The organism is Candidatus Marithrix sp. Canyon 246, from assembly GCF_001723685.1.
GTDB lineage: Bacteria > Pseudomonadota > Gammaproteobacteria > Beggiatoales > Beggiatoaceae > Marithrix.
Map to the genome: position 1 here is coordinate 1 of NZ_MCBX01000001.1, position 115,343 is coordinate 115,343.

A 115,343-nucleotide genomic window follows, 5' to 3' on the forward strand; every position below is an offset into this window, starting at 1 on the left:
AATTTGTTTATCCACGTAATTCGCTGTACTTAATATTATGTAAATATGTTAAAATTTTAATTGAAACAACAACAAATCATTTTCATTGATAAGATCAATAATAACACAAGTATCACACATCAAAAGTTTACTCATTATGACCTCTTTCCCATAATTGTTCTCTTAATTCTCGACCAAATTCTGCACTGTTTTTTACCTGAGAAAAAGGTTTTGCTTCATTTAAATCTTCCTCTACTTCATATTGAATTGAGTGCAGTTTCTAAGTTTTGATCATTGATATTTAAAATTAATTGCCTTGCTTGATTCATTAACTCTTCCAACTTTAATAGAGTCTTCTTGATTTTCACCAAAAGGAGTTAGCGAAGCAATACTAATAATTTTATTATATTTATTGCTTATAATAATGATTATTATTTGCATTATCAACACTTGCAGTAAATATTTTTTATAAGTATAAATAAATTGTTTGCTTGTAATATAAGTTAGAATAATCCATTATAGTTTATTTTTATAACTAACTATTTAAGGAGTATTGTTTGGTGATCACAATCAATCCATTCATCGAGCTTTCAGCTCTCATACCCCCTATTGCAATGCAGGTTTATATCATTGCAATGTTTCTTTTGGTTTTGGGAGGTACATTACTAGATACCTATCATAAAAAAAGTGCCAAGTATTTTTTTGAAAATTCCAAAAAGGCGAAAAAGGTAGCAACTCGCCAAGTTGGCGGTGGAGAAAAAGCATCTATTGCAATTAAAACTGCTACCAATGAAGTATTGACTTCTGCTGAATTTAGCAATCCTAAGCGTAGAATTTCGCATCTATTTACTATGTACGGTTTTATTACATTTGTAGTTACTACCGCACTTATGGTGTTTAATTACCCAACAGCAGAAATTGCTACACCAGTTATTTTACCAATACTATGGCATATTGGCGCATTAATGCTTTGTTTTGGTGGATATTGGTTCTGGTTCTTTATTCGTGTTGACGTTTCAGCAGAAGCTAATCCTTGGTATCGCCTAGTACGTGCAGATATGTTTATTGTCTCACTTCTTACAACCGCAACCTTTGCATTGATCTGGTCTTTATTACAGTCAATTGGTACAGGATGGTCAATGTTAGCTCTTGTCTTATTCATTAGTTCTAGCACATTCCTATTTAGTACTATTTTATGGTCTAAGTTTTCTCATATGTTCTTCAAGCCAGCTGCTGCTTTCCAGAAGCGAGTCACTAAAGCAGATGGTTCCAGAGAAAATTTACCAGAAATTACTGATAAAACTAGAGATTCTCTAATTGAATTGAAAGACGCACCATTAGATATGGGGTTAGGTATCAAGCGTGAAGCTCCACACCACTACTAACATTTATTTAATAAACAATTAATATAGGTCAAAGAGAAAAAATAATACTATGCCAACTTTTGTATATATGACACGTTGTGATGGTTGTGGACATTGCGTCGATATTTGTCCATCTGACATCATGCACATTGATAAAACCACTCGCCGTGCTTACAACATTGAACCTAACATGTGTTGGGAATGTTACTCCTGCGTAAAAGCCTGTCCACATAATGCGATTGATGTCCGTGGCTATGCCGACTTCGCACCACTAGGTCACTCAGTACGTGTAAACCGTGATGAAGAGAAAGGTGTTATTGCTTGGAGAATCATCTTCCGTAATGGTAAAAAAGACTTCGAGCTATTTGCTCCTATTACTACTAAGCCTTGGGGTACAGCTATCCCTGATATGAAAGAAGCTTCTCAGCCAGATGATTCAATGCGTAACAGTCATCTGCTCTACAATGAACCAAAATATATTCGTCTGGATGATGGTGGTTTACACACACTGGAATCTAATAGTCTTAAAATGAAAGAAGGAGTGTACTACTAATGGGTTACGATACTATTATTGAAGACAATATTGATGTCTTGGTTGTTGGTGCTGGTCTAGGTGGTACAGGTGCCGCTTTTGAAGCTAGATACTGGGGTAAGGACAAGAAGATTGTTATTGCTGAAAAAGCAAACATTGACCGTTCTGGTGCAGTAGCGCAGGGTCTTTACGCAATCAACTGTTACATGGGTACTCGCTTCGGTGAGAACCAGCCTGAAGATCATGTACGTTATGCACGTATGGACTTGATGGGTATGGTTCGTGAAGATTTATTATTTGATATGGCTCGCCACGTAGATTCAGCTGTTCACCAGTTTGAAGAGTGGGGATTACCATTGATGAGAGACCCAAAGACTGGTACTTATCAGCGTGAAGGCCGTTGGCAGATTATGATTCACGGTGAATCTTATAAACCAATCGTTGCTGAAGCTGCTAAGAAAGCTGCGGATAAAGTATTTAACCGTATCTGTGTTACTCATCTTCTAATGGATGACAACAAGGAAAACCGTGTTGCAGGTGCAGTTGGTTTTAACGTGCGTACTGGTAATTACCACGTATTCAAATCAAAGACTGTTGTTGTTGGTGCTGGTGGTGCTTCAAACATCTATAAGCCACGTTCAGTTGGTGAAGGTGCAGGACGTGTTTGGTATGCTCCTTGGTCATCAGGTTCTGCTTATGGTCTAATGATCGAAGCGGGTGCAAAAATGACTCAGATGGAGAACAAAATCGTTCTTTGTCGTTTCAAAGATGGTTATGGTCCAGTTGGTGCGTACTTCTTACATCTTAAGACTTATACACAAAATGCTGCTGGTGAAGAGTATGAATCAAAGTGGTTCCCTGCATTATCTGAAATGGTAGGTAAGGAATATCTTGATACAGAGAATCAGCATCTTTCACACAAGCCAATCCCAACTTGTTTGCGTAACCATGCATTCATTAATGAGGTAAATGCTGGTCGTGGTCCTATCTACATGGTAACTAAAGAAGCGTTCCAAGATCCACATCTTGAAGAGATTGGATGGCACAACTTCTTGGGTATGACTGTAGGTCAGGCGGTACTTTGGGCTGCAACAGACGTTGATCCTAAATATGAAAATCCTGAATTAACAACATCAGAGCCTTATGTAATGGGTTCTCATGCTACAGGTTGTGGTGCATGGTGTTCAGGTCCTAAAGATCTTTCACCTAAAGAGTACTTCTGGGGTTATAACCGTATGACTTCAGTACAAGGTCTATTTGGTTGTGGTGACGCAGTTGGTGGTACACCTCACGCATTCTCTTCTGGTTCTTTCACAGAAGGTCGTTTAGCAGCAAAAGCCGCTGTTGAATACGTCAATGATGGTAAAGCAGACGGTATTTCAATTTCTAATGAGCAGATCGAGAAGCGTAAAGAGCAGATCTACAAGCCAATGGAAATCTACAACGTTTACCGTAATGCAATTACTGCGGGTACAGTGAACCCTCATTACATTAACCCAAGACAAGGTCTTGATCGTTTGCAAAAACTGATGGACGAGTATTGTGGTGGTGTAACAGTTAGCTATATGACTAACGGTAACCTTCTTAAAATCGGTCTTAAGAAACTTGGTCTTCTTGTTGAAGATTGGGAAGACGGTATGGCAGCTGAAAATATCCATGAGCTACTTCGTGCATGGGAACTTAGACACCGTATCTTGACTTCTGAGTCTGTAATACAGCACACAATGTTCCGTGAAGAAACTCGTTGGCCGGGTTACTACTACCGTGGTGACTTCATGAAACTTGATGATAAGAACTGGCATGTATTAACAGTTTCTCATCGTGATCCTAAGACTGGTGAGTACACAATGGAAAAAGCTCCACTTTACCATCTGATTGAAAATGAGGATAAAGAAGAAGCGGCATAAGTCATTTCTTCTAGTTCACAGTCTATACGACTGTGGTTGTAATCATTAAATAGTATAAAAAAGGCCAATAATTTTTTATTGGCCTTTTTTATCTATACTTTAAAAGTAAAACGCTATGGACATTGCTGGAAAAACTGACGAAGAATTATATGAAATTGCTAAACCTTGGTGGGAAGGGTTGATTAAATACTCTAACAACAAAAACTACCTAATGTTTATCAAGAATTTTTCTCGCTCTTTACGTGATGGTGCCAATGAAATGGAAATTGGTAAACAGTTTGCACGTAGTGATTTGGCACATAATCTATCTAAAGAATATGAAGTCATCGGTACGATTAGACGTGGTGAGCATGTTACTGTGCTGTTTAAACAAGGTCATAAGAAGAGGGAAGGTGAATGGCTTGGAAGAATGGTTCTAGGTATTGAAGATGATGATGAAGTGAAAATTTTTGGTGTATCACTTTTCTAAGAGTCATTATGAAAGACGTTATTGCAGAAAATAAGTTCGTTGAACTGAAATATCAGGTTCTTGATAAAAAAACAGGCGAGCCACTCATTACTATTGAGTACCCCATACCCTATGTTCATGGTGGAAATGATATATTGTCACCTGAAATAAGTAGTGTATTGGAAGGTCATGCTGCTGGTGAAGTGATAGAGGTACCAATTGACTGTAATGATCTCTATGGCTCTAGAGATGAGTCACTTGTGTTTACCGATCATATTGAAAATGTTCCTGAAGAATATTGTGAAGTAGGTACAACCATCACCATGGAAAATGAAAAAGGTGAGACCAAAAACTTCATTGTGACACGTGTTGATGATAAAACCATTACAGTGGATGGTAATAACCCGCTTAGTGGTAGAAAAGTTATTTTCAAGCTTGAAATATTGCAAGTACGTGATGCGACAGATGAAGAAATAGAAAGTGGTGGTAAGCCCGATACCGGACCAGACATTGAAGAAATTTTAAAAAAAAGTGAATGAAAACTACACTCAAAGAAAATTTCAAAAATACAGCACTAGGCAAAGAAGCTGATAGTATTTTACGATCTTGTGTACATTGTGGCTTTTGTAATGCCACTTGCCCTACTTATCAACTTTTAGGTGATGAATTAGATGGTCCTCGTGGACGTATATATCTAATAAAACAAGCACTTGAAGATAATGAAGTGACTAAAAAAACTCAACTTCATCTTGATCGTTGCTTATATTGTTTAGCTTGTGAAACCACTTGCCCATCAGGGGTTCGTTATAGCCACTTATTAGAAATTGGCAAGAAATGGGTAGAACAGCGCGTTGATCGTTCATGGCATGACAAATTAAAACGTTATAGTCTGCGTGCTATTTTACCTAACATACCAAGCATTTCCTCCTCACAACCCCGCCATTCTCGCACCATGTTAATACTAGATGGCTGCGTTCAACCATTATTAAAACCCAATATTAATACCGCTGCTACTAAAGTATTTGATCAATTAGGTATAAGCTTACACAAAATAAAAGGATGTTGTGGCGCGATCAATCAACATATGACAGCAACTGAAACAGCGGCTGAACAAATGCGTCGTAATATTGATAATTGGTTGCCATTAATAGAACAAATGAATGCCGAAGCTATAATGATAACAGCCAGTGGCTGTGGCACCATGCTTAAAGAATATGGCTATTATTTACGCGACGATCCTGATTATGCTGAAAAAGCGCAAAAAATTACTAATATGACACGCGACATCAGCGAAATCATAGCAGAATGTGATTTATCATCCTATTCAAACATAGGAAAACAAAGAAACATCACTTTTCACGCGCCATGCTCACTACAACATGCTCAAAAAATAACTGGAGTAGTAGAAAAAGTACTAGAATCAATAGGATTTAAACTAAACCCAGTAGAAGATGCCCACCTATGTTGTGGCTCAGCAGGCACCTATTCGATATTACAAAAAACCATATCAAAATCACTATTAGACAACAAGATAAAAGCACTAGAAAATGCTAAACCAGAACTGATAGCGACAGCAAATATTGGTTGTTTAAAACACTTAGCCGGTGGAAGCTCAGTGCCAGTGGTGCATTGGATTGAATTGTTGACAGAGCATGAATAAAACACAACTAAGACAACTATACCTATCTAAAAGAAAAAATTTAACCCCTACACAAGTAGATAAATACAGTCAAACCATTAGTAATAGATTTTTTAGTAATTTTAATTTAAGCAAAATTACAAATCTGCATATTTTTTTACCGATTTTAAAACACAATGAAATCAATACATGGTTCATTATAAAAGAATTACGCCAGAATTACCCACATATAAGCTTAATTACATCCAAATCTGATTTTCAATTTCATACAATGGAAAGTTATATCTTTGAGGATGATACTCAGATCATAGAAACTTCTTTGGGTATCCCTGAACCATATAATGCAGTCAAATTCGATAATATAATTGATATGATCTTAATACCATTACTATGTTTTGATCAATCAGGTTTTAGAGTTGGTTATGGTAAAGGGTTTTATGATAGGTTTTTGCTGAATTGTAATCAAAACATCATTAAAATAGGCTTATCATTATTTGAACCTATAGATAAAATTGATGATGTTGATAAATTTGATCTGAAAATGGACTTTTGCGTAACAACCTGTCAGGTTTTAAAAACCTGACAGGTTTTATTTAATTATTTCTTCTTCAATCCAACCAACAAACCAGCCGTTGCTAAACCAGCGGAAGGTAAATTACTTTTCACAAATTCCTGCAATGTACTTGCATGAGGCTTCAACCAAACAAAGAACCCATCATAATATCCATTTATAATTATCCAATCAACCTTAACAACTGAGGCATATTCAAGACCAAATAATAATAAAAATACAACCCCACAAACAATAAAAATTATTTTTAAAAATATTCTAAAAACATAGCCTAAACAAAAGCCTACAAAAAAACTAAAACCTACTTTAGTTAATAATATAGACCAATCACTCATATCAACTCCTAATAAATTAAATTTATCACTTTCTGTTGAGCTTGCCGCTTCTGTTGAACGTGATTCTAAAGTCATTGCATTTCCGTCAGAACCAGCAGCTGTATTTTCTCCCTGAAAAAAGGCTACTGCTTGTAAACTTAATCCAATCGCACTTAATACTAATGCTATTATTAATAAATATTTTTGCCAAGTTGGCACCGTATAATCTACTGGCTCAGAATGATCTGGCTTTGTTACTGGTGTTAATTTTTCGTTTGTCATTCTTAATGATCCTACATATAAAAGGTAAATTAGAACATAGTTGCTGCTTGTTTGCAATTATTTTAGGATAGATTTTTTGGAAAATCCACAATAAATGTAGATCCTTCACCTAATTCACTTTCACACACAATTAAAGAGTTCATCGCTTGAACTAATTTATTTACAATAAATAAACCTAAACCGACAGAAAGTTCACCACCAGTAGGTTGTGCGCTTAAAGTGCTAAATTTAGTAAATAACTTTTGTTGATCATCTTTACTAATGCCCGGACCCTCGTCTTGTATTTCACAACGTACACGCCAATCATCTTGAGTTAGCTTAACAGTTAGTGTTTTCCCATAAAGAGAATATTTGATCGCATTTGAAACTAAATGACCCAAGACTTTATAAATTGCTTCTTCATCTGCTAAACAAACATATTCTGAATCCAGACTCTCAAATTCTATAGTGATTTCTTTTAATTTTGCCTTATTTTGATAGTCATCAACTAATGACTGTAAACAAGGTAAAATATTAATATTATCTAACTTCAGACTAATATTATTAGATTCTATATTAGAAATACAGAGCATTTGACTAATTAAATCAAAGGCTTGGTGTGTAGTGTCTTTGATCACGGTGATTAATTCAATTACTCGTTCTTTTGGTAAATTATCAAAACGATTTACAAGCAATTCAGCCAAATCCTGAATACCAACTAATGGATTTTTTAAATCTTCTGTAACAATTTTTACAAATGACTTGTGTTCTTGATTCTTTTCATCTAATTGATGTTGCTGGCGTTCTGTTAAAGTGACTAATAATTTCGTTTGTTTTAATAATTTGTCATAATCAGTTATAAGGTTTTCATATTCATTTAATTGATCGGTACTTTGTCGTTTAAATTCATCTAGTCGCTTATTTGTTTTTTCTAAGATTTGTTCTTCGTTATAAAAAAGTGTTGAATTTTGCATTGGCTGGAATTATGTCATTTTTTTGTCAGAATGATATTCTTATGTCTCGTATTCTCCATATTGGAAAATATTTTCCACCATTTGCAGGCGGTATCGAGAATTTTCTCGCTGATATCATGCCAATTCAAACTAGTCAAGGTGAAGTTGTTGCAGCTATTGTTCATAATCATCGTTTTTCATTAAAAATGAAAGTTCAGGCAGAAATATGGCAACAACAAACTATTTATCGTGTTCCTAGTTGTGGTCGATTATTGTATGCGCCAGTAAGCCCACAGTTCCCATTTTGGCTGAATCGGGTTTTGCATGAATTTCAACCAGAGTTGTTACATTTACATTTGCCTAATACTTCTGCATTTTGGGCTTTGTGGCAGTCTGAGGCGCGATACATACCTTGGGTTATTCATTGGCACGCTGATGTATTTTCAGTTTTAAATAAAAAATTGGCAATTGCTTATAAGGCTTATCGCCCGTTTGAACAAAAATTATTAGCACATGCTAAAAATATAATAGTTACTTCACCACCATATTTAACCGCTAGCACTGCATTAGATAAATGGCAATATAAGTGCCAAGTCATACCTTTAGGTGTAAACTTAGAGCATATGCCTACAATTGAAACCACAAATCAATGGAATTCTAAAGGTGTAAGATTTCTAAGCGTAGGGCGTTTAAGTTATTATAAGGGTCATGAATTTTTAATACGCGCTATGGCTAATATAGACAAAGATAAAGCACAACTTATTATTGTAGGAAAGGGTGAACAGTATTCTGATTTGAATAAATTGATAAAACAATTAAATCTTAACGATAATGTAAAGTTATTAGGATATTGTAGCGATACAGAATTAAATGCTTTATTTGCAAGTTGTGATTGTTTTTGTTTAGCTTCTTTGGAACGTACAGAGGCGTTTGGAGTAGTGTTTTTAGAGGCAATGCGTCATAATAAACCTATAATAGCAACTGATATTCCGGGTTCAGGTGTTGGTTGGGTGGTGAATGATGGAGGTTTATTAGTAAAACCACAAGATGTAACTGCGCTTGCAAATGCCTTACAAAAAATCATCAATCAGCCATTATTAGCCGCGAATTTAGCAAAAAGAGGGCAACTACGTTTGAATCAACTATTTGATATTAAAAATGTATCCGCTAAAATATCTGATTTATATCAACAGGTGTTAAATTATGGATGAAGATGAATATCAACAAACTCGTAAGCAACTGAACCAATGCCCATGCCCATTTGAAAAGGCGATTTTAAGTAGTCGTTGTGGATGTGAAAAGTTTCAACGTTTAAATATTGCTGAACGCGAAGCAGCAGCTTGTGTATCTGTTTCTGCGCAAAAGCAATGTGTTGAACTATTGGAACAACTTTATCAAAATGCTCGTTTTGCTTTACAACAATCTGATATAAATTCTCCATTAGCTCATGCTCAAATGATGAAATTGCAATGCGGTGGATTACAAGGTTTACAATCAATATTAAAACAAACAGGAAATATAAATAACATTAATGGATTAGTAAAATATATATTTACTAATTTTGATGATCTCAACAAAATACCCTATCAAGAAGTAGTACAATTCATTAGTCATTACCAAGTTCGTAAAAAACGGAGTAAAAAATTATGATAGCACCAATAATATTAATGGCAGTTGCTGCCAACATAGAATGTTTAGCAACTTATGACAATGGCAATTTACAAATACCATGTGTTTCAGTAACAGGTGGAGAACAGATTTATTCTGCGGAATTATCAGAACAAAAAGCTGCTAATAATTTTGCAATAACAGTGATACAACAATGGGCACCAATTGAAACAGTTCAGATTCAAATTCTCGAATCTTTGCCGGTACAAATAATAGTAATAGCTAAAGGTACTTTCCTCAATGGTTGCGGACAATTAGGTAAAATAAATACCGTTCAAGCTGGCAATAAATTCACAATAACCATTGGTAAAAAACCTATAGAAAAACAAATGATGTGTACTCAAGCCTTAGTACCATTTGAACAAAAAATACCATTAAATATAAAAGGCTTAAAGGCAGGAACTTATAGTGTGAATGTTAATGGTATTAGTAAAAGTTTTAAGTTGGATGTTGATTCCTAACTATTCAGACCTGACAGGTTTTTAAAACCTGTCAGGTCTTTCGTCTTGTAGTTGCTTAGTATCTAGTAATGTATTCCATCTTCTCTGGATAAAATATACTTTCATCTAATGCTGATTTTATCAGTGTCATGTTATAGACTTTTATCATGCCTGTATTTATAATTTGATCATTTGGTAGCTTGGCTGCATGGGGTATATCTACATATGGAATGTTTAGTGTCTTGTTTTCGTAGTTATAGAAGGCGTAGCATTTTTCTTGGGGAAATTTGTTTCTATGAATTTCCTTAATATATTTCAGTTTGTCATTGTCTAAGGTTATTTTTAAGTCTTCTGTGCCTGCTTGTAGCTCTACTTTCATATTGGTACTAAATATACCTATGTAAATATATCTTCCTGTAATTGGATCAATTAATGGTAATGCTAATTTTGGTACTTCTATTGTACCAAATTTTTGGTTTTTATAGGGGCTATGGTAAATTGCGTGTTTGCATGTGTCTGTGCATGAGTTGAGGCTGTTATTTACGTTTAGTCTGCCTCCTGTTAGGATTTTGTCTGATAGTTGTTCTATTTTATCTACGTTTTTTAGTATTGCTTGTTTTATATTACATTTTTTTGATAGTAGTAAGCTTGCTGCTCCTGTGACATAGGGGGCTGCCATTGAGGTTCCACTTAGTGATTTATGGCTTTTATTTGGGTAGCTGCTATATATATTTACTCCGGGTGCGGCTAAATCTACTGATTTTTTGCCGTAATTAGAAAACCATGCTAGTTTGTCATCATTGTCTGTTGCGGCTACCGATATTATGTTGTCTAAGTCGTAGCTTGATGGGTAGTTTGGTAGGTAATGATCATTGTCATATTGGCTATTACCTGCCGCTGCTATAAATAATACATCTTTGGCTTTTTTGATTGCATCATAAAGTGCTTGTGATTTACAGCCCATACATCCCCAACTTAAATTGGCAATTTTGGCTCCCATTTTGGTGGCATATTGTATGGCTGCGATGGCATCAGCTAGTGTTGCATAGCCTTTGTCTTGAAAAAATTTTATTGCCATTATTTTGCCTGAGCCTATTATGCCGCTGACGTGTGTGCCATGCCCATGATTGTCAAATGGATCACCATCAGCATCAGCTACGTCACAGCCATAAATGTCATCTATACAGCCATTATTGTCATCGTCAATTCCATTGTCTGGAATTTCAGCTTCATTTTTCCACATGTTAGCGGCTAAATCTGGGTGGGTGTAATCAACGCCGGTATCAATTACTGCTATTATTTGATTACTAGATTGTTTCCATGCTTTAGCTGCCTGAATCTGCTTTAAGCCCCATTGATTTGGTGCTTGTTCTATGTTGATTATGTAATTAGGCTCAATATATTCAACGCGAGGATCACCTCTTAGTTGTCTTAATATATTGGTTCTGGTGTTTGAATTAAGTTGCCATAATTCATGAAATTGCCATAATTCAGCGTCAATTTCTAAAAATGTTTCTACAGTTGACAGCCCTAAATTTTTCTGGATTGCTGGAACATTTAGGCTTTTACCGTATTCTGTTAGTTTGATTATGAATTGATTTGGTACTGCTGGTGGAGGGGGTTGGGTGGGTTCTGTTGCCCATGTATTAATAGATGTTAATATTAATAGTAGGGAAATTGTTGTGTGGTTCATGATTGATCCTCAATTAATTCCCCTGAAAGGGGCTAACATACTAGCCTAGGGCAACGCCCTAGGATTGATTTATTTATAATTTTAGCCCTGAAGGGGCGAGACATACATGATGTATCGCCCTTTCAGGGCTAAATATGTCATTAATTTAAATCCTAGGGCGTTGCCCTAGGCTGATATGTTAACCCCTTTCAGGGGCTTTAAATAAATCCGTTTATTCCGTAAATCCGTTGTACTAATAAAAAAAAAGCCTAGAACAGACGCTTACTATTCTAGGCTATACATTGAGTCTATTAATTACAGAGAACGTGCATGTTTTTTGTAATTAAGTTACTTTATTTGCAAAAGTTTACCTTATCTGATTGTGGAAGTTCATCTTTACAACATCCTGCATCATTATCATAATTTCCACAAATCAATTCACTACTTGGGCTTAGATGGAAAACATCTGTTTTTTCTGGATCATAATAGTCATTAGTTAATGGTAGTTTATATAAAGTCATGTCAAATAATTGCATTCTTTTATTTAATTTCAATTTACCACTTGGTAATTTATATACTCTACCTAATCCCACTTTGGGTAGATGAATGGTTTCATCTTCATAAGTGTAGAAGGCATAACAATTATAATACTCTGGTTTGTCAAAAAAATCTTTTTTATAGACAGATTTTACATATTCCAGATTATCTTCCTCAAGTTTAATTTCAAAATCTTCTGTACCTTCATTTAATTCAACGGTTAATTCTGCTTTCAGAATATCAATATCTGTGTAACGTTCTGTAATAGGATCAATTGCAGGTAAAGCTAAATAAGGAACATCTACTGTACCGCGCTTATAATTTTTGTCACTATTACTTTGATAAACAGCTACTACACACTCATTAGGATTAGGTTTAGCTTTACTTGCTCCACAAACAGATTGTTTTAACATGGCTTGCTGTGCTTTATCCATATTAAGTCTTCCACCAGTCACAGTTTTACCTGATAAGGCTGATACTTCGTCAACTGAATCAAATATGATCTTTTTAAGTTTTTTACGATCTAACTTAGAACATTGTGACCATAATGAACTAACTACACCAGCTACATGAGGTGCTGCCATTGAAGTACCACTGAGATTACGATAGCTATCATTTGGACTAGTACTATAAATATTCACACCGGGGGCACCTAAATCTACTGAAGTAACACCATAGTTAGAAAACCATGCTAAACCATCATTATGATTTGTAGCAGCTACTGCTATTATATTATCTAAATCATAACTTGATGGATAATTTGCTGGTTCTTGTTCATTGTCATGTGAACTATTACCAGCAGCTGCTATAAACAAATGTCCTTTTGATTGAGTAGCTTTAATTGCATTCTTCAGTGCTTGAGAATTACAACCATGACAACCCCAACTGTTGTTACTTATTTTAGCTCCCATTTTCACTGCATATTGAATCGCATTGATCGCACCAGCTATAGTACCACCATTAGTACCTAAAAATTTAACAGCCATGATTTTGGTTTTAGTTTTCCAACTAACACCAACTATACCTTCACTATTATTACCAGCAGCAGCAATAGTTCCAGCTACATGAGTACCATGATAGTGATCGTCAAAGGGATCGCTATCGTTATTAGCAAAGTCATAACCATAAACATCATCTACATAACCATTGCCATCATCATCAATACCATTATCAGCTATTTCATCCTGATTTTTCCACATGTTTTCTATTAAGTCAGGATGATTATAATCAACACCAGTATCAATTACTGCGATAATCATATCATTTGCTGTTTTGATATTTCCCCAAGCTTCAATGGCATCAATATCAGCATCTGTTGTACCACCAGTTTGTCCAGTATTATTTAATCCCCATAAACTGGAAAAATTTGGATCATTTGGTGCAGTTTGATTTAACTTAATTACATAGTTAGGTTCAGCATATTCTACACGAGGATCAGCTTTTAATTGTTCAATTACTGTCTGTGTATCGCTTGTAATTTCCCAAAGTTGGGCACCAATACCGCTAAATGGCATTACATTTGATACACCAAACTCTGCTTGCAGTGAATCAATAGATTCTGAATCTACAGCATCAGTTTTGAATTTCACAATTATTTGATTTGGAACAAATTGTGGTTCACTGATTTCTTGATATTCAGTATTTGAATTATCTTTTACTGGAGCTTCTTCTATACCCCATACAACTGATGCTGATAACAACATCGGTAAAACTGTATATTTATATGGAAATTTCATTATTATCATCCTCACCCTTTATTTACCATCATAGTCATCATAAGTATATAGATATTTGTAGTAGGTATATTGATTTTGATCAACATCTACTTTAACTCCTGCATCTATATCTTCATCATTTGCTTGTTCTGCTTTTACACTTGCTTCTGCATCCATAGTGTGGCTAGCATCATAGAAAGGTTCACCTTCAACATGGAAAATATAATTTCCTACGCCATTTTCTCCAGATAAAGGCATTTGTTGCATTTTAGCTTCAAATACTTGTGTGGGACCTTTTCTGAATTTACCTAATGGTAAGATAACTACTGAAGGTACATCTATATAAGGCATCTTAAAGGTTTTCTCATTCCAAAAATAGGTAGCATGACATTTAATTTTTTTCTCTTGTTTACCAAGATCCTTAATGTCAATATTATTATTATCAATGCCTTTGATCATTTCTTTGTAATTCAGATCCTGATCAATATTAATAATAAAGTCTTCTGTACCATTTAGTAATTTAAAGGTTCCATCATATACTAATACATCTCTGCTAGGTTGTTGAGTTATAGGATCAACATTTCTAACATCAATCAAAGGATGGTGAAGTTGTGTTGGTTCTAGTTTAATTCCATTAATTGTTTGTGGAGTAAGAGCATAAACACCATGACATTCATCATCAGCAATTCTAATTTTAACTTTTTTAAGTGAACCTAATGTAGCACCGCCAGTAACATCTGTTAATTCAAGAAAAAAGGTTTCATCACCTTCTTCTTTTTCATCGTTAATAAGGGGTATTCTGATGAATTTATCTTCAGCGTCGCCATGTTCCCAAGTTAGTATATCTTGTTGTTTAATTGAATAATCTTTACCAGCCTTTGCGGATTTTTCAGTTAAGGTATAACTTATAGAGACTGCACCATTATCACCACCAGTACGTTTTAGTTTGATCTTTGTTGTACCATTATCTTCTCTGACATAATGATATTTACTAGTAAGTTCCAATGAACCATGTTGTAGGCGGAAGTAATAACGACCTTGTACATTTGAATTTAGATTGCTTGCTATTAAGGCATTAGCAGCATTATTGTGAAGTTGTCCACTACCAGAACCGGGTAATTCAAAATGTACGTTAGTACCATTAGAGTAACCTATGCGTGCTGGATTTCCAACATGATCTTCACTAACTTGCCATTGAATGTTGTCATAATTAAATTCAATATCAAATTGACCAGAACCAAGATCAGAACGTTCAATAATAATTACTTGAAAGGTATTGACTTTATTAGTATTTCTATAACATCTATAATGACGCACATTTTCCCAAGTTACCCCAAAGGCACGAAAGCCATTCACGTTACTAATACCATATTTTACAGTACCAGAACCGTTACAACGAGTATCAGCATCAGCCCAAAATGGCGCAATAATTTTTCTACCTGTTGATTTTAATGGACTAGGCCAATATTGATAATTGGAATTATTAAATGTCAAATTACCATTATTATTAATGTAAAGCTTATCATAGTCTTTTCCGAAGAAATTAATACTAAAACCAATATCAGTAGAATATGAACCATCAAGAGTTCTTGGTATTGTATTTGTATCAAAACCAACTCTGACAGCACCATTTCCAATGCTTTGAGTTTCTATAGAATCTACTTCAGCTTCTGGGAGAGAATCTAAAACTGCTGATGCTTCGCTACCAGTTGAAACAAAATCATCTGCTTTTAAAACAGCTTCTTGATCTTCTCCAACCCTTACAACTACATCATAATTACCATCTAATATTGGAGTGTCGTCACTAGAAGACCATACATTCTGATTAAAGCTAGTTGCATCAGGTGCCAATTGAAAGACATCAACATCTGGCTCAGTTTCTGAACCAGTAACATCCCTAAAATCATCACCAAGAACCCATTCAGATCTATGTTTTACAACATAAACTTGTATTGTAGCTCCAGCAGGGAAATCCTGACCATTGACGAACATATTTACTTGATCTTGTTCATCAGTAGAATTGAATATCACACCATTTTTGGATGCAGAACTAACAACTTCATTACTTTTATTGTAAAAATCTGCTTGAATGCTAGCGGCAAAACTAGTGGTAGGTAAAATACCACCAATAACAAGAACACTAATTGAAGCTCTGACCAAAGAGCCGAGACGTTTCTTTATTTCGGGCGTAGTTATACTGACAACCGGATCAACCGGCGGAGAATTGTGAAATTTTTCCACAGTTATTTCCTCAAATTTTTTCTCGAAAAATAAGCTTGTTTAATGTAAACAAACCACTTTTTATGGCAAATAAACGCTACTTTATAGTAGCAGCGACGCACCATCAAGACCTTGCCAAAAGCTAGGGCGCGATTTTAGACAACAAACAACACTATAAGGAATATTTATATGAAATTTATGAACTTGATTTTAATTGATTAAACTAAACGCCTCCTGCACTATTTGATAACCGGCAGAGAGATTTATCTCGAAGGTAGATTGATATTTTCATGATTATTTCCTCAAATAATTTTATTTAATTTTACTAAGATAACTAGTTTTATGTAACTAGTTATTTAGGTTGAGTACATACTAACATCGTTAATATTTTTTTGCAACATGTTTTTGTAACTGTTTTTTAAAAAAGTATTACTATCAAGTAATTAGACAGTTTTTTTCCTAAATAACTTTAATTTTTAGGGACAAGTCTATTCTATAAAAGAATTCTATAAAAGTACAACGAATTAAGAAATAAACTAATTTACTCTAAGAAACTAATTAGTTTATTTCTTAATTCGTTGTACTAAATAAATAGTACAACGAAAAAGCCCTGATTAGGAGCTTTCAGATATAACGGCAAATTTATATCATAAGTGGATTAACTGCATATAATAATACCACATAATTATTTCCTCAACACATAATTCTGTAATTAAATATACTAAAATTAATAGTGGGATGTCACTAATTAATTTAGCTAGTGTGCATTATAACACAGTTATTTGTTTTTGCAACAACTTTAAACTCAAATACAAGGAATTCACTCTAAATATTTAGAAAAGAGCCATCCTGTGAATCTTCGCTTGGTAATACAACTACTGATGGTAGATAAACATAAGGTATTTTAAAACTGTCAGTTTTCCAATCATATTCAGCATAACAATCAGCTTTTCGCTTATCAATATATTGAATTTGTGTAACAAAATTAAATTGTTCTTTATTTGTCACATTAATTATAAAATATTTTTCTGCATTAATTAAGGTAAATCTACCTTTAAAGACACTAACATCCTCAGTAACTTGAAATATGATAGGATCAAAAACAGGAATTGTCATTACAATATCAGAAACTCTATTTCCTGCACCATGACATTTTGAACTTAAAGACTTTTCAGCAGCAAAAGCCGTAGCCATACTACCAATAACAATAGTACTTATTAAATTTTGAATTTTATTCACAGTTATTTCCTCAAATCTTTTATTCCAACTATCGTTGGTTTATCTGCTTGAGACAATCTCAAGTCTATTTCATACCAATTCTGACTTTCTAGTATCACAATATCATCATTAGCCGTCACATATTGTGGAAATCCTAATATTGGTAAATGCAATGTGTGCTTCTTATCATTATAGACAGCATAACATTTATAATTTTGGTCATCTAAATCTGGTTTAGACAGAGTTTTGATTAAACTTTTAGGATTGAAATCCAAAAAAATATTGAAATCCCCAGAATCCTCATTTAACTGTACATCCAACTTAGCATTTTCAAACAGACCAATCCCAGTATTCCTACCAATTAAAGCTTGAACTAGGAATGGAAGTTCTACTTCTCCAAAACTACCATTATTTGTATATCTAAATTCAGGAATACCTCCTTTTCCACAAACCTCAAAACTCGGTGGCGGAGTAATATCTCTGTTTTCGCAGATTCTCATAGCTTCATGTTGTAAAGCTTGATCTATATTTACACGACCACCTGTTACAGTTTTACCATCTAGCGATGCTCTTGGATCAACAGTCTTCATCATAACTTGCTTCAGAACATTACCTTCTAAATCAGGGCATTTAGATAACATCAAGCTAACTGCACCAGCTACATATGAACTTGCCATAGAAGTGCCATCTAAAGACTTATAACTATCACCGGGAACAGTGCTATCAATATTCACACCCGGTGCCGCTAAATCTACAGTCATAGCACCATAACCAGAAAAGTAAGCTAAATCATCATTTTGATCAGTTGCTGCTACAGTAATTATATTATCTAAATCATCATAACGAATGGGATAATATCCAATATCAGTATCATTATCCAATGACATATTACCAACCGCAACTACAAACAAATGTCTCTTTTCTCCAGCCGCTTTAATTGAATCATAAAGTGCTTGAGATTTACAATCAGCACATGCTCAACTATTATTGCTAACTTTAGCTCCCATATTAGCAGCATAATTTATAGCATTAATAACATTAGATAATGTTCCAACACCATCAGCATCTAAAAATTTTAATGCCATTACTTTAGCATTGGGATTTACAGAAGTAATGGTACCAGCGATATGTGTTCCATGATAATTATCATCAAATGGATCACCATCATTATTATGGAAATCATAACCATAAACATCATCTATATAACCGTTACCATCATCATCTTTACTGTTATTTGGAATTTCCCCTTCATTTTTCCACATATTAGCAGCTAAATCAGTATGAGTATAATCTACACCAGTATCTATGACTGCTATGACAGTATCCTTAGAATTTTCTATGTTTTGCCAAGATTCAATTGCATTAACTTTAGCACCATTATAATTTTGGCTAGTTTCAAGCTTAATTAAAAAATTAGGTTCAGCATATTCAATGCTATTATTTTTATTTAATTGCTCAATAACATTTTTTGTAGTATCACCGCTGACTTTCCAAAGCTGCATCCCAATACCGGATAATCTTCTTGCGCTGGCAACACTAAATTGATTTTGTAGAGCAGAAATATCTTGCGATCGCACACTTTTTTCTGCTTTAAATTTGACAATGACTTCACCTTCAACATATTTAGATGTTTCGGCTGATACAACCGAAGCAGAAAATAGCATATGTAAAAGTATAGATAGTTTCATAATTATTTCCTCAAATAATAATTTAAAACAAAAAAATCCCGACACCACAAAAGATTCTTAAATTAACCAAATTAATTAATTTAAGAATCTTTTGTACTAAGTACAAGAGATTCTATGGTTATATTTCCTCACAGAAAACCATAAAAAAGTAATTAGTTTGGATGCAAACTAAGAACTTCGTTTTATTGGCACTAATAATAGCACCATTGTTCATGAAAGTCAAGCATTATTTTAACTTTTATTGAAAAAAATAAAATTGCTTTAATAGTATAGAATGCAATCTTGAACAAAAAGGTCAGGGTATTTTTGCACAAAATATTTTTATATATATATATAAAGAGTAAAATCTCAAAGTTACTACTATAGAATGCAGCTCAGGAATTAAAGGTCAGGGCATTTTGCAAAAAAAAATTAAATTAATGGATATGCTTTTGCATAATTAAGCTTTATTTGAAAGGAGAGCAACTGATGTACCGTAATATAATTGTACTAATAATAAGCATAATGATTGCTTATGCAAATTTAAGAGCTGTTCACGCTCAAGTATATTCAGCACAAATATTAGGCGGAGTACCTTGTGATGAAGATGAAGCAGAGGATTATGATGAATGTATAATCGAATTCAGACGATGAATAATTGTAGGGGCAATCTCAAACACCGCCTTGGAATAAATTCCAAGGCTCAAAGCTAAAGTCTGCTTAAGCAGACTATGGAATATTAAATTTATTTAATTTTACATAAAAACATTAGGTTACTATATAAATAAGATTTATTGTTATATTAGTCACCTTTAGGTGACTTTAGCTTTGAGCCTTGGAATTTATTCCAAGGCGGTGTTTGAGCATGTCAAAATATTAATAAATAGATCCCAACTTATAAGACACTAATCTTCCTTCCAATAGCGGCACTAGCATCCAACAATTCCTCTGCTTATCACAACGGAAATCAAAATCCCAGATCGCCTTATTACTAGGTAAATTCAGAGTAAATAAATGCGGTTCAATTGAATTTTTTGATAAATTCCAGACGCGCACTGTGCTATCTTGACTCGCAGTTATTACTTGTTGATTATCAGGGCTAAATATCACGCGAGTTATACTATCTGTATGACCCATCAATTGTTTAACTTTTTCAAATTTATCAGCATGATAAAGATTAATCAAATGCCCTTTACCAACATTAGCTATCAATTTATCATTTGGACTAAAATTAACATCTATAATCCACTGCTTCTCATTTACTGATTTCAGCGGCTTATCATCATAAAGCTTCCAAAGTCGCATATGATTATCATCACCACCACTTAATAATTCTGTGCTTTTATTATTAAAAGCAATCGCAAATATTCTGCCCTTATGAGCCGCTTTATAAAAATAAGCCTCACCTTCCAGATCAAATAAACCAATTTGACCATCAGCACCCGCTGTAGCTACATACTTATCATTAGCTGATATAGAAACACTATAAATTGATTTTTTATGCCCCAAAAAAACTTTTTGTTCTATCAAACTATCCTTTTTCATTTGCCATAATTTAGCTGTTTTATCAAAACTAGCTGATACTAGTAAGTTACCTTTTGAATTAAAAGCTAAGCGCGTTATCCTTTTTTGGTGAGCCTGTTGTTGCCATAATAATTTCAATGAACCAAGTTCATATAATTGCAACATTCCTGAATTAAATCCTACAGCAACATATTGGTTTTCTGGAGTAACAGCTACTGATACCGGTTTCCCAGTCAAGTTATTAATGATTTTTTGCTTAGCAGATAAATTAGCATCCCAGCGTCTAATTCTTTTATTAGTGCTTGCTGTATAAATTTTATTGTTATAAGTGGCAATATCATTAATAGTACCTACAGGTTCTTGTAAAATTCTTAAAATCACCCCCGATTCGGTATCCCAAATACGCAAAGTTTTATCTTTACCAGCTGAAACTAGCCGTTTACCATTGGCAATAAAACTTAAAGCATAAACCTTATCCTTATGATCTTGCAGACTATATTTAATTTTAAACTGTTCCCATAATCGCACTGTGGAATCACTACTAGCAGTAGCTAATAAACTACCATCCGGGCTAAAAGCCAGCTTTTCAACTGTATCCATATGAGCTGTTAAATGCTCAACAACATTACCAGTTTTTATATCCCATATATAAACAGAATTATCATGAGAACCGCTAGCCAGCCACTTTCCTGTAGGATCAAAAACTAAACCACCATCTGAAATCGCCTTCTTATGCCCAACCAAAGTACGCACTTTCTCAGCAGTATCAAAATCCCATAAAGTAATATCATTACCCTTTCCACCAGTAGCTAAATATTCACCTCTAGGGCTAATAGCCAATGCGTGAACAGCATCATCTGCAATCCATGTCTTTAATTTTTCGCCAGTGCTAGCTGACCAAAATATAATACGTTTATCAGCTCCAGCACTGATTAACCACAATCCATTTGGATGAAATCCAATACTAAATACATGTTCTGTATGCCCCTCTAAAAGCTTAAATAATTTTCTTTGATTGTTGTGCTTAAACAAAGCCAAATAACCATCATATCCTGCGACAGCTATACGACTAGCATCTGAATTAACTGCTATGGCAAGCAAAGATTTCTCTGTTTCTGCATATTCCCACTCAGAGCCGCTACCCATTAACTTACTAAACCATTTTAATAAATTTTTTATATGATTATCATCATCATCAATATTAGATAATACCGTTCTAGCTTTAGCGTAATTTTCAAATTTGGCTAACCAAGCCGCATTATTAAGTTGTAAATTGATTACTGCTTGTTCTGCTCGTTGCGTTTGTTTCTGAGTTTGAGTTAGACTAATAATAGAAATAAATGCCGCTAATACAGCAACAACTGCAAACAAGCGCATAACCACCAAACGATCATGTAATTTTTTAGCAACTTTAGCTTGTTGCTCAGCACGTTTAGCTTGTTCTCGTGCGCTTTCATCTAAAAAGCGCATTACTAAATCAAATTTTTGACCATAACGTTTAGCCCATTGTGAAGTTGGCTTAAATTTATCGCGCCATGCCAAAGCATTATCTAATTCTGGAAATCGCAATAAAGAACATTCATGTTGCTGCCAACTACAAGCATCTTCTTCTAAACGTTTATATAATTTAGCTGATTCAGCTTCTTCTTTGCTCCATTTTTTTAAACGTTGCCAGTTACGAATTAAACTTTCATGAGTAATATCAATTATAGATTCTGAATTTAAAGCTTTCTCAATCGGCGGAGTTAAAAAACTGCGTGGTTCTTCACGAAAAACATCAATTACTTCAGCAACTTGTTGCCATGACACTTCAGCTTGTTGAGCAATTTTTTCTAATTTAATTGGGCGACGTGTATCACGACGATAATTACCATGTTGACTCAGATTATGAAATAATATTTCAGCAATTTTTTGCTGTTTTGGTTCTAATTCATTAAATGCTTCATCAGCATGATGAGATAAAGCATGAGCTAAACCACCAACTTGTTCATAATCATTCAATGTTAAAACAATTTTGTCATCATTTTGCCGTAAATTCCACATGCGCATTAAGGCATGTTGTAACAACGGCAATTGATCAAAATCATTACCAGCATCATTCAATAGTTGATTAACTAAAACTGGATCAATATCACCACCAAATACTCGCGCTGGCGTAACAATCGCCTCACGCAACTGTTCACGAGTTAAGCGTGGAGTAAGAAATTGCCCCTCATTAATAGCCTCTGGCAAACCATGAAATAAAGCACAATTACCAATAAAGTCTGAGCGCATAGTAATAACAACATATACATTACTAGCCAATAATAAAGCCACAAAAGCTTCAGCTTCATCTTCTTCACCTAAATCATAATAGCGAAAAATTTCTTCAAATTGATCAACAAACAACAACAAATTAGTACCATCTGGCAATGGAGATTGTTGTAAAATAGTATTTAAACTCAAACTACCACGCCGTAATTGCGCCTGTAAAAATATCTTCGCTTGTTCACGCTCAGTGAGTTCAGGCAAATAAGCCTTACTAAATTCAGTATCTAATAAAGCATCGACTAAATTAGTAAAAGGATGATTACCCGGGCGCATTTCAGCGACTTGCCACTTAACACCAGCCTTGCTTAAAAAACCATTTTCCAAATCCGCCAATAAACCAGTGCGCACCAATGAAGATTTACCACAACCAGAACGCCCTACAACGGCTAAAAAAGGGTTTTTTGCTAAACGTGTAATAAGTTGATCAATATGTTTTTCACGCCCAAAAAATAAGTCAATTTCATTACGTTGAAAGGAACGTAAACCGGGATAGGGAAATTTATTCATAACTAACTCAAACTCTTAATTATATGTTTAGCAAGATATTCATTGATTTCACGATGCCTTGGTATTGGTTGAGAAACTTGTGTTTCTGGATTCTGATACCAATCATGCTTTCCCCCATGACGAATAAAAATACATCCCATTTTTTCAAGTCTTGAAATCAAATCTCTTCTCTTCATGCTGCTATTAACTCCGCTTGATGTCTTACAGCAGGAATATAACTACTGTCAAGTTCCTTATAAACATCTATGAGATTTTCTTTCAATTCATCTAACGTTTCTCCTTGAGTCATGTAATCAGGATATTCATTAAGATATCCTAACCACATATCTTTATCTTGCCAGTATGTATATTTCATTTGCTTTTCTCCATTTCAAATTTAGACTTCAGTTCTTTTATTCTTTGCTCATAAACTTGCAAACATAATGGCACTGATTGTTCACATTGAGGATTTCGTATGTTATGTAACCAAGGTATTAAATACTGATGTTTAAATTTATCTTGTGCTTGCTTGGTAAAATCCTTTATTAATCCATGATATAAATTATAATTTTGATTCTCAATTTCCCATAATAATGGATTGTGACAAATAAAAGCTTCGGCTTTTTCTTCAATATTATTACAGAAATGAGGTTTATTTGTATTGCTATCCCTACTAGTTTGTCTTTGTCGTATAAATTCCACTTCTTTTTTTACGATTACTTTTTTATAATCTAAAAAGAAGTCTTTACGTTGTTCATTAGTAAGATGGCGTGGAACAATCTTATTAGCATAATTAATTAATTCTTGAGTATTTGGAAATAAGTGCCATATGTTTGCTGTATTATCTTTGGAGGCAGTAATAATACTCTTGCTATCTGGACTAAATTCGGCATAAGCAACAATATCTTTATGTTCATCAAGTAAATATAACATTTTACCAGTTTCAACATCCCAAACACGAGCTGTCTGATCTTTTGAAGCAGTAATTACTTGATTTCCATCGGGGCTAAAACTGACATGATAAACATCAGATTTATGTCCAGTTAATATATGAAGTACTTTACCAGTTTTTACCTCCCATAAGCGTGCTGTATCATCCCAAGAACTGGTTGCAATCATTGATCCATCGGGACTAAATTCAGTATTATAAACAGTTTTTTTATGCCCATTCAATATTTTTAATAAATCACCAGTTTCAACATTCCATATACGCGCAGTATGATCTTTTGAACTAGTAACTATCATTGAACTATCAGAATTAAAAGCTACATTTTTGATGACTTTGTCATGTCCAATAAAATCTTTAATAAAAATACCACTATCAGCATTCCATAATTTAGCAGTGGTATCAGAAATAGTAATAATATATTTACCATTTTTACTAAATTTTGCTTTAACTACTTTCTCTTTATGTCCTGACAATACCTTAATTAATTTTCCAGTTTTCACATCCCATAAACGAGCCTTTTTATCCCAAGATGCTGTTATTACACGTAAATTATTATAATTAATAGCTACATCATAAATTACATTTCCATGTCCCTTTAGCACATGTAATAAATTTCCATTTTTGGCATTCCATAAGCGAGCAGTATTATCAAATGATCCTGTTACAATTAATTTGCCATTAGGGCTAAAAGCTGATTGATATACACGTTCTTTATGCCCAGCCAATACCTTTAGCGTTTTACCAGTTTTCACATCCCATAAACTCGCAGTTTTATCCCATGAACTAGTTAATGCTAATTTGCCATTAGGGCTAAATATTGCTCTTCTAACCCCTTCTTTATGTCCAATTAAAGTTTTAAAATAATCTTGATTATTAATATCCCAAAGACGAGCAGTATTATCCATTGAAGCAGTTGCTATATGTTTACCATCTGGGCTTAGAACAACTTGAGAAATAAACTTATTATGTCCAGCCAATAGATTTAAGTGATTACCAGTTTCAGCATCCCATATACGAACTGTTGTATCTTTAGAAACACTTATAAGTTTGGAACCATCAAGATTAAATATTGCTTGAGATACCCAATCTTTATGCCCAGAAAATGTTTTCTTAAGTTGACCTGTTTCCACTGACCATAAACGTATAGTATTATCCATAGAACTAGTAACTACACTTAAACCATCAGGGCTAAAAGCAGCATGAAAAATTCCTGCTGTATGTCCTTTTAAAATATGAATTAATTCACCGCTATCGCTCCATAAACGCGCAGTATTATCCATTGAAGCAGTAACAATTTTATTACCATCAGGGCTAAAAGCGGCATAATATATACCATATTCATGTCCCATCAGAGTCTTTAATGGTTTACCTATTTTAAAATCCCATAAACGAACTGTTTTATCTAAAGATGTTGTAAGAATTGTATTAGCATTAAAGCTTATATGAAATATTGCCTTGTTATGCCCTTTTAAAACTCTTACTAATTTACCATCAGATACTGACCATATTCTCACATTACCACCACCTCCAGCAGTAACTACATAATCTCCATCTGGGCTAAAAGCTGCATGTAAAATACCCTTTTTATGCCCTAATAACCTTTTAAGACGCTTACCGCTTTTAATATCCCATAAAGATGCGATATTATCCATTGAAGCAGTAATAATCATTGATCCATCTGGGCTGAAACCAGCATAAGACACTGCTTGATTATGTTTATTAAAATTTTTAATTGGAATACGACGTTTAATATCCCAAAGTACAGCTGTTTTATCAGCTGAAGCTGTTAGTAAATATTTACCATTTGGGCTAAAAGCTACATGATTAACTGCATCAGTATGAGCATCCATCACTAAACGTTCACGTTGCTTAATCACAGCTCTATACAGTTTTTCTTTAGCTTCAGGTAAATAAGGTTTATCTTGTGCAGACATATCTTTAGGTAAGGCTTCTAAAGCTAATAAAATACCATTGGTAGTATTACCTTTTTCAGTTTCCTGTCTTGACAAATCAGATAAAAATAAACCCTTAGATACTTTCGCAGCTTGTTCAGCTTTTTGTGCTTGAACGCCAAACCATCCTGCTAAGATAGCAAAACTTAAACTAACTAAAAAACCTATACCAATAAAAGTGACTTTTTGACGTACTTTTTTTAACTGTTCTTGTTGTTCTCGTACATGTTCTTGTTCACTAGCCTCTAAAAAACGCATTACTAAATCAAAATGTTTGCCATAACGCGCTGCCCATTGAGCCGTAGGTTTTCTATCAGAATTATCACGCCATGCAATCGCCATTTCTAAATTTGGAGAATGTAAAAGAGCTTCTTCTTTTTTTTCCCAAAACTCAGCTTTTTCTTGTAAGCGCAGATACATTTTGGCAGCGTCAGCTTCTTCTTCACACCATTGTGTTAAACGTTGCCATTGACGAATTAAAGCTTCATGACTAATATCTAAGATATTATCATCAACTGGAGGCATTAAAAAATTACGTCCATTTCTACGAAAGACTTCAACCACTGCCATCACTTCATCAAATGAAACCTCAGCCAGTTTTGCCACTTCATCTACAGATACTAAACGACGAGTATCACGATTCTCATGACTACGCTCACTAAGATTTTTAAATAAAATCTCAGCAATATGCTGTTGTTCAGCAGTTAATTCTGCATAAGCTTCATCAGCATGTTTAGATAAGGCATGGTTAAATCCACCAATACGATCATAATCATCTAAAGTTAAATGTTTTTTGTCAGATAAATGCCACATGCGCATTAAAGCATGTTGTAACAATGGTAATTGATCAAAATCATTACCAGCATCATTCAATAATTGATTAACTAAAATCGGATCAATATCGCCATCAAATACTCTAGCAGGAGTAACAATAGCCTCACGTAATTGATCACGAGATAAGCGCGGGGTTAAAAATTGACTCTCATTAATAGCTTCCGGTAAATTCTGAAATAAAGCACAATTACCAAGAAACTCAGAACGCATGGTAATTACGACATAAATATGATTAGCTTTACTACTAGCTAATAATAAAGACACAAAAGCTTCAGCTTCTTCAGAATAACCACGATCATAATAACGAAAAATTTCTTCAAATTGATCAACAAACACCAACAGATTAGTATCTTTAGACTGCCATAACTTATCTAAAGCTAAAGAACCACGTTGTAATTGTGCTTGTAAAAATAACTCAGCTTCATCACGATTAGTCAATTCTGGTAAATAACCATCATTAAAACTAGTCTCTAATAAAGCCTTGCTTAAACGAACAAATGGACGATTACCCGGGCGCATTTGGGCAATCTGCCAACGCACGCCGGCACTAGCTAAAAAACCAGTTTTTAAATCAGCTAATAAACCGGTGTTTACTAAGGAAGATTTACCGCTACCAGACAAGCCTACAACTGCTAAAAAATGGCTTTGCCCAAGACGGGTAATTAATTGATCTACATGTTGTTCACGCCCAAAGAAGATGTCGATTTCATCACTTTGAAAAGGGCGCAAACCGGGATAAGGAAAATTACTCATTGCTGTAAAACCTGTATAAAAGTTGGCACACAAGTATCAGGATATGGCACCGAACCATCTAATATATGTAAATTAGGTAAATTAATATTTATTGGTGACTTTTCTCTATCAGGGTGGTTATATACTGCAATTGCTTTTAAAGCCTCTCTACCGTCACGTTTACCTTCAGCACGACGACACTGTAACACTTGCTGTCGTACCCAAACTAAATCTGTATTTATATTATTTAATATAATTACAGCATCACAAAACTGTAAATTATTATCTAAATCTTCGCGTATTTTAGCAGGCGGTGTGTTATGATCAATTGCCATAGGTAAACTACATGCAAACCCTGATTTCACTAATTCTCTTTCAACTACTTTTGCTAAGTCTAATTCTTGAGGAGCAGCATTAATAAAAATAAACTCACCATTTGTTGTCAATGGTTCCTCATCATTTCTTTTTTCTAAAGCCTGCATGATTTGTTGTTGAAATTCCACCATACTGACAGCCATAACTGTGCTACCAGTTAATAACTTACGATGATTTAAATCTGTAATTTCATTTAATTTTAATTTACGATTGCGCCATTGTAAAATTGGTAATCCTAACTCTTTAGCGCAATCATATTGTAATTGTGGTGTACTCATACCCGGTGGGCGTTGAGGTGCAATTGCACTTAATAATTGCACAAATAATACCGATTTTTGTAGATCAGAGTCAATAGCATTTTTTAATTCTTGTTTAGTATTAAAAGCATAGAATTTATTGGGTAATACGCGCAAACCTTGTAATTCTAAATTACGCTTTAATTCATCGCGTTGAAAAAATAAATCATCACTGACTTCTGCTAAAAAAATAGTATATTCTGATGAAACAGGAACAATATCAGTTTTTAATACATCCAACTTTTCTACTATATCAATAGCTAAATCTTCAGTTTTCCAATGATATTGTTTAGAATCAAAACTTAAAGAACGTGGGCGAGCATTGATTGGATCAGCTTCCCAAAAAGTATAACCTCGTAAATCACTCAAGGATTCTATGCGTTCAGCGGCTTGATATTCAATAATAAACACCCTACCCGAGTCAACACCAACTTGAGCTAAAAAAGCGTTTAATTCTAAACGACACTGTTCTGATTTCAAATAAGCTGGAGATAAAACCAACAAAAATACTGCGGAATTTTCTAAGTATTGAATGGAGTTATATGTTGGGGCTAAATGACCGGGTAAAATTTGATCTAACCACAATGAATAAGCATTTGCACTACCGATTTTTTGAGCTAAAAAAATTTTTAATGTGTCAACCAGTGTTGTTACCCAGCCTTTATTTACACCGGCAAATATTTCATTATCAACATGAGCATAACTAACAAAGATGTCATATTGATATTGAGGTACATAAACGGACATAATGATGATACTCTATTATTATATTTTAAAAATGGTTATCTTTAAATAATTCCTAATTAACTTTAATTGTGAGATATTAATATGAAAAAAACAAGTTATATATTGATTTTAATTTTATTCTTAACTGGTTGCAATAAATCATTACATCAAGCACAGTTATATGTGTTTGGAACATTAGTTGGAATCACGGTTTGGGGCGTATCTGAACGCGAAGCCAATGAAACCTTTGATATTATTTCTAAAGATTTGCAATCTATGCACAATCAATGGCATTCTTGGCATAAAAGTCCATTAAATGAGTTAAATCAAAGTATTGCAAAAGGACAAACTTATACTGTAAGCGATGATTCATTGTTATCTATTTTAATCGCTGCTAAAGAGTTATCACTTAAAAGTGATGGATTATTTAATCCAGCGATTGGACAATTAATCAAATTATGGGGCTTTCATGAAGATGAATTAAAACAAGATCGTCTTCCACCAAGCAAGGAAAAAATATTTCAATTACTAGCATTAGCTCCAACTATGAATGATTTAAACATTCAAGATAACAAGATTTCATCAAATAATCCAGCATTACAATTAGATTTTGGTGCTTTTGCTAAAGGTTATGCAGTTGATATACTAATAAAAAAAATGCGTGAATTAGGTATAAAGAACGCGATTATAAATCTAGGCGGTGATTTAAAAGCCATAGGCAAAAAAGGCAAACAAAATTGGTTTGTCGGCATTCGCCACCCAAGCGGCACTGGAGTATTAGCCGCTGTAGTTGTTAATGATGGTGAAACTGTTATGACATCCGGTAATTATGAACGCTATTATAAAAATAAAGGTAAACACTATTCACACATTATTGATCCGCGTAATGGCAAACCGGCTACAGATTTTACTTCTGTGACTGTAATAGATACTAATGGCGCACTTGCCGATGCCGCTGCCACTGCTTTAACGGTAGCTGGCAAACAAGACTGGCATCGAATAGCTACGGAAATGGGAGTGAAATATGTTATGTTAGTAGATGAGGCAGGTACAGTATATTTTACACCAGCAATGGCAAAAAGAGTGCAATTTCAACCTAATAAATTGCCTAAAATTGTTATTTCAAACCTGTCAGGTTTAATTCTAGGCACAGATCATCTGCACTTCAGGTTCTAAATGAATACCAAATTTTTGTTCCACATCATTTTGAACTTGAGTTGCTAAATTTTTCACTTCAGCTCCAGTGGCATTTCCTAAGTTAATTATTACTAAGGCGTGATTTTCTGAAATAGCCGCTCTACCAACTTGTTTGCCTTTCCAACCTGTTTGTTCAATCAACCAAGCCGCTGGTATTTTATAATGTTGATTCGAGATTTTGTAATGAGGAATATCAGTATATTGCTCAGATAAGCTATTAAAATGCTTGATATCAATAACAGGATTCTTAAAAAAACTGCCAGCATTACCGTATTTATTAGGATCAGGTAGTTTGCTTTGTCTGATTTTAATAACGGTGTTATAGACTTCTAAGGGAGTTAATTTATTTTTATCTAAAGCATCTTTAAGATGCTTATAAGATAAATTAGCGGTTCCAGCATCAAATTTCTTTAATTTAAAACCTACCTTATGTACCAGCATTTGATTTAAATATTGCTCTTTAAAAATACTAGTACGATATCCAAACATACAATCAGTGTTACTAAATACATGAGATTGCCCATCAAATAAATTAAATGTGTGAACATCAGTAATAATATCTTTCGCCTCAGTGCCATAAGCACCAATATTTTGTACCGGTGCGGCTCCAACCGTACTTGGAATCAGGGCAAGATTTTCTAAACCCCAGAAATTATTTTCAACGCTATAAGTAACAAGATCATGCCATTCAACACCAGCACCTACTGATAAATAAACATTATCATCATCTTCATTCACAATATTGATTTCATTATAATTACAACGAATAACAACACCATCAATATCTTCAGTAAACAATAAATTACTACCATCACCAATAATATGATATTGCAGAGAAGTGAGACGAGGATCAGCTTTTAAAGCTAAAATATCGCTATGACTTTGAATTTCAACATAAAAGCGAGTATTTGCATCAATATGAAAAGTATTATGAGGGAGTAGGGAATAATTTTGTAGAATTTTCAAGAGGAAAGAGAGTTTGGGAATTTGGGAAATGTGGCGTCCCCAAGGGGATTCGAACCCCTGTTGCCGCCGTGAAAGGGCGATGTCCTAGGCCTCTAGACGATGGGGACATACAATTTGGAGCTAGGCGGGATCGAACCGCCGACCTCTTGCATGCCATGCAAGCGCTCTCCCAGCTGAGCTATAGCCCCTCTACGAGATAGACGCACATTCTAAAGACTTGCTTGGATTTTGTCAAGCATTTTTTTAATTTTTTTTACAAATTACTCAAACCTTGTTGTAATCGTTGACGATTCACAATTTCCAATTGTCTATCCTGTTCAGGATGCCATAAATGCAATACTGGCACTGCAAAACGCCCTTCTTTGCGAATCACCCCATGTTGTAATAAACGTACAACAAATTCAGCATCTTCATGTCCCCAACCTTGAAAATCTTCGTCAAAGCCCTTGACTTGAAAAAAATCATCTCGCCAAACAGCTAAGTTGCAAGTCTTTGCTCCTTGCCATTTTTTATGTTTATATTTGCGCCATTTATGATCTGGCAGACGTATTAAAGGCAAAATACGATTGATATCGCGCCGTAAATAAGCGGCTAAATATTGTTTAATATTCCATTGCCAAATTGGGGTATTAGGCAATATTTGATCAGTGAATTTCTGGCTTAATAAAATACGATTACCAGCGACAAAGCAATTTTTTTCAGCTAATAGTTGATGCCTAAAAATAAAATCAGTAGTAGGCACACAATCGCCATCTAAAAAAATAAAATAATCACCTTGAGCAGCGGCAGCGGCGCGATTTCTTGCCATAGCTGCACGAAAACCTTGATCTGGTTGCCAAATATGCTGTATAGAATAAGGTAATTCTAATTGTTGAATTAAGTCAAAAGTAGGTTGGCTGGAACCATCATCAGCAATAATAACCTCAAAATTCTGACAAGATTGCGCCGCTAAAGCATTTAATACTAAGGCTAAAGCATCTGGGCGATTATATGTGGTTATTATTATGCTGTTCATTGTTTTCTTGTAAATACATCAATTTCAGATAACGATAATAAGTACCTTCAGCATTTGATACTGCCAACATAAAACCCTCTCTGCCATCTAAAAAACCCAGACGTAAAAAATAAGTTCTGATAAAAGCCCATAAGCCATGAAAAATGGCTTTTTTTAAACTCGATTTTTTGGTTGGATTTTTTAAGGCATTTGCTGAGGAGTAGCGATTTACTTTATCCAGAACTTCTTCTAGTGAATCAAAAGAATAATGTAGTAAAGGAGTGTTTAAAGTGGCGAGTTTGCCTTGTAAAATTTCTACTTTTTCATGAACAATATCATCACTAAAACGAGCCGCATCACGTCGAAATAAACGTATTACATAATCTGGATACCAGCCACTATGTTTTATCCAACGCCCACAATAACGCGAACGACGCGGCATACGAAAAGCTGTCTCTGTCGTCGCATTAGCGATAGCATCTTTAATTTGTTGTTGTAAAACTGGTGTAACGCATTCATCTGCATCAATGGATAATATCCATTCACCACTAGCCTTAGCTAAAGCCCGATTTTTTTGCCTTCCAAATCCAAGCCAATTATCATTAATAAAGATTTTATCAGTAAATGCGCGACATAAAGACAAAGTATTATCAGTGCTACCAGAATCTAAAATGATAATTTCATCAGCCCATGCAACCGAATTGAGACAAGTATCAATATGAGCGGCGGCATTTTTAGTAATTATAATAATAGAAAGTTTTATCAAAATTTGTATAAATAAGCTGAACTACCGGGCTGTAAATTCTCATCTAAACGAGTTCCAATACTGTCAAGATAATTGAGAAAAAGTGGTCTTTCATGTTCTCCAAGATGAGAAAAAATAAACCAAACTCTACCCTGCCCTTTTAATTGTTCTAAATCTTTCAGAGATGGATGAAAAAATTCAGAATTACCTAATATACATTGAGTATCATTTACAGCAACTGGTTTTAAGTCGCGTTGCATACGAGAAAAATCAACTTCTTTAATATGTTCTGTTTTAGCTATTGGATTAATAATATGGCAATTTTCATAATTAAAACCATAATGATTAGCATAATATCTAAATGCTGGTTCAGCCCAATAATATATATAAACCTTATCCGTGTTCAGGCGATGCCCTTGTACAGTTTCTAAAACTGGTTTTATTTCTTCAATAACATGATTATCTTTAATGATAAAATTTTGATAGATTGGAAACAATATGAGAATAAGCACTATAAGTATTTGGGCTACTATTGTAGGTATTTTTGCAATACCTTCAGCAATCATTAAGTATAATACAGGTAAAATAAACAGTAACAATCTATCTGAAAACACATACATTTGAAAAAATGATAAACACAATGCAATCACTATTGGCATAGTAAATAAGAACCAAGCTGGTTTTTTATTTAGCAATAAAGTCATAAAACCAATGATCATCAGCACAGCCGCAACTTTAATAGCCCCTAAACTGGCTAGATTATTTAATATAAGAGCAAATTTCGTATAAAGCCATTGAATACCTTCCATTGAGAATGGTGCAGGCATAAACCCACCATTAATGATCCAAAATTCATGCAACCATTTATCATAAACAGTTTCTACACTCAGAAGAAAAAAGAAGATAATCGCAAAATTTACTAACCATAGCATATAAACCAGCGTCAACTTTGCTACTTGTTTCCATTGCTGATTTAACAAATAAGGAAACGCTAAATAAATACCTATTGTTGCTAAAATAAAAACAGAAGGATGAGAAAACCAAACCGCAATACTACCTACAATCGTCAACAGCAATAGTCTACTAAAGTTTAGGCTATGTCTGCGAATATAATCTGCTAATAAATATAAAACTATAGCTATTAGAACATCACTAGAATATTGCTTAAAATCAGAAGAATAGATAATTAATTGGCTACAAATAGCAAACAACAATAAGGCAAAAGGAACAGCGTGTTCAGAAACATAACGCTTTGCCATTGGATAATAGAGTATTAAGGCAAGAATACCACTAATAAAAGGAAATAACCTCAGAATAAAATCGCTATTACCAAACACAGTAATAGACAATTTTGCCATTAACAGAAAACCCGGAGGAGTAATATAACCAGTATATTCAAGCGGTGCCTGAAATAGTTCTAACCAACTACGGTTAATAACATTAATAACCACAAAAGATTCATCTAACCAAAGAGAACGATTAAATAAATATTGATCAAGGCGTAAAATAATACCTAAAGCTATTATCAGCCACGGTAGCCAGATGAGTAGTGTGGTTTTTAAGTTTTTTGTCATAATGTTCTAACCATCAATACACCGTCTTTAGAACTAATATCATCCACAACTGTTTGTGGTATTGGATTATCAACATCAACTAAAGTGCAGGCGATATCATTGCGTGAACGATTTAGCATGTCAATAATATTTAAATTTGCCTTTGATATTGAGCTAGAAATATGCTCAATCATACTAGGTACATTAGAATTAATCACCAATAAGCGATGCCCACCATTACGTGGCATTTCTAATTCTGGAAAATTAACTGAATTATGTATAGTTCCATCTTCTAAATAGTTACGTATTTCATCAGCAACCATCATCGCACAGTTTTCTTCTGCTTCTTTGGTAGATGCTCCAAGATGAGGAAAAGTTATCGCCTTTTTATTATTTTTCAACACATTACTTGGAAAATCACATAAATAGCCATTGATGCTTCCGGCTTCCAATGCTTCACAAATTGCCACATCATCAACAATGCCATCGCGAGAGAAATTAATAATTATTAATCCTTCACGAGCATTTTTTAATCGTTCAGCATTAATAATATTGCGAGTGGCATCAATTAATGGCACATGTAAAGACACAAAATCTACTTGTGATAATAAGTCTTCTACACTTAAAGCTTGTTTTACGTGTGCTGACAGTTGCCACGCATTTTTAACTGTTATATGAGGATCATAACCAACTACTTTCATTCCTAATGCTTGAGCTGAATTTGCTACTTTTACTCCAATCGCACCCAAGCCAATTACGCCTAATGTACGATTTTCTAATTCAAAGCCAACATATTTTTTCTTACCAGCTTCAACTTGTTTAGAAATTTCAGCATCAGTTCCTTCTAATTGATCAGAATATTGCCATGCTGGAATCAGGTTACGAGCTGATAGCAACATACTGGATAAGACTAATTCTTTTACAGCATTAGCATTTGCACCGGGGGCATTAAAAACCGGAATACCACGAGCACTCATTTTATCAATTGGAATATTATTCACGCCCGCGCCTGCACGCCCAACTGCTTTTAAGCTATCAGGTATTTGCCAATCGTGCATTTTAAATGAGCGTAATAATACTGCATCAGGATTTGGAATTTCTGAGGCAATTTCATAAGCTTCACGCGGTAATAATTCCAGCCCTTTTACTGAAATATTATTTAAAGTTAGTATTTTATACATTAGCCATTCCGTTTTGCAAAATCGTTCATAAAATCAATTAATGCTTGTACACCTTGTTGCGGCATCGCGTTATAAATACTAGCTCGAATTCCACCAATTGAGCGATGCCCAGCTAAAGTAACTAAACCATGAGTTTTAGCTTCAGCTAAAAAGTCTTTATTTAAATCAGCATTATTTAAGGTAAAAGGTACATTCATCCAAGAACGATAGGCGGGATTGATTGGATTATTATAAAAATCAGACTTATCTATGGCGGCATATAAATTTTCTGCTTTAGCTTGATTATGTTTAGCCATTGCAGTTAAACCGCCTAAGTCTTTAATCCATTTAAATACTAATCCAGCCAGATACCATCCATATGTTGGTGGGGTATGGTACATAGAATCAGCATCAGCATGGGTTTTATAACTAAATATACTGGGAGGAGTATTGATTTTATTAACTAAATCCTCACGAATAATCACAATAGTTAAGCCGGCTGGTCCAATATTTTTTTGTGCGCCGGCATAAATAACTCCAAATTTTGATACATCTATAGGGCGAGATAAAATAGTTGAAGACATATCTGCAACTAATGGCTTATCACCAACATCAGGAATAGATTGAAATTCTAAACCATTAATAGTTTCATTAGGAGTGTAATGAACATAAGCGGCATTTGGATTCAAATTCCAAGTATTGGGATTAGCAATATCAGTAAAGCTATTAGCTTCAGAATCTGTAACTATATTGACATCACAATAACGCTTTGCTTCAGCAATAGCCTTTTTGGACCAAATACCAGTTTTAAAATAATCTGCCTGCTTTAAATCACCCAGTAAATTCATTGGAACCATAGCAAATTGACTAGAAGCACCACCTTGTAAAAATAAGACCTTATAATTATCAGGGATTGCTAATATTTCTCGTAAATCAGCTTCAGCTTGTTCAGCAATTGAAATATATTCTTTACTACGATGACTCATTTCCATCACCGACATGCCACTGCCATTCCAATCAAGCATTTCGGCTTGTGCTTGTTCTAATACTGCTTGAGGTAAAGTCGCGGGTCCTGCGCTGAAATTAAAAATTCTTGACATTGTTGATTGCTTTAATAAGTTATTAAAGTGGCTTATTATAACAAATTTATTATATATATATGAGTACAGCGAATTACGTGGATAAACTAATAAGATTGACTTTAACTCTCCTTTAATTTAAATATTATTAATTATTAGCAAGATAATCGCAAACTTACTATAATATGATAGAATATCTAGGTGAAGCATTGCCAATGCACCCTACAAAACAATTTTGACAGTATATGATCATTCAATCTTTTAGCTTAAAAAATTATCGTTCGTATGTTGAACACACCCGTATTGAATTACGCCCCTTAACGCTTTTGTTTGGGTATAACAATTCTGGTAAAAGTGGATTATTGCGTGCTTTGCCATTGATTGCGGATTCAGTTAATGGGCAATCATCTCGTACCGCATTAGCATTAGATAGTGCCGCTGTGCGGGGGAGCCATTTTAGTGATTTATTATCTCGTCTCGGTGGGAGACAAGAATTTGATTTAGAATTATCTTTGGGTGATACTGACATTCATACTCTAAAATGGACATTTCGTGAATTGCCAAGCTTGAGAACCCATATTATTTCAAATTTCAGTATATTAGACTCAGATAAAACAATACTTATGTCTGCTGAATGGAATCTTGATTCTTCAACAAATCAAAAACTAAGTAACGAGTATGATGTTCAAAAGCCGGTTATTTATAAAAAAATACTTAAATTTGAAGGACTATTACCATCATTTTTGCATGATAACTCAGAGTTGCCCACTAAACTGCGCTCTTTGATTGAACAATGTCAGCAATTGAAAAATATCAATATACAATGGTTAGGTGCTGTTCGGCATCTACCAATTAGAAATAATCCATTTCAAGGTGCTGCGCCTCAACAGTTAGAAGCAGATGGGCGCGGCGCAGCTGATATTTTGGCTTATGATCAGATTTTTGAAGACTTATTAATTTTACCAAAAGTCTCTGCTTGGTATGAAAAAAATGTGCAACAAAAAATTGTGATCGAAAAAATGCCGGATCATTTCCAGATTAAGTTACAAGCTTTAACTAATTTGCCTTTTCAGGTAAATCTTGTTGATGTAGGAGAAGGATTGATACAGCTCTTACCAGTGCTGGTTGCTGCTACTATGGCAAGCGAGGGTAGTATTTTAGCTATAGAAGAACCGGAATCACATCTTCACCCACGATATCATGCCGCACTAGCAGAATATTTTTTTGATCTTGCTAGGCAAGATAATCCTCCTCAACTTTTACTTGAAACCCATTCTGAAAATTTTCTATTGCGAACTCAACTTGAGATTGCACGAGGAAAACTGGATCCAAAATCGGTGATGGTTTATTGGGTACGTCAATTTGATGATGGTCGGAGTATTGCTGAGCCGGTCACTTTTGACCAGCAAGGACGACCACAAGGTGAATGGCCAAGAAATGTTTTTTATACTGATATAGAATTATCTAAACAATTGGTCCAAGAACGGCGTAAACATCTATGAGAGTGATTTTAAAAGCTGAGATGTTTGCTTGCCAACACATCAATCAACTTGATCTTATTTCATTAATAAAATTAGGCTTTGATTGTCGTCATTTGATACAGGTAGAGCCACTAGATGCTAATGAAGTGTCTAATTGGCTTGATAAACAAAGTGATGATATTCGTGATGAATGTGAATGGGTATTTGAATCAGGCTATAGTTTAGATAGAGACGAATATGGTCAATTTTCACCACTTACAATACAAGTTGCTGATGTTGATAAACCTCAATGGCTCTTAAAAGTTCCGGTATTACCATTAAAAATCGCCTTAAAATTTTTGGCTCAAGATTTCATTATATTTGTTGAAAATAGACGTAATGATTCTGCTTTTTTGAGAGCCACGGCTACTGGGTGGCGAAAAGATAAATTAGAAGAACTTTTAAAAAATGGTGGAATAAAATTTGAGGGAGGCGGTGGAATTGGTGAAATTTTGAAATGGATTGAAGAAATTGCCAATTTTCCAGAAAAATGTCAGCGTAGTTTTGCATTGTTTGACAGTGATGCTCTTAAACCTAATAAACCAAGTAAACAATCTACTAAAATTGTAACAGCTTGCAAGGAAATAATTCCTTATCATCAATTAAAACGAAGGGCGATTGAGAATTATTTGCCTTATGGAGTGTTGTCAGCATGGATGGGCATGAATGTGCATCAAAAAATTCAAGATGTTTCTAAGAAAAATATTGTTAATGCTTTCAAACAACTAAGCTATGAGCAACGTCATCATTTTAATATGAAAAAAGGTTTTAAAGCTGATGAAAATAAAGATGTTGGTGACTTTTATGATAATATTTCTAATGAAGTGAAAAAAACCTTAGAACATGGCTTTGGAGATGATATTGCTGAATTATTTAAAGAGCAACAATTCAAAATACAAGAAGATTGGTTGTTAAAAGATAATTTAACAGAAGAGCTTAACCCAATGTTGGAAAAACTGTTGTCATTAGTATAAAATGAGCATTCAAAATTCTATCTCTGATCCACAAATTAAATATCTCTACCAATTACTTGATCAAATTGAAAGCGGTAAATTGTTTGTGCCTAAATTTCAACGTGGTTTCATTTGGAAAGATGAACAACGTTTAGATCTTTTGCGGAGTATTAAATCTGGCATACCAATAGGCAGTCTTCTCGTTTGGGAAACGACCAAATATCGTCTGGCAACATTTGATAAAATTGGGGGACTTTCTGTACCCAAACCGCCAGAATCCGGTATAACGCGCACCTATTTGTTAGACGGACATCAAAGACTTTCAACACTTTTTGGGGCACTGAAATGTCCTGTGAATAAATCGAATATCGTCGATGATATTGATTGGAGAGTGTATTATGACTTAGAAGAACAAGATTTTCTGTTGCAATTACGCAAAGACGCTAAATCCACATGGATGCCGGTTAATGTTTTATTGGATAATTTGGCATTGTTGAAGTTTTTGCGTAAGTTGACGGATGATGAACTCATTGAGCGAGCTGATCAAGTTTCCAAAATGTTTTTAAGTTATAAAATACCACTGGTGGTGGTTGAAACAAACGACTTAGAACATGCAACTACCACCTTTCAACGCATTAATAGCAGCGGCACTCGTATGAGTGATCTTGATATGGTTGCTGCTTTAGTTTGGAGTAAACAATTTGATTTAAGAGAAAAAATATTAGAGGTACAAGAAAGACTAGCCGAGGTGGGCTGGGAAAAGTTGGATGAAAAATTCATTTTGTCAGCTTGTAGAGGGATTTTAAATTTAGCACTTTATAAACCGAATGCTGAGCAAACAAGTAATGAACTCAAGAAAAATCCAAAAATACTTGATCAGGCGGCAGGCTATTTGATTCAAGTGGCGAAATTTCTTAAAGAGTGTGGTATTTTTTCTCCAAAAGTCTTGCCTTACAATTATCAGAGTGTCCTATTAGCTGAGGCTATGAGAACTAACCTACTCCCGAATGATGCTGTTTTTCAGGAACTGAAAAATTGGCTGTGGCGATCCGCTTACACTGAAGCGTTTATTGGTATAAACGACACTAGTATGGCAAATGCGGTTAAAGATATTATCTCGTTAGCCAAGGGAAATGTTTATAAAATTGGAATCAAGGAAAAAATTGCGCCTTTACCAAAAGGGTTTCATTTTAAATCCTCGCGTGCCAAATTATTGGCATTAAGATTAGCTGAACTGACACCGCAAACAGTCGATGGAAAAACTTTAAATGTGGGTGAATTGCTTGGCTTACATGGGAGTTATGCCATACTACGCCTTATTTCTACTTCGTCAGCACCCGAAAACTGTTTTATTATTGAACCGCAAGCATTTTCTCAATTTAGAAATTATTTGTTGAATTCCGAAACAATTTGGACAAATGATTTTCTACGCAGTCATGCCATTTCTGAGACAGCCACACAAGCACTTAAAAAAGGTGACTATAAAAGTTTTCTGTCAGAACGCAGAAAAACGCTCATTGAATTGGAAAAAGAGTTTATACAACCATTGGGGCTTGACTATGATGTTGAATAGAATATCGCCATGCTGGAATTAGATTCCTGAAATTAAAAATATTTGATTAATATACGTGAGTACAGCGAATTACGTGGATAAACTATTGAAGCCTAATCCATTGCCACAGATGCGGTTAGCTTATGATAGGGTTCAAGAGAATGTTAGCTCAATATGATGTAAAAAAATATATGTCTATAGAGATTGGGTAGCACATGGTAAAAACCAAAAAAAACCACCATCATCAGATATGAAACCTTTAGAATTTATAAAATTAGTTTATCCACGTAATTCGTTGTACTAATTATAATTATATGGAGTCGAGATAATCCTTTTGTACTAGACAAACAAATTTTGTCTGCAATAATGGCAATTATTAGTACCTTATTTAAAATGATAGAATATTTGAGTCTTTTTATTGTTAGTTTTTTAGCAGCAACATTACTTCCGCTTGGTTCGGAAATTTTTGTTGCGACTATGACTATTTCTGGCTATAACGCTTGGTTGATTTTTGCAATCGCAACTACAGGTAACACTCTTGGTTCTATCACAAATTACTATATTGGTAAGTTAGGAGCTAACTTCATATTATCACGATACATTAAAGTAAATTCTGATAAACCACAAAAAACCGAACAAATTTATCAAAAATGGGGATCGCCAATTTTATTCTTTGCATGGATTCCGATAATAGGAGATCCATTGACAGTAGTGGCAGGAATTTTTAAGCTTAATTTGTATATTTTTATTTTTTGGGTAGCTTTAGGAAAAGCCTTTCGTTATTTTGTTGTTATTATCTCATGTTAGGCATTGTTAATCAATCAAGATAAACACCATAACTAGCAAACCAAGATTTATCTATCTGCCAATTTACTCGATTAACATCAGCCTGCATTAAAATGAATTTTTTAGCTTTAGATTGAAGATTAGCTAATTCTTTTTGAGCGGCTATTACTTCAGGGCTATCAGAATCCTTATGACGTAATTCTGGTTTTACAATTGATAAGAATTTTAACACCGATACTTGAGCTGATCTAGGGCTTGACATAATAGCATTTCCATCTTTTAATTCTATTACTGTAAATTGATAAGGATAGTTAGCTAACTCAACATCTTCTGATAATAAATCATTTAATTCACCCACACGAGGATTATAATTCCAAATCCAATTGCCTATAAAAGCGACAACTATAGTTATTAAAAATAAATTGTATTTACTCATAAATTTCCTTGTTATGATAATATTAGAATATAAATTATAATATAATAAGCTTATTTTTCAGGAATCTATTATGAATATATTTAATAAGATAATAATTTTTATTATTTGTTACCCATTAGCAGCAAATAGTCTTACTATAAATCCTCAATCTATTTCTTTAAAACCCGGAGCTACTCAAATTTTTTCGGTTACTGGAAATGTTGGAAAATTACATTGGTTATCTGCAAAAGGTAAGTTCAATATTCTAGGCACTAGTGTCGAATATACCGCTCCACAAGAAGCTGGATTTTATAGTATTGCTGTTGCAGATAGTAACAGTGTAGCTGTTGCTGAAATTGAAGTTTATAAAAATGTGGTTTTGGCAATCGAAATTTTAGGTGGCAATCAAGTTTTAGCTGTTGGTGCTAAACAAAGTTTATTATTGCAAGCATGGTTATCTGATAAGACTAAACGCAATTATACTCAAGCGGCTGTTTGGAAAAGTAGTGATGCTTCAATAGTTGAAGTTAATAATGGTGTTATTACTGGGCATGTTGTCGGTAAAGCTATAATTTCTGCTACTTTAGAAGGCAAAACAACACAGATAGAAGTAGAAATTAAGGATACACAAAGCGTTGGTTTGGCAGTACAACCATCCCCTCTCTATATTAATACCGCTAGTAAACAACAACTGAAAATATTTAAAATCTTAAAATCTGGTGCTTTAAAAGCACAAGATTCTGCCGCTTGTAATTTCACATCTAATAATAAGTTGATTAAAGTAAATAAGGCATTGATAGAGGCTGTTAGTCAAGGATATGCCGTTATTGAATGTGTGTGTGATAATTTACATGCCAGTGTGCCAGTTTTTATTAGTTCAGATTTAGCCTTAGAAGCTTTTCCAATACAATTTAATGTTGGTGTAGGAACATCTAAAGCTTTTAATATTAGTGGCGGTTCACCACCTTATATTGTTACTGCTGAAACTGGTAGAGTTAATGGTAATGGTGAAAATTGGTATTATCATGCAGCACGAAGTACAGGTAATGATATTATCAATGTGATTGATCAAGCAGGAACAGAAATTTCTTTAAGTGTGACAATTACTAAAGGCTTAACTTTATCACCACAAGCAGTGAATTTATTAGCTAATAGTCAAGCAGAATTTAATGTTAGTGGTGGTATTGCGCCATATAGATGGCAAATATCAAGTGGTCAATTTGATAATTCGCAAGCTGCAACAGTTACTTATACTGCATCCCAAGCAACTGGAGTTTATGAAGTCAGTGTATTTGATCAAACAGGGCAAGTTAAAAGAGCAATTATTAATGTTGGTAATACATTAATTGCTACTCCTAATGAATTTATTCTTAATTATAATGAAGAAAAACGCTTTTATATTATAGCTGGAGAAGCTCCTTATAAAATATCAACAACTGCTGGCACATATCAACAAGAAAATGATATTTATTATTATCAAGCACCATCAGTAGCTGGTAATTATACTATTAACATCACAGATAGTGAAGCGCGTAATACTGAAATTAAAGTCACTGTTCAATCTAAATTGCTAGTCACACCTAATGAGTTATTTTTAAAGCTAGGGCAAAAAGCCAAGTTAAATATTAGTGGTGGTTATGGCAAATATAAAGTTACTGCCAAAACTGGTGATGTTTCAGAAACCAGTTATACAGCCGCTAACACAGCCGGGCGCGATGTTATTACTATTTCTGATCAAGCTGGTACAGTAGTACAAGTTGAAGTCTTAGTAAGTATAAACGGTTTTTATTCTTCTCCGGGTGAAAGTTATATTTTACCCGGCAAACAAGTCAAACTACGTGGTTTAGGTGGCACACCACCTTATAGTTGGTCAGTGAAAGGTGAAGGTGATTTATCTAAAAATGATGGTGAACGTGTTACTTTTACTGCTCCAAAAGTAGCAGGTAATTACACAATTGTAGTTAAAGATAATAGTGGAGAAACCACAGAAAGTCGTGTGGTTGTTTATCAAGGTGAATTGCAATTTACTCCAGAATCTTTAATTTTAGCAGCGGGTAAACAGGCTGATTTACAAGCTTTATTAGGAGTAGCTGATTATACTTGGAGTGCTAAATTTGGACAACTATCTAATACTGAAGGTAAAATAGTAACTTATACAGCTCCTAGTTCAAAAACTGAAGATATAATTCTACTTGAAGATGCTACCGGCACCGTTAAAAACTTACGTGTCTTTATTAACAATAAAACTATAGCTAGTATTCCTGATATATATGCAGGTAGTGATGGCAAATTAGATGATAATGAAATGAATAAAGCTTTAAATGACTTTTTCCAACGACAAGGCTGGATTAGTCGTACAGAATTATTTGTGATTACAGAAATGTTTTTAGGAGAATAAATCATGGCAAAATATTTAATATTAGTAGTTTTGTTACTACAAAGCGCGTTTGTTAAGGCTGATGATAATGTGGATCTAAAAGCAGATGTAAATATAAAAATTACACAAACAGATAGCCCTGATCCTATTGAACCAGATAGTGAACTTAGTTATACATTAACTATAGAAAATATAGGCGATAATAATGTAGGTTTTATAGAAGTTGAAGATACATTACCAGCAGGAGTTGCATTTATAAGTGCTGATGGCATTGATTGGAAATGTTCTGAAAATAACAATAAAATTAAATGTGATTTTCAAAAAGGCTTTTTAAAACCCGGAGATACTACATCAGACATTGTTATTAAAGTTAAGCTTCCATCAGATGCTAACAATATTTTAACTAATATTGCAACTGTAAGTTCTAGTGGTGTAGAAACAGATAGTTCTGATAATACCAGCACTGAAGAAACTAAAATTGCTACCGAGGCAGAAGTAAATCTTAAAATTACTCAGACTGATAGCCCTGATCCTATTGAACAAGGTAAGGAATTGACTTATACACTAAGCATAGAAAATATAGGTAAAGACGATGTTAAACTTATACAAGTTGAAGATACTTTACCAAAGGATGTTGAATTTATAAGTGCCAGTGGCTGCTCTGAAAAAGACAATAAAGTTGTATGTGATATTCAGTCTGTAAAAGCTGGAGAAACTGCATCAGACATTATTATTAAAGTTAAGGTTTCATTGAATGCCAAGGATAGTTTAACTAATACTGTAACAGTAAGTGCTGATGGTAAAGAAATAGATACTGCCACTGAAGAAACTAAAGTTAAAATTCGTGCTTTTGAGTTAAAAACTAGTGTCTCACCAAAAAATAGTGGTGAAATAAAAACTGAGTCTGATAAAGACAAAGTTAATCTAATCGCTATCCCTAAATCAGAATGTTATGACTTTTCTCATTGGGAAGGTGCTTGTAAAGACAGTCTTAAAGAATGCAATTTAACTTTGGATAGCGATAAAGAAACCGTTGCGCATTTTAAAATCAAAACTGTCAAATTAAATGCCACTGCGGAAAATGGACAAATAGATATTCAACCTCAACAAGCAGAATATCGTTGTGATGATAAGGTGACATTAATTCCAATTGCAGATGAAAATTATGAATTTTTAGTTTGGAGTGGAGATATATTTGGTAAACAAAATCCGCTTAACTTAGTTTTAAAACAACCAAAAATAGACATCAGCGCGATATTTCAAAAATTTAGTGATTTAGAAATTAAGCCTAGTAATGTTCAGGCAGTTGCTAAACAAAAGTTAAAATTTACTGCTAGTGGTGGTGCTGGTAATTTCTTTTGGGCAGTGACACGTGGTAATATTCAAGCTAGTGCTGATGGTAAAACTGCTATATATACAGTGCCTGAAGAAACTGGTAGCTTTGATGTTTGGATAAGCGATGGAATTAATTTAACTTTTGCATCAGTAAATAATGATTCAGGTGAAAAACCGATTGTATTTATTCGTATTATACCTAATAGTTTGAATTTATTCGTAGGAGATAAGCAAGCTATCACTGTAAAAGGATATCAAGCTGATGGTAAATCAAAAGATTTAATAGCTAATGTCAATTTTTCTATTGAAAATCCTGATATTATAGAGATTAATTCTAACAATGCTCAAATTATTGCTAAAGCAATTGGTGCTACTAAACTCATAGCAAAATATCAAGATTTTACCGCTGAAAGCAGCATTCAAGTACAAGCTCAAAGCAGTATTTTACAAGTAGAACCAAACATATTATCTTTAGAACAAGGTTCGTCTAAAACAATAAATATTTCTTTAGTCAATCAAAGCGGCGTTAAAACCATTATTGATAATGCTACTTTAACTATTGATTCTAATATCGCTTCCATTGAGAAATATACTATTACTGGTACTAATAAAGGAGTCAGTTCCTTAAAAATTACTGTTAATGATCAAAGTTTATCTATTCCAATCTTAGTGCGTTCTAATCCTAAATTAGAAATTACACCACATCGTGCATCAATAGTAGTCAATGAAACTACAATATTTAAAGTAACTGGTGGCAAACCGCCCTATCAAATTCAAACAGATAAAGGTGATTTACAACAACAATCTAAAAATAGTTATATATTTCAATCTAAAGTTAGCGGCACTGCTGTATTGAATGTCATTGATAATGCACAGAACCAAGTTCAAGCCACTATTAATATAGTAGCTCCATTAAGCGTCACACCAGAAAAAGTAGTAACTGCTAGCAATAAAACAGTTAGTCTTACAGCTAGTGGAGGTGATGGTAATTATACTTGGAATATGAACCAAGGTAAGTTGGACAAACAAAACGGCAAGACTGTTAATTATAATGCGCCTGCAAAAACTGGATTATATGTTGTTACAGTTATTGATGGTTTAGGTAATAATAAGGAAGTTTTAGTTTCAGTTGGTGAAAAATTATTATTAAGTCAACAACAATTATTTATGAAACCTGAAGAAACAACTAAATTACGTGTTTTAGGTGGTATTCAGCCTTACAGTTTAAATATCAGTGCAGGCAAAGCTACTTTAGAAAATGGAGTAATTAATTATACAGCACCTAAAGTAGCAGGTACTCATACATTGAGTGTCATTGATGCTAAAGAAAATCAAGTAAGTGCTGAAATTACAGTTGCTTTAGATCTATTAATAACACCTAAATCTGGTCGTTTAGATGCAGAAGATAAATTAACTTTACATGCTAGTGGTGGCTTTGGTAAAAAACGTTGGGTTGCTAGTAAAGGTGAGTTAGATAAAATTGAAGGGCAAACTGTAATATGGACAACTCCCAAAAATTTTGGACCAGCCTTTATTCATGTAATTGATGCAAAAGGAAATAAAGCAACCGCTTCCTTAGAAGTATCCTCAAGTGGCTTTGTAATAACTCCATCAATGCGACATGTTTATCCAGAAGATAGTGCTAATTTAACTAGTATTGGAGGTGCCGCGCCTTATAAGTGGATAGTTGAGGCTGGTGATTATGTACAAAAAGATGATAACATTACTTATACAGCTCCAAAAGTAAGAGGTAGTTATCAAGTAAAAGTGCAAGACAATAGTGGCAAAACTGCACAAGCTCAAATCAATGTATATTCTACTAGATTATTTGCCTCACCTAAAACTCTATATATTAATCGTAATGAAACACAAGAGATTTCAATAGGTGGTGGCACAGGAAGTTATACCATAACAGCTAATTTAGGTAAAATAGCAGACAATGAGCTTAAATTAGCAGAACAAAAAAACATTATAAAAACTACCTATACAGCCCCTAAAAATTATGAAGGGCATGATGCAATTAATATTTTAGATAGTGCTGGAAATTTAGCTAATATTGAAGTACAAATTGACAAAAAGACTGATATTATAAGTATTTACGCTGGTCCAGATGGGATAATTAATGATGCAGAAATGCAAAAAGCAATAGATGACTTTTTTGATGGGCAGGTTTGGTTAGATAGAATTATTTTATTTGAAATCATTGAAAAATATAAACAATAAAAAAAACCTGACAGGTTTTAAAAACCTGTCAGGTTTATATGCTACTATTCAGTAGCTACTGCTGGTGGTAAAGCAAATAGTTTTTGCTTGTCACCTTGAGGATAGGTAATCAAAAAGTCTTTTACGCCATCTCCATTGATATCTTCAATGTCGGTAACCTCATAACTTTCTGTTGCTTCTCCTGTTTCTATTCCATAATCCAATCTACCTGTATAAGCTTTTTCACCAAATTTAAAGGATAAAATTCCTTCTTCGCTTAATGAAGCTCCTCCAGATTGTTGAATTATCCCATTTGATGCTGGTGCTGGATATAGCACTTGTTGACGTTTTTCGCCATTGCTATTTTCAAAGACTAATACTACTAAATCGCCTTTAAATTTGAAGCCAGTTTGTTCTTGAGCTTCAGCCGGTTCACTGGATAATGCCGCTCTGCCGCTAATCCAAAGTCTATCATCAAGAGTTGGCACTTTCAGATTACCGTCTTCTGTGATAGTGAATTTGGTGATGTTAAGTGCAGCTAATAGGGCTTTTAGCGTTGTTATGCTTTGCACTACTGGGTAAGCTTCAATTTCCAGACCATCTTTAGTTGTAAAGATAACTGTATTTCCAAAGCCTAATCGTACTGACTCAGTACCATCACCTGTTTTAGAAGCACGTTTTACTTTAATTGGAGCAACTTCAAAAATTAAGCCTTCAATTTCAAGTTGTAGATTACCAGTTTTATTGCTTTGATCCATTTGTAAATCATTACCTGCAAACTCAGGTTGTTCATTAATTTTTTGTAATAAACCTTTACCATTTACAACTGGATCAGCAGATAAATCAATTGCTGCTGGTTGTTGTACTTCTGCTACTGGAGCTGTAAAGCCGGGTAGAGTTGCAGTTATGTCAAGACCAATCGGTATATCATTTGCTGCGGTAAATTTAACACCAGTACCTAATTTAATATCAAGAGGTATAGTTACACCCTCAGCAAATATAACATTTTTTAGACTGACACCTGCGCCAAAAGTAACATCTTTACCAATAGTTACATTACTTACTTCGCTATTAGCAGAAATTTTTAAATTATCTAATTTAACAAACCCATTCTCTGGTCCAACAATTTTGCCTTCTAGAATACCACCTTCTATCACAGTATCTTTTAATAAAGTAATATCTGTCAGTGTTGTTCCTGTATTGTCAATTTTGCCCTCTATTGGTTTAAGAGGCTCAGTAGGTTCAGTAGGCTCGGTAGGATCAACAGGATCAGGATCAGTAGGAGTTGTTGGCTGCTGTTGAACAGGAGGGCTACTACTATTGTCTGCAACTTTAAATAGTTTTTGCTTTGTACCATCAGTATAAGTAATTAAGAAATGATCTGAATTATCAGTAACTGCAAATGCTGTTGACGTTCCTGTTTCTACATAATAATCTAATGTTCCTTCATAAGTTGTACCATCAAACTCAAACTTCAGTTTACCATCTTCTGGATAAGAATCATTCATTTGATTATTCTGAGTAAGCATAGTAACAGATGTTTCAGTCATGTTATCAAGTGATACAGGTGCTGGATATAGAACTTGTTCACGTTTTTTTCCGCTTTCATCATCTTCAAAGATGAATGTCACTAAACCACCGTCTTTAAATGATTTATTATTTTGAAATCCAAGCGTTCCGTTCTGATCTTCCAAGCTTGTTATAGAGGGTCTGAAAATAATAGTCTTACCATCTTTCTCTACAGATATATTACCATCATCTTTAACTGTTAAATTTGTGAATCCTTCATCTGTTAAATATGAAGTTAAACTTTCTAAGTTTTGTACTGATGGTTGACTTTTTATTTCTACACCATTAGTTGTAAGATATAATGCATTTCCAAATCCATATTCATTTCCAGTAGAAATGCGAAGACTTCTTCTGTTTCCACCACCTGAATTTGCACTAGATGGTCTAAATCCACACATTCCACCGTCACTCAGTTTAATTTTTAGTCTTCCACTTACTAAGTTAATTTCTGCACCAGATCCAAAAACTGAAACCGTGCTTGCCGGAGTTATTTCAGATAACAAGGTTGGACCATTTACTATAATACTAATATTTAAATCTATTATTGCTGGTAAAGTTACGCCACTTATAGGAAATGTAAGAATTGGTAGAATTGAAGTTAAGTCAAAACCTGCTGGTAGAATTGATAAACTTTGAAATTGAATTCCTAAACCAAAAGTAATTGTAGTAAGTGGAGAAGGTAAAACGACAGTACTACTCAAAATTACATAACTTAATGTGGCACCAGAGGCAATTGTCACACCATCCAATGTAGGTGGATTTGTCGCATCACCTGTTATTGTACCAGCTAGTGTGCCACCTGTGATTGTTGCGCCTGCTTCAATAGTAATATTAGTAAGAGTTTTACCTGTATTATTGTAATTACCACTAATATTAGTTAAAGGAGCAAGTGTAGTGAACGAGAATGTTTCAGCAGTTGCAACATTACCTTCAGCATCTTCTGCTATTATGTAAAGATCATAACTAGTTGATGAAGTTAAACCAGATATAGAAGCAACAGCCCCTGTATTAGCAGTTAAGTCTAAATTTCCTTTTTTATTCTCAGCTACATCCTCGTTAGCATTATCTTGTCCATTCTTAACTTGTGCCTCTGTTGGTGCTGTGGCATTATCATCTAAAACTACATAATAAGCTGTACCATCTTCATTGATTTTCACTTCAAAATCAATTGTAGTTGCTCCAACAGTTTTGGAATTACCAAGACTATCAAACACAGGCGGAGTAGTATCACTAGGTGCTGCCGCTGTGGTAACATTCACTACCACTTGAGCATTTAGAGTTTCAGCAGAATCTTCAGCAACTACATAAATATCATAATCAGTTGCTGCTGTTAAACGGATGATATAACTATTAGCTTCAGTATCAGCAGTTAAAGTTAAAACACCTTTTTTATCAGCGTCAACAGCAGTACCTTGATCATCTTGCCCAGCTTTGATTTGAGCATCACTAGGTGCGGCTGCTCCATCTGCTAATACAACATAATAAGCTTTACCAATTTCATTGGTTTGAACTTTTAGCTCTAAGGAACTATGTTTGGTATCAGCAGCATCTACTTTAGGATAACCAGATGTAAAGGTTGGTGCCGCTGCATAAGCAGACACTTGTGACAGGAATATTAAAGCAAATAACCACCACCTAAAAATCGGTGGTGCTGCTTTTTTAAATGAATCAGGTTTCATATTAAAAATACTCTCAAATTAATTAGAGAAAATATAATAACACTATTAATATGTATAAACAACAATAAGGAATGAAATAAGATTATGTCATCAAACGACCGTTATATCGCAATACGCAACGTTACCCTTGTCGGGGTATTAGTTAATATTTTATTAACTATCATAAAATTTATATTTGGAATTATTGGACATTCTCAAGCCTTAATTGCTGATGCCTTACATTCTTTGTCTGATTTAATCAGTGATAGCTTAGTGTTAGTTGCTGCTAAGTTTAGTAGTGCAGATGCTGATAATGAACATCCATATGGTCATGCTCGGTTTGAAACCGTTGCTACTGTTGCTGTTGGTTTATTATTAAGCTTGGTAGCAATCGGCATATTTATAGATGCTATACGACGCTTATTAGTTCCGGAATTATTATTAGAACCCACAGCAATTACCTTGGTAATAACCGCCATCGTATTGGTTGCAAAGGAAATTTTATATCAATATACAATTTATATTGCTAAACAAGTGCGTTCGCCAATGTTACGCGCTAATGCTTGGCATCATCGTAGTGACGCTATATCTTCATTTATTGTATTAATTGGTATTGCTGGAACTTTAGCTGGTTTTTCTTGGCTAGATGCGGTGGCTACAATTGGAGTTAGTTTCATGATTGCTCATATTGGATGGTCATTAATGATGAGTAGTTTCAAGGAATTAGTTGATACAGGATTAGATCAAAATAAACTCAATCAAATTACTGAAACTATTGAATCAGTAGAAGGAGTATGTGCTTTACATGAATTACGTACTCGCAAAATGGCACATAATGCTTTAGTTGATCTGCATATTTTAGTTGATCCTCATATCAGTGTTTCAGAGGGGCATTATATTGCTGAAATAGTTAAATCTACTTTGATTGAGAAATTTGAAGAAATCAGCGACGTAATGGTGCATATTGATCCTGAAAATGATGAAGAATTTAAATTGAATTTGAATTTACCTTTACGTAGCAAGATTGTTAATGATTTGCAAGCATGTTGGTATGGCTTAGCTGTTACCAAACATATTGAACAAATTACCTTACATTATATAGCAGGTAAATTAACAGTTGATGTTTATTTACCATTAAATATCGTAACAAGTCTTGATGAAGCGGCAGATTTATCTCAAGGTTTTAATGAATTAGCTGCTAATACAAAGGATATTAATACTATTAATATTTATTATCGCTAACTAGAAAATGATAAACTTCAGACCTGACAGGTTTTTAAAACCTGTCAGGTCTTTTGATATTAATATTTATTATCGCTAAATTAATTTATGTATGAGTTTCATGATTGATGAACTATGATAATATTAAAGCTGACTAATTTAATAAATTGCATTTATAGGAGTATATTTTGTCCATTGATAACGTACTAAACATAATCAAAGACGAAGAAGTTAAGTTTGTTGATCTACGTTTTACAGATACTAAAGGTAAAGAGCAGCATGTAACTATACCTACACATCAAGTTGATGAAGATTTTTTTACTGAAGGTAAAATGTTTGATGGTTCATCCATTGAAGGTTGGAAAGGTATTAATGAATCTGATATGATTTTAATGCCTGATCCATCAACTGTTGTTATGGATCCATTCTTTGACGATGCAACCTTAAATATTCGTTGTTCTGTAGTAGAACCTAATACTATGCAAGGTTATGAACGTGATCCACGTTCATTGGCAGAACGCGCAGAAAATTATTTAAAATCAACTGGTATTGCTGATACTGCCTATTTTGGTCCAGAAAATGAATTTTTCATTTTTGATGATGTACGTTGGGGTTCAGATATTAGCGGTTCATTTTGTGAAATTGATTCAAAAGAAGCTGGTTGGAATTCTGAAAAAGTCTATGATGATGGTAATATGGGGCATCGTCCATCTACTAAAGGCGGTTATTTCCCAGTTCCACCAGTTGATTCCTTACATGACATTCGTGCAGCAATGTGCTTAACGATTGAAGAAATGGGAATCAAAACTGAAGTTCATCATCATGAAGTAGCCACAGCTGGACAATGTGAACTTGGTGTAGATTTTAATACCTTAGTAAAAAAAGCTGATGAAGTTCAAATACTTAAATATGCCATATTTAATGTTGCTCATGGCTATGGAAAAACTGCTACTTTTATGCCTAAACCAATAGTAGGTGATAATGGTAATGGTATGCATGTGCATCAATCTTTAAGTAAAGATGGTAATAACATATTTGCTGGTGATAAGTATGGTGACTTATCAGAAGATGCTCTCTATTACATTGGTGGAATTCTAAAACATGCTCGTGCTATCAACGCCTTTGCTAATGCAAGTACAAATAGCTATAAACGTCTAGTTCCCGGCTTTGAAGCTCCAACATTTTTAGCTTATTCTGCACGTAATCGTTCAGCATCAATACGTATTCCTTATGTAAGTAATCCTAAAGGACGTCGTATTGAAATCCGTTTCCCAGATTCAACAGCAAATCCATATTTTGCTTTTAGCGCAATGTTAATGGCAGGTATAGATGGAATTAAAAACAAGATTGATCCCGGCGAAGCTATGGATAAAGATTTATATGATCTTCCAGCCGAAGAAGCCAAACAAATACCAACCATCTGTTCTTCATTAGATCAAGCTTTAGAAGCATTAGATCAAGATCGTGAATTCTTATTAGAAGGTGGCGTATTTACTAATGATGTAATTGATGCTTATATTGAACTAAAAATGGAAGAAGTCACACGCTTACGTATGACAACTCATCCAGTTGAATTTGATATGTATTATAGTTTATAAACTATCAGACCTGACAGGTCTAAACTTGGTAGGTGTAAATAGATGTTAAATAAATATACAGATAAAGTAACTGAAGGATATGAGGGTTTTAATAACACCGTATTGCGGCTATCTGATGATATAGGCAAAATGGCAGATAGAATTGGTGAAATGTCAGAGCGTATTCTGGAAACTCAGAGAATTCAAGCTGAAAACATTGCATTAACGCAAAAATCCATGATGGAAATTATGAAAATGGTGAGTAAACAAATGGAAACAAGTAATCAATTCATGGAATTGATGGCGAATAAGGCTGCTTAGTAATTTTTTTTGTAGGGTGGGTAGAGCGAAGCGATACGAAGTCAGCGAAGCTAAACCCACCATTTGACGTGATTGGTGGGTTTCGCTTCGCTCTACCCACCCTACGAAAACTATGAAAACCTGTCAGGTCTAAACTTTAATATTAATTCATCCCTAATTTATTCTCTAAGTAATGAATATTAATTCCACCAGCCTGAAATCCTGAATCATTTAATAATCTTTGGTGTAATGGTATATTGGTTTTAATCCCATCAATAATTATTTCACTTAATGCAATTCTCATGCGTGCCATCGCAGATTCACGACTGTCACTATGTGTTATTAATTTTCCTATCATCGAATCATAATAAGGTGGTACTTTATACCCATTATAAATATGGGTATCTAAACGTACACCCGGTCCACCAGCAGCATGATAAAGTTCAATTAAACCCGGGGATGGCATAAAATTATCAGGGTTTTCTGCATTTAAACGACATTCTATAGCATGACCCTTTATCTCAATATCTTCTTGCTTATAAGATAAAGCCTCATTATCAGCAATACGTAATTGTTCACATACAATATCAATTCCTGTAATCTCTTCAGTAACAGTATGTTCAACCTGAAGACGAGTATTCATTTCAATGAAATAAAATTCTCCATTTTCATACAAAAATTCAAAAGTACCAGCTCCATGATAACCAATATCTCGACAAGCTTGGGCGCAGCGTTCGCCAATTTTATTACGTATTTCTTCACTTAAACCCGGGGCTGGAGCTTCTTCTATAACTTTTTGATGACGACGCTGCATTGAACAATCGCGTTCACCTAAATGAATTGCATTACCATGCTTATCTGCTAATACCTGAAATTCTATATGACGTGGATTTTCCAGATATTTTTCCATATAAACTTCATCATTACTAAAAGCAGCAGCGGCTTCACTTTTAGTTAAAGTAATAGCATTAAGTAATGCAGCCTCACTACGCACTACTCGCATACCACGCCCACCGCCACCACCAGAAGCTTTAATAATAACTGGATAACCAATTTCACGTGCTAATTTAAGATTAAGATTACCATCTTCACCAAGAATTCCATCTGATCCCGGAACACAAGGCACACCAGCTTTTTTCATAGCGGCAATTGCTGATACCTTATCACCCATTAAACGAATGGTTTCAGATTTTGGACCAATAAAAATAAATCCACTTTTTTCAACTTGTTCCGCAAAATCAGCATTTTCTGATAAAAAACCATAACCCGGATGAATAGCAACCGCATCTGTAACTTCAGCGGCACTAATAACAGCAGGAATATTTAAATAACTTTCAGCAGAGGGATTTGGACCAATACAAACAGATTCATCTGCTAATCGTACATGTTTCAAATCACGATCAGCGGCTGAATGTACTGCAACTGTTTGAATCCCCATTTCCCTGCAAGCTCTTAAAATTCTTAAAGCAATTTCTCCGCGATTTGCTATAACGACTTTAGATAACATGACCTTTTCACCCTATTCAATCACAAATAAATTTTCATCATATTCAACAGGGGCACCGTTATCTACTAAAATCTTAGTAACAACACCAGATTTATCAGCAGTGATTTGATTAAGTATTTTCATTGCCTCAATAATACATAAAGTCTCACCTTCCTTAACAGTTTGCCCTTCTTTAACAAAAGGCTTACTGGTAGGAGAAGCAGCCTCATAAAAAGTACCTACCATTGGAGACTTAATAATATGTCCAGTTAATTCATTTGACTTAGGTGGTGCTGGAATGCTTACTTCTTGTTGAACTGGGGCTGCAACGGGTGCAACGGGTGCAACTGGTGCAACCACATTTGAATAACGGCTGATACGTATAGAATCTTCACCCTCATTAATTTCGATTTCAGATATTTCTGAAGCCTCAACTAATTCTATAAGCTGTTTAATATGATTTATGTCCACTAAATACTCCTTGAATCCGATAAAATAGATAATGCAGCTTTTAAAGCTAAAGTATATCCTTGTGCTCCCAATCCACTAATGACACCTACGGCAATATCTGAAAAATAAGAATGATGTCGAAAAGGCTCACGAGCATGTACATTAGATAAATGTACCTCAATAAATGGGATATTGATTGCCAATAAGGCATCACGCAAAGCGATACTTGTATGCGTAAAAGCTGCGGGATTAATAATAATAAAATTTATATTGTTATGACGTGCCGTATGTATTTGTTCTAATAATTTATATTCGGCATTGCTTTGAAAGGTGATTAAATTATGATCAGCCGCTTGTGCAATTAATTGTTGATTAATTGCATCTAAGCTCATTTGACCATAGTGACTTGGTTCACGTTCACCCAACAAATTCAAATTCGGCCCGTGTAACACGAGTATGTTATACATTTATGATAATATTAAAGCAAGTATATGTAAATATCAATGACATTGTGGTAAAAAAATAATAACTCAATACATAAATAATAAAATGCACAAAAAACTAAAAGTTGTACTATGTTGGCATATGCACCAACCTATTTATTACGATGGTAGCACTCAACAATACCAATTACCTTGGACTTATTTACATGGCATCAAAGATTATGTAGATATGGCTGCACATTTAGAAGCAATACCTGAAGCTCGTGCAGTTGTGAATTTTACACCCACTTTATTGGAACAATTGGATGATTATGTTCAACAAGTTCAAGCATTTTTACACGATGCCACTCCAATCCGCGATCCATTACTAGCAGCATTAAATGATAATAATTTCACAACAGGGCGATTAAATCTAATTCAACAATGTCTGCGTATTAATAAAGAACATGTTACTGAACGCTTCGCACCTTTTAAAGAATTAGTCGAATTAGCACATTCTATCACTACCACACCTAAATTAATAGACTATATCCATGATCAATATTTTATTGACTTATTAATGTGGTATCACTTAGGATGGTTAGGTGAAACTGTACGTCTTAATGATCAGAGGGTTCAAGCTCTAATAGAAAAAGGTGAAGCGTTCACTGATGCTGATCGACGACAATTATTAGAAATCATAGGCGAATTATTGAGTGGAATTATACCTCGTTATAAAGCTTTAGCTGAGGCAGGAAAAGTAGAATTATCTTTTACTCCTTATGCTCATCCTATTATGCCTTTAATGCTAAATATGTTTTCAGCTCGTGAAGCTTTACCAGAGATTGATCTATCAGGTATTAGTTGCTATCCAGATGGTAAAGATAGAATACGTTGGCATATACGTGAAGGCATTAAAGTTTTTGAACACTATTTTGGCTTTAAGCCGCATGGCTGTTGGCCTTCTGAAGGCAGTATTAGCAATGCAACTATACGATTAATGGATGAATTTAATATTTCTTGGTTAGCTACTGGCGAAACTGTACTACATAATAGTTTGAATGAAGCTTCAATACATCGCCCTTATTCATTAATAAATAATTCTGTGGCTTGCTTCTTTAGAGATGACAAATTATCCGATGATATTGGTTTTGAATTTGCTAAATGGCATGGTGATGATGCTGTTAATAACTTTGTACAAAATTTAGAAAATATTGCTAAAACAGATGCAGAAGTAGTTTCTATAATTCTTGATGGTGAAAATGCGTGGGAATATTATCCTAAAAATGCTTATTATTTTCTCAGTGCTTTATATAAACAACTATCTGAACATCCTGATTTAGAACTTACAACATTCTCAGAATGCTTAAATAACGAGAGAATTACTTTACCTTCTTTGGTTGCAGGAAGCTGGGTTTATGGTAACTTTACTACATGGATAGGCAGTAAAGATAAAAATCGCGGTTGGCAAATGTTAATAGATGCAAAACATGTGTTTGATCGAGTTCATCCCTGTTTAGATGCTGCACAACAAGCAGCAGCATCCCGTCAATTAGCTATTTGTGAAGGCTCTGATTGGTGTTGGTGGTTTGGAGATTATAATTCTACATCGACAGTAGCAGATTTTGATAAATTATACCGTTCGCATTTACTACATTTATATCAACTTCTAGCTGAATCGCCTCCTGATTATTTAAATCAAGAATTTACTCATGGTGGTGGTGATCCAGCGGCTGGTGGTACAATGCGCAAGGGTCAGGAGAATATATAATGAAACGTCGCACTGGTATTTTATTACATCCAACTTCTTTACCAGAAATTAAAGATACATATAGGTTTATAGATTTTCTAGCAGATAGCGGTATATCGATTTGGCAAATCCTGCCATTAGGACCACCGCATCATGATTTATCACCTTATAATTGTCAATCAGTACATGCAGCTAATCCTGCGTTAATTAATTTAACTAGCAAAGTCAATAAAGTTGCTTTTGAGCAATTTATAGAAACACAACAATATTGGTTAGAAGACTATGCACTATTTGCTGCTTTACATAAAAAATTGCAAACTGGCTGGTGGCAATGGGAACCTGCCTTACGTGATCGCCAACAACAAGCATTACAGAATGCACGACAAAATTTAGCAGAACAAATTCAACACCATCGTTTGGAACAATTTCTATTCTTTAGTCAATGGCAACAACTAAAACAATATGCTAATCAACGTGGTATCTTAATATTTGGCGATATTCCAATTTTTGTAGCTCAAGATAGTGTTGATGTATGGGCAAATCGCGAAAATTTTTTACTAGATGTACAAGGGCAACCCACCGTTGTTGCTGGAGTTCCGCCAGATTACTTCTCTGCCACTGGGCAACGCTGGGGTAATCCACTATATGATTGGCATTATATGCAAAGTAATGATTTTAGTTGGTGGAAACAGCGTTTAAAAACCGCCTCAATACTATATGATGTAGCGCGAATTGATCATTTTCGTGGTTTTGAAGCTTGTTGGACAATACCAGCCGCTAGTAAAACCGCTATAGATGGTGAATGGATAAAAGCACCCGGAGCAGCTTTATTTAAAAGTTTAGAACAAAGCAACATTAAATTACCACTAGTCGCAGAAGACTTAGGAATTATAACAGACGAAGTAAAAGCTTTACGTGATCAATTCGCCTTACCCGGAATGAAAATCCTACAATTTGCTTTTGATGGCAATCCAGATAATCCGTATTTACCGCATAATCATATTGAAAAATGCGTAGTTTATACCGGCACGCATGATAACAACACCACTTTAGGCTGGTTTCAAGAACAAGCAAATCAACAGTATATTTGTGAATACTTAAATACCACACCAGACAAAATGCCTTGGGCTTTAATTGAAGCAGCTTTTAAATCAAAAGCCAATTGGGCGATTATTCCAATGCAAGACATACTATCACTAGACGCTAATCATCGTATGAATACCCCGGGTATCGCTACAGGCAATTGGAATTGGCGTTTTAATTGGTCACAATTATCACCAGAAATAAATAATAAATTACGAGATCTTTCATATGAACACTCTAATTAGTCACACACCAATTTGGGCAAAATTAAAAACGCATCAGCAATATATTGCGCAACAGCACCTACGTGATTTATTCGCCCTTGATCCTAAACGCTTTGAGAAGTTCTCTATTGAAACAGAAGGTTTTTTATTAGATTACTCAAAAAATTACATTACTGATGAAACAGTAAATTTATTACTAAAACTAGCAAAAAAAGTTCAATTAGAAGAAGCGATTAATCGTCTATTTTCAGGAGCAAAAGTTAATAATACCGAACAACGCGCCGCTTTACATACTGCGCTTCGTAATCGAAGTAATACACCTATTAAAGTAGATGGCAAAGATATTATGCCTGATATTAATAAGGTATTGGTAAAAATGCAACAGTTTACTGACAAGGTAAGAAATAGAGAATGGCGTGGTTATACTGGTAAACCTATTGAATCTATTGTTAATATAGGCATTGGAGGCTCAGATTTGGGTCCAGCAATGGTGACAAAAGCCTTAAAAAGCTATCATCACCCTCGCTTAAAGGCTTATTTTGTCTCTAATGTAGATGCAACTCACCTAAACAATACTTTAGCAACACTTGATCCAGAAACTACTTTATTTATAATTGCATCAAAGACTTTTACCACTCAAGAAACCTTACTCAATGCACATAGTGCGAGACGTTGGTTAATCAAGCATTTAGGCGATCAACAAGCAGTAGCTAAACATTTCGTTGCTATTAGTACCGCCAAGCAAAAAGTGATAGAATTTGGCATTGATCCAATCAATATGTTTGAATTTTGGGATTGGGTTGGTGGACGTTATTCTTTATGGTCTGCAATTGGTTTGCCTATTGCAGTGATGATAGGTATGGATAAGTTTGAGGAACTATTGGATGGCGCACATAAGTTAGATCAACACTTTAAAAATACCGAATTGGCAAATAATTTGCCTGTATTATTAGCCCTGCTAGAAGTATGGTATAGTAGTTTTTTTGGTGTTAAAACCCAAGCAATATTACCATATGATTATAGTTTAGAGCTATTTCCAGCTTATTTACAACAATTAGCAATGGAAAGTTTGGGTAAACGAGTAACTCGTGAAGGAAAAAATATTGATTATCCAACTTGTCCAATTATTTGGGGATCAGCGGGTAATAATGGTCAACATGCCTTTTATCAACTTTTACATCAGGGTACTCAACTAATACCAGCAGATTTTATCATTGCAATTGATAGTCAAAACGATTTAAATGGACATCAAGATGCAGTATTATCTAATGCATTAGCACAAACTCATGCCTTAATGATGGGTAGATCAGCGAATCAAACACAACTTCAGATATTAAAACAGGAGGATAAAAATTTAGAGCAGTTGATCAACCAAGTTCCACATAGAGTTTTTATGGGTGATCAACCAAGTAATAGCTTAGTTTACCAAAAACTCACACCATCAATATTAGGAAAACTTATTGCTCTATATGAACATAAAGTTTTTGTAGAAAGTGTATGCTGGAATCTAAACCCTTTTGACCAATGGGGAGTTGAACTAGGTAAGCAGGTAGCAAATATGCTATTACCCGCTCTCAGCAGCCAAAGGGATACAAATATTAATCTTGGAGTTGATTCATCGACGATAGGTTTATTGAAATATATATTTAAGGGTTCTTTAAGCTAAGTAAAAAGCGTTGGCGGCACATTCAGGTACGCATAGTGTACAATCAATACAGTTATCAGTCACAATAAAAGACATAAATTAAATCCTTAGATATTATAATAATTATAATTAATAAAACGCTGAAAAATAAGCGTTTTATCATTAAGGGGATCACAAAGTAATGCGATTGTTGTTGTCTTTCGTATTAATGTTCAGATAGATTATTTTTAATGGTAGCAAAATTGAAAATAACTATTTTTATAAAAAAATGAAAGATTTGTTATTATGTTTAAAGCAATAATTAAAATATTTGTTTTATTTACTTTAATAGTATTTAATGTAGCCTTATTAATATGGGGTATTAATCAATTAGATCTAAATAAAACAGTAGAAACAGAAATGCCTGCTTTTAATAAGCAAGTGCAAGTAATCCATAACACTCTAAGAATTGTTCAACAAATTGAGGTTGTAGCTCATAACTCAATTAAAAATGATTCTTTTAGTGTTAATTCTAAAATTAAAATGGGAAATGATTCTAAAAAACATTTAGTTCTACAATTTCAACCAGTTAAAATAGAATTAGATAATACTGAAACCGTGAAACTAGAAAATTTATTAGCTAATTTGGATGTTAATCCTTCTTATTCTGCAAAAATATTTTTTGGTGTAGCACTATCTGAAAAGAATGTACCATATCCCCAAATGGCAAAGATACGCGCCCAAACTATTGCACGGATGATCTATCCTTATACACAAACTGTTAAGATGTACTATAGACCATCTATGGCGAATAATCAAGTTATTGTGGAAGTATCAGAGCCAAAAAAATAAGAATAAGGCGGGATTTATTCCGTCTTTTTAAAAAATGAGATTTAATCATGCCTATTTATGAATACGCTTGCAACTCATGTGGTCATGAGTTGGAAATTATACAAAAAATGAGTGATGACGCTGTGGAAGAATGTCCAAGTTGTCACAAAAACACTTTAAAAAAACAAATATCTGCTGGTGGCTTTCAATTGAAAGGTACTGGTTGGTATGAAACTGATTTTAAAAACCCTCCTAAATCCAACCCTGCTCCTTGTAGCGGTGGTTCTTGCCCTAGTTAAGTCAGCTTAAGGAATATCATGCGTAGCCACTACTGTGGACAAATTAATGAATCTTTATTAGATCAACAAGTTTTTTTATGCGGTTGGGTACATCGTCGTCGCGATCATGGTGGATTAATTTTTATTGATCTACGTGATCGTGAAGGTTTGGTTCAAGTTGTATTTGATCCAGAAACTGCTGATGCCTTCGCTATGGCTGAAAAAGTACGTAGTGAATACGTTTTACGAATCACTGGAATTGTACGTTATCGCCCTGAAGGTACTGAAAATTCAAACTTATCTAGTGGTAAAGTAGAGGTTTTAACTCAAAAAGTTGAAATCTTTAATAGTGCTGACACTCCGCCTTTTCAGTTAGATGAAGAACATATGAATGTAAGTGAAGAAATTCGCTTACGTCATAGGTATATTGATTTACGTCGCCCTAAGATGCAACAACGATTGCAATTACGCGCTAAAGTCAATAGTTTTTTACGTAATTTCTTAGATCAAGACGGCTTTTTAGAAATAGAAACGCCGATGCTGACTAAGGCTACACCTGAAGGCGCACGCGATTATTTAGTACCTAGTCGCACACATGACGGACAATTTTTTGCCTTACCACAATCACCACAATTGTTTAAACAATTATTGATGATGTCTGGCATGGAACGCTATTATCAAATAGTACGCTGTTTCCGTGATGAAGATTTACGAGCAGATAGGCAACCAGAATTTACTCAATTAGATATTGAGATGTCGTTTATTGATGAAACAGCCATCAAACAATTGATGGAATCAATGATACGACAATTATTTAAAGAAATTTTAAATCAAGAATTGCCCGATCCATTTCCAAGCATGACTTATGAAGAAGCTATGCGTCGTTATGGAAGCGATAAGCCAGATTTACGTGTGCCTTTAGAATTAGTTGATGTTGGTGACTTACTGACTGATGTAGAATTTAAGGTATTTGCTAAACCAGCTCAAGATTCAGAAGGGCGGGTTGCTGCATTATGTATTCCTAATGGCAATAGTCTATCACGTAAAAAAATTGACGAATATACTAAATTCGTTGGTATTTATGGTGCTAAAGGTTTAGCCTATATTAAAGTTAATCAAGATGGGCTGCAATCACCGATTTTAAAATTCTTACCCGAAGAAGCAATAAAAGAAATTTTAGAACGTACTAAAGCTGAAACTGGTAGCCTAATTTTCTTTGGCGCAGATAAAGCTAAAGTTGTCAATGAAGCTTTGGGTGCTTTACGTGTAAAAGTTGCAGAAGACATGGAACTAGTCGAAGCGGGATGGAAACCGCTATGGGTAGTTGACTTTCCGATGTTTGAAAAGGATGGTAAAAATTGGACATCTTTACACCATCCATTCACCGCACCAGATGTTGATGATATAGAAACACAACCGGGCGCATGTTTATCAAGAGCTTATGATATGATCTTAAATGGATCAGAAATTGGCGGTGGCTCAATTCGTATTCATGATCCAGAAATGCAAGCGGCAGTTTTTCGTGTATTAGGTATTGAAGAACAAGAAGCCCAAGAAAAATTTGGCTTTTTATTAGACGCTCTAAATTATGGTTGCCCACCACATGGTGGTTTAGCATTTGGATTAGATCGTTTAGTGATGTTAATGGCAGGAGCCGATTCAATTCGTGACGTAATAGCATTTCCGAAAACGCAAACAGCTAGTTGTTTATTGACATCAGCACCATCCGCTGTCAGTCAAGAACAATTACGTGAATTGCATATTCGTTTACGACAATAATGTGGTTTTAGACCTGACAGGTTTTAAAAACCTGTCAGGTCTTTTAGCTTGTAACTAGCAGACTTCTCTTTCTTATTTATATCATTTTATGCAACATAGCCATATCAACATATTTAGCATCTCCAGCATCCCCAGCCAATACTGTAAAAGCTTGATCTGGTTCACCTAAATTATTTAAGACTAATTTTGCACCTGTAAAATCTTCATGAGCTGTATAATCATTAATAGTTATAATAGTCGGTATATTTGCACCTAATGCAGAACGAATACCATTACCAGAATCTTCAAATGCAAGGCATTCTTCTGGTTTCAGTTTTAATTCTTTTAGTGCATAATCATAAATATCAGAAGCCGGTTTTTTTGCTTCGACAATATCACCTGCCGCTACCACTTCAAACCATGACATTGCATCAGGTGCCAGACTATTTTCTAATAAACTAGAAACATTTTTGGGGCTAGTTGTAGTAGAAATCGCTAAACGTATTCCTTCAGCGCGAGCTTCTTCTATTATACGGCGTACACCCGGGCGTAATGGAATTGGATTCTTTATTATTATCTCTTGATAACGCGCTGTTTTTTCTTTATGTAATTCAGCGATATACTGATCAGTAAGTGGTGGATCAGATGGATGGTATTGTTTTGCATAAAACTTCATACGCTCTTTACCACCAGTAACTGCTAGCAAATCTCCATAAAGTTTCACAGACCAATCCCAACCCAACTCATGTGCAGCAAAAGTTTCATTAAAGGCTACAAGATGAGCATCACGTTCTGTTTCTGCCAATGTTCCGTCAACATCAAAAATTAAAGCTTTCAGTTTTGTCATTAAATAAATAATTTGTTAAACATGATATTATATATTATATGAAAAATAAATACTCAAAAATACCCTTATTATTTAGCTTAATCTCATTTACAGCCAATGCCGAAATCATTAAGCCACTGGATGTCAAAGCCTATCGCAGCGGTTTACTAATTTCAGGCTTAGCCTTAGCAACTACAGCCTATGGTGCAGCTTCTTGGTGGGGAGATAGTTCCTCACAATTTCGGGTTAGACATGAAGGTTGGTTTGGTGAAGATAGTCCAAATGGCGGGGCTGATAAACTAGGACATGGCTTTTCCTTTTATCTAAGTACACGTTTATTAACAAAAGGTTTTCAATGGGCTGGACATGATAATCGCAAATCAGCTCAATTAGCTGGATTAACTTCAGCCGCTTTATCAATCGGAGTTGAAATCATGGATGGTTTTACCCAAGAATATGGTTTTAGTCCAGAAGATATAGCAATGAATTTATTAGGTATTGGAGCTGGCGTATTTCTTGAATCATACCCAAAATTGGATCAACTATTTGATATTAGACTCCAATATTGGCCATCTGACGATGCCAGACGCTTAAATGATTACGATCCAGTCGCTGATTATTCAGGACAAACCTATTTATTAGTTACTAAGGCTACAGGCATACCTATATTAAATAAAAACAAATATTTACGCTACTTAGAATTTGCAGTTGGATATGGAACTAGAGGTTATCAACCTACAGATGGTACAGGTACCCAAGCAAAAGAACGTAACATTTATTACGGTATATCTGTAAACTTATCACAACTATTAAATGATACAATACTCAAATCCAACACTATTACAAGAAAAATAACAAATTCTGTATTAGAATATGTACAAGTACCCGGTACGACATTATTATTTAAACATAACTTATAACATTGGAGACATAAATTCATGCCTTGGATAATCATTATTGTTTTAATTCTTACAAATTTTGGAACAGGCTATCTGCTGTTTCGAGGTGATGCTACTTCAGATGACATTAGAATTGGCAAAACCGCAATTGTTAAAGGTGGTATGCTAACAGGCTCGATGCCTATAGAAAAAATTTCAGATGGAACTAGTACTATTTATGAAGGTTATTATAAAGAAACTAAACTAGAAAAAATTGATTCAGATTTAAATCGAAACAATATAAAAAACGGAGTTACAATTTTCGGAATTAGCGGCAATGCTAATGTTATTGATAGCAGTTCTGGTAATGTTGATGCTAATGCTGATGATTTAAGAATTGGCAAAAAAGCTTGGGTATCTGGGCAATTAATAGTAGGCACTGGCAAAGCATTTCAACGCTATATTGATAATGGAGATGGTACCATTACAGATAATCGTATAGGCTTAACTTGGCTAAAAGCTGCAAATTGCTTTGATGCTCAAAATTGGCAAGCAGCACTACAATTTACTCAAAAATTGCAAAATGGTGATTGTGGGCTAACAGACAAGTCACAATCAGGCGAATGGCGATTACCTACTAAATATGAATGGCAAATTATGAGCAATCAAGTTTATAAAAATTCTACACATAGCAATTGGCGCGATCAATTTGTAGATATTCAATCAGCAAAATACTGGGTATCATCACCATTCACACTAAATGAAACCAATGGGTTGGCTGTTGCAACAAATAATGGGCTAGTATCAGTTAAAAACAAAAGCTCAAAGCAATATATATTGCCTGTACGTAGGAACCATTAAAATATGTTAATAGATTTTCGTCTGGAATATTGGATAGAAGATGATTGGTATATAGGGCATCTGAAAGATGTACCCGGTGTTTTTAGTCAAGGTGAAAACCTTAAAGAATTACAAGAAAATATCAAAGATGCTTACTATATGATGATAAGCAGTGATGAAGCTGATTCTGCTATCAATTCACAGATAACCAATATTAGTATTAATGTGTGAAGCGAGGAAACTTTATCCGAGAATTGATAAATGCAGGTTGTTATCTCAAGCGACACGGAAGTAAACATGACATATATATTAATCCAAATAATGGTAAACAAGCTCCAGTGCCTCGTCATCCAGAAATTAAAGAGATATTGGTAAAAAAGATCAAAAGGCAATTAGGTATTTAGAAACTTAAAGCATTAGATGATCGATAAAATTAAATATAGAAGATAGTTTATATACTCATTTTATATATCTGTAAACATTCAGAATATTCAATAAATTGTAAAAAATCCGTTTATTCCGTAAACGGATTTTTTTTTTGAATAAACTCAAGGTAGTCACGTTCATTGCCTAATGTAATAAATTACAATACATCCATACAGAATATGACTAACAATAACAGATTAAAAATTAAAAATTTTGGTCCAATTAAACAAATTGATATTGAATTAAAAGAAATAAATATATTTATTGGACCACAAGCAAGTGGTAAATCAACAATTGCGAAGTTAATACATTTCTTTGAATATATTATTTCAGATTTTCCATTTTCAAATACTGATTCTAAATCTTTATTATCAATATTTAATAAATTATTTGGAGAACTTTACTTACTAAATAGTCCAAATACGGAAATTGAATATATTTATAATAATGGTGAAAAAATAACTATAAAAAATAATAAATTAGAATTTAATCAGTTACCAAAACGCGATCATAAAACCATCTTAATTCAGAATTAGAAACCATGTTTGAAAACATTTTGAATGGAAAATTCAAATATATTAATGGTGAAAATAGAATTTATTTTAACACAGATAAATATATTACACTAGATAGAGCATCTTCAGGGCAACAAGAAGTATTACCTTTAATTTTAATATTAAGAGATGTTTTATCTTCTCAAGAACTTACAGAAATAACCCTAGAAGAACCAGAAGCACATTTATATCCTTACTCCCAATATAAATTAATAGAACTAATTAGTTGGATATATAATAGCCATCACAAGAAAAATAGATTTATTATTACAACTCACAGCCCGTATATTTTAAGTTCTTTTAATAACTTATTATTTGCATATAAAGTAGCAAACCTTACAGAAACTAGTAAATTAAAAGTAAAACAACTAATATCAGAAACTTGTTGGATAGCACCAGATAAAATAGCAGCCTATTCAGTAAATGAAGGAACTACAAATTCCATAATAAACTCATCAACTGGCTTGATTGCTGATAATGAAATTGATGATGCCAGTGAAGATATAGCTGGTTATTTTGATCAACTGTTAGTGATTTATCGGGAATTTAAGCATGGATAAGAAACTAGAATCTACCTTTGAATTAATCAATGAAAATAAATGTTTAGAAGTTATTTCAGATAATGAATTTGAGATTTATGATAGTAATGATAAACAAAGATGTTTTATCTTACTAAAAAATTATAATTTCAGTATAATAACAAAAATCACAGCTAAAATGATTTAAAAAAATGCAAATAGACTTAGCCCCTATAACAAACCCTCGCGCTCGTTTTCATGGTGGAACCATTGTTATTGATAATCTATCGCAAGATGTTGAAACACCAAAACAATTTCACTGGTTACAAAAAAAATGGCGTTGTCGCGCCGTTGATTATCGCCTAATACGCCCTTGGCTTTATCAGCAAAAAATTTGGAATCAAATTCCGCGTTGGGAGTCTCTATCCTTAACTTTACAAGAAAATTGGGTACCTCATGCCTATCAAACTGAGGCACTTGATGCTTGGATAGCCGCTGAATGTTGGGGTAGCGTCGTATTACCAACTGGAGCTGGTAAAACAGTTTTAGCCCTAAAAGCCATATTAGAAACAGAAGTTAGCACCTTAATCGTAGTACCAACTATTGACTTATTGCATCAATGGTATGCGCGTTTAGAAAATGCCTTTGGAATTACAATCGGCACTTGGTATGGCTTAGAAAAACAATTACAACCAATAACTGTCACCACATATCCAAGCGCATGGGCACATGCCGAAACATTAGGCAGCCAATTCAAACTATTGATTTTTGATGAAATCCATCATTTAGCCGCACCCTCTTGGCACGAAATAGCCCTAATATGTGCCGCACCATATCGGCTTGGCTTAACTGCAACCTATCCAAATCAAAAAAACAACTTTCGCCCATTTACCCCCAAACCAAAAACTGACACTAATCAACAATTACAACTACTTGCAAATCCATCAGATCCAGTAGCACTACTAAATGAACTAGTAGGAACAATAGTTTATTTTAAAAAAATTGACGATTTAACAGGCGCACAACTAGCACAATACCGCACACAACGTATTCTAGTAGAATTATATGATCAAGAAAAAACAGAATATGATACTGCATACGCAAATTATGTTGGCTACGTACAAGAACATCGTTTACGAGAAACTCATGGCTCCTCATGGTGGCATGAACTAACACGTCGCAGTGCCTATCAAGCAGAAGCGCGTCGTGCCAAAATCGCAGAATTAAAATGGAAACATATTATATATCAAGCACAAGCAAAAGTAGATATACTAGAAAAACTATTACATGAACATAAAAAACAACACATTATAATTTTCACAGCACATAACAGCTTTGCCTATCGCATATCACGACACTACCTAATACCAGTAATAACCCACCAAACCAAAGCGGCAGAACGTAAAGCAATATTAGACCATTACCGCAACGGCAATTACCAAGCAATAGTTACAACCAAAGTATTAAATGAAGGAATAGACATACCGAAAGCAAAAATAGCAATAATACTAGGAGGCAGTGCCAGTGACAGAGAATACATACAACGTCTAGGGCGAATATTACGTAAACAAGGTAATACCCAAGCCATATTATACGAAGTAGTAGTAAAAAATACCGCCGATGAAAGAATATCACAGCGGCGACAACCATCAACAAGCCCTGAAGGGGCGAAATAATATAGCCTAGGGCAACGCCCTAGGTGAGAATGTGATTTTATGTTAGCCCTGAAGGGGCGAAATAATGAGGATAAGGATAAATTATGTCGCCCCTTCAGGGCTTGGTTGGGATAATATACGTGAACCTAGGGCGTTGCCCTAGGCTATATTATGTCGCCCCTTCAGGGCTAAAACAAAAAATTTGGAATCAAAGTAAAGCATACCCCATAGCCGCTTTAGTATCATTTTTAACCAACAGCGGCACATGTTGCTTTAAAATCTCAGCCACTTCATATAACTTCTCTACTGAACCAGCTTTCAATTCTAATTCTACTTCACTCAAAGGAACACTTGCATTGTTAGCCTTAACCTCACCTTGATCAAGCACCAATTCAATTTCACTACCATCATCAAACACTAAATCCCACTTCATACGTTGAAAATTAGTAGTAAACAATGGTAAAACTGGAAATTTATCATATTCTGGAACCTCACTATTAATTTCCTTTTCCCATTCTTGCCGCTGATGTAAACCACCTACAGCTTTATTGGCAGTTTTCATAGTTTGTATCCACTTATTACCAATACGGCGTACACGCAAACCCACACCACTCCGTAACAAATCATGCTCAGAAGTATCATAATAAATATTATACAGATCTTGAGTAACACAAATTGTAGATTTTAATAAAGGATGGTCTAAAAATTGCTTTATATATTTGGAATCAATCTCTAATTTCAGTTCAGTTTCAATCGACATATCATAAAACTTTATGCTAGAATATTATTTTTTATTACAAAAAAAGATTATACCATGAAAAATTTTACAATTATTACCTTAATATCAATATCGATGTTATTAGGGGCATGTGCCCCAGATCGTTCCACTAAAATATATACATCAGCTCAAGCCTTACAAGCAGAAGATGTAGAAGAAGGCGTTGTAGAAAGCGTACAAGAAGCAAAAATTAGAAAAGAAGATACACCTGTTGGCTCAATTGCTGGTGCTGCTATTGGTGGAATAGCTGCTAGTGGAATTGGTGGCGGCAAAGGTAGTGCCATTGCCTCAATTGCTGGTGCTGTTGTAGGTGGTTTTCTAGGAGATAAAGCCGAAAAACTAGTCACTGACAAAAAAGCCTACAAAATAGTAGTGAAACTTGACAGTGGTCAAAAAATAGTAGTTGTACAACAAGCAGACGTTCCATTTCAACCCGGTGAACGAGTAAATGTATTTAGTAGTCGCGTAGATAATACCAAAAGAGTATCAAAGCTTTAAAGACAGCCAATGTTTAGCTAGAGATTGTAACAATACGCTATTATCAACCTTATTAGCGCGATATTTAGCTAACACAACAATATCTAAACCCGCTAAACATTGCTGGTTATTACGAAAACTTTCACGCACCAAACGTTTCACTCGATTTCTATCCACAGAATTTCTAATCCGCTTCTTAGAAATAACCAAACCTAAACGAGCTAAATCCAGCCCATTTTTTCTTGCCAAAACAGTTAGACAACTATCAGAAGACTTCAAAGCATCCTCAAAAACATACTTATATTCTTGAGAATTTAACAAACGTTGTTTTCGCGTGAATCGCATTAAGCAGTTAGTTTTTTACGCCCTTTAGCGCGTCTTGCATTAATAATTTGTCTGCCACTTTTAGTAGCCATACGACTACGAAACCCATGACGACGCTTACGTTTTAAAGTACTTGGTTGGAATGTTCTTTTCATGATTTGCCTTTAAATAAACTCAAAAAACTTTACATTATAGTGTTATTTTATATAAATTGTCAAACCTTTTCATACTCACATAAATCAGCAACTACACATTGATCACACTTTGGCTTACGCGCAGTACAAGTATAACGCCCATGCAAAATTAACCAATGATGCGCATTTTGCTGATATTTTTTCGCAATATTCGCCAATAAATTTTTTTCAACCTCAACCACATTTTTTCCAGCAGCCAAACCACTTCTATTAGATAATCTAAAAATATGAGTATCAACCGCAATAGTAGCCTCACCAAAAGCAGTATTTAAAATCACATTAGCAGTTTTACGCCCAACACCCGGCAAAGCCTCTAATTGCACCCGCTGATTTGGCACCTTACCATCATATTTTTCAACTAATATGGCACAAGTCTTAATAATATTACGCGCTTTATTATTATATAAACCAATAGTTTTAATATAAGCACGTAAACCATCTTCACCTAAAGATAAAAAATCAGCAGCAGACTTAGCCACTTTAAATAACGGCATAGTAGCCTTATTAACACTTTTATCAGTAGCTTGAGCAGACAATATAACCGATACCAATAACTCAAAATTACTAGAATAATTTAATTCTGTTTGAGGGTTTGGATTCTGTGCCTGTAAACGAGCAAAAAATTTATTAATTTGTTTACTATTCATAATTGGAGACAACATGTTTTTGTGGATTAAAGCCATTCATATTATTTTTATAGTTACATGGTTTGCAGCTTTATTTTACCTACCGCGTTTATTTGTATATCACGCAATGAGCGATGACACTACCAGTAAAGAACGATTTAAAATAATGGAACGTAAGCTATATTACGGCATAATGACACCAAGTGCAATAATAACAATTATACTAGGATTTTGGTTACTAGGAATGGCAAATTATTGGTGGCAAGCAGGATGGTTACATGCAAAATTAACATTAGTAGCAGTATTGATAATATATCATATATACTGTGGCAAACTAATGAAAGACTTCAAACAAGATAACAATAAACACAGCCATGTATTTTACCGTTGGTTTAATGAATTTCCGGTATTAATTTTAATTGCAGTAATTATTTTGGTAATCGTTAAACCATTTTAAATCACATAATTTTTTTAAGAATCTAAATATGCGCCCATCCCAATTAAATCTAATATTAGAACGTGAATTTTTAAGTACAAGTACTGGACATCATACCCCTGTTATGTTGTGGGGTCCTCCGGGAGTTGGTAAATCACAACTGATTGCACAAGTTGCTGCACGACATAATGCACCAATGGTTGATATTCGCTTATCACAAATGGAGCCTAGTGATTTACGAGGTATTCCATTTCGAGTTGGTGAAAATGTCGAATGGGCAACTCCTGCCTTATTACCTAATGCTGAACGTCATGGTCAAAATGGTATTTTATTTTTAGATGAAATTACTTCAGCACCTCCAAGCGTCTCAGCTTCTGCTTATCAATTAATATTAGATCGTCGTTTAGGAGAATATAAAGTTCCAGATGGATGGGCAATTATTGCCGCTGGAAATCGACAAGGTGATCGTGGTGTAACTTACACTATGCCTGCCCCGTTAGCCAATCGCTTTTCTCATTTTGAACTGGAAGTTTATTTAGATGACTGGGTAGCATGGGCTTATAAAAATGGGATTGATGAAAAAATCATCGGATTTTTAAGATTTCGCCCAGAATTATTATTTGATTTTGATCCAGCTCACAATCCAGTGGCATTTCCAACACCGCGTTCATGGGAATTTGCTCATAGAGCCATACAAAAATTTGCTGATAATTCCGAGTTGTTGTTAGGGACATTACAAGCCTGTGTAGGTCCAGCGGCGGGAATTGAATTAAATGCTTTTATTTCCAACTTGGATCAAATGCCTGATTTAGATGCAATTTTAAAAGGTGAAACTGTAGAAATCCCCAAAGAAATTGACCTACAATATGCAATTGCCGCTGCTCTAGTTGGACGAGCAATTAGTGCCGAAACCCCAGAAGTTTATGGACATATATTAAATTTTGCAACACAATTTCATCCTCGTGAAATGGGAGTAATGTTAGTATCAGACATGCACCGGGCTATAGGGTCAAAATTATTTAGTGTTCCAGAATTTTCACAATGGGCGCAGGCAATTGGTGATATTATGCTTTATGATTGAGCTGAGCTAATGGAAACCCGATCTACTATTTTATTTTAATAGCCCTGAAGGGGCGAAATATTATAGCCTAGGGCAACGCCCTAGGATAACATATATTATATAACCAAGCCCTGAAGGGGCGACATAATACCTAGGGTGTTGCCCTAGGCTATAATATTTCGCCCCTTCAGGGCTTTAAAATCAAATAGTTAGATATTTATGTATAAGAATCTGAGTAAATATGTTAAAAGATTTATACATACCGTCTAATATTGGTGATACGTAATACTAAGGATTTTGACAGATGTGGTATTCAATTACTTAATCCTTTTGAAGAATTACAAAAATGGAAACATACCTAAAAAACATCCTAAACCAACAAAAACAAGCAAATTTATATCGCACTCCTAAAATTCATGAAAAAACTTTTCTGAATTTTTCTAATAATGACTATCTAGGATTAGCCAATCATCCGAGTTTAAAAGCCACTTGGCAACAAGCCGCTGATAAATATGGAATTGGTAGCGGCGGTTCTCATTTAATTTCTGGGCATACAGCGGCTCATCATGAGCTGGAAACTACATTAGCAGCTTACACTAACCGTAAAAGGGCTTTACTTTTTTCTAATGGTTATATGGCAAATTTAGGAGTTATTACTAGTCTGGTTGGCAGACATGATGCTATTTTTTTAGATAAATTGAATCATGCCTCTTTAATTGATGCCGCTTTATTATCACGAGCAAAAATTCACCGTTATCCACATAATGATATATCACATTTAGCCAAATTATTAGCAAAATCATCAGCTAAGCATAAATTAATAATTACTGATGGAGTCTTTAGTATGGATGGTGATATAGCCTTATTGGCTGATATTGTTGAAATTGCTAATAAATATCAAGCTTGGCTAATGGTAGATGACGCTCATGGCTTAGGAGTAATTGGTAATAATGGAGGTGGTAGCTTAGAAATGTATAATTTAGACGCTGAAAATGTACCAATATTAATGGGAACTTTAGGCAAAGCCTTTGGAGTATTTGGAGCCTTTGTAGCAGGAAGCGAATTATTAATTGAAACCTTAATCCAATCAGCACGTAGTTATATTTATACCACAGCCTTACCGCCAGCCCTAGCAGCAACAATTAAAACCAGTATAACAATTGCCAAACAAGAGCAATGGCGACGACAACATTTACATGAATTAATTAAATACTTTCGCAGCAATGCTGCCAAACTAAAAATACCATTAATGAATTCAATAACACCAATACAAGGTATAATAATAGGAGATTCCAAATCAGCAACAGCGGCAAGCGAAGCATTATATGAACAAGGTATTATAGTAACAGCGATTCGCCCACCGACTGTACCTCAAGGCACAGCGCGTTTAAGAATTACCTTTTCAGCATTACATGATAAAAAACAAGTGGATGAATTGTTGGCGGCTTTGGTAAAGATTATTTAGACAAACTTGTAGGAAATTAAACATATGAAACAAGTAGCACCATTACGTTATGATGTAATTTTTAAAAAGGCTTTTTCTGTGCCAGAAATTTTTAATGCCTTTGTTCGTGATTTTTTAAATATAGAATTTGAGACTTTTACTGTAGAAACTGATAAAACTTATACGCCAACTATTGGTAATGTTGCAGCAAAATTTGATCTTTATGCCGAAGATAAAAAAAATCGTATAATTGTTGATATGCAGCATGTTCGTTATCCTGATCATTATCATAGATTTTTACATTATCATTGTGCAGCTTTATTAGAACAAACCGTGAAATCAAGAGATTATCGCCCTAAGTTAAAAGTCTTTACGCTAGTGATTTTAACTTCTGGTGATAAGCATAAAAAGGATATTTGTGTCATAGATTTTGATCCAAAGGATTTGCAAGGTAATTCTATTGGTGAAATTGATCATAAAATCATTTACATTTGTCCAAAATATCTCAATAAAGAACTAACACCGAAAAAATATCATCAATGGATGGAAGCGATTGAAGATACATTAGATGAAGAAGTAGAAGAATCAAAATATACCCTGCCTGCAATTCAACGTATATTCAAAACAATAGAAAAAGATCAAGTTACTCCAGAAGAACGTGCCATAATGTTTGATGAATATGGAGAAGAACAAATTAAAAAACAAGGATTTAAAGACGGTTTAAAGGAAGGGATAGAAAAAGGTATTACTCAAAATATACATGACACAGTATTACGTATGCATAAAGAGGGATTAGAGATAAAAATTATTGCTAAAATTGCTGGAATAACCGAACAGGAAGTAGTTAAAATAAATGGCAATTATTATGACAGATATTGAAAATAAACTAGCAACCGCTCGTACCAAATTAATTTTAGATAAACCATTTTTAGGTGCCTTAGTATTGCGTCTGCCAATGCGAGCCGCTGAACCTAAATGGTGCGCTACCAGTGCTACTGACGCTAAGCATTTTTATTATAACCCTGAATATATTGAAGCTTTAAATGTTGATCAAGTACAATTTGTATTAGCTCATGAAGCTTTACATTGTGCATTATCACACTTGACTCGCCGTCAACATCGAAATAAGTTTCGTTGGGATTTGGCATGTGATTATGCCATTAATCCTTTATTATTAGAAGAAGGTTTAACTCCACCGCCCAATGTCTGGATACCAGAAGGCACTGAAGGCATGACGGCTGAAGAAATTTATCCTACCATTGAAGAAAATGATTCTGATGAACCAATGGATAAACATATTTATGGCGATAATCAACAAGAACAACAAAATTTAGAAACACAATGGCAACAACGCTTAGCAGGAGCAGCACAACAAGCACAACAAGCTGGTAAACTAAATGGCGCGATGGCGCGAATGGTTGATCATTTCTTACAACCACAACTGCCGTGGCGTATGTTATTAGCCCGTTATATGACCATGATGGCACGAGATGATTATACCTATATGCGCCCATCACGACGCGAAGGATCAGCAATTTTTCCAAGTTTACGTAGTTCCCAGCTTGAAATTATAGTCGCCTTAGATATCAGCGGCTCAGTAACTGATAAAGAAATATCTCAATGTATAGCAGAAATAAATTCCCTAAAAGGACAAATGCGAGCGCGTATTACTTTATTAGCATGTGACTACAAGCTAGCAGAAGGCACGCCTTGGATTTATGAACCTTGGGAAGACTTTTCTGCACCGGGTAAATTTCAAGGAGGTGGAGGCACATCATTTAAACCAGTATTTGAATGTGTCGAACAAATGCAAACACCAGATTTACTCGTATATTTTACAGACGCTAAAGGTGAATTTCCTGAACAAGAACCGAATTATCCAGTGATTTGGTTAGTAAAAGGCAAAGCCAAAGTAGCTTGGGGGCAGAGGATTCAATTGAATTAATCCTTGCTTATATGCAATCCCTGTAGTTAAGGCAAATGATTTGAAGCTCCTTCCTGTAATTAGTACAACATATTTTCGGAATAAACGGATTTTTTTAACTGATTCCCACGCTGGCACGTGAGAAAAATATTATTTAAAAACATCCAGAGTCAAATTATTATACCAGCCATAAGCATATTGAACATCCAATTTACGCTGTTCTGCGGTGGCATCTATACTAGATGTTCCGCCACTTCCGGGTACTTTTATTATGCTTTTACCATCTTCTGCTAATCGGTATATGGCTACAATTGATATTGCATAGTCTGTACCTACAATACTATAGCAACCATTACTAAATGATGGGCTTGTAATTGCCTGCCCATTTAATAATGCCGCTATTGCAGTGGCACATGCTTTGGCTTCTGAATTTGCGGCAAAACCAGATTTTGGTAAGGGGCTAGCTGTACAAGCGTCGCCAATTACATGAATATCTTGATGTCGAGTTGATTCAAATGTTTGTACATCTACTGGACACCAACCACTATCATCAGTTAAGTCAGCAGCAAAGGCAATTGCACCAGCTTTTTGTGCTGGTATGATGTTCAAAACATCAGATTGATAACTATTGCCGCTGCTGGTAATTACTGTTCTATTATTGGCATCAACACTAGTGACTCCTTCGCCGCTTTGCCATTCAATCATATTTGGATATAAATCGCGCCAAGCTTGCATAAATAAATCTTGTTTCGCAAAGCTAGTTTTTGAATCTAAAATGATCACTTTAGAGCTTGGTTTATGTTGTTTCAAATAGTGAGCAATCAGACTCGCGCGTTCATAAGGAGCTGGTGGGCAACGATATGGATTAGGTGGTGCAGCTATTACCACGGTGCCACCATCACTCATAGACTCTAACTGAGCGCGTAGAGTTAGTGTCTGTTCTCCAGCTTTCCAAGCATGAGGTATATTCTCAGCAACATTAGCGTCATAACCTTCTATAGTGTCATAACGAAAATCAATTCCCGGAGATACTACACAACGATCATAATTATAACTGCCACCATTCTTAGTAGTAACAGTATGAGTTACTGGATCAATAGCTATTACTTCATCTTCTACTACATTGACTCCATATACAGATTGCAAAGTATTATAATTAAAACGCAGAGATTCTAAATCGCGATCACCACCTAACACCTCATTACTCATATAACAAGTCAGATATGAAGCATTTTTTTCAATTAAAGTAACTTCTATGCTCGAATCAGCGCGACGTAAATATTTAGCCACAGTTGCGCCACCAGTGCCGCCACCAACTATAACCACTTTCTTGCCAGCAGCTAATGCCATATTCGGCAAGCTGATTGTGCCAGCGGCTGCAACCAATTTTAAAAATGTTCGACGTGTTGACATTATATTAAACCCCCTAATGATCCACTACCATTACTAGTATCTCCAAAACTATCAATAGACAAACCCATTAATTTCGCAATTGACACTAATAATTTACTATGACTTTCATCAGAATAACTCAAAGCACGCCCCCCAACTAAACCAGTTTTAGAGCCGCCTATCAAAACAAATGGCATATTATTATGACTATGATTATGAGAAATTTCAGACATATTGAAAATTAAGGTGTTATCCATTAAATTACCATTGCCTTCAGGAGTATTTGTTAAAGTATCTATTAAAGATACTAACTGTTGGTTATACCAACTTTTCAATTTAATAAAACTGTCTGAATTGCCACCATCAGAATCATGTGAAGCATTGTGATTATCTCGTTGAGTTCCAGATTCTGGAATAATTATTTCTCCAGATACAGGATGACCAATTTTAATAGTTATAACACGAGTCATATCACAACTAAAGGCTTTAGCAGCTAAATCCATTTGTAATTGTAAAACTGTAGCAAAATTAGCTACATCTTTATAAGCACCATTATCAGGATTAAAGCCACCTTGATTAAAATCATCAACATCACAACTGCCGCCGACACTATCACGCAGACGACGCTCAATATCACGCAAAGAACTGAGATGCATATCTACTTTCCTTTGTTCCAAAGTGCCAAGACGCTGACTAATTTGATTAACTTCATCCAATACAAAGTCAATAATACTTAATTCACGCGCTACATCTCCGTCGGGATTTGGGCTAGTCATATTACCAAAAACTCGATTAAAAGCCGCTATTGGATTATCCTCTGATAAAATTTCGATTCCACCCGGGCTATAAGTAAGCATCGGTTTACTCCACTCATTACCACGAACACCTAAGTTTAAGTATGGAAATGCAGTCTCCATCTTAAAATATTGCCCTAAATAGTAATCGAGAGACACACGTCTTTGAGCATTTTCAGAACCAAAGCCAGTTAATACCTTAGCAGCACCACCTTCATGTGTTCCACCACCACCATACATTTTTAAACCAGTTAAAAACACACACTTATCACGAATTGCCTCAAAAGGAGCAGTCATTGCTGGCAAAGTAAAATTAGTATCAGAAGATCTATTTGGATGCCATAAACCATTAGTTGCCCCATCTGGAGTATAGAAAAAAATGATTCTTTTTGGTGACTCAGCCGCAATTGCTGGGCGAATAAAGGGCAATATACTGGCAGCTCCAAGCCCCTTTAGAAAATGACGGCGATTAATTAAAAACTTATTATTCATCTGATTTTTCCTATTGGGCGCGTCTATGAGTAAAATGACGAGAATTTACAATATCTAAGAATAATGATTGTAAATCATAGTTCTGATCAGTATAGCGTTGATGCAATTCTTCTAAGGCACAATTTCCTTGTTTCTCTACAGAACCGCTAGCAAAACGATAATATTGTGTAGCTAGACATTTAGCAGCATTATCACTATTAGATAAGATTTGTGACATTTCATTGAGATTATTAAAAGCTATAGGATTAGTAGGTTTATAATCTTCTATTCCCAATAAGTTACCTGTAGTATCAATAGTTTGACCATTTTCAGTAGTATGAAATTTGGAAGCTCCATCATAAGCACCAAAACCAAATCCCGGTTCATCAATATATTTATGACAAGAAGCACAGACTGGATCAGCAGTATGTTGAGCAAAACGTTCGCGTGTGGTTTGATTTGGATTAGGAGCAGGCGGAGTACCATCAACATCTGGTCCGGGTAATGGAATATCTTGACACATGATACGTCCACGTAAAAATACCCCACGTTTAATCGGTGAAGAATCTACACTAGAAGCATAACGAGCTAATACGCTACCTAAAGTTAGTATGCCGAAGCGAGTGCCATCATTTACAGGAACTACTTCAAAATCATTTCCAGCAGGAGCATTTAAATTATAGTAATCTGCTAATAAACGATTTATGATTACATAATCAGCAGTCAACAAATCTTTAAATTTACCATTAATATTAAATACTACATAATTAAAGAACTGTTTTAATTCCTCAGCCATAGCATCTTTAATTTCAGGAGTAAATTCTGGATAAATATTAGGATTTTTACTATCTAAAGATAAAGCGTCAATACCTAATAACCATTGTTCTGCAAAATGCCCTAAATGTTTACGACTACATTGATCAGCTAACAAACGAGTGGCTTGATTAACAATATCTAAGTTACCATTATCAGCAGCGGCAAATAAAGTTTCATCTGGCATAGTACCACAAAACAGATAAGATAAACTACTAGCTATTTCATAAGCAGTTAATTTATAAGTTTTATCAGCTTGTTCTACACCTAATTCAGAACGATATAAGAAATAAGGTGAAACTAACATAGTTGTCAACATCAACTCAGCATTTTCTTCAAAAGTAGAACTACTACTAAATAATCCAGCATATTGATTAACCTCATTCTCAGTAAGAGGGCGACGATAAGCGCGTTTACCAAGATAACGAATTAAATCTTCAGTACAATTGTCCGCATTACTACAAACAGCTAATAAATCACTATTATCTCTAATTGCTTGAGCAGTTAATTCTTTGGCTTTAGTTAAATAAGTATCCATGCGAGTATCGGTAATCAGATTTTGATCACTATTATTATCAAAACCAGCTACACGATTATCAATTGGTAATTCCGCAGCAATACTAGTATTTATACCTAATAAATCATTAACAGTATTTTGATACTCGTAACGAGTTAATAAGCGTAATCTTCTAGGTAAGGTAGGGATATTATTATCTTGACATTCAGCATTGCCACCAGAAAAAGTATTTAAAATATAATAACTAATACTTTCAGCACATTGACTATCACAAGCAGCAGGATTATCAAATGGCATACTATTAGTAATGGTTGAAACTAAATAATCATAATCATCTTGACCAAATGTATTTAAAGCTTTACCAGAAGTACCACCTTGACCCTCAGTTCCATGACATTCTAAACATTTATGTTGAAAATATAATTCACTTCCCGGCGGAGTATCACTACCATCATCAAGATCATCATCATCCATATTAGCAGCATAATATGTAGCTAAAGCTGTAATAGAACTATTATCTAAACCCTCAAATTGTTTAGCCATATCAGCAGGAATATTACTACTACGCCCAGCTCGATAATCCATCATAGTAGCCTGTAAATATGTTTGCCATTGCCCAGCTAATATAGTTCCGGTAAGAGTTTTATTACGTCCACCTTCAGAATGACAATCTACACAACGATCTTTATGAATATGCCAACCGCGTCTAACCACATTAATATCAAACTGTTGCTCCGCAGCAACAAAAGACTTTTTAGAAAAATGATCTGCTAATAAATTAATTTGATCCTCAGTATAACCAGTAGCTATTAAACCCATCATATTTGAAGCCCGTGCATCAGTTTGATAGGCAGTGACGGTACGAATAAAATAATCTTTACCAAAACCAGTAATAGTAGGCATACTTGGTCCAGCACTAACTCCATCGGTGCCATGACAAATAGCACAGTTATTAGCTAAAGCGATTGCTGATGGAGGAGATAATGGAGGTGGACCAGCTTGTCCGCCACATCTGGAACCATTAACTTTGAGATCATTAGGCTTATTATTATTACCTTGATATGAAGCATTAAAACCAAATTTAATTTTTCCACCAGTAGGAATAATTTTATTCCAATCTAAATTTTTGACAGAAACACTATCAGCATTTTGATTAAGACTACCATTCCAAAGATTAGTAATTTGTTGAGCATCAGGCATGGTCCAAGTAACATCCCAGCCATTCAGAGACGTACCAGTATTTTCAATTTCAATTCTAGCAGTAAAACCAGTATTCCATTGATCACTAATATTATAATCGACTATACAGCTAGTATTGGTAGGAGGAGGTGGAGGAGGAGCGACTTGACCATCACAAACAACACCATTAACAGTAATATCGGCAGGGATGTCATTAGTACCTTGATGCGAAGCATTAAAACCAAAGTCAAGTACAGAGCCAGTTGCAATATTCTTATTCCAATCATAATGTCTAACTTCAACACTATCACCTTGCTGAGTATGCTGACCCTTCCATAAACCAGTAATAGTTTGTCCATTCAGCATATTCCAACGAACAAGCCAACCATCTAAATTATCACCTAAATTAGTGATTTTAACTTCAGCAGTAAAACCATTATTCCATTGATTAAGGATTTTATAATCAACAGTACAAGAGACTTCAGCAAAAACGGTCTTATGCCATAATAAGATAAAGATGCCTAAATATAGAAAAACTCTATGTGGTCGTTTCATAAAATATCCTTTAATTTAAAATATACAAGTAATATTATTATCTATTAATAATAAAAAGTCAAATAAGTATATTCTTGACTTTTCCTAATAAAACGCCATTATAATTGGTTTAGTACTTTTGATTCTATAATTAAACCTTAAACAAAGACAAAAAATATCATGTTTATAAGTGCTTTAGAGCTATTTAAAATAGGAATTGGTCCCTCAAGTTCTCATACTATGGGTCCCATGGTTGCTGCAAAGGATTTTATTGATCGTATTTGTAACTCTAATTTAAAGGGTTCTATACGGTGTATTTTGAAAGGTTCTTTGGCTTTTACTGGTAAGGGTCATAATACTGATCGCGCTGTGGTTTTGGGGCTTTATGGTTATTCTCCTGAGAGTTTGATTGATCAGAATATAGATGCTTTGCTTGAGCGTCTTTTGCAAAATAATTTTTTAGATGATAATCATACTATTATTTTTGATTTCGGTGAGCCTTTGCCGGAACATCCTAATGGTATGATCTTAGAATTGCTTGATCAATCTGGAAAAGTTTTGATGTCAGAAACTTATTTTTCTATTGGTGGTGGTTTTATTACTACGCTTGCTGAAATAAGTCAGGTGGTTGCACCATTGAAGATGGAGTCTGATATTTCTTGTCCATATTCATTTGAATCTGCAAGTTCTATGTTGCAAATGTCTGTTGATAATGGATTATCCATTGCAGAGATGAAGCGAATAAATGAACTTGAGTATTTGTCTGAGCAGGAATTGAATGATGGATTGGATAAAATATGGCAAAGTATGCGGACTTGTGTTGAAAAGGGTTTGATGGCTGAAGGTTCTCTGCCCGGAGGGCTTGAAGTGTCAAGACGTGCCAAAACTTTATACGATCAACTTGATTCTGAAAATGCTAATCTTAATGATTGGTTGTGTGCTTATGCTATGGCAGTGAATGAAGAAAATGCAGCTGGGCATATGGTGGTAACAGCACCTACTAATGGTGCGGCTGGAGTGATTCCTGCTGTTTTATATTATTTTATTACTCATGAATCGGGAACTATAGAACAGATTAGAACTTTTCTGCTTACTGCTAGTGCTATCGGTGGATTAATAAAATATCGCAGCTCAATTTCTGGAGCTGAAGTAGGATGTCAAGGTGAAGTTGGTTCTGCTGCTTCTATGGCTGCCGCTGGTTTGTGTGCAGTTAGGGGAGGTTCTGCTTTACAAGTAGAAAATGCAGCAGAAATTGCTCTTGAACATCATCTAGGTATGACTTGTGATCCAGTAAAGGGATTGGTACAAGTTCCATGTATTGAGCGAAATGGTTTTGGTGCTATCAAGGCTTACACTGCTGCATCTCTGGCAATGCGAGGAAATGGGCAACATTTTATGCCTTTAGATAATTGCATTGCTGCTATGAAACAAACTGGTTTGGATATGTCAGAGAAATATAAAGAAACATCTTTGGGTGGACTTGCGGTTAGCATTACTGAGTGTTAAGAAAAATTATCTAAACCCTCAAATTGTAAAGCCATATCAGCAGGAATATTACGACTACGCCCAGCTAATATAGTTCCGGTAAGAGTTTTATTACGTCCACCTTCAGAATGACAATTTACACAACGATCTTTATGAATATGCCAACCACGTTTCACAACATTAATATCAAACTGTTGTTCAGCGGCAACACTTTTTAGAAAAATGATCTGCTAATAAATTAATTTGATCCTCAGTATAACCAGTAGCTATTAATTAAAGAAAGTCAAATATTGATACCAATGTTGAAATTATCACTTAAAATGAAACATTCCACAATTCCCGAATAGCAGCAATCCCATGTGCGCCATATTCATATGCAGTTGTAATATCTTGCCTTTTCATGCCTCCCAAAGCAAACACAGGACAATTTGAATATTGTGTCAAATCAGAAAATTCCATCCAACCCAAAGTTTTAGCATCTGGATGAGAAACGGTAGTTTTGACTGGGCTTAATACAATAAAATCAAGCCCAATTTTATTTGCTTGTTGAATATCGGCTAAATTATGACAAGAAGCAGCAACCGATATTTTTAATGGATGTATGTTATAACAATATAAGCGACTACTATTTAAATGTACTCCATGCGCACCAACAGATAAAGCCACTTCTAAGCTAGTATTAACAAACAACTGAGCATTATAATTTTCACAAAGTTTCAAACATTGCTCAGCATAAGAATAATATTCTGACTCAGAAATAGTTTTAGCGCGTAATTGAACTAAACGAATACCTTGTTCTAAACAAGACTCAAGTTTATATAAAAACCTATCACAAGGTTCAGGAGTAATTAAATATAAATTAGGAAAATGTTTCATTGCTTATCTAATGTAGCAAGATGCCAAGAAAGTACACACAAAGCCTCAAAATAAGCCTCTGAAATTTTATTAAGATCAATTTTTTCAGCCAAAGGCTTGAGACTACATTTATTTAAAATCAATAGCCCTTTTATGGGTAAAGCCATGAGTTTTTCAATTGTTTGTAGTAAGTTACTTTCATGTAATATGCCTAATTTTAAAGTTAATTGTGTTTGAGAAATGTTTGCAAATGTCTTTATTTCTGAAACAGCATAATTAGCCGTAATAAGAGGAAGCTTCTTTAAACTAGTTTCGATTTTGGTAAAAAGCTTTAAACGTTGTTTTTGGATATTAATTGTTTTCTTTTGAATAAATCCAATATTTTTTAATTCATCAAGTTTATTCAAATAATCATTTTTTATTAAGTCTGAAATTTTTTTCAATTGCTGATATTCAGCGTCAACCGTGTTAAATTGATGAATTTGTCGCTGCTTTAAAGTATTAAGATGCTGCTCATACTGTTGAATTTCAAAAGCAACTAGTATCATGAATATGATACTAGTTGCTAATACTAGAATTGCTGGTAATATTGCTGCCCAATCAATTTGCATGATCACTTATTTCAATAACAAACGATGCCTGTCTAATTTTATCAGTTTTGATTCCAATTTGCCCTTGTAGAATATCATTAGGATAAGGATAAGTGATGATATTAACATCCCAATGTTGTTTACCTAAATCTTTAACAAACCTATTAAATTTTTTCAAAGCGCGTGAATAATTACCTTTAAATCGAGAAATTTTACCATTTAAACGTATCAATTCTTCTGAAGGATTATTGATCCATTCTAAATTTTCTAGCAATATTTTAGGATGATCATTTAATACATGGCTTAGCTTTTCCCATGCTGTGTGTGGCAATTTCTGTTGTTGCTTTAAACTCCAGCCAGTATCAACTATTTGACGTATGATCTCAATATCATATGGTAAATTTGGTGTAATTTTAGCTAATTGTATTAATTCATTGCGACGATTTAAGGTTTTTTCAGCAATTTGATTAATTTCTTGTTTCTGTATTGCAGTATTTTGCAAATATATAACATTAGTTATGATAGCAACTACTACCAATAAAACAGAAGTAAAATAAGATCGAATACGTAATTGCCTATAGAAAAAATATCGCATTTCTCTAGCAGTCGCATAGTGATTAATTATAGTTCGATGACGCACCAATTGATAAGCAATTAAATGTTGTAATTGTATATTGTTATTATATAAACCCAGTTTTTTTGCCAAATCATTAATATCTAAGATATAGATACTTTGTGAATCTTCAATGTTAAGTTCTTGATGTAAAGTATTTAACAATGATTTATCAGTTAATATGATGATTGATAATGAGTGAATATTAACTTTTATGACACTGATTAAATAATGTTTAATATTATTAAATTGTTGCAGAAGAAACTGTGATTTAGCTATGTTTGTATCAAAAGATACTAAACGACTTAATTGTAATTTTTGATTTACAAAAACACTTTGACGCAAACTATCATTATTATGAGTGATTAATAATGTAGCAGGATTTTTTGGAAGGGATTTTAATAATAGTTCACTTAATAATGGTAAAGAATAAATCCCAGTGAAAGGTATTTTATAACTAACAAGTAAATTCAACCAAGGTTGCAAAATTTCTGGATTATTTAAAGCCATTAATAAGACTTTATCATCTCGTCGCCCTTTCTGTTCACGCCCTTGTATTACACTATGTGTATAAGTATTATTATTAAATAGTTTTTTAATGTTATGTTTGATTAAATTCCTATGATCCCTAGCTGATACATGCGGCATTGTTAGATTTTGATAATTTTCTTTAATAATATCAACTAATACAAAAATGGGTTTTTTAAAATTTAAGCAACGAATGAAATCGGTTTCACCTTTTTCAGTATTTTGAAAAGTTTGAATTTCTATTCTATTTTTAGTAATCGTAAATAGTTGTGCATCAGCTTTTGATAAATAGAGAATGGTTTTCATTTTATTTCAAATCAAGCAGAGATTGGATAAAAATCTTCGTCCAAAATCTCTGAAATTAAATAAGAGCAGCTTCTAGGAAATGTGTCTTTAGACAATTGAGTTTCTTTTGCGGCTAAATAGACTGCATCATCATATGCCGCTTCTATGACTTGGGGTAATTGTGATTTAAGCCCCGGTGATTTACGTAATCGCCTATTTAGTCGTAAACGCTGCTCAATAATGGTATATCGCCAACTTCTACCATCAAATTCTTTCCATTTATCTGATAATTGTTGATATTGAAACTGCCATTTCAATAAATGTGCTAACAAAATAATTAATCTACTTTCCAATTCATTGAATTCGGCTTTGCCCATATCAGATAACTCGTCTATTAAATGAGGAATGTCTATTTGGGCAAAACTTCCAACTTTTAATAATTCGGCATTTCGCTTTGCCCATTCAGTATAATTTGTATCATATAAATGTGCTAATTCAATCATTAATCTACCTCCATAAACTTATTACATATTACCAAATTTTCCCCATCCCAATCAACCTTCAAATCAACCGAATGAATTTCAATATCTTGCAAGATAAAATCTGCCAATTTTGCTACCACTAAACGTTCAATAATACGCTGCAAAGGGCGGGCACCATATTCTGGATCAAAACCTACTTTTATTAAGTGTTTAACTAGTTTCGCTGTAAAGTTTAAGCTTAAATTACGTTCTTTAAAACCTTCTCGTTCATTTAGTGCCGCTAATTCTTTGTTAATAATGTTTTCCATTGTAGCGGCATCTAAGGCATTAAAAGTAATTACTTGATCAATACGATTATAAAATTCTGGGCGGAAAAAATTTTTTACTACATTAATAATGTCATTATTGTCACGATTATTGGTAAAAGTTATTGGTTTATTTTGTCTAGCACCTAGATTGCTAGTCATAATTAAAATCACATTTCTAAAATCTGTGACGCGCCCATTAGCATCAACCAGAATGCCTTCATCCATCACATTCAATAAAATATCAAAAAAAATCGGATGGGCTTTTTCAATTTCATCTAATAATACCACGCTAAAAGCTCGTTCTCTAACTTCACGAATTAATTTACCCGGTTTGGTATTATTACCTAATAAGCGTTCAACTTGCACTGGATGTTGAAATTCGCTCATATCTAGGCGAATTAGTGGATTTAAATTTTGCCCTTGCCCAAAAAAATAGTCTGCTAAAGCACGAGCGCAAGCGGTTTTTCCTACCCCCGTTGGTCCAGCGAATAATAAGCTGGCAATCGGTTTATTAGGATCATTTAGCCCAGCTTTAAAAATCATTACTAATTCTGCAACGCGCTCAATTGCTGGTTGTTGACCAATAATTTTTTGTGCAAAATAATCATGTAATGCCGCTTTGTCTAATAGTATATCGTCACGTAATAAAAATTTAGGCAAACCAGTTGTTTCAATAAATTTAGTTAAAACTTTTTCATTATCAATTAGTTGTTCATTATTAGTATATGCTTCATTAACACATAAAGTTAAAAATTTAATCAATTTACCCGGAAAGGCTTCATAACGAATATAGCGTTCCAATAAACGATAAACTAAATTAATCGCAGTCTTTTCTATAGATATATCTAATTGCTTTTCTACATAGTCTGCAAACAGTTCTGTAATTTTGAAAAGTTGCTTGTGTGATAATTTTGGAATTGATACGACATGAAAATGAGCCGCAAAATCTGGCAGGCGTTGACGTAATTGATCCCATTCCGCCTTTGTCAATTCAGCCACAATTTGAAATTGCCCTTGACGCAGATTAGGCAACATAAAAGCAGCAATAGAATCCTCTGCTCCATCACCACCAACCATAGTCATATGTACAAAATCATTAATCCATAAAATATGATTTGTAGCTTGCAATTCTTGCATTAACTCTTCGCAGTTTTCTTGCCATTCACCTAAATAACGCGCACCTGCAATAATACGTTGTGGAGTTGTACGCCATAGATAACGCTTTGAATTTGAACGATAGATTTCTCGTGCTACGTCTAATAAAATTGTGGTTTTACCAATTCCTTGATCACCTATTAAAACCACACTAACAGCTTCTTGATCTAATTTTTTTTGTAAACTATTTACTAATTCACGACGTTCCCACGCTACTTCTGGTGCAATGCTAGTTACTTTAGTCTTACGAGGAAATCTATCTGCAACTTGTTGTAATATTTTGGATGATACTTCTTTATTTTCAGCGCGATGTTGCTTATAGGGTTTAACACGTATAGTAATTTCTTCCAACCAAGGTTGACCTAACATTAAATAACGATGCAAAGCTTCAGGAGGCATATTATTAAAATAATCACGAGCAAAATATTGCATTAAATTGTGTAATTGCTCTTGTTTATAATAATAAAAATGTTGATCTAAAATTGGCAAATAACATTCATCACCATCTTCTGTAGTGCCATAAACGCCAGTTACTGGAATATTAAGAACTGTTTTGACTGGAAAAATAGCAGAATTTTCTTCATAAGAAGGATGAACACTAACATTAATGGTTTTGAGGCGTGGATTTAACAATGGATCAGGTAAATAATCATATTCAGCATATTCCTGTTGCAAAGAATCAGCTAAATGAGTTTGTAACTTCTTTAACTGTGTATCTATTGATCCATACTCTGTACCCACTACACGAGCGCAAATAGTATCATCTGTAAGTTTCCAGCATAGTAGTGGGTAACGATAAATTTTCATCTACGCCCAATATGAATGACTATATCAAGTCGTTTTAATTTACGTATAATATCTGCTAAATGCTTACGATCAAATACTGAGATAGTAAATATCATTACTGTTATATCTCCATGACTTTCCTTCTTAAGGAAATTTTCTATATTGCTATTCATATCAGCAAGAGTCTTAGCAATTTCCGCTAAAACTCCTTTGTTATCATATGCTTTTATTTCAATATCTACTGAAAATTGTTTTTCTATTTCAGATTTCCACTCCACTGGGAATAATTTATTATTATTATGATGCAGGTTTTTGCAGTTCATTCTATGAATTGTCAGCCCCTTGCCTTGATGAATAATTCCAGTAATATGATCTTCTGGAATTGGATGACAACAAGCGGCAAATTTGACTAAAGCACCTTCTGTGCCTTTAATTGGAAAAGTTTGTTGCTTATGAACTAGATCGTGTGATGATGCTGTTGCTGTAGAATCAAATTGACATGCAACTAACCATGCCATTTTATTACCTAAACCAATATCAGCTAGCAAGGAGTCTAAATTTTTAGCATGAAAAGTTTTTAATAAACAAACTTTTTGTTCGTCATTAAGTGTATTTATAGATAAAGAATATGCTGATAATTCTTTATCTAACATTTGTTTGCCTAAGTTAAGTGCATCCTTAGATTGGTGGGTTTTTATAAAATTACGAATTTCAGATCGAGCTTTATGAGTTTTAGCAAAATCCAACCAATTAGCTTTAGGGCATATATATGATTCGGTGAATATTTGTACTGTTTGTCCACTTTCCAATGGAGTATTCAGAGATACATATTCATTATTAATTTTTGCCTTATAACAATGATTACCTACCTTTGAATGTATTGCATAAGCAAAATCAATAGCTGTAGCACCTTTAGCCAATTTTTTAATATCGCCTTCTGGTGTAAATACATACACTTCTTCTGGATATAACCCTTCTTTTACGTGATGATAAAATTCTAGTGAATCTTCCGTATTTCGGTACATATCCAATAATTGCCGTACCCATTCATTCATTCCTGTATCAATTTCATCATCTGAACGTATATAGCTAGTAATACCCTTTTCGGCTCTTTCATCCATTTTTTTAGTACGGATTTGAATTTCAATCAAAACTTGATTTGAACCCTGTAAAGTTGTATGTATCGACTGATAACCATTAGTTTTTGGAATCGCAATATGATCTTTAAAATAGTCGTTACCTTTTGGTTTATAAAGATTTTGTACCACTCCAAAGACACGATAACAATCATCTTCACTGTTCACAATAATTCGCAAAGGGCAAGTATTATTGACTTGAGAAAAAGATTGTATTTTACTATTGGTATCGGTTTTCTTTTTATCTAACATTTTATAATAGATACCATAATAATGTTTATTACGTTTAATCAGCCGTGCTTGAATATTTTTTTTATCTAGTTGTTCTTTGATCCTGAATTCAATTTTATCAAAAGTATCAGCGCGTTGTTGAGAAATTGCATTTAGATGAAAATCTAAGATTTTGTAACGCAAAGGATAAAGCGTCTTAAAACATAGTTCTTCAAGTTCAATACGTATCTCATTCATGCCTAAACGGTTTGCAATTGGTATGTAAACATCTAAAGTTTCACGAGAAATACGTTTTTGTGATGCCAGTTTCATAGCTCCAATAGTTCGCATGTTATGCAAACGATCTGCTAGTTTAATGATAATAACACGAGGATTGCTCGTCATTGCCATTATCAATTTTTGAAAACTTTCAGCAGTTGCTTGTTCGCGAGTTTTAAATTGAATTGTTTCTAATTTACTCACGCCATCAACTAATTCGGCAACTAATTCACCAAATTCATTACTTAATTGTTGTTTAGTAATCTCAGTATCTTCAATTACATCATGTAACAGAGCAGCAGATATAGTTGCTGTATCCATGTGCATTTGCCCTAAAATATAGGCTACTCCTAAAGGATGATTGATGTAAGGTTCACCCGATTTACGCTTTTGATCTTCATGAGCATACGCACTATAAAAAAATGCACGATCAATTTCTTTAATATCTTCTGCTTCTAAGTAAGTTTCTAATAGATCAATCAAATCTGACCATAAAACTCGTGAGGGGAAGGGGGATAAGGGAACTGGCATAATGTCAATTATTCATCAGTTTTTTAGCAATTTTTTCAATATTATCCGGTGTGATTTTACCAGCTTCAATTTCTCTTAATGCAATTAGAGTTGGTTTATCATTTTCAGCAGCTATTAAAGGAATAGCGCCATTAGCAATTTGACGAGCGCGTTTACTCGCCAATAATACTAAATTAAAACGATTATCAACATGATTTAAACAATCTTCTACAGTAATACGTGCCATTATTGTTTCTCTCTTTTGGAAGTTGGTATATAATAGTATTAAATTTAAATTTAAATGAGGTACTTTATGTCTTACGAAGTTATTAATACTTCTAATGCACCACAAGCTATTGGAACATATTCTCAAGCTGTAAAAGTAGATAATACTGTGTATCTATCTGGGCAAATCCCTTTGGTGCCAGAAACTATGATTTTAAATAGCGGTGATATGGCAGCACAAATACATCAAGTTTTTACAAACTTACGAGCCGTAGCTCAAGCAGCAGGTGGTGATTTAATCAATATAGTTAAGCTGAATATATTTTTAACTGATTTAAATAATTTTACATTAGTTAATGAAATTATGGCTGAATATTGGCAACAGCCTTATCCAGCACGAGCTGCAATTGGTGTTGCTGCCTTACCCAAAGGTGCAGCAGTGGAAATGGATGCAATTTTAGTTTTAAATTAACTATCTACTATGACGACACCAGTAACAAACTTAGACGGTGTCAGCGAATTAGTAGCTGAACAATTAGCACGTCTGAATATTTATACAATTGAAGATCTGCTATTTCATCTACCATTACGCTATGAAGACCGTACTCAAATTAAGCCATTATCAGAACTAAAAGTTGGAGAACATGTATTAATTGAAGGTGTAATCCAAACTACTCAATTGAAGATTAGTCGTAAACGTTCACTTATTTGTATATTAAGTGACGGTAATAATACGATTACATTACGTTTTTTTAATGTTTACCCCGGATTACAAGATAAATTTAAGTCTGGTATCCGTCTTTGTTGTTTTGGTGAAGTGCGTCAAGCATATCATGGTTTGGAAATTGTACATCCGCAGTATGAACAAATTGATTCTAACTCAAATAGTTTACAAGAAAAACATTTAACTGCTATATATCCAAGTAATAGTCATTTAAATCAATCTTTATTTCATACACTGATTAATCAAATTTTTAATGCTGAAAAAATAGTTGATTATATTCCATCCAAACTATTAAATCAATTCAATTTGTTGCCATTAAAAGATGTATTACGTATTTTGCATCATCCAAGTTCTGATATTTGTATTCAAGATTTACAAAATGGTCAGCATCCAGCTATACAGCGTATAGCATTTGAAGAGTTATTAGCGCATCATCTGAGTTTGTATAGATTAAGAAAAGCTAATCGTAGTCATAAGGCACCACTATTAATAAATAGTGGTAAATTAGCTAAAACTTTTTTATCAAAATTAGCCTTTAAACTGACTGCCGCTCAAGAAAAAGTTTCGCAAGAAATTGCAACTGATTTGTGCGCTACTTATCCTATGCAACGTTTATTACAGGGTGATGTAGGTTCAGGCAAAACTGTTGTCGCAGCACACTGTGCTTTACAGGCAATTGAATCTGGTTATCAAGTAGCAATAATGGCACCGACAGAGTTGTTATCTGAACAACATAAACGCATATTTTCAGAATGGTTTCTGCCTTTAAATATTGAAGTAACTTGGCTAACTGGTAATTTAACTAAGAAAAAACGTGAACAGGCATTGGAACTAATTAGCAGTGGCACAGCATCATTAGTTGTTGGCACACATGCTTTATTTCAAAAACAAGTTGAATTTGCCAAATTAGGGTTAATTATTGTTGATGAACAACATCGTTTTGGTGTACATCAGCGTATGGCTTTACGTAATAAAGGCAGTGAAAAAGGTATTTATCCTCATCAATTGATTATGACTGCAACTCCAATTCCTCGTACTTTGGCAATGACTGCTTATGCGGATTTGGAAACTTCGGTGATTGATGAATTGCCACCGGGGCGTAATCCAATTAAAACTGTTATTATACCTAATACTCGCCGTGATGAAATCGTGGCACGTATTAAGCAAGTTTGTCAACATGAAGGTCGTCAAGCCTATTGGGTATGTACTTTAATTGAAGAATCTGAAAGCCGACAATGTCAAGCCGCTAGCGAAACCGCTGCACAATTAGAAGCCGCTTTACCTGATTTAAATATTGGTTTAGTGCATGGGCGCATGAAAGCGAAAGAAAAAGAACAAGTAATGGCTGCTTTTCAAGCACAAGAACTTCAATTATTAGTTGCAACAACAGTGATTGAGGTAGGTGTTGATGTTGTTAATGCTAGTTTAATGATAATTGAAAATCCAGAACGTTTAGGTTTAGCGCAATTACATCAATTAAGAGGGCGTGTAGGTAGGGGTATGTTACAAAGCTATTGTGTTTTATTGTATCAATTACCTTTATCTGAAGTTGCAAAATCACGCTTAGCAATTATACGTGATAATAATGATGGTTTTCTAATTGCACAACATGATTTAGATTTACGTGGTCCGGGGGATGTTTTAGGCACCCGTCAAAAAGGCTTGATGAATTTACGTGTTGCAGATTTACAACGTGATCAGGCTTTATTAGTTGATATTTTAGAATTAGGAAAACTGTTATTTCAAGAATATCCTGATAACTGTCAAGCTTTAATAGGACGTTGGATCAAAGAAAGTTTGCATTATGGTGAGGTATAAATACTATACTATGTGTGTTAATTTTATTTCAGGAATAAATAATGACAAATGAAGATATTAAGGATAATCCTTACCGAGGCTTATCTGCCTTTCGCGAACAAGATGCTGCTAATTTTTTTGGACGTGAAAAAGAAGTTGAAGAGTTATTAGTAGCAGTAGAAAAAAATAACTTTGTTAGTTTAGTTGCCGCTAGTGGTTGTGGCAAAACATCTCTAATTAATGCGGGTTTAATTCCGCGTTTACGTCAAAATGATTCATTAATAATTGTCCAATGTTCACCTCAACATAATCCCTTCAATGAACTAATATATGCCTTAGTTGATCAACTCAATCATAATGAAGCAGAAGAGAAACTTGAGGAATACAATAGTTTTGTTACGGGTATTCAAAATGGTAGTTTAAAACTTTCTCATTTGATACAACGTGTTATTACACCTAACAAACGTTTATTACTAATCATTGATCATTTTGAACAATTATATTATTTAAATTCAGATCAAAAATTACAACATCGTTTTATAGATAGTCTATTGGATATAGATAAGACTACTATTCCAGTAACTTTGCTAATTTCAATACGCACAGATTTTCTGAAAAAAGCTTTAGAATATGGACGATTATCCTTACTATTTGATAGTAATCCAAGCAAAATATTAACTTCTATAGCTGAATATGAACAACTAAGGCAGGTTATTGAAACTCCAGCACATAAATTAGGTGTCAAATTTACCTCAGAACTAACTGATAGACTGATAAAAGAAATTAAGGAAAATAAACTACGTTTATCGCAAATAGAATTTGCTTTAACCATGTTATGGAATCAGCAAAGCGATCATTTATTGACTCAGGCAAATTATGAGGTAATGAATTGTATTGATAAATGCTTATCTAAAAATGCCAATAACATTTATGACGGTTTTGAAACTTTAAGAGAACAAAAGAAAGTACGTCGTTTATTTATTCAATTAATAATTCCCGGTATAGCTACAGAAGATAGTTGTGAAATATTAACTCGCGATCAAGTCAGTGATGATGATTGGGAACAAGTAGTCAAACCATTAGCTGATGCTAATTTATTAGTTATAGAAGATAAAGAATCAATTGGTCAAGCAACAGTTACATTAGTACATGATAATCTTATTTATAATTGGGAAGTTTTAAAGCAGTGGGTAGATGAAGAACGTCAATTCTATTTATGGCGCGATAATTTAGCACAAGCAATAGAATCATGGCACAAATCACGTAAGAAAGATATTGGTTTATTGCGAGGTGCGCAGTTAGCAGCAGCAGAAGAATATTTGAAAAGAGAAGGTGATAGATTAACTTCCTCTGAAAGAGTTTTTATTAAAAAAGGTTTAAATGTACGCGCACAAGCTGAATTAAAGATTAAAGATGCAAAATTACGTAATGCCAAAAACGGAATGGCATTTTTATTTGTGTTATTAATCATAATTCTTGGTTTATGGTATGGATCATATCAAAAAGCATCAAAAATAGTAGCAGAAAAGCAAAAGTTTACTGAAGAAATAAAAGACTTAAGAAGTCGTTTAGCTGAAGCCGCACAACAAGAACAAGAAGCTGAAGAATTACGCGAACATGCACAAGCTATTCAATTAAGCTCACAAGCAGTATTAATTGCTAAATCTCAAACAGTTACAAAAGAAGAATTACAACGTGCAGTATTATTAGCAGTACAAGCCCAACGTATATTTGATACTTCTGAGACACAACAAAATCTAAATTATATTTTAAACAAATTAGTTCCAATGGAACATACTTTAAAAGGGCATAGAGGATCAGTTTTAAGTCTTGCATTTAGCCCTGATAACAATTTGCTTGCGAGTGCGAGTAAGGATGGAACAGTTAGAATTTGGAATTTAAATACTAATACAGAAATTGGAAGATTAACTCAGCATCGTGGAGATGTTCTAAGTGTAGCATTTAGCCCAAATGGTAAAATGATTGCGACTGGAGGTGAAGATAGTACTATTATTTTATGGGATGCAGCAACTTTTAAATCAATTGGTTCATCATTGAAAAATCATGATTTTAAAGTTTGGAGTGTAGCTTTTAGTCCAAATGGTAAGTATTTAGCTAGTGGTAGTTATGATACTAACATCATTATTTGGAATGTTGAAACGATGGTTGAACTTGGACGTTTTGAACAACATAAAAAAACTGTTTATAGCTTAGCTTTTAGCCCTGATAGTAAGAAGTTAGTTAGCGCAAGTTTTGATAAAACTTTAAGACTTTGGGATATAGAAAATCTACAGCCTATTGGAAAACCAATGCGTGAGCATTCAAATCTTGTGAATGGTGTAGCATTTAGCCCTGATGGTAAAATATTTGCTAGTGCTAGTGATGATAAGACTATTATATTATGGGATGCGGAAACTAGAAAACCAATAGGAAAACCAATAACATGGCATAAGTCTTGGATTAGAGCTGTAACTTTTAGCCCTGATGGTAAAACATTGGCTAGTGCTAGTTATGATAAGACTGTTAGATTCTTGGATGTTAAAACTAGATTACCTGCCGCTAAACCTTTAATTGGAAGAAGTGCTGCTCTTAGTGTTGCTTTTAGCCCTGATAATAATAAAATTGCTGTTGGTAGTAAGGATAATAAGGTTCGAGTTTGGAATATTAATCCAGAATCATGGATAAATACAGCATGTGAAAAGGTTGGTAGAAATCTAACACAAACTGAATGGAATCATTATTTTCCTAATGAAGCTTATCAGAAGACTTGTTCTCAATATTAATAACCAATAAAGTCAAAGACCTGACAGGTTTTTAAAACCTGTCAGGTCTAAACCCTCGCATTTTCACGATAACTATTAATTATATCTTTTCTTAATAGAATACCTACCAATTTACGTGATCCTTGTTCTTGCACTACTGGTAAACGACTAATATCACGTAGTGCGAGACGTTCTAATGCTAGTTTCATTGGTTCATATGGATAGGCTGTCAATACATCTGTAGTTGCAATTTCAGAGACTGCTCGCCCTTTTATATTTCCTGATGCTATTGCATTATCTAAGTCTTTGATACTAACTATTCCCATTAGTTCACCATCCTCAGTTACTACTGGGAATCCTCTATGATTACTTTGATTAAACTTATCTATTAAATCAATTAATGAGATTGTTAATGATACTGTTTCAACTTGTTTTGTCATTGCTTCACCAACAGTTATGGTTTCCATTAAATCCAATTCATGCCCGGGTTCGCTTCTTCTAACTTTAATCCCGCGTTGTGCTAATTTCATGGTGTACATTGAATGAGGATGAATGCTGCTTGTGACTAAGGTGCTGGTTACCGTTGCTAACATAATAGGTAAAATTAAAGTATAATTACCTGTTAATTCAATTGCTAAGATGATAGAAGTTAATGGTGCATGAGCAGCACCGGCAAAAAATGCTGCCATTCCAACTAAAGCATAAGCACCTGCTGGTGCAGTCAGCATTGGAAACCATGTATTGACAAGATGCCCAAAACTACCACCTAACATCGCGCCCATAAATAATGAGGGTGTGAAAGTTCCTCCTGAGCCGCCTGAACCTAAAGTTAAACTGGTGGTAAAAATTTTGATGACAAATAAGGCAATAATTAGTTCAATTACTAATTCGCCATTTAGCGCGTCGTTAATGCTTTGATAGCCAATTCCAAAAAAACGTGGAGTTCCATCAACTTGAAAAAATACTATCATTCCAATAATGCCTAATAAGGCTCCACCTAAAACTGGTTTTAAATAGTCAGAAATTGGCAATTTTTCCCAAAAGTTTTCCATGCTATGTAATACTTTAATAAAAGCCATCGCGCCCAAAGCTATGATTACACCTAAGATAGAATATAAAAATAGTTCCCAAACACTAACTAAGTTATATATAGGTACTGTTAGAAGGGATGTTTTATAGAATTGGGCGATAGTATCAGCAATTACCGCTGAAATTACCACTGCGCTGAAATAGCGAGCTTCAAGATGACCTAAAATTATTTCTATGGCAAAGATAGATCCTGTTATAGGTGCATGGAAAGTAGCGGCAATACCGGCACCTGCACCACAGGCAAGAAACAGACGAATTCTTTCTTCAGTTAGGTGAAAAAGCTGTCCAATATTGGAACCAATAGCGGCACCAATTTGCGCAATTGGACCCTCTAATCCTACTGATCCACCAGTACCAATACAAAAAGCAGAGGATATTGATTTAACCACGCCAACTTTTGGCGGGATGCGCCCACCACGTACTGCTACTGCTTCCAAGACTTCAGATACACCATGTCCTCTTGCATCACGAGCAAAATTGATTATAATTGTACCAAAAATGATACCACCAATAGCAGGGATAATTATAATGTAATAATCACCAGCCCAGTCTAATAAACCCCATAATTTTTGTTCAAAAAAACTATGATGGACTATTTCAACTAAATATTCTGTTAAAATCGCTCCAAATCCGGCTAAGATACCAATAATAGTAGTTAAAGCAGTAATGATAATTATATCGGGTAATTTTTTGATTTTGAAAGACATATTAGTAATTAGGATAGGAGTTAAATGGTAGGCAGATGAGGTCGTACCTACCCAACTACCCCTACCTAGTTAATCTTTGGGGATATGTTTGAAATCTTCATGAAACTTGTCAGGAAAAAAGGTTACATTAAAACATATAATTTTTAATTTTGCGCAATTAATATTTTTATAATACCATTAGTTTAATTGAATATCAAAATTAGCTGTCAATGCCATGACTTTAAATAATTCTCCCATTTCGTTAGGCAATGTCAGGGTTTTTATTTGTTGTGCTTGTTGTAAATATGCCTTGGTATCATTAGGATCAATAGTTGGTGCTAAGCCACTGGCTAGTAAAAAGTTGGCTTGGTTGGTATATCCTGCAACTTTTAAATTTGCCGCTATTGCTGCTTTGCCTACCGTGGTAAAGTTGACATGTGTTGTTATGTCTTGTAATCCAACATTTATTAGTGGGTTATCATGGGTTTGGTGTCGATAGTGGCACATTAAGGTGCCTTCATTACGTTGAGGATGGTAATATTCAGAACTAGGAAAGCCATAGTCTATTAATAATACTAAGCCTGTGGCTAATGGTAATGATTGAATCCAAGCTGGTAGGGCTAAGTTGATTTCTGATATATAGCCTATTGGTAGGTTTGGACGTAATTTTTCTACTTCTTCTCGTAATTCTTCATTTTCAGTCGGCAAAATTTGCCATTTAAATTCTGATTCTTCAACAGTTACATAAAATTCTGAAATTCCTTGCTCATCAAGGCGAAAACGGTGTACTGGCATTGCATCTAAAACTTCATTGGCTAAAATCACGCCTTGTAATGTCGTTGCTGGTAATTGTTGTAGCCATTCAATTCTATCTATTAAATGTGGTACTTGTTTTTCTAAGGTAGCGCGTTGCCGCTGTTGTAAGTCGGCACTTATTTCTAATATTAAGTATTTTTTTGGTAGTGAATCAAGTTGTTCTAATTCTTGTAAAATATCGGCTGCCATGATTCCTGAGCCAGCACCAAATTCTAAAATCACTCCATTTTCTATAGCAGCTAAGACTTGTTGACATTGTCTAGCAATACAATGCGAAAATAAAGGAGAAATTTCTGGTGCCGTGATAAAATCACCTTCTGCACCGAATTTACGACTACCTGCACTATAATAACCCAAGCTGGGTGCATATAGTGCATGGTGCATAAATTCGTAGAATGAAATACGACCTCCAGCCTGATTAATCGTTTGTTTTATATGGGAAAATAAGGTATTCATATGTTAGAAACTAAAGTAGCATTTATTACTGGTGGCGCGAAACGTATAGGAGCCGCTCTTGCACATAAATTACATGCTGTAGGTATGAACCTCGCAATAAATTATAATAAATCTGAAACAGCAGCACGTGCTTTACAAGCAGAATTAAATAATAAGCGTCCAAATTCCGTCATATTAGTGCAAGGCAACGTCTTGGATACCACAAAATTAAGTGATATGATACAACAAATCATAGATACTTATGAGCGTTTAGATGTATTAATTAATAATGCTTCAACTTTTTATCCTACTTCAGTGGGGCAAGTTACAGAATCAGAATGGGAAGATTTATTTGGTACTAATTTAAAAGCACCATTTTTTCTATCTCAAGCAGCAGCACCGTATCTAAAAACTAGCCAAGGTTGTATTATAAATTTAGTGGATATTCATGGTAAACGCCCTAAGCCATCATACCCTGTTTATTCTAGTGCTAAAGCTGGATTAATTATGCTTACCAAGGCATTAGCTTTAGAATTAGCACCAAATATACGTGTAAATGGAATCGCGCCCGGCACTATTCTATGGCCTGAAGAAAATATAGATGAAACTAGTAAACAAGAAATAATGGCAAAAGTTGCACTTGAGCGTCACGGTACACCTGAAGATATTGCTAAAATAGCCCTATTTTTAATACGTGATGCACAGTATATTACTGGACAAATTATACCTGTAGATGGTGGGCGTAGTTTGAATCAATAATGGATATTACTCTAATTGGAGCCGTTAAGGGCGAAATAACTTACAAAAAACAAGAGATAAGTGCTTTATTAAAAACACCAAGAGTTAAATTAAATCATGGTACAACTTTTACCGGTAAACCAAATACTCACATACATAGCAATGATAAAAATATCATTAAAATCAATTCTAAACTCAATTTAGATTTAAAAAACTCTATAGGCAGGGCAACAACTCATTTAGAACAAGAACAAAAATTACAAGTTCATCATCCTACTAAAACTTGGTTTGTTGCAACTATTAATGATAAAATTGTCATTGGCAATATTACACCGCATTTAACAGCGGTGCATATTGATACAAATTTACATCATTTAAAGGCGATATTTGAACTCTATTTTAGGGTAGCACAAGAGTTTAAATTACGTTTAGATGAAGGATTATCCAATTTTGCAGTTACTGAATCTGGTGAATTATATTATATAGACGATGATCTATATCGCTGGGATAGGTTTATTAGTTGTGGTCAAATCCTAGGTGTGTATATCCGCTCATTATCTTGGTTGACAGCAGAATTAGCAAGCAAACTTGGAAAAATAATTCGTCAATTAATTTTAAAACATTTTAATGATTCACAATATTTAACTGTATTAGCTGAACAATTACGTAATGTATTTTTATCTAAAACACAGCGAATCATAGCAAATTCATTAATTAATGTCTTAAATCCACAACAATTACTTTCAATCAATCTTGATAAAAGTCGTTATATTGCTCTGTTAGCTGATATTCATGCGAATTTACCAGCATTAGAAACTGTATTAGATTTTTTAGAATCCAAGCATATTAATCGAATTATAGTATTAGGTGATATAGTTGGTTATGGTAAACAACCAAATGCTTGTATTGAAACACTAAAAGCACAAACAAACATTTACATTATAAAGGGTAATCATGATCATGCACTAGCAACAGGAAAATTTGAACATGGTTTTTCACAAGTAGCACAAGCGGCATTGCAATGGAGTCAGGATAAGGTTAGTTCAGATAACAAAAAATGGTTATTAGAATTACCACCAATGATACGTCATAAAGATTGGTTAGCGGTACATGGCGCCCCAGTTGATCCAACATTTTTTAATGCTTATGTTTATGAAATGACTTATGAAGATAATTTAAATGAATTGCAAAACAAGAAAATTCCGATTTGTTTTCATGGTCATACACATATACCCGGAGTTTATGGTAGATTAGGATCGCATTATGATAAACATTATATTGAAGAAACGATGGAATTAAAACAGTTTACACACACTTTAATATGCCCGGGATCAGTGGGAATCCCGCGCGTTAAGCCTTTAGATGCTGCTCAATTTGCTATTTATGATAAAGAATTAAAACAAATTCAGTTTATTTCTTTGCTTTATGGGCAAAGAGATGCTAATTTAGGTAAAGACTGACGTACAGCAGCCCATCCCATTCCTAAATTGGCTTTTTTAGTTGTAATTAATACCACTAAAGAATTTGGTTTTTCTGGAATCACTGCCATAAAATGATAAGTACCTTTAGTTGTCATTTGTACTTCTTCAATTAAATTTGTTTGCTTTTCTGTTCCACGCATACTAGCCAGCATATCTTCAATGACTCGAATATTTTTACCTCGCATCATTTCAACAGCCGCTGCGGCAACTGCATCTAAATAAGAATTAGTAAAATAAGGAATAGTATGATTTATTCCTAATATTAACCCAGTAGTTAAATCAACTACCGCGCAAGCTACAGCAGAATCTACATCATGTACAATTTCAGCACAAATTTCATTAATATTAGCCATTTTAATTTCCTATTAATTTACTAAAGTTTTTAAATCTTGAGCGCATTTTTTGGAATGCGTCAATAACATGCCTAAAGCATTCTTTTGTGTTGTTAAACTAACTAGAACCACATCGTCGTTTATGTGCATAAATATAATAATTCCAAGTTCATTTTCAGAGATAATATTATTACAAATTCCCATTTTTAATTCAGAAGTAATAGTATCTCCTAAAGACATAATACTACACCCCATTGTCGCTAAACGCTCTAATAAATAATTTCCGCGCTGCTCCATAGTCACCATATGTCCATCTACTGTTGCAATTAAAGCAGCGTCAACTGGATCACAATTTTCTAGCAATTGCTTTAAACCATTAGATAATTGGGTAATTACTTGTTGAGAAAACATTAATTGATTACCTCTTAATTAAATTCTACCATAGCAGTTAATGCTTGTATCATCAAGATTATATTATCACGTTGTCGTGCATCTATTGAAAATATAGGTAATTTCAGACCCTCTTTGTGTAGATAATCATGATATTCTTGAATATTTGGACCCTGTTCAAGATCCCTTCTGGTAATACCTACTACTGTCGGAATTTTATTAATATGATCTCTAAAATAATTAATAAAAAGTGCTAAATCTTTTAATGGATGGGAATTAGCATCATCAACTAAAATAATTAAACCCAAAGCACCTTTTATGATAATCGGCCACATATATTGGAAACGTTCTTGCCCGGGGGTGCCATATAGTCTAAGTTTATTTCCATCATCTAAAGTTAATTCGCCATAATCCATAGCAGCCGTTGTGGTTTTTTTATATTGGGCATCTTCACCGATGGTACGTACATCAGTATTAATAACAGGTATTTCACTGATAGCAGATATGGCAGTAGTTTTGCCTGCACCCATGCTGCCTGTAAAAACTAATTTAATTTCTTTCATATGCTTTTATTCCAGTTTATTTAAAATACTTTTAAATATAGAATGCTGTTCAGATGAATAAATAGATTCATTTTCATCAGATATATTATTGTTAATTTCAATAAGTTGAGTGATAAAACAGGCATTAAAAAAATTTACTACAGTTTCTATAGGAATTTGTGTTCTATCAGCAAGACTTTTAAGAGTCAGACTTCGTCTTACCATAATAGCAGCAAGACGAATATGAGCAATGTCATGCACTAATATAGAAAAATCAGGCCATTGCTTTAATAGTATCTTAGTTTCATCAACAGAAATACCATTTAATAAACTACCTTTTGAAGAACATAAAGTTGTTGCCCATAAGAAACTTTCTATAGGATATTTATATAAATCCGATCTTGTCGCTATATCATCTGCTGTTAAACTTTCGGTTTCAATTTGTGAAATTTCTGCCTCAAAAAATTGTTTTTGTTCAGAATTTAAATGGCGAAAATTAATGTCAACTGTTGTAAGACAACTGTTTTGTTCAGGCAAAATATATAAAGGTGCAAAGTTTGCTGCCTTAATACATATAGCTTCATGCTTCAAGAATACACCTGTTAAAAACAAGGATGGATCAAAGCTATCATTTGGTTTAACAATTGGTGTTGATTCAACAATTGGTGTTGATTCAACAATTGGTGTTGGTTCAACAATTGGCTGCTTGTTACTTGTTTGAGAAAGCAATTTAAGCAAAGATTTTAGTTTTGCTAATTGAATAGGCTTTTCTAAAAACCAAGTAGCATCAACCATATTTTCATATGCAAATGCAATCAATTGTTTTTCAGTATGATATTTCAACCAAAATTTCTTACCTTCAGCTTGTTCAATATCGACTAAAATTAGATCTTTCTCAGAAAGTTCTAAACCATTTGCCGCCATAGTTAGCATCGCTATGAAAAAAAATTTATCATCATTTTCAAGTGCATAAGTTGAAATATTCATTTTTTAAACTCGCCATATAGCTTGTTCACTGGTATCAAAAGCTTGTGCTAAGTCACTATAAGATTGTTTGGTAATAGGATGTAAAGATTGTGGCGCGATTTCAGCTAATGGAATGATTACAAAAGCATATTTTAATATTTCATCTTTAACAATAAAATTATCATATAATAAAAGATCTAAATCTAAGGTACGTGCTGAAAAGCGTTCACTAGTTCGTTGACGATTATTATCGTTTTCGATTTGCTTTAGAGTTTCAACTACCTTATGTACTTCCATTTTAGTATCAAAACCGACAACTAAATTATAAAAATTATCACCTTCAAAACCTACCGCTTCAGTTTCATAAACTGAAGATAATATTAGTTTATCATAATATTGGCGTAAAGTTCTAATACTAGAACGTATATAACGTAATGGTTCGATATTACTACCGATACTAATATATACTCGTGCCATTATAAAGTTTTATTACCTCTTTCAATAATAATGCCGACATCTCGTGAGCTAGTGAGAGCACCGCGTTTGTTTACTTGTAAACGTAGCCAAGGCACTGAAAATTCATTTAGCACGATTTCTGCAATACGTTCAGCCATTGTTTCAACCAATAAAAATTCACTGCCATTGACAAAATCAATCAAACGTTTAGATACAGCTTTATAGTTAAGAGTGTCATCAATATTATCAGTAGCAGCAGCTTTACGAATATCAGTTGCCATTTCTAAATCAAACACTAAAGTTTGTTTGATTTTACGTTCCCAATCATAAATACCAATAATTGTTTCTATTTCTAATTCTCTTATAAAAATTATGTCCATAGTTTTAACCTTATTTAAATAAATGTTAGCATTTAGCCTTTAAAATATTATATATTATTATTTAATTCAAATTATTTAACATAAAAATCATGCCTAGATTTCGTATTCTAATCTTTTTTTCAATCATTGTAGCATTTATTATATGGCTATTATCTTCTGATAAGACAATAGAACCCATAACGTCGCAATCAAATACAGATAGTGAAAATATACCAAGTATATTTACAATTGATAATGGTGAACATAAGGCTGTAGTTCATGGATTAACATTTACACCAGATGGAAAGTATTTAGTGTCTGCTGGTAATGATAAAGTAGTTCGTGTTTGGGATACCTCAACCGGCAAGACTATTAGAACATTACGTGGGCAAATAAGTTTAGGGCAAGATGGACAAATTTATGCCTTAGCTTTATCTCCAGATGGTAAATGGTTAGCAACTGGCGGTTTATTTACCGGCACTAGTGAAGAAAAAATGGCTATTCGATTATATGATTTTGAGAGTGGCGAACTTATTACTTTATTAAAAGGGCATCAAAATACTATCAAATCTTTAGCCTTTTCGGCTAATAATAATTTTCTGATTTCAGGTAGCACTGATCAATCTGCAATTATATGGGATATTGAAGCAAAACAGAAACTACATGTTTTAAATGGACATACTGGCGATATCAGTGCTGTTGCTTTTACATCAGATTCTAAGCGCGTTATTACTGCTGGCAATGATAAAACCATGCGTTTCTGGCAAGTAGATACTGGAGAATTACTTAAGATATTAAAGGGGCATAAAGAAAAAATAACTACTGTGGTGATTTCTTCTAAATATATAGCTTCAGCTAGCTTGGATAAGACTATTCGTTTGTGGAGTGCTAAAGATGGTCATTTTATTAAAACTTTTGCTAAATTAGATGATGGTGTTAGTAGTTTGGCTTTTAGTAAAAAAGGAAATTATTTAGTATCAGGAGGAACAACTACGCCTGTACATTGTCATGTTTGGTCAATTTCTAATTTTCGGCATGTAGCAAGGTATAAAAGACATAGCAATAAAATTACAGCAATAGCTATCAGCCCTAATGGTGAACAAGTAGCTAGTGTTGGTGGTAATAAACATGCAATTAATTTATGGAGTTTAACTAAGGCAGAGCATATAACCAGTTTAGGTGGAAACAATGCTAATATTTGGAGTGTCGGTTTTTCTAATGAACATAATGCAATTGGCTGGGGTAAAAAACTTGATTATAAAAATATTAATCAACGTGGTGGCTTAGAATATAGTCTCAGCTTACCAAAATTTACTGCTGAAGCTAGAATCGGTATTCCTAGAAAAATTAACAACAAAGATAATTGGGATTTTATTCAAGCTCAAACTAAATACTTAGATTGGTCACTTTCTAGCCGCCCGGGCGGAAAATATGGTTATTTTGCTGTTCTTGATATTAATCATAAAAAGATTACTCAAGTCAGTATTAAACGAGGTATGACTAATGGTTATCGTCATCTAACTTATAGCTTTACACCAGATGGAAATAATATTATCAGTGCTGGAGCTAATGGTGTTATTGCGATTTATAATCGCGATGGTAAAAAATTAGGTAATTATGTTGGGCATACAAGCAATGTGTGGGCAATTGCAATTTCAGCAGATGGTCGTTTTTTAATATCAGGTGGCGAAGATGGCACTGTGCGACTTTGGAATTTAAAAACTTACAAGAATATTTTGACACTATATCATCAAAAACAACAATGGGTAGCTTGGTTAGCAACTGGTCATTATATTAGTTCAGCTACTGGAGATGAATTAATTGGTTGGCAGATTAATCATGATGTAGATAAAGCTGCTGATTATGTACAAGCAAGTCAATTATATAAACATCTATATCGCCCAGATATTGTTAGCAACACGGTTCGCACTCTGAATTTCCCTAAAACTGATGACTTTCAAATTAGCCAATTAATTGAATCGCAACCACCGCAATTTCAAATTATATCTAGTACAAATTCTGAAACAGAAGCTTCAGTAGAATTAGCTTTTGATGCTAGTGAAAGCCCAGTCAAGACATTGGATGTATATGTTAATGATCGTTTAGTGACATCATTCACTGATTTAGCTTTAGAGCAAGAAGACTATCAAAAAACTTTAACTATTCCTGTAGTTGATTCTGGTATTAATAATATGCAATTTATTGCAACTAATGATATTGGTAGTAGTTCGCAAAACCTGCAAATTAATTCATCACAAACATCGCAACAAGGAGATTTATATTTATTAGTTATTGGTGTGGGTAGTTATATTGATTATTTACATTATTTAAAATCAGCGGCTGCTGATGCGGTTGCTATTTACAAAGTTTTTATTGATCAACAAGCTAAATCTTATAATACTGTTCATAGTATTTTACTGACAAATGGTACACAAGATCCTACTAAGGAAAATATCATAGAGGGGCTAAAATTATTTAAACAAGCTGGTAGCAATGATACTGTTATATTGTTTTTTACTGGCTATGGTGTGAATCAGGATGGCAAATCTTATATTTTACCTAGTGATGCTAAAGCATTAAGTAAAAACTGGCAAGAATCTACACTATTAGAATGGAAAATTCTACACAAGGCTTTGGCAGCAGCGCGTGGTAGAAGAATATTGTTGATTGATAGTAATCACATTCAAAATGATTTTAATCCGCGTTTATTGAAGAATGTAGTAAATGCTAATATTGCAGTTATAAGTTCCAGTAATCGTGACACGATTACACACAAAGTAGATGGATTAAGTCATGGAATTTTTACACATAGCATACTTAGAACCTTAAATAAACACTATGCTGATAAAAATAAGGATAATTTAATTGAACTTCATGAGTTAAGTAATTATATAGCTAGTCGCACAGATGAGTTAAGCAATGGAAAGCAAACTCCGATGTTATACATACCCAAAGGAATGAACAATTTTGTAATACTAAAAAGGTAGGTAAATATATGACGGATCGTCACAGTATTCTTATAAAAGAAATAGATTTAATTCAATCAGTTATTAATAGAATGGCACATACATCGTTTTTAATAAAAGGCTGGGCTATTAGTGTAATGGGTTTTATTTTTGCCTTACAATCGAACAAGGATATAATGTTTGTTACGGTAATACCAATAATTTTATTTTGGGTTTTAGACACTTATTTTTTACAACAAGAACGATTATATAGAAAACTATATACATGGGTAATTAAAAATCGTATGACAGATGATAGTCATATCTACGTGTGACTCGTTTCTAACTAAATGAAATAAATTTTCATAAATTAGAGTACTGGACAGGAGTTCAGTATAACTGATAAAAATGGTAAGGTTAAAAACCTAGGGCATTAGTTGAAATATGTCCAAAAGCATTACCCGGCTGGCGCAATGACACGTTGCTGGTTGAGCAAGGGTAAAACGCCGTAAAAGGATGAAAGGCAAGCAAGATAGCATGGCTACGAGAGGAATTAGCGTTTGAAGCGTCGGTAGACTAAAAGGACACGACAGGTTAGTAAATCATAATTGTATTTGTGTGATTTAATCAACTCAAGAACCTCGGCGTATAGCTAAAGCCTAAACTATCAATGAAGATGGTCTATGACCATTGAAACATTTTATCGGAACGAGGAAAAACGGGTGTAGCAAAGCACTTTACCATAGAAGTGGTATGGAAAGAGGTCAGCAGTCAACTGATAGCGCAGCACCCGGGTAGGAACTAAAGGGCAATTATATGGATATAAGATTACTTTAGTGTCATGTGGAGCATAAATCGTTAATAACAATTCACTTAATAATAAAGCGTGAATAGACATAGAAATATGATAACAGTAGAAACGTTAGATCAAAATTATTTAGACAAAACAGGGCAGAAAGCCCCGGCATGGCTCACCTCAGAGTGGGAATGGCAGGATGTTGTCTGGAGAAAGGTTGAGAAAACGGTTTTCAAGTTGCAAAAGCGTATTTATAAAGCCACCAAAGCTGGTCAATTGAAACAAGCAAAAGCTTTAAGCAAGCTACTTTTAAGAAGTAGTTGCTCAATAATCTTAAATGTTCGTAGAATCACACAAGATAACTCAGGTAAAAAGACTGCTGGAATTGATAGGGTTAAATCATTAAGTCCTTTACAAAGGAAAGAATTAGTTAAAGAATTAATGAAACTTGCCCAATCATCTTTCAAAAGTTATCGTGCAAAACCAATAAGAAGAGTATGGATACCTAAGAAAAACGGTAAGTTAAGACCGCTTGGAATTCCAACCATCAAGGATCGCGTGGTTCAAGGAATAGTCAAAACTGCTATAGAACCACCTTTTGAAGCAATCTTTGAGCCTAATAGCTATGGCTTTAGACCCGCACAAAGTGCCCATGATGCTATGGAGGACATTTTCAAATGTGTATCCAAAAAGCAGAAATGGGTACTAGACGCTGACATCAAAGGTTGTTTCGATAACATAGACCATAAACATTTATTAAATTTAATAGATGGAAAGGTAGCCAAGGCTACTATTAAACAATGGTTAAAAGCAGGGGTTATGGAAAACCAAAAAATCCAAGCGTCAGATATTGGCACGCCACAAGGTGGTATTATCAGCCCACTTTTAGCTAATATAGCCTTAGATGGAATAGAAGGTTATTTATATGAAAAGCTAAGAGAAAAAGGATACAGAGTGATAGAACTACGTAATGGTCGAATCAGAATAGTAAGATATGCTGATGACTTTGTGGTAATGCACGAAAATAAAAAAGTTATTGAGGATTCTAAGCTAATTATAGCTGAATGGTTAAAAGAACGTGGTCTGGAATTATCAGAAGAAAAGACTCGAATTGTGCATAGCACAGAAGGTTTCGATTTTTTGGGTTTCAATTGCAGGCATTACGAGAATGAAACTACAGGTTATAGAGCTAGAAAGTTCGCGAACAAACAAGGTTTCAAGATACTCATAAAACCAAGTAAAAAATCCATAGAAACACATTCAAATAAGATTAAAGAAGTGCTGAGGCAGATGAAAGCAGCGACTCAAGAACAAGTAATTTGGCGTTTAAACCCAATAATTAGGGGGTGGGCAAACTATTACAGAACTTGTGTAGCTTCAGAAACATTTCAAAAGTTGGACTATTTGATGTGGCAGAAACTTTGGGCATGGGCTAAAAGAAGACATCCTACCAAAGGTAGAAAATGGATTGCTAATAAATATTTCCACACCATTGATACAAGAAGATGGTGCTTTGCCACGAAAAAAGACGGAATCGTAGATCAAATCTTGGTTAAATATACAGATACCAAGATAAAAAGACACGTCAAGGTAAAGGCAGGAAAATCATATTACGACGGTGATGAGTTATATTGGGCAGCAAGATTAAGTAAAGGCTATGGTGATATATCACCAAGTAAAGCCAAAATGCTTGTAAAACAAAATGGCAAATGTGCATACTGCAATAGTATATTTAAAAATGGAGACATGATGGAAAGCCATCATAAAACCTTCAAAGCAGAGGGCGGAAAGGATTCTTATAAAAATCTAGTACTAATGCACCTACACTGTCATGACCAGTACCACGCCGAATTCATGAAAACAATGAAGGCAACAGGCAAATTCAGAGGAGAAGCATGAACTTTGAATTTGAGGTGGCACTGATAAAGACCATATGGGGGGAGCCGTATGAGGTGAAAGTCTCACGTGCGGTTCTGAAGACGAGTTCTTTATGGCGACATAGAGGGCTTAGTTTAACAGTTTAAATGCTACTCGATTTGAAAAATCATCTTATAAAGAAGTAATGTTTTCTATAACACTTGGACCATTTTATGGTGGTGGTATTATTTTAGTGCTTTTAGCTTCTGTTATCGCACAAGGATTATAAGCGATTGGGCGTGGGTATTTTTACTACGCCGCTAGACAGTAATGATTATGCTAACAATATCTTTTTATCTAAAATTGAATGAAGATAAACTTTATTAGTTTATCCACGTAATTCGCTGTACTTAATATTATGTAAATATGTAACAATAAAGAATTGGAAATTGCGACAACAAGAATATCCAGAAGCTAAGATTGAAAAATTATAATGTATTGTATTGCTAATCAATGAGTAGGGGCAACCCCTTGTGGTTGCCCTTAACTTAATAGCAGTTTAAAAATTACGAGCTTCCACCATCAAGCGTTTCATTTCTCGAACCGCTTCCTTAAAGCCAGTAAATAATGCCCTAGCTACAATTGCATGTCCAATATTTAGTTCTTTAATTTCTGGAATTACTGCAATTTCTGCCACATTATGATAATGCAAACCATGCCCTGCATTGACTTGTAATCCTATTTCAGCACCATGTTTAGCTGCCGTTAATATTTGTTCATGAGTCTCACTAGCATCTGCAAAGTGCCCAGTATGAATCTCAATTACTGGCGCCCCTACTTGTTTAGCCGCATCAATTTGTGCAATATCAGCATCTATAAATAGAGAAACTCGTGTTCCAACAGCCGCTAATCTTTGACAAGCCTCAGTCATACGATCAATTTGCCCAACCACATCAAGCCCACCTTCAGTAGTTAATTCTTCACGTCGTTCAGGCACCAAACATACATCATGTGGCTGAATCTGTTCAGCAAAGGCTAACATTTCCTCAGTAACAGCCATTTCTAAATTCATGCGCGTTTGTAAAACATCCTTCAATAACAATACATCGCGATCTTGAATATGTCGTCGATCTTCGCGTAAATGTAAAGTGATTAAATCTGCACCTGCTGATTCTGCCTCAATAGCAGCCTGAATCGGATCAGGATAACGAGTACCTCTGGCTTGCCTAATAGTTGCAACATGATCAATATTTACACCTAAATATATCGGATTATTCATAATTTTTAATTATATTTAATAAAGCCTCTAAAGCTCCTTGATTTTTTTTGACAAATAAGCGTCCATTTTCTCCTGTCTGTGTTTTCAATTGATCATTACTGAAATACATTGTCACAGCTAAAATTAATTGGGCGCGATTATTAACTTGTGTCGCCGCTTCAGCTTCTAACAAACTCTTAAAAATTGCTTCACATTCAAATACATGTGGACCCATAATTACAGGCAAACCCAGAGCCGCTGCTTCTAAAGAATTATGCCCACCAACAGCAACCAAACTTCCACCAACAAAAGCAACATCACTAGCAGCATATAATAACGGTAATTCACCCATAGTATCGCCCAGATAAATATCAGTATTCAGATTGATTTTACCTTCTTCGCTACGTCTGCTAGTAATAAACTTAGTATTTTCACATTTAGCCGCTACCTTATTAAAGCGTTCCGGATGACGTGGAACTAAAATTAATAACAAATCCTTGAAATGTATCTTTAATTCAGCAAACGCCTCTAAAACAATATCCTCTTCGCCCTCATGAGTGCTAGCCGCAATCCAAACTCGCCGCTGTATATGGAATTGATCATCTACAGATAAATTATCAGCATCAAACTTAATACTACCAGTTATATGCACCTTCCTTGCAGCCATACCCAACTCAATAAACCGCGCTGCATCCAAAGATGTTTGAGCCGCAACTGCTGTGATTCCACTAAAAATTTGCCTTACCAAACCATTAATACGTTGATAACCAGCAGCCGAATTTGCTGACAATCTAGCATTTGCCAAAATCACAGGAATTTGCCGCTTCTTACAAGAGTATAATAAATTTGGCCACAACTCAGTCTCCATAATAATTAACAACCGTGGTTGTATCTTATTTAAAAATCGCCCCATAGCACCCGGCAAATCATAAGGCAAATAAACATGCGAAACTTGCTTACCAAAAACCTCCTGAACTCTCTGCGAGCCAGTAGGAGTCATAGTTGTAACCAAAATACAATACTGAGGAAACTTACTAATTAAAGCCTTAATCAGCGGTACAGCAGCTTGTACCTCGCCCATAGAAACCGCATGTATCCAAATCCCCCCTTGAGGGATATTAGATGAATGATAAGCAAAACGTTCTAACCAACGTTGCCGATAACCACGCCAAAATAAACGTATTATTATAAAAGGAACTAATAGATAAAATAACGCACTATAAATAAAACGCACTACATAGCCTGTTTATGCCAAGTATTTAACTGCTCATCACGTATCAAATTAGCGTTTTCTAACAAACGATGTAAAGGTTGTTTAACCTCATGCTTAACAATTTTTTCAACTTCAGATCTTAACTCCAACATATTCATCGGAACAGTAAGCTTTTCAGCTACTTTTTCTACAGCTTCTCTAATAGTAATTCTTTTACCATCTTTCCAAGTTGCCAAACCAAGTATTTGCCCACGACGCACCTTTAAACGAGAATCCGTTTGTGCAAGACTCATAGCCATATAATTAGTAAATACATCTGGTAACGAAATATTTTCTTTTAACAGAATATTTTTTAATTCTGAAATATGTAAACCTTGCTGACGTTTTTCTAAAAACTTTAAGAAACTACCAATCATTTGTTGACGCTCTACTTTAGTCAGCAAAAAATCTCTTTCTACTAAACCCCAAAGATTAGGCTTGATACGCGCAATTTCTGCAGTCGGTAATATCGTAAAATACTCATCTAAACCTCGTTGCTTTAAAATAAACTCTTTAATGTCATTGGTATAAATTGGATGTTTAGCGGTTCTAATAACATTAGTAACAGTTTGTTGCAAATCAACTCGTAACACTTCACCAGTTTTACGTTTTTTAATCCACATTAACCTACCAACTGATTTTAATTTCTTCGATTCGGATAGAATAATATTCAGAGTATATTTATTTAAATCATTGGTTTTATGCTTGTTTTTTAACTTTGAAAGTAATTCGCTACAACTCCATTGACGTTCTGGGGGACCTTGAGTGATAATTTTTTCTGTTGCGGATAAAATTTCTTTTTTATTAATTGCCGGAAAATGATCTAAAGTTCCATAAATTCCACGTCCATATAGATATGCTAAATCTTTTAAACTATTATGTACATAACCTTCAACGTGCCGCCCTAATACATCTGAACAACGTTTTGCTAATTCCGTGTAATGTAAAGGTTCTGTTGCCTCTACTAATAAACCAGTTAAAATATTTGATAATCCACGCCCGACGCTACATAAGATTTTTGCGCCTTTACCTTGTGGTGAAGCATAATGTAATTTCTCTTCAATAGAATCATAGAGTAATTGACTAAGTTCGCCGGCATTTTGATTACTAGCGAGATGACGAAGAAATTGTTTGACTTTGGCTGGAGAAAGTCTTTCTTTTTCTTTTTCTTTAAGAGCTACCAATGTTTCTGCTTTTAAAT

The 115,343-nt window shown here is 34.3% G+C and carries 100 protein-coding genes, 2 tRNA genes and 1 pseudogene (1 of these 103 running past the window's edge); 50 read left to right on the forward strand and 53 right to left on the reverse strand.

Features of this window, described 5'->3' with window-relative positions; all coding sequences use genetic code 11:
* Positions 1–270 precede the first annotated feature (270 nt).
* A complete protein-coding gene (locus BHU68_RS17020) occupies positions 271–420 on the reverse strand; it encodes a hypothetical protein (protein WP_171899656.1) in 150 nt (49 codons plus the stop codon).
* A gap of 194 nt (positions 421–614) precedes the next feature.
* Here BHU68_RS17020 and BHU68_RS00005 point away from each other — a divergent pair, with 194 nt between their 5' ends.
* The 7 genes from BHU68_RS00005 to BHU68_RS00035 all read left to right on the forward strand — a co-directional run bounded on the left by BHU68_RS00005 (position 615) and on the right by BHU68_RS00035 (position 6,452).
* Positions 615–1,364, forward strand: a complete 750-nt coding sequence (locus BHU68_RS00005; protein WP_216092636.1) for a hypothetical protein — start codon at positions 615–617, stop codon at positions 1,362–1,364.
* Between the two features lie 49 nt (positions 1,365–1,413).
* Positions 1,414–1,896 carry an adenylyl-sulfate reductase subunit beta gene (gene aprB, locus BHU68_RS00010; protein WP_069471559.1) on the forward strand — a complete coding sequence of 161 codons (483 nt, stop codon included), beginning with the start codon at positions 1,414–1,416 and terminating at the stop codon, positions 1,894–1,896.
* On the forward strand, positions 1,896–3,782 hold the full coding sequence (gene aprA, locus BHU68_RS00015) for an adenylyl-sulfate reductase subunit alpha (protein WP_069471558.1): 1,887 nt from the start codon (positions 1,896–1,898) through the stop codon (positions 3,780–3,782). Before aprB ends, aprA begins: the two co-directional genes overlap by 1 nt.
* Before the next feature lie 211 nt (positions 3,783–3,993).
* The gene (locus tag BHU68_RS00020; RefSeq protein ID WP_216092637.1) at positions 3,994–4,251 is read left to right on the forward strand and encodes a hypothetical protein; all 258 of its coding nucleotides are present in this window, start codon (positions 3,994–3,996) and stop codon (positions 4,249–4,251) included.
* An 8-nt stretch (positions 4,252–4,259) separates the two neighbouring features.
* On the forward strand, positions 4,260–4,769 hold the full coding sequence (locus tag BHU68_RS00025) for an FKBP-type peptidyl-prolyl cis-trans isomerase (protein ID WP_069471556.1): 510 nt from the start codon (positions 4,260–4,262) through the stop codon (positions 4,767–4,769).
* On the forward strand, positions 4,766–5,890 hold the full coding sequence (gene glcF / locus BHU68_RS00030; protein WP_069471555.1) for a glycolate oxidase subunit GlcF: 1,125 nt from the start codon (positions 4,766–4,768) through the stop codon (positions 5,888–5,890). Before BHU68_RS00025 ends, glcF begins: the two co-directional genes overlap by 4 nt.
* Positions 5,883–6,452 (forward strand): 5-formyltetrahydrofolate cyclo-ligase, encoded by a 570-nt coding sequence (locus BHU68_RS00035; RefSeq protein ID WP_069471554.1) that lies wholly within the window; start codon positions 5,883–5,885, stop codon positions 6,450–6,452. The genes glcF and BHU68_RS00035 overlap by 8 nt, the downstream gene beginning before the upstream one ends.
* A gap of 14 nt (positions 6,453–6,466) precedes the next feature.
* On the opposite strand, the gene BHU68_RS00040 is transcribed toward BHU68_RS00035, so the two are convergent.
* Together BHU68_RS00040 and BHU68_RS00045 are read right to left on the reverse strand one after the other, a co-directional pair.
* Entirely contained in the window at positions 6,467–7,036 is a 570-nt protein-coding gene (locus BHU68_RS00040; RefSeq protein WP_069471553.1) for an FUN14 domain-containing protein, read from the reverse strand.
* A gap of 62 nt (positions 7,037–7,098) precedes the next feature.
* Positions 7,099–7,989 carry a sensor histidine kinase gene (locus BHU68_RS00045; protein ID WP_069471552.1) on the reverse strand — a complete coding sequence of 297 codons (891 nt, stop codon included), beginning with the start codon at positions 7,987–7,989 and terminating at the stop codon, positions 7,099–7,101.
* Positions 7,990–8,030: 41 nt separating this feature from the next.
* Between BHU68_RS00045 and BHU68_RS00050 the strand changes: the two genes are divergently transcribed.
* Genes BHU68_RS00050 through BHU68_RS00060 form a run of 3 tightly spaced genes read left to right on the forward strand, consistent with a single transcriptional unit; the run spans position 8,031 to position 10,097 of the window.
* Positions 8,031–9,179: a glycosyltransferase gene (locus tag BHU68_RS00050; protein WP_069471551.1), complete on the forward strand. Its 1,149-nt coding sequence runs from the start codon at positions 8,031–8,033 to the stop codon at positions 9,177–9,179.
* Positions 9,172–9,618 (forward strand): hypothetical protein, encoded by a 447-nt coding sequence (locus BHU68_RS00055; protein ID WP_069471550.1) that lies wholly within the window; start codon positions 9,172–9,174, stop codon positions 9,616–9,618. The genes BHU68_RS00050 and BHU68_RS00055 overlap by 8 nt, the downstream gene beginning before the upstream one ends.
* Positions 9,615–10,097, forward strand: a complete 483-nt coding sequence (locus tag BHU68_RS00060) for a hypothetical protein (protein WP_069471549.1) — start codon at positions 9,615–9,617, stop codon at positions 10,095–10,097. The genes BHU68_RS00055 and BHU68_RS00060 overlap by 4 nt, the downstream gene beginning before the upstream one ends.
* 55 nt (positions 10,098–10,152) lie before the next feature.
* Here the strand turns inward: BHU68_RS00060 and BHU68_RS00065 are convergent, their stop codons facing one another.
* The 5 genes and pseudogenes from BHU68_RS00065 to BHU68_RS17805 form a co-directional block, all read right to left on the reverse strand.
* Positions 10,153–11,769, reverse strand: coding sequence for a S8 family peptidase (locus BHU68_RS00065; protein WP_069471548.1), 1,617 nt, complete (start codon positions 11,767–11,769; stop codon positions 10,153–10,155).
* Between the two features lie 332 nt (positions 11,770–12,101).
* On the reverse strand, positions 12,102–14,021 hold the full coding sequence (locus tag BHU68_RS00070) for a S8 family peptidase (protein ID WP_069471547.1): 1,920 nt from the start codon (positions 14,019–14,021) through the stop codon (positions 12,102–12,104).
* 18 nt (positions 14,022–14,039) lie between these two features.
* Positions 14,040–16,241, reverse strand: a complete 2,202-nt coding sequence (locus BHU68_RS00075; RefSeq protein ID WP_069471546.1) for a nidogen-like domain-containing protein — start codon at positions 16,239–16,241, stop codon at positions 14,040–14,042.
* An 804-nt stretch (positions 16,242–17,045) separates the two neighbouring features.
* Positions 17,046–17,459 (reverse strand): hypothetical protein, encoded by a 414-nt coding sequence (locus tag BHU68_RS00080; protein WP_069471545.1) that lies wholly within the window; start codon positions 17,457–17,459, stop codon positions 17,046–17,048.
* A 2-nt stretch (positions 17,460–17,461) separates the two neighbouring features.
* Positions 17,462–19,126 (reverse strand): annotated as a pseudogene (locus tag BHU68_RS17805) (S8 family peptidase).
* A 468-nt stretch (positions 19,127–19,594) separates the two neighbouring features.
* Between BHU68_RS17805 and BHU68_RS17025 the strand changes: the two are divergent.
* Positions 19,595–19,759: a hypothetical protein gene (locus tag BHU68_RS17025; RefSeq protein WP_171899648.1), complete on the forward strand. Its 165-nt coding sequence runs from the start codon at positions 19,595–19,597 to the stop codon at positions 19,757–19,759.
* A gap of 222 nt (positions 19,760–19,981) precedes the next feature.
* On the opposite strand, the gene BHU68_RS00095 is transcribed toward BHU68_RS17025, so the two are convergent.
* Genes BHU68_RS00095 through BHU68_RS00115 form a run of 5 tightly spaced genes read right to left on the reverse strand, consistent with a single transcriptional unit; the run spans position 19,982 to position 29,310 of the window.
* The gene (locus BHU68_RS00095) at positions 19,982–23,446 is read right to left on the reverse strand and encodes a WD40 repeat domain-containing protein (protein WP_069471542.1); all 3,465 of its coding nucleotides are present in this window, start codon (positions 23,444–23,446) and stop codon (positions 19,982–19,984) included.
* A gap of 2 nt (positions 23,447–23,448) precedes the next feature.
* Positions 23,449–23,622: a type II toxin-antitoxin system HicA family toxin gene (locus tag BHU68_RS00100; RefSeq protein WP_069471541.1), complete on the reverse strand. Its 174-nt coding sequence runs from the start codon at positions 23,620–23,622 to the stop codon at positions 23,449–23,451.
* A complete protein-coding gene (locus BHU68_RS00105; protein ID WP_069471540.1) occupies positions 23,619–23,801 on the reverse strand; it encodes a hypothetical protein in 183 nt (60 codons plus the stop codon). Before BHU68_RS00105 ends, BHU68_RS00100 begins: the two co-directional genes overlap by 4 nt.
* On the reverse strand, positions 23,798–27,913 hold the full coding sequence (locus tag BHU68_RS00110; protein ID WP_069471539.1) for a WD40 repeat domain-containing protein: 4,116 nt from the start codon (positions 27,911–27,913) through the stop codon (positions 23,798–23,800). The genes BHU68_RS00105 and BHU68_RS00110 overlap by 4 nt, the downstream gene beginning before the upstream one ends.
* A complete protein-coding gene (locus tag BHU68_RS00115) occupies positions 27,910–29,310 on the reverse strand; it encodes a toll/interleukin-1 receptor domain-containing protein (protein WP_069471538.1) in 1,401 nt (466 codons plus the stop codon). Before BHU68_RS00115 ends, BHU68_RS00110 begins: the two co-directional genes overlap by 4 nt.
* Before the next feature lie 81 nt (positions 29,311–29,391).
* On the opposite strand from BHU68_RS00115, the gene BHU68_RS00120 reads away from it, so the two are divergent.
* Positions 29,392–30,465 carry an FAD:protein FMN transferase gene (locus tag BHU68_RS00120; RefSeq protein ID WP_069471537.1) on the forward strand — a complete coding sequence of 358 codons (1,074 nt, stop codon included), beginning with the start codon at positions 29,392–29,394 and terminating at the stop codon, positions 30,463–30,465.
* Here the strand turns inward: BHU68_RS00120 and murB are convergent.
* The 8 genes from murB to serC form a co-directional block, all read right to left on the reverse strand.
* On the reverse strand, positions 30,433–31,452 hold the full coding sequence (murB, locus tag BHU68_RS00125) for a UDP-N-acetylmuramate dehydrogenase (RefSeq protein WP_069471536.1): 1,020 nt from the start codon (positions 31,450–31,452) through the stop codon (positions 30,433–30,435). The genes BHU68_RS00120 and murB overlap by 33 nt on opposite strands.
* A gap of 31 nt (positions 31,453–31,483) precedes the next feature.
* Positions 31,484–31,559 (reverse strand) — tRNA-Glu (locus BHU68_RS00130).
* 8 nt (positions 31,560–31,567) lie between these two features.
* Positions 31,568–31,640, reverse strand: a tRNA-Ala gene (locus BHU68_RS00135).
* Positions 31,641–31,705: 65 nt separating this feature from the next.
* Positions 31,706–32,467: a glycosyltransferase gene (locus BHU68_RS00140; RefSeq protein WP_069471535.1), complete on the reverse strand. Its 762-nt coding sequence runs from the start codon at positions 32,465–32,467 to the stop codon at positions 31,706–31,708.
* On the reverse strand, positions 32,439–33,212 hold the full coding sequence (locus BHU68_RS00145; protein WP_102135588.1) for a glycosyltransferase family 2 protein: 774 nt from the start codon (positions 33,210–33,212) through the stop codon (positions 32,439–32,441). The genes BHU68_RS00140 and BHU68_RS00145 overlap by 29 nt, the downstream gene beginning before the upstream one ends.
* On the reverse strand, positions 33,209–34,765 hold the full coding sequence (locus BHU68_RS00150) for a glycosyltransferase family 39 protein (protein ID WP_069471534.1): 1,557 nt from the start codon (positions 34,763–34,765) through the stop codon (positions 33,209–33,211). Before BHU68_RS00150 ends, BHU68_RS00145 begins: the two co-directional genes overlap by 4 nt.
* Positions 34,762–35,925 carry a 3-phosphoglycerate dehydrogenase family protein gene (locus tag BHU68_RS00155; protein ID WP_069471533.1) on the reverse strand — a complete coding sequence of 388 codons (1,164 nt, stop codon included), beginning with the start codon at positions 35,923–35,925 and terminating at the stop codon, positions 34,762–34,764. The genes BHU68_RS00150 and BHU68_RS00155 overlap by 4 nt, the downstream gene beginning before the upstream one ends.
* Positions 35,925–37,004, reverse strand: coding sequence for a 3-phosphoserine/phosphohydroxythreonine transaminase (gene serC, locus BHU68_RS00160; RefSeq protein WP_069471532.1), 1,080 nt, complete (start codon positions 37,002–37,004; stop codon positions 35,925–35,927). The genes BHU68_RS00155 and serC overlap by 1 nt, the downstream gene beginning before the upstream one ends.
* Positions 37,005–37,228: 224 nt before the next feature.
* On the opposite strand from serC, the gene BHU68_RS00165 reads away from it, so the two are divergent.
* From BHU68_RS00165 to BHU68_RS00180, 4 genes are all read left to right on the forward strand, one after another.
* Entirely contained in the window at positions 37,229–38,485 is a 1,257-nt protein-coding gene (locus BHU68_RS00165) for an AAA family ATPase (protein ID WP_069471531.1), read from the forward strand.
* Positions 38,482–39,477 carry a hypothetical protein gene (locus BHU68_RS00170; protein ID WP_069471530.1) on the forward strand — a complete coding sequence of 332 codons (996 nt, stop codon included), beginning with the start codon at positions 38,482–38,484 and terminating at the stop codon, positions 39,475–39,477. The genes BHU68_RS00165 and BHU68_RS00170 overlap by 4 nt, the downstream gene beginning before the upstream one ends.
* 1 nt (position 39,478) lies before the next feature.
* Positions 39,479–41,029 carry a GmrSD restriction endonuclease domain-containing protein gene (locus BHU68_RS00175; protein ID WP_069471529.1) on the forward strand — a complete coding sequence of 517 codons (1,551 nt, stop codon included), beginning with the start codon at positions 39,479–39,481 and terminating at the stop codon, positions 41,027–41,029.
* A 345-nt stretch (positions 41,030–41,374) separates the two neighbouring features.
* Positions 41,375–41,815, forward strand: a complete 441-nt coding sequence (locus BHU68_RS00180; protein ID WP_083234139.1) for a YqaA family protein — start codon at positions 41,375–41,377, stop codon at positions 41,813–41,815.
* Positions 41,816–41,825: 10 nt separating this feature from the next.
* On the opposite strand, the gene BHU68_RS00185 is transcribed toward BHU68_RS00180, so the two are convergent.
* Positions 41,826–42,230 carry a hypothetical protein gene (locus tag BHU68_RS00185; RefSeq protein ID WP_069471528.1) on the reverse strand — a complete coding sequence of 135 codons (405 nt, stop codon included), beginning with the start codon at positions 42,228–42,230 and terminating at the stop codon, positions 41,826–41,828.
* Between the two features lie 70 nt (positions 42,231–42,300).
* On the opposite strand from BHU68_RS00185, the gene BHU68_RS00190 reads away from it, so the two are divergent.
* On the forward strand, positions 42,301–44,607 hold the full coding sequence (locus tag BHU68_RS00190; protein ID WP_069471527.1) for a hypothetical protein: 2,307 nt from the start codon (positions 42,301–42,303) through the stop codon (positions 44,605–44,607).
* A 3-nt stretch (positions 44,608–44,610) separates the two neighbouring features.
* A complete protein-coding gene (locus BHU68_RS00195; RefSeq protein ID WP_069473690.1) occupies positions 44,611–48,144 on the forward strand; it encodes an InlB B-repeat-containing protein in 3,534 nt (1,177 codons plus the stop codon).
* A gap of 44 nt (positions 48,145–48,188) precedes the next feature.
* On the opposite strand, the gene BHU68_RS00200 is transcribed toward BHU68_RS00195, so the two are convergent.
* Positions 48,189–51,371: a hypothetical protein gene (locus BHU68_RS00200; protein ID WP_069472851.1), complete on the reverse strand. Its 3,183-nt coding sequence runs from the start codon at positions 51,369–51,371 to the stop codon at positions 48,189–48,191.
* An 84-nt stretch (positions 51,372–51,455) separates the two neighbouring features.
* On the opposite strand from BHU68_RS00200, the gene BHU68_RS00205 reads away from it, so the two are divergent.
* From BHU68_RS00205 to BHU68_RS00215, 3 genes are all read left to right on the forward strand, one after another.
* Positions 51,456–52,592 carry a cation diffusion facilitator family transporter gene (locus BHU68_RS00205; RefSeq protein ID WP_069471850.1) on the forward strand — a complete coding sequence of 379 codons (1,137 nt, stop codon included), beginning with the start codon at positions 51,456–51,458 and terminating at the stop codon, positions 52,590–52,592.
* Between the two features lie 167 nt (positions 52,593–52,759).
* Positions 52,760–54,169, forward strand: a complete 1,410-nt coding sequence (gene glnA / locus BHU68_RS00210) for a glutamate--ammonia ligase (protein ID WP_069471851.1) — start codon at positions 52,760–52,762, stop codon at positions 54,167–54,169.
* A 42-nt stretch (positions 54,170–54,211) separates the two neighbouring features.
* Positions 54,212–54,469: a hypothetical protein gene (locus tag BHU68_RS00215; RefSeq protein ID WP_069471852.1), complete on the forward strand. Its 258-nt coding sequence runs from the start codon at positions 54,212–54,214 to the stop codon at positions 54,467–54,469.
* A 142-nt stretch (positions 54,470–54,611) separates the two neighbouring features.
* Here BHU68_RS00215 and accC read toward each other — a convergent pair whose 3' ends face one another.
* The 3 genes from accC to aroQ are packed head-to-tail and all read right to left on the reverse strand — an operon-like array spanning position 54,612 to position 56,851.
* Positions 54,612–55,955, reverse strand: coding sequence for an acetyl-CoA carboxylase biotin carboxylase subunit (gene accC / locus BHU68_RS00220; protein ID WP_069471853.1), 1,344 nt, complete (start codon positions 55,953–55,955; stop codon positions 54,612–54,614).
* A 12-nt stretch (positions 55,956–55,967) separates the two neighbouring features.
* On the reverse strand, positions 55,968–56,405 hold the full coding sequence (accB, locus tag BHU68_RS00225; RefSeq protein WP_069471854.1) for an acetyl-CoA carboxylase biotin carboxyl carrier protein: 438 nt from the start codon (positions 56,403–56,405) through the stop codon (positions 55,968–55,970).
* Positions 56,405–56,851, reverse strand: a complete 447-nt coding sequence (aroQ, locus tag BHU68_RS00230) for a type II 3-dehydroquinate dehydratase (RefSeq protein WP_069472776.1) — start codon at positions 56,849–56,851, stop codon at positions 56,405–56,407. Before aroQ ends, accB begins: the two co-directional genes overlap by 1 nt.
* An 82-nt stretch (positions 56,852–56,933) precedes the next feature.
* Here aroQ and BHU68_RS00235 point away from each other — a divergent pair, with 82 nt between their 5' ends.
* The 6 genes from BHU68_RS00235 to aspS all read left to right on the forward strand — a co-directional run bounded on the left by BHU68_RS00235 (position 56,934) and on the right by aspS (position 64,375).
* Positions 56,934–58,577, forward strand: coding sequence for a glycoside hydrolase family 57 protein (locus BHU68_RS00235; protein WP_069472775.1), 1,644 nt, complete (start codon positions 56,934–56,936; stop codon positions 58,575–58,577).
* Positions 58,577–59,884 carry a 4-alpha-glucanotransferase gene (gene malQ / locus BHU68_RS00240; RefSeq protein WP_069470052.1) on the forward strand — a complete coding sequence of 436 codons (1,308 nt, stop codon included), beginning with the start codon at positions 58,577–58,579 and terminating at the stop codon, positions 59,882–59,884. Before BHU68_RS00235 ends, malQ begins: the two co-directional genes overlap by 1 nt.
* Positions 59,868–61,529, forward strand: a complete 1,662-nt coding sequence (gene pgi, locus BHU68_RS00245; RefSeq protein ID WP_069470051.1) for a glucose-6-phosphate isomerase — start codon at positions 59,868–59,870, stop codon at positions 61,527–61,529. The genes malQ and pgi overlap by 17 nt, the downstream gene beginning before the upstream one ends.
* A gap of 264 nt (positions 61,530–61,793) precedes the next feature.
* The gene (locus tag BHU68_RS00250; protein WP_069470050.1) at positions 61,794–62,339 is read left to right on the forward strand and encodes a hypothetical protein; all 546 of its coding nucleotides are present in this window, start codon (positions 61,794–61,796) and stop codon (positions 62,337–62,339) included.
* Between the two features lie 47 nt (positions 62,340–62,386).
* Positions 62,387–62,617 (forward strand): FmdB family zinc ribbon protein, encoded by a 231-nt coding sequence (locus tag BHU68_RS00255; RefSeq protein WP_069470049.1) that lies wholly within the window; start codon positions 62,387–62,389, stop codon positions 62,615–62,617.
* Positions 62,618–62,635: 18 nt separating this feature from the next.
* Entirely contained in the window at positions 62,636–64,375 is a 1,740-nt protein-coding gene (gene aspS, locus BHU68_RS00260) for an aspartate--tRNA ligase (RefSeq protein ID WP_069470048.1), read from the forward strand.
* A gap of 76 nt (positions 64,376–64,451) precedes the next feature.
* On the opposite strand, the gene BHU68_RS00265 is transcribed toward aspS, so the two are convergent.
* Positions 64,452–65,201, reverse strand: coding sequence for an HAD-IA family hydrolase (locus tag BHU68_RS00265; RefSeq protein ID WP_069470047.1), 750 nt, complete (start codon positions 65,199–65,201; stop codon positions 64,452–64,454).
* Between the two features lie 38 nt (positions 65,202–65,239).
* Here BHU68_RS00265 and BHU68_RS00270 point away from each other — a divergent pair, with 38 nt between their 5' ends.
* The 8 genes from BHU68_RS00270 (at position 65,240) to BHU68_RS00300 (ending at position 70,072) form a co-directional block, all read left to right on the forward strand.
* Positions 65,240–66,100, forward strand: a complete 861-nt coding sequence (locus tag BHU68_RS00270; protein WP_069470046.1) for a DUF2279 domain-containing protein — start codon at positions 65,240–65,242, stop codon at positions 66,098–66,100.
* Positions 66,101–66,118: 18 nt separating this feature from the next.
* Positions 66,119–66,919: an Lcl C-terminal domain-containing protein gene (locus BHU68_RS00275; protein ID WP_069470045.1), complete on the forward strand. Its 801-nt coding sequence runs from the start codon at positions 66,119–66,121 to the stop codon at positions 66,917–66,919.
* A gap of 3 nt (positions 66,920–66,922) precedes the next feature.
* Positions 66,923–67,129, forward strand: a complete 207-nt coding sequence (locus BHU68_RS00280; protein WP_069470044.1) for a type II toxin-antitoxin system HicB family antitoxin — start codon at positions 66,923–66,925, stop codon at positions 67,127–67,129.
* 23 nt (positions 67,130–67,152) lie between these two features.
* Positions 67,153–67,302: a type II toxin-antitoxin system HicA family toxin gene (locus tag BHU68_RS00285; protein ID WP_216092667.1), complete on the forward strand. Its 150-nt coding sequence runs from the start codon at positions 67,153–67,155 to the stop codon at positions 67,300–67,302.
* 201 nt (positions 67,303–67,503) lie between these two features.
* On the forward strand, positions 67,504–67,860 hold the full coding sequence (locus BHU68_RS00290; protein WP_069470042.1) for an AAA family ATPase: 357 nt from the start codon (positions 67,504–67,506) through the stop codon (positions 67,858–67,860).
* Between the two features lie 5 nt (positions 67,861–67,865).
* The gene (locus BHU68_RS00295; protein ID WP_069470041.1) at positions 67,866–68,438 is read left to right on the forward strand and encodes an AAA family ATPase; all 573 of its coding nucleotides are present in this window, start codon (positions 67,866–67,868) and stop codon (positions 68,436–68,438) included.
* Positions 68,431–68,604, forward strand: coding sequence for a hypothetical protein (locus tag BHU68_RS17030; protein WP_171899507.1), 174 nt, complete (start codon positions 68,431–68,433; stop codon positions 68,602–68,604). The genes BHU68_RS00295 and BHU68_RS17030 overlap by 8 nt, the downstream gene beginning before the upstream one ends.
* Before the next feature lie 4 nt (positions 68,605–68,608).
* Positions 68,609–70,072, forward strand: a complete 1,464-nt coding sequence (locus tag BHU68_RS00300; protein WP_069470040.1) for a DEAD/DEAH box helicase — start codon at positions 68,609–68,611, stop codon at positions 70,070–70,072.
* A 187-nt stretch (positions 70,073–70,259) separates the two neighbouring features.
* On the opposite strand, the gene BHU68_RS00305 is transcribed toward BHU68_RS00300, so the two are convergent.
* Positions 70,260–70,811: a CYTH domain-containing protein gene (locus BHU68_RS00305; RefSeq protein WP_069470039.1), complete on the reverse strand. Its 552-nt coding sequence runs from the start codon at positions 70,809–70,811 to the stop codon at positions 70,260–70,262.
* Positions 70,812–70,865: 54 nt separating this feature from the next.
* Here BHU68_RS00305 and BHU68_RS00310 point away from each other — a divergent pair, with 54 nt between their 5' ends.
* Positions 70,866–71,327 carry an outer membrane lipoprotein gene (locus BHU68_RS00310; RefSeq protein ID WP_069470038.1) on the forward strand — a complete coding sequence of 154 codons (462 nt, stop codon included), beginning with the start codon at positions 70,866–70,868 and terminating at the stop codon, positions 71,325–71,327.
* On the opposite strand, the gene rnpA is transcribed toward BHU68_RS00310, so the two are convergent.
* Genes rnpA through nth form a run of 3 tightly spaced genes read right to left on the reverse strand, consistent with a single transcriptional unit; the run spans position 71,316 to position 72,471 of the window.
* Entirely contained in the window at positions 71,316–71,651 is a 336-nt protein-coding gene (gene rnpA, locus BHU68_RS00315) for a ribonuclease P protein component (protein ID WP_069470037.1), read from the reverse strand. The genes BHU68_RS00310 and rnpA overlap by 12 nt on opposite strands.
* The gene (gene rpmH, locus BHU68_RS00320) at positions 71,651–71,785 is read right to left on the reverse strand and encodes a 50S ribosomal protein L34 (protein WP_069470036.1); all 135 of its coding nucleotides are present in this window, start codon (positions 71,783–71,785) and stop codon (positions 71,651–71,653) included. Before rpmH ends, rnpA begins: the two co-directional genes overlap by 1 nt.
* Before the next feature lie 59 nt (positions 71,786–71,844).
* On the reverse strand, positions 71,845–72,471 hold the full coding sequence (nth, locus tag BHU68_RS00325) for an endonuclease III (protein WP_102135606.1): 627 nt from the start codon (positions 72,469–72,471) through the stop codon (positions 71,845–71,847).
* 13 nt (positions 72,472–72,484) lie between these two features.
* Here nth and hemJ point away from each other — a divergent pair, with 13 nt between their 5' ends.
* From hemJ to BHU68_RS00350, 5 genes are all read left to right on the forward strand, one after another.
* Positions 72,485–72,907, forward strand: a complete 423-nt coding sequence (gene hemJ, locus BHU68_RS00330) for a protoporphyrinogen oxidase HemJ (RefSeq protein ID WP_069470034.1) — start codon at positions 72,485–72,487, stop codon at positions 72,905–72,907.
* Positions 72,908–72,935: 28 nt separating this feature from the next.
* Positions 72,936–73,967, forward strand: a complete 1,032-nt coding sequence (locus BHU68_RS00335; RefSeq protein ID WP_069470033.1) for an AAA family ATPase — start codon at positions 72,936–72,938, stop codon at positions 73,965–73,967.
* Positions 73,968–74,292: 325 nt separating this feature from the next.
* Entirely contained in the window at positions 74,293–75,411 is a 1,119-nt protein-coding gene (bioF, locus tag BHU68_RS00340; protein WP_069470032.1) for an 8-amino-7-oxononanoate synthase, read from the forward strand.
* A gap of 24 nt (positions 75,412–75,435) precedes the next feature.
* Complete coding sequence (locus tag BHU68_RS00345) at positions 75,436–76,269, forward strand: Rpn family recombination-promoting nuclease/putative transposase (RefSeq protein WP_069470031.1); 834 nt, start codon at positions 75,436–75,438, stop codon at positions 76,267–76,269.
* Positions 76,244–77,335 (forward strand): vWA domain-containing protein, encoded by a 1,092-nt coding sequence (locus BHU68_RS00350; protein WP_171899515.1) that lies wholly within the window; start codon positions 76,244–76,246, stop codon positions 77,333–77,335. Before BHU68_RS00345 ends, BHU68_RS00350 begins: the two co-directional genes overlap by 26 nt.
* A gap of 129 nt (positions 77,336–77,464) precedes the next feature.
* Here BHU68_RS00350 and BHU68_RS00355 read toward each other — a convergent pair whose 3' ends face one another.
* Genes BHU68_RS00355 through BHU68_RS00365 form a run of 3 tightly spaced genes read right to left on the reverse strand, consistent with a single transcriptional unit; the run spans position 77,465 to position 83,035 of the window.
* The gene (locus BHU68_RS00355; RefSeq protein WP_069470030.1) at positions 77,465–78,727 is read right to left on the reverse strand and encodes an NAD(P)/FAD-dependent oxidoreductase; all 1,263 of its coding nucleotides are present in this window, start codon (positions 78,725–78,727) and stop codon (positions 77,465–77,467) included.
* Positions 78,727–79,992 (reverse strand): DUF1552 domain-containing protein, encoded by a 1,266-nt coding sequence (locus tag BHU68_RS00360; protein ID WP_069470029.1) that lies wholly within the window; start codon positions 79,990–79,992, stop codon positions 78,727–78,729. The genes BHU68_RS00355 and BHU68_RS00360 overlap by 1 nt, the downstream gene beginning before the upstream one ends.
* 10 nt (positions 79,993–80,002) lie before the next feature.
* Positions 80,003–83,035, reverse strand: a complete 3,033-nt coding sequence (locus BHU68_RS00365; protein ID WP_069470028.1) for a cellulose binding domain-containing protein — start codon at positions 83,033–83,035, stop codon at positions 80,003–80,005.
* Between the two features lie 159 nt (positions 83,036–83,194).
* Between BHU68_RS00365 and BHU68_RS00370 the strand changes: the two genes are divergently transcribed.
* The gene (locus tag BHU68_RS00370; protein ID WP_069470027.1) at positions 83,195–84,520 is read left to right on the forward strand and encodes an L-serine ammonia-lyase; all 1,326 of its coding nucleotides are present in this window, start codon (positions 83,195–83,197) and stop codon (positions 84,518–84,520) included.
* Here the strand turns inward: BHU68_RS00370 and BHU68_RS17035 are convergent.
* The 8 genes from BHU68_RS17035 to rpoZ all read right to left on the reverse strand — a co-directional run bounded on the left by BHU68_RS17035 (position 84,517) and on the right by rpoZ (position 92,483).
* Positions 84,517–84,675: a hypothetical protein gene (locus BHU68_RS17035; RefSeq protein WP_171899516.1), complete on the reverse strand. Its 159-nt coding sequence runs from the start codon at positions 84,673–84,675 to the stop codon at positions 84,517–84,519. The two genes, BHU68_RS00370 and BHU68_RS17035, sit on opposite strands and share 4 nt — an antisense overlap.
* A gap of 139 nt (positions 84,676–84,814) precedes the next feature.
* Positions 84,815–85,375 (reverse strand): thiamine phosphate synthase, encoded by a 561-nt coding sequence (locus tag BHU68_RS00375; protein ID WP_069470026.1) that lies wholly within the window; start codon positions 85,373–85,375, stop codon positions 84,815–84,817.
* Positions 85,372–85,965: a hypothetical protein gene (locus tag BHU68_RS00380; protein ID WP_069470025.1), complete on the reverse strand. Its 594-nt coding sequence runs from the start codon at positions 85,963–85,965 to the stop codon at positions 85,372–85,374. Before BHU68_RS00380 ends, BHU68_RS00375 begins: the two co-directional genes overlap by 4 nt.
* Entirely contained in the window at positions 85,955–87,391 is a 1,437-nt protein-coding gene (locus BHU68_RS00385; RefSeq protein WP_069470024.1) for a hypothetical protein, read from the reverse strand. Before BHU68_RS00385 ends, BHU68_RS00380 begins: the two co-directional genes overlap by 11 nt.
* An 11-nt stretch (positions 87,392–87,402) precedes the next feature.
* Positions 87,403–87,873, reverse strand: coding sequence for a DUF29 domain-containing protein (locus BHU68_RS00390; protein WP_069470023.1), 471 nt, complete (start codon positions 87,871–87,873; stop codon positions 87,403–87,405).
* A complete protein-coding gene (locus tag BHU68_RS00395; RefSeq protein ID WP_069470022.1) occupies positions 87,873–90,122 on the reverse strand; it encodes an AAA family ATPase in 2,250 nt (749 codons plus the stop codon). Before BHU68_RS00395 ends, BHU68_RS00390 begins: the two co-directional genes overlap by 1 nt.
* Positions 90,119–92,257, reverse strand: a complete 2,139-nt coding sequence (locus BHU68_RS00400; protein WP_069470021.1) for a RelA/SpoT family protein — start codon at positions 92,255–92,257, stop codon at positions 90,119–90,121. Before BHU68_RS00400 ends, BHU68_RS00395 begins: the two co-directional genes overlap by 4 nt.
* Before the next feature lie 4 nt (positions 92,258–92,261).
* Positions 92,262–92,483: a DNA-directed RNA polymerase subunit omega gene (gene rpoZ / locus BHU68_RS00405; RefSeq protein ID WP_069470020.1), complete on the reverse strand. Its 222-nt coding sequence runs from the start codon at positions 92,481–92,483 to the stop codon at positions 92,262–92,264.
* 66 nt (positions 92,484–92,549) lie between these two features.
* On the opposite strand from rpoZ, the gene BHU68_RS00410 reads away from it, so the two are divergent.
* Genes BHU68_RS00410 through BHU68_RS00420 form a run of 3 tightly spaced genes read left to right on the forward strand, consistent with a single transcriptional unit; the run spans position 92,550 to position 97,765 of the window.
* Positions 92,550–92,933, forward strand: a complete 384-nt coding sequence (locus BHU68_RS00410) for a RidA family protein (RefSeq protein WP_069470019.1) — start codon at positions 92,550–92,552, stop codon at positions 92,931–92,933.
* Positions 92,934–92,942: 9 nt separating this feature from the next.
* Positions 92,943–95,003, forward strand: a complete 2,061-nt coding sequence (gene recG / locus BHU68_RS00415; protein WP_069470018.1) for an ATP-dependent DNA helicase RecG — start codon at positions 92,943–92,945, stop codon at positions 95,001–95,003.
* A 41-nt stretch (positions 95,004–95,044) separates the two neighbouring features.
* On the forward strand, positions 95,045–97,765 hold the full coding sequence (locus BHU68_RS00420) for an NACHT and WD repeat domain-containing protein (protein WP_069470017.1): 2,721 nt from the start codon (positions 95,045–95,047) through the stop codon (positions 97,763–97,765).
* 47 nt (positions 97,766–97,812) lie between these two features.
* Here BHU68_RS00420 and BHU68_RS00425 read toward each other — a convergent pair whose 3' ends face one another.
* Positions 97,813–99,540: a chloride channel protein gene (locus BHU68_RS00425; protein ID WP_069470016.1), complete on the reverse strand. Its 1,728-nt coding sequence runs from the start codon at positions 99,538–99,540 to the stop codon at positions 97,813–97,815.
* A gap of 177 nt (positions 99,541–99,717) precedes the next feature.
* Positions 99,718–100,719 carry a class I SAM-dependent methyltransferase gene (locus tag BHU68_RS00430; RefSeq protein WP_253182182.1) on the reverse strand — a complete coding sequence of 334 codons (1,002 nt, stop codon included), beginning with the start codon at positions 100,717–100,719 and terminating at the stop codon, positions 99,718–99,720.
* A 72-nt stretch (positions 100,720–100,791) separates the two neighbouring features.
* On the opposite strand from BHU68_RS00430, the gene BHU68_RS00435 reads away from it, so the two are divergent.
* Entirely contained in the window at positions 100,792–101,529 is a 738-nt protein-coding gene (locus BHU68_RS00435) for a pteridine reductase (protein WP_069470014.1), read from the forward strand.
* On the forward strand, positions 101,529–102,968 hold the full coding sequence (locus BHU68_RS00440) for a metallophosphoesterase family protein (protein WP_069470013.1): 1,440 nt from the start codon (positions 101,529–101,531) through the stop codon (positions 102,966–102,968). The genes BHU68_RS00435 and BHU68_RS00440 overlap by 1 nt, the downstream gene beginning before the upstream one ends.
* Here BHU68_RS00440 and BHU68_RS00445 read toward each other — a convergent pair.
* The 6 genes from BHU68_RS00445 to folB are packed head-to-tail and all read right to left on the reverse strand — an operon-like array spanning position 102,932 to position 106,055.
* Positions 102,932–103,342 carry a hypothetical protein gene (locus BHU68_RS00445; RefSeq protein WP_069470012.1) on the reverse strand — a complete coding sequence of 137 codons (411 nt, stop codon included), beginning with the start codon at positions 103,340–103,342 and terminating at the stop codon, positions 102,932–102,934. The two genes, BHU68_RS00440 and BHU68_RS00445, sit on opposite strands and share 37 nt — an antisense overlap.
* Positions 103,343–103,354: 12 nt before the next feature.
* The gene (locus tag BHU68_RS00450; protein WP_069470011.1) at positions 103,355–103,732 is read right to left on the reverse strand and encodes a roadblock/LC7 domain-containing protein; all 378 of its coding nucleotides are present in this window, start codon (positions 103,730–103,732) and stop codon (positions 103,355–103,357) included.
* Positions 103,733–103,746: 14 nt separating this feature from the next.
* Positions 103,747–104,274: a GTP-binding protein gene (locus BHU68_RS00455; RefSeq protein WP_069470010.1), complete on the reverse strand. Its 528-nt coding sequence runs from the start codon at positions 104,272–104,274 to the stop codon at positions 103,747–103,749.
* A gap of 6 nt (positions 104,275–104,280) precedes the next feature.
* On the reverse strand, positions 104,281–105,240 hold the full coding sequence (locus BHU68_RS00460; protein ID WP_069470009.1) for a hypothetical protein: 960 nt from the start codon (positions 105,238–105,240) through the stop codon (positions 104,281–104,283).
* Between the two features lie 3 nt (positions 105,241–105,243).
* Complete coding sequence (folK, locus tag BHU68_RS00465; protein ID WP_069470008.1) at positions 105,244–105,696, reverse strand: 2-amino-4-hydroxy-6-hydroxymethyldihydropteridine diphosphokinase; 453 nt, start codon at positions 105,694–105,696, stop codon at positions 105,244–105,246.
* Positions 105,696–106,055, reverse strand: coding sequence for a dihydroneopterin aldolase (gene folB, locus BHU68_RS00470; protein WP_069470007.1), 360 nt, complete (start codon positions 106,053–106,055; stop codon positions 105,696–105,698). Before folB ends, folK begins: the two co-directional genes overlap by 1 nt.
* 89 nt (positions 106,056–106,144) lie before the next feature.
* Here folB and BHU68_RS00475 point away from each other — a divergent pair, with 89 nt between their 5' ends.
* From BHU68_RS00475 to ltrA, 3 genes are all read left to right on the forward strand, one after another.
* Entirely contained in the window at positions 106,145–109,021 is a 2,877-nt protein-coding gene (locus BHU68_RS00475; RefSeq protein ID WP_069470006.1) for a caspase family protein, read from the forward strand.
* 8 nt (positions 109,022–109,029) lie between these two features.
* Complete coding sequence (locus BHU68_RS00480) at positions 109,030–109,314, forward strand: hypothetical protein (protein WP_069470005.1); 285 nt, start codon at positions 109,030–109,032, stop codon at positions 109,312–109,314.
* Positions 109,315–109,883: 569 nt separating this feature from the next.
* The gene (ltrA, locus tag BHU68_RS00485; RefSeq protein ID WP_083234925.1) at positions 109,884–111,674 is read left to right on the forward strand and encodes a group II intron reverse transcriptase/maturase; all 1,791 of its coding nucleotides are present in this window, start codon (positions 109,884–109,886) and stop codon (positions 111,672–111,674) included.
* A gap of 517 nt (positions 111,675–112,191) precedes the next feature.
* On the opposite strand, the gene pdxJ is transcribed toward ltrA, so the two are convergent.
* The 3 genes in view from pdxJ to BHU68_RS00500 are tightly spaced (each overlapping or abutting the next) and all read right to left on the reverse strand, a layout consistent with a single transcriptional unit that may run on beyond the window.
* The gene (pdxJ, locus tag BHU68_RS00490; protein ID WP_069470004.1) at positions 112,192–112,911 is read right to left on the reverse strand and encodes a pyridoxine 5'-phosphate synthase; all 720 of its coding nucleotides are present in this window, start codon (positions 112,909–112,911) and stop codon (positions 112,192–112,194) included.
* On the reverse strand, positions 112,904–114,124 hold the full coding sequence (gene waaA / locus BHU68_RS00495) for a lipid IV(A) 3-deoxy-D-manno-octulosonic acid transferase (protein ID WP_069470003.1): 1,221 nt from the start codon (positions 114,122–114,124) through the stop codon (positions 112,904–112,906). Before waaA ends, pdxJ begins: the two co-directional genes overlap by 8 nt.
* Positions 114,124–115,343: the 3' portion of a sigma factor-like helix-turn-helix DNA-binding protein gene (locus BHU68_RS00500; RefSeq protein ID WP_069470002.1), read on the reverse strand. The gene runs 415 nt beyond the window's last position; 1,220 of the gene's 1,635 nt are visible here — the last part of the coding sequence; its start codon lies beyond the right edge, outside the window; it ends in the stop codon at positions 114,124–114,126. Before BHU68_RS00500 ends, waaA begins: the two co-directional genes overlap by 1 nt.

Excerpts from the sequence above, each read along its gene's own strand:
- BHU68_RS00420 (WP_069470017.1), top strand. The coding sequence starts at position 95,045 with ATGACAAATGAAGATATTAAGGATAATCCTTACCGAGGCTTATCTGCC.
- BHU68_RS17030 (WP_171899507.1), top strand. The coding sequence starts at position 68,431 with ATGGATAAGAAACTAGAATCTACCTTTGAATTAATCAATGAAAATAAA.
- BHU68_RS00235 (WP_069472775.1), top strand. The coding sequence starts at position 56,934 with ATGCACAAAAAACTAAAAGTTGTACTATGTTGGCATATGCACCAACCT.
- BHU68_RS00170 (WP_069471530.1), top strand. The coding sequence starts at position 38,482 with ATGAGAGTGATTTTAAAAGCTGAGATGTTTGCTTGCCAACACATCAAT.
- BHU68_RS00455 (WP_069470010.1), bottom strand. The coding sequence starts at position 104,274 with ATGAAAGAAATTAAATTAGTTTTTACAGGCAGCATGGGTGCAGGCAAA.
- BHU68_RS00150 (WP_069471534.1), bottom strand. The coding sequence starts at position 34,765 with ATGACAAAAAACTTAAAAACCACACTACTCATCTGGCTACCGTGGCTG.
- BHU68_RS00385 (WP_069470024.1), bottom strand. The coding sequence starts at position 87,391 with ATGAAAACCATTCTCTATTTATCAAAAGCTGATGCACAACTATTTACG.
- BHU68_RS00120 (WP_069471537.1), top strand. The coding sequence starts at position 29,392 with ATGAAAAAAACAAGTTATATATTGATTTTAATTTTATTCTTAACTGGT.
- BHU68_RS00020 (WP_216092637.1), top strand. The coding sequence starts at position 3,994 with ATGTTTATCAAGAATTTTTCTCGCTCTTTACGTGATGGTGCCAATGAA.
- glcF (WP_069471555.1), top strand. The coding sequence starts at position 4,766 with ATGAAAACTACACTCAAAGAAAATTTCAAAAATACAGCACTAGGCAAA.
- malQ (WP_069470052.1), top strand. The coding sequence starts at position 58,577 with ATGAAACGTCGCACTGGTATTTTATTACATCCAACTTCTTTACCAGAA.
- BHU68_RS00025 (WP_069471556.1), top strand. The coding sequence starts at position 4,260 with ATGAAAGACGTTATTGCAGAAAATAAGTTCGTTGAACTGAAATATCAG.
- BHU68_RS00435 (WP_069470014.1), top strand. The coding sequence starts at position 100,792 with ATGTTAGAAACTAAAGTAGCATTTATTACTGGTGGCGCGAAACGTATA.
- hemJ (WP_069470034.1), top strand. The coding sequence starts at position 72,485 with ATGTTTTTGTGGATTAAAGCCATTCATATTATTTTTATAGTTACATGG.
- recG (WP_069470018.1), top strand. The coding sequence starts at position 92,943 with ATGACGACACCAGTAACAAACTTAGACGGTGTCAGCGAATTAGTAGCT.
- rnpA (WP_069470037.1), bottom strand. The coding sequence starts at position 71,651 with ATGCGATTCACGCGAAAACAACGTTTGTTAAATTCTCAAGAATATAAG.
- BHU68_RS00250 (WP_069470050.1), top strand. The coding sequence starts at position 61,794 with ATGTTTAAAGCAATAATTAAAATATTTGTTTTATTTACTTTAATAGTA.
- ltrA (WP_083234925.1), top strand. The coding sequence starts at position 109,884 with ATGATAACAGTAGAAACGTTAGATCAAAATTATTTAGACAAAACAGGG.
- BHU68_RS00380 (WP_069470025.1), bottom strand. The coding sequence starts at position 85,965 with ATGCAAATTGATTGGGCAGCAATATTACCAGCAATTCTAGTATTAGCA.
- BHU68_RS00105 (WP_069471540.1), bottom strand. The coding sequence starts at position 23,801 with ATGAAATATACATACTGGCAAGATAAAGATATGTGGTTAGGATATCTT.
- BHU68_RS00400 (WP_069470021.1), bottom strand. The coding sequence starts at position 92,257 with ATGCCAGTTCCCTTATCCCCCTTCCCCTCACGAGTTTTATGGTCAGAT.
- BHU68_RS00295 (WP_069470041.1), top strand. The coding sequence starts at position 67,866 with ATGTTTGAAAACATTTTGAATGGAAAATTCAAATATATTAATGGTGAA.
- BHU68_RS00280 (WP_069470044.1), top strand. The coding sequence starts at position 66,923 with ATGTTAATAGATTTTCGTCTGGAATATTGGATAGAAGATGATTGGTAT.
- BHU68_RS00165 (WP_069471531.1), top strand. The coding sequence starts at position 37,229 with ATGATCATTCAATCTTTTAGCTTAAAAAATTATCGTTCGTATGTTGAA.
- BHU68_RS00355 (WP_069470030.1), bottom strand. The coding sequence starts at position 78,727 with ATGTCAACACGTCGAACATTTTTAAAATTGGTTGCAGCCGCTGGCACA.
- rpmH (WP_069470036.1), bottom strand. The coding sequence starts at position 71,785 with ATGAAAAGAACATTCCAACCAAGTACTTTAAAACGTAAGCGTCGTCAT.
- BHU68_RS00350 (WP_171899515.1), top strand. The coding sequence starts at position 76,244 with ATGGCAATTATTATGACAGATATTGAAAATAAACTAGCAACCGCTCGT.
- BHU68_RS00065 (WP_069471548.1), bottom strand. The coding sequence starts at position 11,769 with ATGAACCACACAACAATTTCCCTACTATTAATATTAACATCTATTAAT.
- BHU68_RS00195 (WP_069473690.1), top strand. The coding sequence starts at position 44,611 with ATGGCAAAATATTTAATATTAGTAGTTTTGTTACTACAAAGCGCGTTT.
- aroQ (WP_069472776.1), bottom strand. The coding sequence starts at position 56,851 with ATGTATAACATACTCGTGTTACACGGGCCGAATTTGAATTTGTTGGGT.
- folK (WP_069470008.1), bottom strand. The coding sequence starts at position 105,696 with ATGGCACGAGTATATATTAGTATCGGTAGTAATATCGAACCATTACGT.
- BHU68_RS00270 (WP_069470046.1), top strand. The coding sequence starts at position 65,240 with ATGAAAAATAAATACTCAAAAATACCCTTATTATTTAGCTTAATCTCA.
- BHU68_RS00050 (WP_069471551.1), top strand. The coding sequence starts at position 8,031 with ATGTCTCGTATTCTCCATATTGGAAAATATTTTCCACCATTTGCAGGC.
- BHU68_RS00365 (WP_069470028.1), bottom strand. The coding sequence starts at position 83,035 with ATGAAACGACCACATAGAGTTTTTCTATATTTAGGCATCTTTATCTTA.
- BHU68_RS00055 (WP_069471550.1), top strand. The coding sequence starts at position 9,172 with ATGGATGAAGATGAATATCAACAAACTCGTAAGCAACTGAACCAATGC.
- BHU68_RS00035 (WP_069471554.1), top strand. The coding sequence starts at position 5,883 with ATGAATAAAACACAACTAAGACAACTATACCTATCTAAAAGAAAAAAT.
- BHU68_RS00255 (WP_069470049.1), top strand. The coding sequence starts at position 62,387 with ATGCCTATTTATGAATACGCTTGCAACTCATGTGGTCATGAGTTGGAA.
- BHU68_RS00390 (WP_069470023.1), bottom strand. The coding sequence starts at position 87,873 with ATGATTGAATTAGCACATTTATATGATACAAATTATACTGAATGGGCA.
- BHU68_RS00045 (WP_069471552.1), bottom strand. The coding sequence starts at position 7,989 with ATGCAAAATTCAACACTTTTTTATAACGAAGAACAAATCTTAGAAAAA.
- aspS (WP_069470048.1), top strand. The coding sequence starts at position 62,636 with ATGCGTAGCCACTACTGTGGACAAATTAATGAATCTTTATTAGATCAA.
- BHU68_RS00290 (WP_069470042.1), top strand. The coding sequence starts at position 67,504 with ATGACTAACAATAACAGATTAAAAATTAAAAATTTTGGTCCAATTAAA.
- BHU68_RS00140 (WP_069471535.1), bottom strand. The coding sequence starts at position 32,467 with ATGAACAGCATAATAATAACCACATATAATCGCCCAGATGCTTTAGCC.
- BHU68_RS00060 (WP_069471549.1), top strand. The coding sequence starts at position 9,615 with ATGATAGCACCAATAATATTAATGGCAGTTGCTGCCAACATAGAATGT.
- pdxJ (WP_069470004.1), bottom strand. The coding sequence starts at position 112,911 with ATGAATAATCCGATATATTTAGGTGTAAATATTGATCATGTTGCAACT.
- BHU68_RS00265 (WP_069470047.1), bottom strand. The coding sequence starts at position 65,201 with ATGACAAAACTGAAAGCTTTAATTTTTGATGTTGACGGAACATTGGCA.
- BHU68_RS17020 (WP_171899656.1), bottom strand. The coding sequence starts at position 420 with ATGCAAATAATAATCATTATTATAAGCAATAAATATAATAAAATTATT.
- BHU68_RS00275 (WP_069470045.1), top strand. The coding sequence starts at position 66,119 with ATGCCTTGGATAATCATTATTGTTTTAATTCTTACAAATTTTGGAACA.
- BHU68_RS00040 (WP_069471553.1), bottom strand. The coding sequence starts at position 7,036 with ATGACAAACGAAAAATTAACACCAGTAACAAAGCCAGATCATTCTGAG.
- BHU68_RS00100 (WP_069471541.1), bottom strand. The coding sequence starts at position 23,622 with ATGAAGAGAAGAGATTTGATTTCAAGACTTGAAAAAATGGGATGTATT.
- BHU68_RS00450 (WP_069470011.1), bottom strand. The coding sequence starts at position 103,732 with ATGTTTTCTCAACAAGTAATTACCCAATTATCTAATGGTTTAAAGCAA.
- BHU68_RS00155 (WP_069471533.1), bottom strand. The coding sequence starts at position 35,925 with ATGTATAAAATACTAACTTTAAATAATATTTCAGTAAAAGGGCTGGAA.
- BHU68_RS00475 (WP_069470006.1), top strand. The coding sequence starts at position 106,145 with ATGCCTAGATTTCGTATTCTAATCTTTTTTTCAATCATTGTAGCATTT.
- BHU68_RS00480 (WP_069470005.1), top strand. The coding sequence starts at position 109,030 with ATGACGGATCGTCACAGTATTCTTATAAAAGAAATAGATTTAATTCAA.
- aprB (WP_069471559.1), top strand. The coding sequence starts at position 1,414 with ATGCCAACTTTTGTATATATGACACGTTGTGATGGTTGTGGACATTGC.
- BHU68_RS00345 (WP_069470031.1), top strand. The coding sequence starts at position 75,436 with ATGAAACAAGTAGCACCATTACGTTATGATGTAATTTTTAAAAAGGCT.
- BHU68_RS00205 (WP_069471850.1), top strand. The coding sequence starts at position 51,456 with ATGTCATCAAACGACCGTTATATCGCAATACGCAACGTTACCCTTGTC.
- BHU68_RS00460 (WP_069470009.1), bottom strand. The coding sequence starts at position 105,240 with ATGAATATTTCAACTTATGCACTTGAAAATGATGATAAATTTTTTTTC.
- serC (WP_069471532.1), bottom strand. The coding sequence starts at position 37,004 with ATGTCAAGAATTTTTAATTTCAGCGCAGGACCCGCGACTTTACCTCAA.
- nth (WP_102135606.1), bottom strand. The coding sequence starts at position 72,471 with ATGAATAGTAAACAAATTAATAAATTTTTTGCTCGTTTACAGGCACAG.
- BHU68_RS00410 (WP_069470019.1), top strand. The coding sequence starts at position 92,550 with ATGTCTTACGAAGTTATTAATACTTCTAATGCACCACAAGCTATTGGA.
- BHU68_RS00430 (WP_253182182.1), bottom strand. The coding sequence starts at position 100,719 with ATGCACCATGCACTATATGCACCCAGCTTGGGTTATTATAGTGCAGGT.
- BHU68_RS00190 (WP_069471527.1), top strand. The coding sequence starts at position 42,301 with ATGAATATATTTAATAAGATAATAATTTTTATTATTTGTTACCCATTA.
- accC (WP_069471853.1), bottom strand. The coding sequence starts at position 55,955 with ATGTTATCTAAAGTCGTTATAGCAAATCGCGGAGAAATTGCTTTAAGA.
- aprA (WP_069471558.1), top strand. The coding sequence starts at position 1,896 with ATGGGTTACGATACTATTATTGAAGACAATATTGATGTCTTGGTTGTT.
- BHU68_RS00200 (WP_069472851.1), bottom strand. The coding sequence starts at position 51,371 with ATGAAACCTGATTCATTTAAAAAAGCAGCACCACCGATTTTTAGGTGG.
- BHU68_RS00185 (WP_069471528.1), bottom strand. The coding sequence starts at position 42,230 with ATGAGTAAATACAATTTATTTTTAATAACTATAGTTGTCGCTTTTATA.
- BHU68_RS00335 (WP_069470033.1), top strand. The coding sequence starts at position 72,936 with ATGCGCCCATCCCAATTAAATCTAATATTAGAACGTGAATTTTTAAGT.
- BHU68_RS00440 (WP_069470013.1), top strand. The coding sequence starts at position 101,529 with ATGGATATTACTCTAATTGGAGCCGTTAAGGGCGAAATAACTTACAAA.
- BHU68_RS00005 (WP_216092636.1), top strand. The coding sequence starts at position 615 with ATGTTTCTTTTGGTTTTGGGAGGTACATTACTAGATACCTATCATAAA.
- BHU68_RS00445 (WP_069470012.1), bottom strand. The coding sequence starts at position 103,342 with ATGGCTAATATTAATGAAATTTGTGCTGAAATTGTACATGATGTAGAT.
- rpoZ (WP_069470020.1), bottom strand. The coding sequence starts at position 92,483 with ATGGCACGTATTACTGTAGAAGATTGTTTAAATCATGTTGATAATCGT.
- BHU68_RS00310 (WP_069470038.1), top strand. The coding sequence starts at position 70,866 with ATGAAAAATTTTACAATTATTACCTTAATATCAATATCGATGTTATTA.
- BHU68_RS00215 (WP_069471852.1), top strand. The coding sequence starts at position 54,212 with ATGTTAAATAAATATACAGATAAAGTAACTGAAGGATATGAGGGTTTT.
- BHU68_RS00180 (WP_083234139.1), top strand. The coding sequence starts at position 41,375 with ATGGCAATTATTAGTACCTTATTTAAAATGATAGAATATTTGAGTCTT.
- BHU68_RS00115 (WP_069471538.1), bottom strand. The coding sequence starts at position 29,310 with ATGTCCGTTTATGTACCTCAATATCAATATGACATCTTTGTTAGTTAT.
- BHU68_RS00175 (WP_069471529.1), top strand. The coding sequence starts at position 39,479 with ATGAGCATTCAAAATTCTATCTCTGATCCACAAATTAAATATCTCTAC.
- BHU68_RS00360 (WP_069470029.1), bottom strand. The coding sequence starts at position 79,992 with ATGAATAATAAGTTTTTAATTAATCGCCGTCATTTTCTAAAGGGGCTT.
- BHU68_RS00300 (WP_069470040.1), top strand. The coding sequence starts at position 68,609 with ATGCAAATAGACTTAGCCCCTATAACAAACCCTCGCGCTCGTTTTCAT.
- BHU68_RS00110 (WP_069471539.1), bottom strand. The coding sequence starts at position 27,913 with ATGAGTAATTTTCCTTATCCCGGTTTGCGCCCTTTTCAAAGTGATGAA.
- BHU68_RS00095 (WP_069471542.1), bottom strand. The coding sequence starts at position 23,446 with ATGAATAAATTTCCCTATCCCGGTTTACGTTCCTTTCAACGTAATGAA.
- BHU68_RS00425 (WP_069470016.1), bottom strand. The coding sequence starts at position 99,540 with ATGTCTTTCAAAATCAAAAAATTACCCGATATAATTATCATTACTGCT.
- BHU68_RS00370 (WP_069470027.1), top strand. The coding sequence starts at position 83,195 with ATGTTTATAAGTGCTTTAGAGCTATTTAAAATAGGAATTGGTCCCTCA.
- folB (WP_069470007.1), bottom strand. The coding sequence starts at position 106,055 with ATGGACATAATTTTTATAAGAGAATTAGAAATAGAAACAATTATTGGT.
- bioF (WP_069470032.1), top strand. The coding sequence starts at position 74,293 with ATGGAAACATACCTAAAAAACATCCTAAACCAACAAAAACAAGCAAAT.
- pgi (WP_069470051.1), top strand. The coding sequence starts at position 59,868 with ATGAACACTCTAATTAGTCACACACCAATTTGGGCAAAATTAAAAACG.
- BHU68_RS00305 (WP_069470039.1), bottom strand. The coding sequence starts at position 70,811 with ATGTCGATTGAAACTGAACTGAAATTAGAGATTGATTCCAAATATATA.
- BHU68_RS00395 (WP_069470022.1), bottom strand. The coding sequence starts at position 90,122 with ATGAAAATTTATCGTTACCCACTACTATGCTGGAAACTTACAGATGAT.
- BHU68_RS17025 (WP_171899648.1), top strand. The coding sequence starts at position 19,595 with ATGTACCGTAATATAATTGTACTAATAATAAGCATAATGATTGCTTAT.
- BHU68_RS00070 (WP_069471547.1), bottom strand. The coding sequence starts at position 14,021 with ATGAAATTTCCATATAAATATACAGTTTTACCGATGTTGTTATCAGCA.
- BHU68_RS00375 (WP_069470026.1), bottom strand. The coding sequence starts at position 85,375 with ATGAAACATTTTCCTAATTTATATTTAATTACTCCTGAACCTTGTGAT.